Source organism: Paraburkholderia sp. RL17-373-BIF-A (assembly GCF_046030175.1).
Lineage (GTDB): Bacteria > Pseudomonadota > Gammaproteobacteria > Burkholderiales > Burkholderiaceae > Paraburkholderia.
Genome location: NZ_JARESO010000012.1, coordinates 113,804 through 223,980, shown reverse-complemented (window position 1 = coordinate 223,980; position 110,177 = coordinate 113,804). Strand labels below are relative to the sequence as shown.

107 protein-coding genes, 1 pseudogene and 1 riboswitch (1 of these 109 cut by a window edge) are annotated in these 110,177 nt (G+C 63.5%); of the genes and pseudogenes, 50 read left to right on the top strand and 58 right to left on the bottom strand.

Features of this window, described 5'->3' with window-relative positions; genetic code table 11:
* Positions 1–192: hypothetical protein (locus tag P0D80_RS17740; RefSeq protein WP_408285717.1), on the top strand; the 192-nt coding region annotated here is incomplete at its 5' end.
* Positions 193–223: 31 nt separating this feature from the next.
* Here the strand turns inward: P0D80_RS17740 and P0D80_RS17735 are convergent.
* The gene (locus P0D80_RS17735; RefSeq protein WP_408285715.1) at positions 224–1,495 is read right to left on the bottom strand and encodes an SGNH/GDSL hydrolase family protein; all 1,272 of its coding nucleotides are present in this window, start codon (positions 1,493–1,495) and stop codon (positions 224–226) included.
* Between the two features lie 92 nt (positions 1,496–1,587).
* Complete coding sequence (locus P0D80_RS17730) at positions 1,588–3,210, bottom strand: NAD(P)/FAD-dependent oxidoreductase (protein WP_408285713.1); 1,623 nt, start codon at positions 3,208–3,210, stop codon at positions 1,588–1,590.
* Positions 3,211–3,426: 216 nt separating this feature from the next.
* Here P0D80_RS17730 and paaA point away from each other — a divergent pair, with 216 nt between their 5' ends.
* The 8 genes from paaA (at position 3,427) to P0D80_RS17690 (ending at position 9,715) form a co-directional block, all read left to right on the top strand.
* Positions 3,427–4,425: a 1,2-phenylacetyl-CoA epoxidase subunit PaaA gene (gene paaA, locus P0D80_RS17725; protein ID WP_132376687.1), complete on the top strand. Its 999-nt coding sequence runs from the start codon at positions 3,427–3,429 to the stop codon at positions 4,423–4,425.
* A gap of 41 nt (positions 4,426–4,466) precedes the next feature.
* Positions 4,467–4,751, top strand: coding sequence for a 1,2-phenylacetyl-CoA epoxidase subunit PaaB (paaB, locus tag P0D80_RS17720; RefSeq protein WP_007179854.1), 285 nt, complete (start codon positions 4,467–4,469; stop codon positions 4,749–4,751).
* 8 nt (positions 4,752–4,759) lie between these two features.
* Positions 4,760–5,563: a 1,2-phenylacetyl-CoA epoxidase subunit PaaC gene (gene paaC / locus P0D80_RS17715; protein ID WP_132376686.1), complete on the top strand. Its 804-nt coding sequence runs from the start codon at positions 4,760–4,762 to the stop codon at positions 5,561–5,563.
* A gap of 7 nt (positions 5,564–5,570) precedes the next feature.
* Positions 5,571–6,131 (top strand): 1,2-phenylacetyl-CoA epoxidase subunit PaaD, encoded by a 561-nt coding sequence (gene paaD, locus P0D80_RS17710; RefSeq protein ID WP_408285710.1) that lies wholly within the window; start codon positions 5,571–5,573, stop codon positions 6,129–6,131.
* A 1-nt stretch (position 6,132) separates the two neighbouring features.
* On the top strand, positions 6,133–7,221 hold the full coding sequence (gene paaE, locus P0D80_RS17705; protein ID WP_132376684.1) for a 1,2-phenylacetyl-CoA epoxidase subunit PaaE: 1,089 nt from the start codon (positions 6,133–6,135) through the stop codon (positions 7,219–7,221).
* Between the two features lie 147 nt (positions 7,222–7,368).
* Positions 7,369–8,181 carry a DUF1835 domain-containing protein gene (locus P0D80_RS17700; RefSeq protein ID WP_408285708.1) on the top strand — a complete coding sequence of 271 codons (813 nt, stop codon included), beginning with the start codon at positions 7,369–7,371 and terminating at the stop codon, positions 8,179–8,181.
* A gap of 14 nt (positions 8,182–8,195) precedes the next feature.
* A complete protein-coding gene (locus tag P0D80_RS17695) occupies positions 8,196–8,804 on the top strand; it encodes a TetR/AcrR family transcriptional regulator (protein WP_132376682.1) in 609 nt (202 codons plus the stop codon).
* 242 nt (positions 8,805–9,046) lie between these two features.
* Positions 9,047–9,715, top strand: a complete 669-nt coding sequence (locus P0D80_RS17690) for a GNAT family N-acetyltransferase (RefSeq protein ID WP_132376681.1) — start codon at positions 9,047–9,049, stop codon at positions 9,713–9,715.
* An 85-nt stretch (positions 9,716–9,800) separates the two neighbouring features.
* Here the strand turns inward: P0D80_RS17690 and P0D80_RS17685 are convergent, their stop codons facing one another.
* The gene (locus P0D80_RS17685) at positions 9,801–10,298 is read right to left on the bottom strand and encodes an Lrp/AsnC family transcriptional regulator (protein ID WP_132376680.1); all 498 of its coding nucleotides are present in this window, start codon (positions 10,296–10,298) and stop codon (positions 9,801–9,803) included.
* Positions 10,299–10,439: 141 nt separating this feature from the next.
* Between P0D80_RS17685 and hppD the strand changes: the two genes are divergently transcribed.
* Positions 10,440–11,537, top strand: coding sequence for a 4-hydroxyphenylpyruvate dioxygenase (hppD, locus tag P0D80_RS17680; RefSeq protein ID WP_408176494.1), 1,098 nt, complete (start codon positions 10,440–10,442; stop codon positions 11,535–11,537).
* A 156-nt stretch (positions 11,538–11,693) separates the two neighbouring features.
* Here hppD and P0D80_RS17675 read toward each other — a convergent pair whose 3' ends face one another.
* A complete protein-coding gene (locus tag P0D80_RS17675; protein ID WP_132376678.1) occupies positions 11,694–11,894 on the bottom strand; it encodes a hypothetical protein in 201 nt (66 codons plus the stop codon).
* 362 nt (positions 11,895–12,256) lie between these two features.
* Here P0D80_RS17675 and P0D80_RS17670 point away from each other — a divergent pair, with 362 nt between their 5' ends.
* Positions 12,257–15,856, top strand: coding sequence for an indolepyruvate ferredoxin oxidoreductase family protein (locus P0D80_RS17670; protein WP_408285706.1), 3,600 nt, complete (start codon positions 12,257–12,259; stop codon positions 15,854–15,856).
* A gap of 214 nt (positions 15,857–16,070) precedes the next feature.
* Here the strand turns inward: P0D80_RS17670 and P0D80_RS17665 are convergent, their stop codons facing one another.
* Positions 16,071–18,353 carry an NADP-dependent malic enzyme gene (locus P0D80_RS17665; RefSeq protein ID WP_408176491.1) on the bottom strand — a complete coding sequence of 761 codons (2,283 nt, stop codon included), beginning with the start codon at positions 18,351–18,353 and terminating at the stop codon, positions 16,071–16,073.
* Between the two features lie 313 nt (positions 18,354–18,666).
* Positions 18,667–19,899, bottom strand: coding sequence for an MFS transporter (locus P0D80_RS17660; protein ID WP_408285704.1), 1,233 nt, complete (start codon positions 19,897–19,899; stop codon positions 18,667–18,669).
* Between the two features lie 375 nt (positions 19,900–20,274).
* Between P0D80_RS17660 and P0D80_RS17655 the strand changes: the two genes are divergently transcribed.
* The gene (locus P0D80_RS17655) at positions 20,275–20,961 is read left to right on the top strand and encodes an orotate phosphoribosyltransferase (RefSeq protein WP_128585320.1); all 687 of its coding nucleotides are present in this window, start codon (positions 20,275–20,277) and stop codon (positions 20,959–20,961) included.
* Positions 20,962–21,053: 92 nt separating this feature from the next.
* On the opposite strand, the gene P0D80_RS17650 is transcribed toward P0D80_RS17655, so the two are convergent.
* Positions 21,054–21,743: a response regulator gene (locus P0D80_RS17650; protein WP_408285702.1), complete on the bottom strand. Its 690-nt coding sequence runs from the start codon at positions 21,741–21,743 to the stop codon at positions 21,054–21,056.
* Between the two features lie 263 nt (positions 21,744–22,006).
* On the opposite strand from P0D80_RS17650, the gene P0D80_RS17645 reads away from it, so the two are divergent.
* From P0D80_RS17645 to P0D80_RS17620, 6 genes are all read left to right on the top strand, one after another.
* Positions 22,007–22,609 carry a YbhB/YbcL family Raf kinase inhibitor-like protein gene (locus P0D80_RS17645; RefSeq protein WP_132376673.1) on the top strand — a complete coding sequence of 201 codons (603 nt, stop codon included), beginning with the start codon at positions 22,007–22,009 and terminating at the stop codon, positions 22,607–22,609.
* Positions 22,610–22,836: 227 nt separating this feature from the next.
* Positions 22,837–23,409 carry a flavodoxin family protein gene (locus tag P0D80_RS17640; protein ID WP_132376672.1) on the top strand — a complete coding sequence of 191 codons (573 nt, stop codon included), beginning with the start codon at positions 22,837–22,839 and terminating at the stop codon, positions 23,407–23,409.
* A 185-nt stretch (positions 23,410–23,594) separates the two neighbouring features.
* Complete coding sequence (gene argC / locus P0D80_RS17635) at positions 23,595–24,542, top strand: N-acetyl-gamma-glutamyl-phosphate reductase (protein ID WP_408252688.1); 948 nt, start codon at positions 23,595–23,597, stop codon at positions 24,540–24,542.
* Positions 24,543–25,033: 491 nt separating this feature from the next.
* Positions 25,034–26,467: a DUF2957 domain-containing protein gene (locus tag P0D80_RS17630; RefSeq protein ID WP_408285700.1), complete on the top strand. Its 1,434-nt coding sequence runs from the start codon at positions 25,034–25,036 to the stop codon at positions 26,465–26,467.
* A 125-nt stretch (positions 26,468–26,592) separates the two neighbouring features.
* Positions 26,593–27,837, top strand: coding sequence for a DUF2957 domain-containing protein (locus P0D80_RS17625; protein WP_408285699.1), 1,245 nt, complete (start codon positions 26,593–26,595; stop codon positions 27,835–27,837).
* Positions 27,838–28,008: 171 nt separating this feature from the next.
* Positions 28,009–28,833 (top strand): OmpW/AlkL family protein, encoded by an 825-nt coding sequence (locus P0D80_RS17620; protein ID WP_408285697.1) that lies wholly within the window; start codon positions 28,009–28,011, stop codon positions 28,831–28,833.
* Between the two features lie 273 nt (positions 28,834–29,106).
* On the opposite strand, the gene P0D80_RS17615 is transcribed toward P0D80_RS17620, so the two are convergent.
* Complete coding sequence (locus tag P0D80_RS17615; protein WP_408285696.1) at positions 29,107–29,742, bottom strand: LysE family translocator; 636 nt, start codon at positions 29,740–29,742, stop codon at positions 29,107–29,109.
* A 96-nt stretch (positions 29,743–29,838) separates the two neighbouring features.
* Positions 29,839–30,708, bottom strand: coding sequence for an NAD(P)-dependent oxidoreductase (locus P0D80_RS17610; protein WP_408176481.1), 870 nt, complete (start codon positions 30,706–30,708; stop codon positions 29,839–29,841).
* Positions 30,709–30,802: 94 nt separating this feature from the next.
* Between P0D80_RS17610 and P0D80_RS17605 the strand changes: the two genes are divergently transcribed.
* Together P0D80_RS17605 and P0D80_RS17600 are read left to right on the top strand one after the other, a co-directional pair.
* Positions 30,803–31,558, top strand: coding sequence for a Mut7-C RNAse domain-containing protein (locus P0D80_RS17605; protein ID WP_408285694.1), 756 nt, complete (start codon positions 30,803–30,805; stop codon positions 31,556–31,558).
* 135 nt (positions 31,559–31,693) lie between these two features.
* On the top strand, positions 31,694–31,972 hold the full coding sequence (locus P0D80_RS17600) for a hypothetical protein (RefSeq protein ID WP_408285692.1): 279 nt from the start codon (positions 31,694–31,696) through the stop codon (positions 31,970–31,972).
* A 155-nt stretch (positions 31,973–32,127) separates the two neighbouring features.
* Here the strand turns inward: P0D80_RS17600 and P0D80_RS17595 are convergent, their stop codons facing one another.
* The 3 genes from P0D80_RS17595 to P0D80_RS17585 form a co-directional block, all read right to left on the bottom strand.
* The gene (locus P0D80_RS17595) at positions 32,128–32,337 is read right to left on the bottom strand and encodes a hypothetical protein (RefSeq protein ID WP_132376664.1); all 210 of its coding nucleotides are present in this window, start codon (positions 32,335–32,337) and stop codon (positions 32,128–32,130) included.
* A 225-nt stretch (positions 32,338–32,562) separates the two neighbouring features.
* Positions 32,563–33,315, bottom strand: a complete 753-nt coding sequence (locus P0D80_RS17590; RefSeq protein WP_408285691.1) for an IclR family transcriptional regulator domain-containing protein — start codon at positions 33,313–33,315, stop codon at positions 32,563–32,565.
* A 300-nt stretch (positions 33,316–33,615) separates the two neighbouring features.
* Positions 33,616–33,708 (bottom strand): hypothetical protein, encoded by a 93-nt coding sequence (locus P0D80_RS17585; RefSeq protein ID WP_408176479.1) that lies wholly within the window; start codon positions 33,706–33,708, stop codon positions 33,616–33,618.
* Between P0D80_RS17585 and P0D80_RS17580 the strand changes: the two are divergent.
* Together P0D80_RS17580 and P0D80_RS17575 are read left to right on the top strand one after the other, a co-directional pair.
* Positions 33,681–34,314 (top strand): annotated as a pseudogene (locus tag P0D80_RS17580) (ATP-binding protein); the annotation flags it as partial. The gene P0D80_RS17585 and the pseudogene P0D80_RS17580 overlap by 28 nt on opposite strands.
* A 67-nt stretch (positions 34,315–34,381) precedes the next feature.
* Positions 34,382–35,314 carry a DMT family transporter gene (locus P0D80_RS17575; RefSeq protein WP_408285689.1) on the top strand — a complete coding sequence of 311 codons (933 nt, stop codon included), beginning with the start codon at positions 34,382–34,384 and terminating at the stop codon, positions 35,312–35,314.
* Here the strand turns inward: P0D80_RS17575 and P0D80_RS52025 are convergent.
* The 8 genes from P0D80_RS52025 to P0D80_RS17540 form a co-directional block, all read right to left on the bottom strand.
* Positions 35,257–35,421, bottom strand: coding sequence for a hypothetical protein (locus P0D80_RS52025; protein WP_494471452.1), 165 nt, complete (start codon positions 35,419–35,421; stop codon positions 35,257–35,259). The genes P0D80_RS17575 and P0D80_RS52025 overlap by 58 nt on opposite strands.
* A complete protein-coding gene (locus tag P0D80_RS17570; RefSeq protein WP_132376661.1) occupies positions 35,399–35,650 on the bottom strand; it encodes a hypothetical protein in 252 nt (83 codons plus the stop codon). The genes P0D80_RS52025 and P0D80_RS17570 overlap by 23 nt, the downstream gene beginning before the upstream one ends.
* The gene (locus P0D80_RS17565) at positions 35,647–36,090 is read right to left on the bottom strand and encodes a hypothetical protein (protein WP_408285687.1); all 444 of its coding nucleotides are present in this window, start codon (positions 36,088–36,090) and stop codon (positions 35,647–35,649) included. Before P0D80_RS17565 ends, P0D80_RS17570 begins: the two co-directional genes overlap by 4 nt.
* Positions 36,091–36,428: 338 nt before the next feature.
* Positions 36,429–37,115 (bottom strand): DUF2242 domain-containing protein, encoded by a 687-nt coding sequence (locus tag P0D80_RS17560; RefSeq protein ID WP_408176476.1) that lies wholly within the window; start codon positions 37,113–37,115, stop codon positions 36,429–36,431.
* A gap of 156 nt (positions 37,116–37,271) precedes the next feature.
* Positions 37,272–37,925, bottom strand: coding sequence for a lytic transglycosylase domain-containing protein (locus tag P0D80_RS17555; RefSeq protein ID WP_408285686.1), 654 nt, complete (start codon positions 37,923–37,925; stop codon positions 37,272–37,274).
* A gap of 484 nt (positions 37,926–38,409) precedes the next feature.
* Entirely contained in the window at positions 38,410–38,580 is a 171-nt protein-coding gene (locus P0D80_RS17550; protein WP_408285685.1) for a hypothetical protein, read from the bottom strand.
* Positions 38,581–38,658: 78 nt separating this feature from the next.
* Positions 38,659–38,802, bottom strand: coding sequence for a hypothetical protein (locus P0D80_RS17545; RefSeq protein WP_408285683.1), 144 nt, complete (start codon positions 38,800–38,802; stop codon positions 38,659–38,661).
* A 72-nt stretch (positions 38,803–38,874) separates the two neighbouring features.
* A complete protein-coding gene (locus P0D80_RS17540; RefSeq protein ID WP_408285681.1) occupies positions 38,875–39,858 on the bottom strand; it encodes a helix-turn-helix transcriptional regulator in 984 nt (327 codons plus the stop codon).
* Positions 39,859–39,974: 116 nt separating this feature from the next.
* On the opposite strand from P0D80_RS17540, the gene P0D80_RS17535 reads away from it, so the two are divergent.
* The 3 genes from P0D80_RS17535 (at position 39,975) to P0D80_RS17525 (ending at position 41,737) form a co-directional block, all read left to right on the top strand.
* Complete coding sequence (locus tag P0D80_RS17535) at positions 39,975–40,622, top strand: glutathione S-transferase family protein (protein ID WP_408176473.1); 648 nt, start codon at positions 39,975–39,977, stop codon at positions 40,620–40,622.
* 178 nt (positions 40,623–40,800) lie between these two features.
* Positions 40,801–41,061: a DUF6723 family protein gene (locus tag P0D80_RS17530; protein ID WP_132376655.1), complete on the top strand. Its 261-nt coding sequence runs from the start codon at positions 40,801–40,803 to the stop codon at positions 41,059–41,061.
* A gap of 73 nt (positions 41,062–41,134) precedes the next feature.
* Positions 41,135–41,737, top strand: a complete 603-nt coding sequence (locus tag P0D80_RS17525) for a hypothetical protein (protein WP_408176472.1) — start codon at positions 41,135–41,137, stop codon at positions 41,735–41,737.
* A 97-nt stretch (positions 41,738–41,834) separates the two neighbouring features.
* Here the strand turns inward: P0D80_RS17525 and glmS are convergent, their stop codons facing one another.
* The 5 genes from glmS to P0D80_RS17500 all read right to left on the bottom strand — a co-directional run bounded on the left by glmS (position 41,835) and on the right by P0D80_RS17500 (position 47,524).
* The gene (gene glmS, locus P0D80_RS17520) at positions 41,835–43,652 is read right to left on the bottom strand and encodes a glutamine--fructose-6-phosphate transaminase (isomerizing) (RefSeq protein ID WP_132376653.1); all 1,818 of its coding nucleotides are present in this window, start codon (positions 43,650–43,652) and stop codon (positions 41,835–41,837) included.
* Positions 43,653–43,718: 66 nt separating this feature from the next.
* Complete coding sequence (gene glmU / locus P0D80_RS17515; RefSeq protein ID WP_408285678.1) at positions 43,719–45,080, bottom strand: bifunctional UDP-N-acetylglucosamine diphosphorylase/glucosamine-1-phosphate N-acetyltransferase GlmU; 1,362 nt, start codon at positions 45,078–45,080, stop codon at positions 43,719–43,721.
* Positions 45,081–45,205: 125 nt separating this feature from the next.
* Positions 45,206–46,216, bottom strand: coding sequence for a tRNA 2-thiocytidine(32) synthetase TtcA (gene ttcA / locus P0D80_RS17510; protein ID WP_408285676.1), 1,011 nt, complete (start codon positions 46,214–46,216; stop codon positions 45,206–45,208).
* A 3-nt stretch (positions 46,217–46,219) separates the two neighbouring features.
* A complete protein-coding gene (locus P0D80_RS17505) occupies positions 46,220–46,615 on the bottom strand; it encodes a dihydroneopterin aldolase (protein WP_012434647.1) in 396 nt (131 codons plus the stop codon).
* A 90-nt stretch (positions 46,616–46,705) separates the two neighbouring features.
* Positions 46,706–47,524: an SDR family oxidoreductase gene (locus tag P0D80_RS17500; protein ID WP_408285674.1), complete on the bottom strand. Its 819-nt coding sequence runs from the start codon at positions 47,522–47,524 to the stop codon at positions 46,706–46,708.
* Between the two features lie 13 nt (positions 47,525–47,537).
* Between P0D80_RS17500 and P0D80_RS17495 the strand changes: the two genes are divergently transcribed.
* On the top strand, positions 47,538–48,728 hold the full coding sequence (locus P0D80_RS17495; protein WP_408285672.1) for a class I SAM-dependent methyltransferase: 1,191 nt from the start codon (positions 47,538–47,540) through the stop codon (positions 48,726–48,728).
* A 22-nt stretch (positions 48,729–48,750) separates the two neighbouring features.
* Positions 48,751–48,945: a DUF2905 domain-containing protein gene (locus tag P0D80_RS17490; RefSeq protein WP_132376648.1), complete on the top strand. Its 195-nt coding sequence runs from the start codon at positions 48,751–48,753 to the stop codon at positions 48,943–48,945.
* 67 nt (positions 48,946–49,012) lie between these two features.
* On the opposite strand, the gene P0D80_RS17485 is transcribed toward P0D80_RS17490, so the two are convergent.
* From P0D80_RS17485 to P0D80_RS17470, 4 genes are all read right to left on the bottom strand, one after another.
* Positions 49,013–50,245 (bottom strand): multifunctional CCA addition/repair protein, encoded by a 1,233-nt coding sequence (locus P0D80_RS17485; RefSeq protein WP_408285671.1) that lies wholly within the window; start codon positions 50,243–50,245, stop codon positions 49,013–49,015.
* Positions 50,242–50,895 (bottom strand): glutathione S-transferase family protein, encoded by a 654-nt coding sequence (locus P0D80_RS17480; RefSeq protein WP_408285669.1) that lies wholly within the window; start codon positions 50,893–50,895, stop codon positions 50,242–50,244. The genes P0D80_RS17485 and P0D80_RS17480 overlap by 4 nt, the downstream gene beginning before the upstream one ends.
* A gap of 26 nt (positions 50,896–50,921) precedes the next feature.
* Positions 50,922–51,875: a complex I NDUFA9 subunit family protein gene (locus tag P0D80_RS17475; protein WP_408285666.1), complete on the bottom strand. Its 954-nt coding sequence runs from the start codon at positions 51,873–51,875 to the stop codon at positions 50,922–50,924.
* A gap of 81 nt (positions 51,876–51,956) precedes the next feature.
* Positions 51,957–53,924 carry a lytic transglycosylase domain-containing protein gene (locus tag P0D80_RS17470; protein ID WP_408176461.1) on the bottom strand — a complete coding sequence of 656 codons (1,968 nt, stop codon included), beginning with the start codon at positions 53,922–53,924 and terminating at the stop codon, positions 51,957–51,959.
* A gap of 77 nt (positions 53,925–54,001) precedes the next feature.
* On the opposite strand from P0D80_RS17470, the gene P0D80_RS17465 reads away from it, so the two are divergent.
* Positions 54,002–54,544 carry a 5-formyltetrahydrofolate cyclo-ligase gene (locus tag P0D80_RS17465; RefSeq protein WP_243658237.1) on the top strand — a complete coding sequence of 181 codons (543 nt, stop codon included), beginning with the start codon at positions 54,002–54,004 and terminating at the stop codon, positions 54,542–54,544.
* Positions 54,545–54,610: 66 nt separating this feature from the next.
* On the opposite strand, the gene P0D80_RS17460 is transcribed toward P0D80_RS17465, so the two are convergent.
* The gene (locus P0D80_RS17460; RefSeq protein WP_132376643.1) at positions 54,611–55,123 is read right to left on the bottom strand and encodes a winged helix DNA-binding protein; all 513 of its coding nucleotides are present in this window, start codon (positions 55,121–55,123) and stop codon (positions 54,611–54,613) included.
* A 207-nt stretch (positions 55,124–55,330) separates the two neighbouring features.
* On the opposite strand from P0D80_RS17460, the gene pxpB reads away from it, so the two are divergent.
* The 6 genes from pxpB to P0D80_RS17430 all read left to right on the top strand — a co-directional run bounded on the left by pxpB (position 55,331) and on the right by P0D80_RS17430 (position 61,891).
* Positions 55,331–55,984 (top strand): 5-oxoprolinase subunit PxpB, encoded by a 654-nt coding sequence (gene pxpB, locus P0D80_RS17455; RefSeq protein ID WP_408285657.1) that lies wholly within the window; start codon positions 55,331–55,333, stop codon positions 55,982–55,984.
* Entirely contained in the window at positions 55,981–57,033 is a 1,053-nt protein-coding gene (locus P0D80_RS17450; RefSeq protein ID WP_408285654.1) for a 5-oxoprolinase subunit C family protein, read from the top strand. The genes pxpB and P0D80_RS17450 overlap by 4 nt, the downstream gene beginning before the upstream one ends.
* 100 nt (positions 57,034–57,133) lie before the next feature.
* Entirely contained in the window at positions 57,134–57,886 is a 753-nt protein-coding gene (gene pxpA, locus P0D80_RS17445) for a 5-oxoprolinase subunit PxpA (protein WP_408176456.1), read from the top strand.
* 252 nt (positions 57,887–58,138) lie between these two features.
* The gene (locus P0D80_RS17440; protein WP_132376639.1) at positions 58,139–58,888 is read left to right on the top strand and encodes a DUF969 domain-containing protein; all 750 of its coding nucleotides are present in this window, start codon (positions 58,139–58,141) and stop codon (positions 58,886–58,888) included.
* The gene (locus P0D80_RS17435) at positions 58,885–59,841 is read left to right on the top strand and encodes a DUF979 domain-containing protein (protein WP_408176455.1); all 957 of its coding nucleotides are present in this window, start codon (positions 58,885–58,887) and stop codon (positions 59,839–59,841) included. The genes P0D80_RS17440 and P0D80_RS17435 overlap by 4 nt, the downstream gene beginning before the upstream one ends.
* Before the next feature lie 214 nt (positions 59,842–60,055).
* Positions 60,056–61,891, top strand: a complete 1,836-nt coding sequence (locus P0D80_RS17430) for a tetratricopeptide repeat protein (RefSeq protein ID WP_408285650.1) — start codon at positions 60,056–60,058, stop codon at positions 61,889–61,891.
* 108 nt (positions 61,892–61,999) lie between these two features.
* Here the strand turns inward: P0D80_RS17430 and P0D80_RS17425 are convergent, their stop codons facing one another.
* The 11 genes from P0D80_RS17425 to P0D80_RS17375 form a co-directional block, all read right to left on the bottom strand.
* On the bottom strand, positions 62,000–63,163 hold the full coding sequence (locus P0D80_RS17425; RefSeq protein ID WP_132376636.1) for a TraB/GumN family protein: 1,164 nt from the start codon (positions 63,161–63,163) through the stop codon (positions 62,000–62,002).
* The gene (locus P0D80_RS17420; protein ID WP_132376635.1) at positions 63,156–64,175 is read right to left on the bottom strand and encodes a peptide ABC transporter ATP-binding protein; all 1,020 of its coding nucleotides are present in this window, start codon (positions 64,173–64,175) and stop codon (positions 63,156–63,158) included. The genes P0D80_RS17425 and P0D80_RS17420 overlap by 8 nt, the downstream gene beginning before the upstream one ends.
* Positions 64,172–65,176 (bottom strand): ABC transporter ATP-binding protein, encoded by a 1,005-nt coding sequence (locus tag P0D80_RS17415; RefSeq protein WP_132376634.1) that lies wholly within the window; start codon positions 65,174–65,176, stop codon positions 64,172–64,174. Before P0D80_RS17415 ends, P0D80_RS17420 begins: the two co-directional genes overlap by 4 nt.
* A gap of 1 nt (position 65,177) precedes the next feature.
* Entirely contained in the window at positions 65,178–66,095 is a 918-nt protein-coding gene (locus P0D80_RS17410; protein WP_106284839.1) for an ABC transporter permease subunit, read from the bottom strand.
* Positions 66,096–66,101: 6 nt separating this feature from the next.
* Entirely contained in the window at positions 66,102–67,112 is a 1,011-nt protein-coding gene (locus P0D80_RS17405; RefSeq protein WP_091798153.1) for an ABC transporter permease subunit, read from the bottom strand.
* Between the two features lie 138 nt (positions 67,113–67,250).
* On the bottom strand, positions 67,251–68,879 hold the full coding sequence (locus tag P0D80_RS17400; protein WP_116118485.1) for an ABC transporter substrate-binding protein: 1,629 nt from the start codon (positions 68,877–68,879) through the stop codon (positions 67,251–67,253).
* A 242-nt stretch (positions 68,880–69,121) separates the two neighbouring features.
* Complete coding sequence (locus P0D80_RS17395) at positions 69,122–70,765, bottom strand: ABC transporter substrate-binding protein (protein WP_408176451.1); 1,644 nt, start codon at positions 70,763–70,765, stop codon at positions 69,122–69,124.
* A 263-nt stretch (positions 70,766–71,028) separates the two neighbouring features.
* Positions 71,029–71,859 (bottom strand): methylenetetrahydrofolate reductase [NAD(P)H], encoded by an 831-nt coding sequence (gene metF / locus P0D80_RS17390; RefSeq protein WP_132376631.1) that lies wholly within the window; start codon positions 71,857–71,859, stop codon positions 71,029–71,031.
* Positions 71,860–71,870: 11 nt separating this feature from the next.
* Positions 71,871–72,224: a phage holin family protein gene (locus P0D80_RS17385; RefSeq protein WP_132376630.1), complete on the bottom strand. Its 354-nt coding sequence runs from the start codon at positions 72,222–72,224 to the stop codon at positions 71,871–71,873.
* A gap of 140 nt (positions 72,225–72,364) precedes the next feature.
* Positions 72,365–73,786 (bottom strand): adenosylhomocysteinase, encoded by a 1,422-nt coding sequence (gene ahcY, locus P0D80_RS17380; protein ID WP_132376629.1) that lies wholly within the window; start codon positions 73,784–73,786, stop codon positions 72,365–72,367.
* Between the two features lie 33 nt (positions 73,787–73,819).
* A riboswitch (S-adenosyl-L-homocysteine riboswitch) is annotated at positions 73,820–73,956 on the bottom strand.
* Between the two features lie 96 nt (positions 73,957–74,052).
* The gene (locus P0D80_RS17375) at positions 74,053–74,829 is read right to left on the bottom strand and encodes a glycosyltransferase family 2 protein (RefSeq protein ID WP_408285646.1); all 777 of its coding nucleotides are present in this window, start codon (positions 74,827–74,829) and stop codon (positions 74,053–74,055) included.
* 259 nt (positions 74,830–75,088) lie between these two features.
* Between P0D80_RS17375 and P0D80_RS17370 the strand changes: the two genes are divergently transcribed.
* The gene (locus P0D80_RS17370; RefSeq protein WP_408285644.1) at positions 75,089–76,051 is read left to right on the top strand and encodes a LysR family transcriptional regulator; all 963 of its coding nucleotides are present in this window, start codon (positions 75,089–75,091) and stop codon (positions 76,049–76,051) included.
* A gap of 65 nt (positions 76,052–76,116) precedes the next feature.
* On the opposite strand, the gene P0D80_RS17365 is transcribed toward P0D80_RS17370, so the two are convergent.
* Together P0D80_RS17365 and P0D80_RS17360 are read right to left on the bottom strand one after the other, a co-directional pair.
* Positions 76,117–77,877, bottom strand: coding sequence for an OmpA family protein (locus P0D80_RS17365; protein ID WP_408285642.1), 1,761 nt, complete (start codon positions 77,875–77,877; stop codon positions 76,117–76,119).
* A gap of 172 nt (positions 77,878–78,049) precedes the next feature.
* Complete coding sequence (locus P0D80_RS17360) at positions 78,050–79,708, bottom strand: GMC family oxidoreductase (protein WP_408285640.1); 1,659 nt, start codon at positions 79,706–79,708, stop codon at positions 78,050–78,052.
* Between the two features lie 308 nt (positions 79,709–80,016).
* Here P0D80_RS17360 and P0D80_RS17355 point away from each other — a divergent pair, with 308 nt between their 5' ends.
* Positions 80,017–81,702 (top strand): isovaleryl-CoA dehydrogenase, encoded by a 1,686-nt coding sequence (locus P0D80_RS17355; protein ID WP_408285637.1) that lies wholly within the window; start codon positions 80,017–80,019, stop codon positions 81,700–81,702.
* Positions 81,703–81,786: 84 nt separating this feature from the next.
* The gene (locus tag P0D80_RS17350; protein ID WP_408285633.1) at positions 81,787–83,205 is read left to right on the top strand and encodes a coniferyl aldehyde dehydrogenase; all 1,419 of its coding nucleotides are present in this window, start codon (positions 81,787–81,789) and stop codon (positions 83,203–83,205) included.
* A gap of 3 nt (positions 83,206–83,208) precedes the next feature.
* On the opposite strand, the gene P0D80_RS17345 is transcribed toward P0D80_RS17350, so the two are convergent.
* The 5 genes from P0D80_RS17345 to fliE form a co-directional block, all read right to left on the bottom strand.
* On the bottom strand, positions 83,209–83,568 hold the full coding sequence (locus tag P0D80_RS17345) for an EscU/YscU/HrcU family type III secretion system export apparatus switch protein (protein WP_132376623.1): 360 nt from the start codon (positions 83,566–83,568) through the stop codon (positions 83,209–83,211).
* A gap of 1 nt (position 83,569) precedes the next feature.
* A complete protein-coding gene (gene fliK, locus P0D80_RS17340; RefSeq protein WP_408285631.1) occupies positions 83,570–85,018 on the bottom strand; it encodes a flagellar hook-length control protein FliK in 1,449 nt (482 codons plus the stop codon).
* 90 nt (positions 85,019–85,108) lie between these two features.
* The gene (locus P0D80_RS17335; RefSeq protein WP_132376621.1) at positions 85,109–85,435 is read right to left on the bottom strand and encodes a flagellar protein FliT; all 327 of its coding nucleotides are present in this window, start codon (positions 85,433–85,435) and stop codon (positions 85,109–85,111) included.
* Complete coding sequence (gene fliS, locus P0D80_RS17330) at positions 85,432–85,866, bottom strand: flagellar export chaperone FliS (protein WP_132376620.1); 435 nt, start codon at positions 85,864–85,866, stop codon at positions 85,432–85,434. The genes P0D80_RS17335 and fliS overlap by 4 nt, the downstream gene beginning before the upstream one ends.
* A gap of 217 nt (positions 85,867–86,083) precedes the next feature.
* Positions 86,084–86,419 (bottom strand): flagellar hook-basal body complex protein FliE, encoded by a 336-nt coding sequence (gene fliE, locus P0D80_RS17325; RefSeq protein WP_132376619.1) that lies wholly within the window; start codon positions 86,417–86,419, stop codon positions 86,084–86,086.
* A gap of 235 nt (positions 86,420–86,654) precedes the next feature.
* On the opposite strand from fliE, the gene fliF reads away from it, so the two are divergent.
* The 13 genes from fliF (at position 86,655) to fliR (ending at position 98,868) form a co-directional block, all read left to right on the top strand.
* Positions 86,655–88,454 carry a flagellar basal-body MS-ring/collar protein FliF gene (gene fliF, locus P0D80_RS17320; RefSeq protein WP_132376618.1) on the top strand — a complete coding sequence of 600 codons (1,800 nt, stop codon included), beginning with the start codon at positions 86,655–86,657 and terminating at the stop codon, positions 88,452–88,454.
* Positions 88,444–89,439: a flagellar motor switch protein FliG gene (gene fliG, locus P0D80_RS17315; RefSeq protein ID WP_007179928.1), complete on the top strand. Its 996-nt coding sequence runs from the start codon at positions 88,444–88,446 to the stop codon at positions 89,437–89,439. The genes fliF and fliG overlap by 11 nt, the downstream gene beginning before the upstream one ends.
* Positions 89,426–90,109 (top strand): flagellar assembly protein FliH, encoded by a 684-nt coding sequence (gene fliH / locus P0D80_RS17310; protein ID WP_207915670.1) that lies wholly within the window; start codon positions 89,426–89,428, stop codon positions 90,107–90,109. The genes fliG and fliH overlap by 14 nt, the downstream gene beginning before the upstream one ends.
* Positions 90,103–91,752 (top strand): flagellar protein export ATPase FliI, encoded by a 1,650-nt coding sequence (gene fliI, locus P0D80_RS17305; protein ID WP_408285627.1) that lies wholly within the window; start codon positions 90,103–90,105, stop codon positions 91,750–91,752. Before fliH ends, fliI begins: the two co-directional genes overlap by 7 nt.
* 2 nt (positions 91,753–91,754) lie before the next feature.
* Positions 91,755–92,204: a flagellar export protein FliJ gene (gene fliJ / locus P0D80_RS17300; RefSeq protein ID WP_132376615.1), complete on the top strand. Its 450-nt coding sequence runs from the start codon at positions 91,755–91,757 to the stop codon at positions 92,202–92,204.
* A 59-nt stretch (positions 92,205–92,263) separates the two neighbouring features.
* The gene (locus P0D80_RS17295; RefSeq protein ID WP_408285623.1) at positions 92,264–93,760 is read left to right on the top strand and encodes a flagellar hook-length control protein FliK; all 1,497 of its coding nucleotides are present in this window, start codon (positions 92,264–92,266) and stop codon (positions 93,758–93,760) included.
* A gap of 508 nt (positions 93,761–94,268) precedes the next feature.
* A complete protein-coding gene (fliL, locus tag P0D80_RS17290) occupies positions 94,269–94,775 on the top strand; it encodes a flagellar basal body-associated protein FliL (protein ID WP_408285620.1) in 507 nt (168 codons plus the stop codon).
* A gap of 65 nt (positions 94,776–94,840) precedes the next feature.
* Complete coding sequence (gene fliM / locus P0D80_RS17285) at positions 94,841–95,839, top strand: flagellar motor switch protein FliM (RefSeq protein ID WP_132376612.1); 999 nt, start codon at positions 94,841–94,843, stop codon at positions 95,837–95,839.
* Positions 95,832–96,296: a flagellar motor switch protein FliN gene (fliN, locus tag P0D80_RS17280; protein ID WP_132376611.1), complete on the top strand. Its 465-nt coding sequence runs from the start codon at positions 95,832–95,834 to the stop codon at positions 96,294–96,296. Before fliM ends, fliN begins: the two co-directional genes overlap by 8 nt.
* Positions 96,293–96,904 (top strand): flagellar biosynthetic protein FliO, encoded by a 612-nt coding sequence (gene fliO / locus P0D80_RS17275; protein WP_408285615.1) that lies wholly within the window; start codon positions 96,293–96,295, stop codon positions 96,902–96,904. Before fliN ends, fliO begins: the two co-directional genes overlap by 4 nt.
* Complete coding sequence (gene fliP, locus P0D80_RS17270) at positions 96,904–97,728, top strand: flagellar type III secretion system pore protein FliP (protein ID WP_408176433.1); 825 nt, start codon at positions 96,904–96,906, stop codon at positions 97,726–97,728. The genes fliO and fliP overlap by 1 nt, the downstream gene beginning before the upstream one ends.
* A 50-nt stretch (positions 97,729–97,778) precedes the next feature.
* Positions 97,779–98,048, top strand: a complete 270-nt coding sequence (gene fliQ / locus P0D80_RS17265; RefSeq protein WP_106284814.1) for a flagellar biosynthesis protein FliQ — start codon at positions 97,779–97,781, stop codon at positions 98,046–98,048.
* A 37-nt stretch (positions 98,049–98,085) separates the two neighbouring features.
* A complete protein-coding gene (gene fliR / locus P0D80_RS17260; RefSeq protein WP_132376609.1) occupies positions 98,086–98,868 on the top strand; it encodes a flagellar biosynthetic protein FliR in 783 nt (260 codons plus the stop codon).
* Positions 98,869–98,963: 95 nt separating this feature from the next.
* Here the strand turns inward: fliR and flgL are convergent, their stop codons facing one another.
* The 10 genes from flgL to P0D80_RS17210 form a co-directional block, all read right to left on the bottom strand.
* Entirely contained in the window at positions 98,964–100,187 is a 1,224-nt protein-coding gene (gene flgL / locus P0D80_RS17255) for a flagellar hook-associated protein FlgL (protein ID WP_132376608.1), read from the bottom strand.
* Between the two features lie 10 nt (positions 100,188–100,197).
* Complete coding sequence (gene flgK, locus P0D80_RS17250) at positions 100,198–102,171, bottom strand: flagellar hook-associated protein FlgK (protein ID WP_408285611.1); 1,974 nt, start codon at positions 102,169–102,171, stop codon at positions 100,198–100,200.
* A gap of 269 nt (positions 102,172–102,440) precedes the next feature.
* Positions 102,441–103,214, bottom strand: coding sequence for a flagellar brake protein (locus P0D80_RS17245; RefSeq protein ID WP_408176429.1), 774 nt, complete (start codon positions 103,212–103,214; stop codon positions 102,441–102,443).
* Positions 103,215–103,551: 337 nt separating this feature from the next.
* Complete coding sequence (flgJ, locus tag P0D80_RS17240) at positions 103,552–104,544, bottom strand: flagellar assembly peptidoglycan hydrolase FlgJ (protein WP_132376605.1); 993 nt, start codon at positions 104,542–104,544, stop codon at positions 103,552–103,554.
* A 12-nt stretch (positions 104,545–104,556) separates the two neighbouring features.
* Positions 104,557–105,753 (bottom strand): flagellar basal body P-ring protein FlgI, encoded by a 1,197-nt coding sequence (locus P0D80_RS17235; RefSeq protein WP_408176428.1) that lies wholly within the window; start codon positions 105,751–105,753, stop codon positions 104,557–104,559.
* Between the two features lie 2 nt (positions 105,754–105,755).
* Positions 105,756–106,454: a flagellar basal body L-ring protein FlgH gene (gene flgH / locus P0D80_RS17230; RefSeq protein ID WP_132376603.1), complete on the bottom strand. Its 699-nt coding sequence runs from the start codon at positions 106,452–106,454 to the stop codon at positions 105,756–105,758.
* Between the two features lie 37 nt (positions 106,455–106,491).
* Positions 106,492–107,280 carry a flagellar basal-body rod protein FlgG gene (gene flgG / locus P0D80_RS17225; RefSeq protein WP_012434703.1) on the bottom strand — a complete coding sequence of 263 codons (789 nt, stop codon included), beginning with the start codon at positions 107,278–107,280 and terminating at the stop codon, positions 106,492–106,494.
* 84 nt (positions 107,281–107,364) lie between these two features.
* Positions 107,365–108,123: a flagellar basal-body rod protein FlgF gene (gene flgF, locus P0D80_RS17220; RefSeq protein ID WP_132376602.1), complete on the bottom strand. Its 759-nt coding sequence runs from the start codon at positions 108,121–108,123 to the stop codon at positions 107,365–107,367.
* Positions 108,124–108,143: 20 nt separating this feature from the next.
* Positions 108,144–109,655, bottom strand: a complete 1,512-nt coding sequence (locus tag P0D80_RS17215) for a flagellar hook protein FlgE (RefSeq protein WP_408285605.1) — start codon at positions 109,653–109,655, stop codon at positions 108,144–108,146.
* Positions 109,656–109,698: 43 nt separating this feature from the next.
* On the bottom strand, positions 109,699–110,177 hold the 3' portion of the coding sequence (locus P0D80_RS17210; RefSeq protein ID WP_132376600.1) for a flagellar hook assembly protein FlgD. 235 nt of this gene lie beyond the right edge of the window; 479 of the gene's 714 nt are visible here — the last part of the coding sequence; its start codon lies off the right edge, out of view — the gene reads right to left on this strand; its stop codon occupies positions 109,699–109,701.

Sequence of the window (110,177 nt, the reverse complement as noted above, 5' to 3'; positions counted from 1 at the left end):
TACCCGGCACCGCTTCGTTCTGCGTCGCTGCATCAGCAGCAGAGAAACGAGATTATGAAGGCTCTTTTTCGTTTCGTCAACAACATTTTTTCGCTTTCGCTTAAAACCTTGTGGCGCTACGGCCGCTGGTTTCTGCCGCGGCCCTCGTTTGCAAACGAGGAGGCGAATCTTAGGCGAACATCAGCCATATGACAAGGGTTTGACCGAAATCTTTTTTGGCGAGTCACCTGCGGGTCGATTTCACCACTGCGTCCATCGGAACCGCCTCGGCCATAGCTGTGTAGCCGGCGTCGCTCGGATGGATGTGATCGCCGCTGTCAAAGCCACGCTGCAGGCGGTCCGGCTGCGCCGGATCGCGCAGCGCAGCGTCGAAATCTACGACGCCGTCGAAAGCATGGCTGGTCCGAATCCACTGATTGACGGCGAGCCGAATGCTTTCTCGCTGCGGCGGGAGCGACGCCGGCGTCAGCGTCGCACCGAATACCTTCACACCGGCGTGCCGAGCGGCGGCGATCAACCGCTGGTACCCGGCGATCAGATCGGCAGCCGTCACCGAAGTGTGCGGGAAGTCGCAGTCGAGACCATTACGCGGCGGCATCGCCGCGAAGTTGATGTCATTGATGCCGATCAGCAGAATCGCCGTTTTGACGCCCGGGCGTGCGAGCACGTCGTGCTCGAAGCGCGTCGCGAGCGCGTCGCCGTAGCAAGGGGAGTCGCTCAGCAAGCGGTTGCCGCTGATCCCCAGATTGACGATCGCGGTCGACCGGTCGCCGCTAGCGGCGAACCGGCGCGCCAACGCGTCCGGCCAGCGGCGATTCTGGTTCAGGCTGGAGCGCATGCCGTCCGTGATCGAGTCGCCGATCGCGGCAACGGCGGCGGATGCAGGTGCCGCATCCACCGACAACCCCGTCACCCATACATATTGCGTGAACCGGGCGCGAAACGCTTCCGCGGAAGCGTCCGCCGCGTGGTTACCCGGCGCCGAAACGTAGTTCACCTGGTTCGACACGCGGTGCCAAGCCACGATACGTTGCTCGGGACCAGTAAACGCGCTGACCGCATAAGGCGCACCTTCGGCAATATCGACAGCGACGGGGTCGCTGTCCAACTCGCCACCCGGCGGAATCGAAACCGCGCTCTTGCCACCGAACGTCACGCGCGCCTCGCCGTTACCAGCCGCCGCCGCGCCACCCGCCGAGCGTGCGATACGCAAATCTTCGATGACGAGCGGAGTCTTGCCGTACCGGTTGCTGAGGTGGACTCGCGCCGACTTTCCGGACAGTGTCGGATACACAATCTGACGAACCGTGCGCCCGGCTACTTCCGGCGCGCGATAGAGTGGCGGCAAGTCCGCCCGCTGTGGGATGGGTTGCAGCGCTGTCGCCCAGGCGGTGACCCAATGTGCCGGGGCGTCGGCGGCGAAAACGGTTGGGGAAACGGCAAATTGGACAAGCAGCGCCGCGCCGCATGCGGCAGCCAAGGTGCGAATGGTCATTCGGGTGGTCGGTTCGAGGCGAAACGTGCATTGTGCCCGATCGCACCAGCCGTCGCGGGTCCGCGCGACGGCGTTCCCTGCGCTCCGCCGACTCAGGCCCCCTGTGCCCCGGCCATCTTCAACGCGAGCGCCTCAGCGACTTCGATTCCGTCGATGGCCGCCGAATAGATCCCACCGGCATACCCTGCGCCTTCGCCAGCCGGATACAGACCTTCGACGTTCATGCTTTGGTAGTCGTCCCGCCGACGCACGCGAATCGGCGACGACGTTCTCGTCTCGACGCCCGTCAGCACCGCGTCGTGCATTGCAAAGCCGGCGATCTTCTTGTCCATCTGCGGCAGAGCTTCGCGAATGGCCTCGATCACATAGTCGGGAAGCGCGGTGCTGAGATCGGTTGGATGCACGCCGGGTTTGTACGACGGCACCACCGAACCCAGCGACGTGGACGGCCGGCCGGCGATAAAGTCGCCGACCAGTTGGCCCGGCGCCATATAGTTGCCGCCGCCGAGCTCGAAAGCCCGCTCTTCCCACTTGCGCTGAAAAGCGATGCCGGCGAGCGGGCCGCCCGGATAGTCGTCCGGCGTGATGCCGACGACGATCCCCGCGTTGGCGTTCCGCTCCGCCCGCGAGTACTGGCTCATGCCGTTGGTCACCACGCGACCCGGCTCGGACGTCGCCGCCACAACGGTGCCGCCAGGGCACATGCAAAAACTGTATACAGCGCGGCCATTGCTGCAGTGATGCACCACCTTATAGTCGGCGGCGCCCAACTGTTTGTGACCGGCAAACTTGCCAAAACGGCTACGGTCGATCAAACCTTGCGGATGTTCGATGCGGAACCCAAGTGAAAACGGCTTCGCCTCAATATAGACGCCGCGGTCGTTGAGCATCTGGAAAGTGTCTCGCGCGCTATGACCGACCGCCAGCACCACATGGTCGCAGCGCAGCGTTTCGCCGGTCGACAGCTTCAGCCCGCGCACCTTGCCCTGATCGATCTCGATATCGTCGACGCGGCTTTCGAAACGCACCTCGCCGCCCAGCTCGTGAATGGTCGCGCGCATTTTTTCGACCATGCTCACCAGCCGGAACGTGCCGATATGCGGCCGGCTTAGAAACAGAATGTCTTCCGGCGCACCGGCTCGCACGAATTCCTCGAGCACCTTGCGGCCGTAGTGCTTTGGATCCTTGATCTGGCTGTACAGCTTGCCGTCCGAGAAGGTGCCCGCGCCGCCTTCGCCGAACTGCACATTCGACTCGGGATTAAGCACCGACTTGCGCCACAGGCCAAAAGTGTCCTTGGTGCGCTCGCGCACGGCCTTGCCGCGCTCGAGGATGATCGGCCGGAAGCCCATTTGCGCCAAGATCAGGCCGGCGAACAGGCCACACGGCCCCATGCCGATCACGACCGGGCGCAGCGCGGTCATCTGCGCCGGGGCTTTGGCAACGAACCGGTAGGCCATGTCCGGTGTCACGCCGCAGTGCGGCACATCGGCGAGTCGCTTGAGCGCGGCCGCTTCATCCGCGACCTCGACATCGACGATGTACGTGAGTTTGATGTCGGCGCGCTTGCGCGCATCGTGCGCGCGGCGAAACACGGTGTATCGGATGAGCCCGTCCGCGGCCACGCCGAGTTCCGCGAGGCGCGCACGCACGGCGGCTTCGAGGGCGCTCTCGGGATGATCGAGCGGGAGTTTGATTTCGCTTAGACGTAACATGAGTACCGGGGGATGCAGGAAGGCCGCAAATCGTGGCCAATTCGCAATTTTATAGGTTTAGTGTGGGGGCGGGGCGCCGGCGCAGACGAAACGCTTGCCAAGGAAACCGCCCAAGCCCCTATCGGCCCAATCGACCCATCTCAAAAAATTTATTAACCGACCGGTCGGTTGGCTTATACTGTGCGCACACAGACAACTTCCGCAGAGAGCGTCCCCATGTACACGCAATCCCTGGATATTCCCGGCAATGTCGCCCCGCTGGATGCGGGCGCAGACTCGTCCGAGCAGACGCAGTTCGACGCGGTCATGGCCGCCGACGGCAAGATCGAAGCTCAGGACTGGATGCCGGAGGCCTACCGCAAGACGCTGGTCCGGCAAATCTCGCAACACGCGCATTCGGAAATCGTCGGCATGCTGCCGGAGGGTAACTGGATCACGCGCGCGCCCAGCCTGAAGCGCAAGGCGATTCTGCTTGCCAAAGTGCAGGACGAAGCCGGCCACGGCCTCTATCTATATAGCGCGGCGGAAACGCTCGGCGTGTCGCGCGACCAGTTGATCGCGGCGCTGCACTCGGGCAAAGCCAAATATTCGAGCATCTTCAATTACCCGACGCCCACATGGGCCGACGTCGGCGTGATCGGCTGGCTGGTGGACGGCGCGGCGATCATGAACCAGATTCCGCTGTGCCGTTGCACGTACGGCCCGTACGCGCGCGCCATGATCCGCATCTGCAAGGAAGAGTCGTTCCACCAACGCCAGGGTTTCGACGCGCTCATGTCGATGATGGCCGGCACCGAAGCGCAACGTGAACTGGTCCAGCAGGCGGTGAATCGCTGGTGGTGGCCGGTGCTGATGATGTTCGGCCCGAGCGACAAGGATTCGATCCACAGCAATCAGTCGTCAAAATGGGGCATCAAGCGCATTTCGAACGACGACCTGCGTCAGAAATTCGTCGACGCCACCGTCGACCAGGCCAAGGTGCTCGGCGTCACGCTGCCCGATCCGGACCTGAAATGGAACGAAGCGCGCGGCCATCATGACTACGGCGACATCGACTGGGAAGAATTCTGGCGCGTGGTGAACGGCGACGGTCCGTGCAACCGCGAGCGTCTCGCCACCCGCGTCAAAGCCCACGACGACGGCGCCTGGGTTCGCGAAGCCGCCCTCGCCCACGCCGACAAGCAGCGCCAGCGCGCACAACAGCACGCCGCCTAAGCAGCGCGGCATGCCAGACAAAGCATCTCAGGAGATCTGCAATGAACAAGGAATGGCCGATTTGGGAAGTCTTCGTGCGCAGCAAGCAGGGACTCGACCACAAACACTGCGGTAGCCTGCACGCAGCCGACGCGCCGATGGCGCTGCGCATGGCGCGCGACGTCTACACGCGGCGCCAGGAAGGCGTGAGTATCTGGGTGGTGCCGTCGTCGGCGATTACGGCGTCCGCGCCGGAAGACAAGGCGGAGCTGTTCGAACCGGCTGGCGACAAGATCTACCGCCACCCGACGTTCTACACGCTCCCCGACGAAGTCAACCACATGTAAGTGCGGCCATGAACATCACGCCCCAACATCTCCAATACGTGCTGCGCCTCGCGGACACCGCGCTGATCCTCGGTCAGCGCAATACCGAATGGTGCGGCCACGGCCCGATCCTCGAAGAGGACATCGCTCTGTCGAACATGAGCCTCGACCTGATCGGCCAGGCGCGCCTGCTGTACACGCATGCCGCGTCGCTCGAGCAACAGCTCACCGGCAAAAGCCGCACGGAAGACGACTACGCGTACTTTCGCGCCGAGCGCGAATTCGCCAACTACACGCTCGCCGAGTTGCCGCATGTCGGCCCGCTGTCGGCCACCGCGCAAGCCGAGAAGGATTACGCGGTCACGATCGTCCGCAATTTCCTCTACTCGACGTTGATGGCGCATCTCTGGACGGCGCTCACGGCATCCACCGACGAGCAGCTGGCGGCGATCGCGTCGAAGTCGATCAAGGAAACCAGCTATCACGTGCATCACGCGCGCGAGTGGCTGATCCGTTTCGGCGATGGCACCGAGGAATCGCATCGCCGAGCGCAAGCCGCACTGGACTATCTGGTGCCGTACACGCGCGAATTCTTCAGCACGGACGCCGTTGAGGAAGTCGTTGCAGCAGCCGGCATCGGCCCGTTGACGTCGGACCTCGAAGCGGCGTGGCTCGACGACGTGCGCGCCACGCTCGACGAAGCCACCTTGACGCTGCCCGAGCCGGTCAAGCACATCACGACCGGCAAACACGGCGAGCATTCCGAGCACATGGGTTTCGTGCTGGCCGAAATGCAGAGCCTTGCACGCCAGCATCCCGGCGCCACCTGGTAATCCGACGATGACGACTTCGACTGCCCTTCGCACAAACGACATGACTGACACGACCGACGCCGCGCTCGCACGCGCATGGGCCGTGCTCGAAGCGGTGCCTGATCCGGAGATTCCGGTGGTGTCGATTCGCGAGCTCGGCATCCTGCGCGACGTGCGGCGCGCCGCCGACGGCACGCTCGAAGTCGTGATCACACCGACCTACTCCGGTTGCCCGGCCATGTCGCAGATTGCCGAGGACGTCGCGCATGCACTCGACGTGGCGGAGCTCAAGCCTTATCGGATCGCCACGGTGCTCGCGCCTGCCTGGACCACGGACTGGATGACCGCCGACGCACGCGAAAAACTGCGCGCCTACGGCATCGCGCCGCCCACGGGCAATTGCGGTTCGCCTGCGCCCGTGCAGGAAAAGGTGATGCGATTCGTACCCCGCGCGCTGCCCGCGCCGTCGTGCCCACGCTGCGGCTCGGCGCACACCGAGCGTCTCGCGCAATTCGGCTCGACCGCCTGCAAAGCCTTGTACCGCTGCATCGACTGCCGCGAACCCTTCGACTACTTCAAACCATACTGATATGGCCACCCCGCAATTTCACCCGCTGCGTATCCGCGAAGTACGGCCCGAAACCGCCGATTCGGTTTCGGTCGCCTTCGAAGTCCCCGCTGAACTGCGCGACCACTATCGCTTCACGCAAGGCCAGTTCGTCACGCTGAAGACGCATATCGACGGTGAGGAAACGCGCCGGTCGTATTCGATCTGCGTCGGCGTCACCGATTACGACCGCGACGGCGAACTGCGCATCGGCATCAAGCGCGTACGCGGTGGGCGTTTCTCGAACTTCGCCTTCGACACGCTGCAGCCCGGCCACACGATCGAGGTGATGACGCCGGACGGGCGCTTCTTCACCCATCTGAACGCCGATCAAGGCCAGCAATACCTGGCGTTCTCGGGCGGCTCGGGCATTACGCCGGTGCTGGCCATCATCAAGACCACGCTCGAAGTCGAACCGCGCAGCACCTTCACGTTGGTGTACGGCAACCGCAGCGTCGATCAGATCATGTTCGCGGAAGAGCTCGAGGATCTGAAGAACCGCTTCATGAACCGCTTCGTGCTCTATCACGTGCTGTCCGACGATCTGCAGGACGTCGAGCTGTTCAACGGCGTGCTCGATCAGGAGAAGTGCGCGGCCTTCATCGAGAATCTGTTGCCGGCAGATGCGATCGACGAAGCCTTCATCTGCGGCCCCGGTCCGATGATGGACGCCGCCGAAGCCGCGCTGAAAGCCGCCGGCGTGCCGTCGGAAAAGGTGCACGTGGAGCGCTTCGGTTCGCCGCTGCCGCAAGCGGGCGTGCCGCCCGTCGAAATCACCGAAGACACGCCGGCTGCCGATCTCGAAATCGTGCTCGACGGCAAACGCCGCAAGCTGCGCCTGCCGTATCAGGGCGTGAGCGTGCTCGACGTCGGCCTGCGCGCCGGCCTCGCGCTGCCTTATGCGTGCAAGGGCGGCGTCTGCTGCACCTGCCGCGCGAAGGTGCTGGAAGGCGAAGTGAAGATGGAAAAGAACTACACGCTCGAAGAACACGAGATCCGCGACGGTTTCGTGCTGACGTGCCAATGTCATCCAATCAGCGACCGCGTGGTGGTGAGCTACGACGAACGTTGAGCCGCGTGCGGCGGGCGAGCCTGCTAGACGTCCGCCGCGCTTTCAGCAGTTCCGCGATCCGCTTACACTAGGGGCCGCTCGCGATCGGACACCTGTTCCGGTCGATGAGCGGCCCCTAGTGTTGTTAACCGCCCTACGCCACTGCCGATGAGCACGATCCACCTCACCAACGGCGATGTCGCCGCCGAGTCACTGCGCGCCGCATTGCGAGATGGCGGCCGCGACGATCGCGTGCACGCCTTGCGCGACGATCTCGCGGTCGGCCCGCTACGTGGCGTCGACGACGCACCGGACGTGCGCGCGGACTTCTGGGATCGCGTGAGTGCGGACATCCGGCGTGATTTCCTTCGGGAATTCCGCGAACAGGCCGCGGCGCTGGAGAGTATCGCGCGCGGCGAAGCGAATCTGGTGGTGTGGCACGGCGAAAGCGCATCGGATCAATTGATGCTGCGCCGCGTCTGCTATCACCTGCGCAACAGCCCGCAGCGCCTGAACGAGGTGCGTCTGTCGATTCGCGATCTCACCGATCCGGGCGCGTGGGCGCATAGCCGCAAAGACCGCGCGACGTCGGTCGGCATGTTCGCGCCGGCCGTGCTGCAATCCCGGCTGCCGGACGCCGCGCCGATTTCCGTCCTGCGCATCAGCCGGCTCGCGCTCGAATGGCAGGAAGTCAAACACGCAAACGGCGAAACGCGGCGCTGGCGCGACAATACGTTCACGAGCGGCAGCTTCACGGAACTGGACGCGCTGATTTTCGAGCACGTCACTGAAGACTGGCAGCCCGCCGCGCGCGTTGCCGCCAAATTGATGACCGCTGAACTCGGATTCCTGGTCAGCGACAGCATTGTGCTGTGGCGCTTCCGCGAACTGGCCGCGACCCGGCGCATCAAGCTGCGCGGCGACGCGAGCGCATGGCGCACGCTCGAATTGTGCGCGGCGTTCGCCCCCTGTCCACACTAATACAACAGACGACTATGGCCCGCACCCGTGCCCCCGACCACGAAACCCAGCGCGAGCAGATTCTCGAACTCGCCGCGGCAAAATTCGCCCAGACCAGCTATCCGAGCACCTCGATGGCCGATCTCGCCGCCGCGAGCGGCACCTCGAAAGCGCGCCTCTACCACTACTACGCGAGCAAGGAAGCGATCCTGTTCGATCTGCTGGACCGTTACACCAAGCGGCTGATGCTGATCATCGCCGAGGTGGAAGGGGCGAGTCAGCGGCGCGGCTTGTCGGAGCGGGAAACCTTCGCCGAACTGATCCGGGCGTTTCTGTCGGAGTACGAGACGTCGCACAGCCGGCACGTCGCGCTGTTGAACGACGTGAAGTATCTGGTCGATACCCAGCGCGAAGTGATCCTGAACCGTCAGCGCGACGTGGTCGCCGCTTTTGCGCGGCAGTTGGCCCGCGCGTATCCGGAGCGCGCCACGCGCGACAACCAAACTGCGCTCACCATGATGGTGTTCGGCATGATCAACTGGACATTCACCTGGCTGAAGCCGGATGGCCGGATGGGCTACCGTGAATTCGCCGAGCAGGTGGTCGGCATGGTGGACCACGGATTGAGTTCGAACCCAGCCTGATCCCGCACTGCAACAATATTCAGACGAAATAATGGACCGAAGTGCCCGATGGGCGACACCGTGTCACGAACGCCTGTTCCATTTATTTATTATTTAAAATCAATAACCTAAAATTAGGGCGCCACCTTTTTAGGCATCTCCTTCAAATATTGATACGGGTTTTCCCTAGTGATCGGTCTGGATCTCCGCTAAAATTGCTTTTGCGGTGCACCACGCCGCTCGACTAAAAGGAGAACCCGACCATGAACTTGATTACACCCCGCGCCGCTGAGCCGATCGTCGCGCACGATCGTTTGACGCAGCCAGCCGGTCGTGCGCCTGCTCTGGTCCGCGAGCTCACCGCTGTCGACCGCGAGCGTCTGCTGACCCACTTCCTCGCGCTCGACGAGGACGACCGACTCCTGCGCTTCGGCCAGATCGTGCCGGATCACGTCATCGAAAACTATGTTCGCGCGATCGACTTCAAGCGCGACACCGTCTTCGGCGTGTTCAACAATCAACTGCAGTTGACCGGCGTCGGCCACCTGGCCTATCTGCCTGCCGAAGGCGACAAGCGCACGGCGGAGTTCGGCGTGTCCGTGCTGGAAAGCGTCCGCGGCCAGGGCATCGGCACGAAGCTGTTCGAGCGCGCCGCCATTCGCAGCCGCAATACGCACGTCACCATGCTGTACATGCACTGCCTGTCGCGCAATTCGACCATGATGCACATCGCGAAGAAGGCCGGCATGAAGATCGAATACGCCTACGGCGAGGCCGACGCTTACCTCACGCTGCCGCCGGCGGATCAATCGAGCATCATCGCCGAAATGCTGCAGGAGCAGGCTGCAGTGTTCGACTACGCGCTCAAGCGGCAAGCGCGTCAGGCGTCGAAGCTGTTCGAATCGTTCATGCCGACTGAAGTCGCAGCCTAAAACGCTTGCGCTCGGCAAACAACAAAGGGCGGCCCCGTGGCTGCCCTTTTTGTTTGCTGGGCGGTCGCACGCCACGCCGTCGTGCTCACAAAATCGGCAGCGCCGTCGTCTCCTTGATCTTTTCCAGTGAGAAGCTCGTTTTCACGTCGATCACCGACGGATGGTGTAGCAACTGGTCCTGCACGAAGCGCGAAAAGTGCGCCATGTCCTCCACCTGGACGCGCAACAGGTAGTCCATCTCGCCGGTCATCGCATGACACGCCACCACTTCCGGCCACGTCTGAACGGCCGCGCGAAACAGATCGGCGTGCGTGGCGTCGCCGCGCGGACTGAGCGCCGGACCGCCGCGCTTTTCCAGCCGCACATTCACGTACGCGAGCAAGTCGAGCCCAAGCCGCTGCGCATCGAGCAACGCGACATAGCCGCGGATCACACCGCTCTCTTCCAGCCGACGGATACGCCGTAGACACGGACTCGGCGAAAGATTGATGCGCTCGGCGATCTCCTGATTCGACAGCCGGCCATTCTCCTGAAGGATCGCCAGAATCCGCCTGTCGATGGCGTCTATCTCTATATTGGCCATTTTCTGCCGTCCATTCAAAACATTGAGCTATAAACTAGCGTCAGCGTATCGATGCGCGATTAAGTTCGCAAGTTTTCGCCGCAGGCAGGCCTTTACACTTGCGTCATTCAGTCGCGCTCAATCGCACACCCGGAGACAGACATGCAGGTTTCAACTTGGGAAAATCCGCTCGGCACCGACGGCTTCGAGTTCATCGAATACACCGCACCGGATCCGAAGGCGCTCGGCAAGCTCTTCGAGCAGATGGGCTTCACCGCCGTCGCGCGGCATCGTCATAAAGACGTGACGCTGTATCGCCAGGGGGAAATCAACTTCATCGTCAACGGGGAGCCGGATTCGTTCGCGCAACGCTTCACGCGTCTGCACGGCCCGTCGATCTGCGCGATCGCTTTCCGCGTTCAGGACGCCGCCAAGGCGTACAAACAGGCTCTGGAAAAAGGCGCCTGGGGCTTCGACAACAAAACCGGCCCGATGGAATTGAACATTCCGGCGATCAAAGGCATTGGCGACTCGCTGATCTATTTCGTCGACCGCTGGCGCGGCAAGAACGGCGCCGAGCCGAACAGCATCGGCAACATCGACATTTACGATGTCGACTTCGAACCCATTCCGGGCGCGAATCCGAATCCGGTCGGCCACGGCCTGACCTACATCGACCACCTGACGCACAACGTGCATCGCGGCCGGATGCAGGAATGGGCGGAGTTCTACGAGCGTCTGTTCAACTTCCGCGAAGTGCGTTACTTCGATATCGAAGGCAAGGTGACGGGCGTGAAGTCCAAGGCGATGACCTCGCCGTGCGGCAAGATCCGCATCCCGATCAACGAAGAAGGTTCGGAGACCGCCGGCCAGATTCAGGAATATCTCGACGCATACCACGGCGAAGGCATTCAGCACATTGCCCTCGGCAGCAACGACATCTACCGCACGGTGGACGGCTTGCGCGAATCGAACATCTCGCTGCTCGACACGATCGACACTTATTACGAGTTGGTCGATCGCCGCGTGCCGAACCACGGTGAGCCGCTGGACGAATTGCGCAAGCGCAAGATCCTGATCGACGGCGCGCCCGATGATTTGCTACTGCAGATCTTCACCGAAAACCAGATCGGCCCGATTTTCTTCGAGATCATTCAGCGCAAGGGCAATCAGGGCTTCGGTGAGGGCAACTTCAAGGCGCTGTTCGAATCGATCGAACTGGATCAGATTCGCCGTGGCGTGGTGCAGGACAAAGTCTGACGGCTTGCGCCGCTTCACGAGAGCGGACACATAGGTCCAAATGAAAAGGGCGAAGATCTCACGATCCTCGCCCTTTTCATTAGCGCCGTTGTCTCAGGTGAAACCTTGGTCGGAGAACGGCTGGTTACTCAATCGACACACCGCCTGCGCGGCGCATCACGAATTCTGGTCTTCCTCGTCGGACTTGGTGGATCGCGTGACGCGGTCCATGGCAATGCGTGCGGGCGCGACCTGCGCCGTACGGGTTACAGCGTTCGACAGCGCGCCTGCACTGCCCGAGTTCGAGCGCACCGGTGCGCTCATGGCGAAAAATGCGGCCGAAACCATCAGGAACGTCTGGATGTTTCTCGTGTTCATGCGTACTCCTTTTCTGACTGCCCTGTTGTCGTGAAGCTCCGCCGAATGCGGAGCGTTGCGCGGACATTGCTCACAGGTTGGGGGTTAGACAGACATTTCAACTGCGGTTCCGCAGATTTGTAGTTTTTACAGCTTGTTACAGGCCGTCGCAGGAACAGCGGGCGCGCACACGCCGAGCGGGCGCACGCCTACACCGACCGTATCGCTGCGGTCCCCATTTTTTCGCGGCCTGCGGCGGGTTTTCACCAGTGCTACCATCACTTAAAACACGTCAAGATGACGGCCCCGGCCCTACGCATTCACAAGATGCCGCGGCCCAAAAAAGTTTTGGTGATCCCAAACTGGTTGGAGGAGTACACATAATGAACGCCCCGCTAGACGCAGGTCAGCGAGCCTCGCTCGAAGCCGCGTTGTCTTCCGTCACGCTCGACGACAAATACACCCTCGAACGCGGCCGCGCGTACATGAGCGGCATCCAGGCGCTGGTGCGTCTGCCGATGCTGCAACAGGAACGCGACCAGGCCGCCGGGCTCAATACCGCCGGCTTCATCTCCGGTTACCGCGGATCGCCACTCGGCGGACTCGACCAATCCCTGTGGAAGGCGAAACAGCATCTCGCCGCGCATCAGGTCGTGTTCCAGCCAGGCGTCAACGAAGACCTCGCGGCAACCGCCGTTTGGGGTTCGCAGCAGGTCAATCTGTACCCGAGCGCCAAATACGACGGCGTGTTCTCGATGTGGTACGGCAAAGGCCCAGGCGTCGACCGTTCCGGCGACGTCTTCAAGCATGGCAACTCGGCCGGCTCGGCGCGCAACGGCGGCGTTCTCGTGCTCGCCGGCGATGACCACGCGGCGAAATCGTCCACGCTCGCGCACCAGTCCGAACACATTTTCAAGGCGTGCGGCCTGCCGGTTCTGTTCCCGTCGAATGTGCAGGAATATCTCGACTTCGGTCTGCACGGCTGGGCGATGAGCCGCTATTCCGGCCTGTGGGTCGCGATGAAGTGCGTCACCGACGTGGTCGAATCGTCGGCATCGGTCGATATCGATCCGCACCGCACGAAAATCATCCTGCCGGAAGACTTCGCAATGCCCGAGGGCGGCCTGAATATCCGCTGGCCGGATCCGCCGCTGGTGCAGGAAGCGCGTCTGCTCGACTACAAGTGGTACGCGGCGCTCGCCTACGTGCGCGCCAATAAACTGGACCGCGTCGAAATCGATTCGCCGCATGCGCGCTTCGGCATCATGACCGGCGGCAAGGCGTATCTCGACGTGCGTCAGGCGCTGACCGACCTCGGTCTCGATGACGAAACGTGTTCGCGCATCGGCATCCGTCTGTATAAGGTCGGTTGCGTGTGGCCGCTCGAAGCGCAAGGCGCGCAGGCTTTCGCGCGCGGCCTCGACGAAATTCTGGTGGTCGAGGAAAAGCGCCAGATTCTCGAATACGCGATCAAGGAAGAGCTGTACAACTGGCCCGACGCACAGCGTCCGCGCGTGTTCGGCAAGTTCGACGAGAAAGACGGCGCGGGCGGCGAATGGTCGGTGCCGATGGGCAACTGGCTGCTACCGGCGCACTATGAACTCTCGCCGGCGATCATCGCCAAGGCTATCGCCACGCGGCTCGACAAATTCGACCTGCCGTCCGATGTGCGCGCTCGCATCGCCATGCGCATCGCGGTGATCGAAGCGAAGGAAAAGGCGCTGGCGCGGCCGCGCGTCGAAGCCGAACGCAAGCCGTGGTTCTGCTCGGGCTGTCCGCACAACACATCGACCAATGTGCCGGAAGGCTCGCGTGCGATGGCCGGCATCGGCTGCCATTACATGACGGTCTGGATGGACCGCAGCACCAGCACGTTCAGCCAGATGGGCGGCGAAGGCGTCGCGTGGATCGGCCAGGCGCCGTTCAGCAACGACAAGCACGTGTTCGCCAATCTCGGCGACGGCACCTACTTCCATTCAGGGCTGTTGGCGATTCGCGCGGCGATCGCGTCGAAGGCCAACATCACCTACAAGATTCTCTATAACGACGCGGTCGCCATGACTGGCGGCCAGCCGGTCGACGGCGTGCTGACCGTGCCGCAGATCACGCACCAGCTCGCCGCGGAAGGCGCGACGAAAATCGTGATCGTCACCGACGAGCCGGAGAAGTACTCGGCGAACGTGGGCCTTGCGCCCGGTATCGACATCCACCATCGCGACAAGCTCGACGAAGTGCAGCGCCAACTGCGCGAAGTGTCCGGCACGACGATCCTGATCTACGACCAGACTTGCGCGACCGAAAAGCGCCGCCGCAGGAAACGCGGCACGTATCCGGATCCGGCGCGCCGCGTCGTGATCAACGAAGCGGTGTGCGAAGGCTGCGGCGATTGCTCGGTGAAGTCGAACTGCCTGTCGGTCGAACCGCTCGATACCGAGTACGGTACGAAGCGCCAGATCAATCAATCGACCTGCAACAAGGACTTCTCGTGCGTGAACGGTTTCTGCCCGAGCTTCGTCTCCGTTGAAGGCGGTGAGTTGCGCAAGCCGAAGGCCGCCTCCGGCGTCGCCGGCGACGCGATGCCGCCGGTGCCGGAACCGGAATTGCCGTCCATGGAGCGGCCGTACGGCGTGCTGGTGACGGGCGTCGGCGGCACGGGCGTCGTGACGATCGGCGCGTTGCTCGGCATGGCCGCGCATCTGGAGAACAAGGGCGTCACCGTGCTCGACGTCACCGGCCTCGCGCAGAAAGGCGGCGCCGTGATGAGTCACGTGCAGATCGCGAAGAATCCGGCCGACATCCACGCGACCCGCATCGCCATGGGCGAAGCGAGCCTCGTGATCGGCTGCGACGCGATCGTCACGGCCAGCGACGAATGCGTGTCGCGCATGCAGGCGGGCCGCACGCGCGTCGTGCTGAATAGCGCGCATACGCCGACCGCCGAACTCATCAAGAACCCGAACTGGCGCTTCCCTGGCAGCAGCACGGAAGCCGACGTGCGCGCCGCAGCGGGCGACGACGGGGTCGACACGGTCGACGCGAATCACTTCGCGGTCGCACTGCTCGGCGATGCAATCTATACGAACCCGTTCGTGCTCGGGTATGCATGGCAACGCGGCTGGGTGCCGCTCATGTATGAGTCGCTGATGCGCGCTATCGAGCTGAACAACGTGCAGGTCGAGAAGAACCGCGCGGCGTTCGAGTGGGGCCGCCGTGCAGCGCACGATCTGGCCGGGGTTCGCAAGCTGGCGCAATCGCAAGGACGCGGCGCCGCGGCGGAAACGGCGAGCAGCAAGATCATCTCGCTGCACACGCCGAAGGCCCTCGACACGCTGATCGACAAACGCGCCGGGTACCTGACAGCGTGGCAGAACCGCGCGTATGCCGAGCGTTATCGCACGGTGGTCTCGCACGTGCGTGCGGCGGAGTCGGCGCTCGATTCGATCGACGGTCAGTTGCCGTTGACCGAGGCGGTCGCGAAGAACCTGCACAAGCTGATGGCCTACAAGGACGAGTACGAAGTCGCGCGTCTGTACAGCGATCCGGCGTTCATCGAAAAACTGAAGTCGAATTTCGAAGGCGATTGGAAGCTGCACATTCACCTCGCGCCGCCGACGTTCTCGAAGAAGGATGCCAAGGGTCATCTGGTGAAGAAGAAGTACGGCCCTTGGGTTTTCAGCGCGATGCACGTGCTGGCCCGCTTCAAGTTCCTGCGCGGCACCGCGCTCGATCTGTTCGGCAAGACGGAAGAGCGTCGCACCGAGCGCGCGTTGATCGGCGAGTATGAAGCGCTGGTGCGTGAACTGATCGCCGGCCTGACTGCGCAGAAGCGTGAGCTGGCCATCGAACTGGCGAATCTGCCCGACGGCATCCGCGGCTATGGTCACGTGAAGGAAAACAACCTGAAGGGCGTGCGCGTCAAATGGAACGAGTTGCTGGCGCGGTGGCGCTCGCCTGAGGCCGGCAAGACGCAACACGCGGCGTGATCGGAATGGCTTGACCGGCTCCGCCGGTCTGAAAACAAAAGGCGGCTGTCCTCGCGGACAGTCGCCTTTTTTACGTGCTATGAGACGTGACGCGTGACGCCGGTGCAACTACTGCGCCAATAAAAAAGCCACGGGTTTAGCACCCGTGGCTTTTTTTGCAAACTCGTCGCGATCGCCTCGACGAGGCGCCGCTCCGAGTCTCAAAGCATCCGCATTACTTCGCGTTCACTGCCTTGCGTGCGTTGGCCGACGCCACTGCCGTCATGTTGATGATCCGGCGCACGGTCGCAGCAGGCGTCAGAATGTGCACCGGCTTTTCCGCGCCCAGCAGGAACGGGCCGACCGTCACGCCTTCGCCGCCGATCATCTTCAGCAGGTTGTACGTGATGTTCGCCGCTTCCACGTTCGGCATGATCAGCAGGTTGGCTTCACCGGTCAGCGTCGTGCCCGGGAACGCCGCCTTGCGCACGGCTTCCGACAATGCCGCATCGCCATGCATCTCACCGTCGATCTCGAGCGACGGCGCACGTTCGGTAATCAGCTTGCGAGCCGCAGCCATGCGTTGCGACGACGACGACGGCGCGCTGCCGAAGTTCGAGTTCGACAGCAACGCCACCTTCGGCGTGATACCGAACTTCTCCATCTCACCCGCAGCCAGCATCGTCATATCGGCGAGCTGCTCGGCGGTCGGCGTTTCGTTCACGTAGGTATCGCAGATGAACAGATTGCGGCCCGGTAGCATCAGCAGATTCATCGCGGCGAAGTTCTGCACGTTGTCCGCCTTGCCCAGCACCTGTTCGATGAACTTCAGATGCGCGTGGTACTGACCGATCATGCCGCAGATCATGCCGTCCGCTTCGCCGAGGCGCACAAGGATCGCGCCGATCAGCGTGTTGAACTTGCGCATTGCAGCCTTCGCCACGTCCGGCGTCACGCCTTCACGCGCACCGAGTTCGTGGTACGCCTGCCAGGATTTCTGATAGCGCGGATCGTCTTCCGGATCGACGATCTCGAAGTCGTCGCCGCACTTGAGCTTCGAGCCCATCTTCTTTAGACGCATCTCGATCACCGACGGACGGCCGACCAGGATCGGCTTGGCGATCTTTTCCAGCAGCACGAATTGCGCGGCGCGCAGCACGCGCTCGTCTTCACCTTCGGCGAACACGATACGCGCCGGCTCCGACTTGGCCGCTGCGAACACCGGACGCATCACCATGCCCGTGCGATACACCGTCGTGCCGAGTTCTTCGCGATACGCGTCCATGTCCTTGATCGGACGGGTCGCGACGCCCGAATCCATTGCCGCTTGCGCGACGGCCGGCGCGATCTTGATGATCAGGCGCGGATCGAACGGTTTCGGAATCAGATACTCGGGACCGAATTCCAGCGAGTGTCCTTCATAGGCCTTCGCGACTTCATCGCCCTGATCGGTTTCTTCGGCCAGCTCGGCGATTGCGCGTACGCAGGCGAGTTTCATTTCTTCCGTGATGGTGGTGGCGCCGACATCCAGCGCGCCACGGAAGATGAACGGGAAACACAGCACGTTGTTGACCTGGTTCGGATAGTCCGAACGGCCGGTCGCGATGATGCAGTCCGGACGCACTTTCTTCGCGTCTTCCGGACGGATTTCCGGTTCCGGGTTCGCCAGCGCGAGAATCAGCGGCTGGGTGCCCATTTCGGCGACCATCTCCGGCTTCAGCACGCCTGCGCTCGAGCAGCCGAGGAACACGTCGGAGCCGCGGATCGCGTCAGCGAGCGTGCGTGCCTCAGTGTTCGCCGCGTAGCGTTCCTTCGACGGATCGAGGTTGCCGCGGCCTTCGTAGATCACGCCCTTGGAGTCGGTGACGAGAATGTTCTTCTTCGACAAGCCCAGGTTCACCAGCAGATCCAGACACGCGATTGCCGCGGCACCGGCGCCCGAACACACCAGCTTCACCTCGTCGAGCTTCTTGCCGACCACTTTCAGGCCGTTCAGGATAGCCGCCGACGCGATGATCGCGGTGCCGTGCTGATCGTCGTGGAAGACCGGAATCTTCATACGTTCGCGCAGCTTCTTCTCGATGTAGAAGCACTCGGGCGCCTTGATGTCTTCAAGGTTGATGCCGCCGAGCGTCGGCTCGAGCATCGCGATCGCTTCGACCAGCTTGTCCGGATCGGACTCGGAGAGTTCGATGTCGAACACGTCGATGCCCGCGAACTTCTTGAAGAGACAGCCCTTGCCTTCCATCACCGGCTTCGCGGCGAGCGGGCCGATGTTGCCGAGACCGAGCACGGCCGTGCCGTTCGTGATCACGCCGACCAGGTTGCCACGCGAGGTGTACTTCTGCGCGTCGAGCGGCTCCTCGTAGATCGCCATACAGGCCGCGGCGACGCCCGGCGAGTACGCCAGCGACAGATCGAGCTGATTCGATAGCGGCTTGGTGGGCGTGACCGAAATCTTGCCGGGTTTCGGATTCTGGTGGTATGCGAGAGCGCTTTGCTTAAGTTGTTCGTCCATTTTTTGGCCTGCGAGACGTAAGAAATTGGGCCCGGCACACCGCACCGTCAGCGTCGCGTGCATCTATCGAATGGATAATCGACCGAGGCGGTTTGCGCATGCGCCGGTTGAGCGCGGCGTCGAACCTCGCCGGAGGACAGGACGATGCGGAGTGCTTCGCGGGTCGGTTAGTGTACACCCCGAATGAGTCGATGCACTGACTGGTTAGCGCTGCTCGCCATCGGCGAAACAGCGCTCGCGCAATGCTGCAGCGCCGCATGCGGCGGCCCTTTCGCGGTTTGTCATGCGCAGGTCACGGACAGGCTGTTTGCGCTCACTCGAGCTCGGCGCCGCGTCGTTCGGGAATCAGAAAGAGTGTCGCGAAGATGTCGAGCAGGTAGATCGACGCAAGCAAAGCCAGCGCCGCGCCGAACGAATAGCGCGCGGCCAGAGCGCCCACCACCACCGGCCCGAAACCGCCCACCGCCCGGCCGATGTTGAACAGCACATTCTGCGCGGTGGCGCGCGCATCGGTTGGATAAAGCTCGGAGATCAGCGCACCGTATCCGCCGATCATGCCGTTGACGAACACGCCCATCGCCGCGCCGCCGATCAAGAGCGCCATCGGCGTGCTCAGGTGAGCGTAGACGAACACCATCACCACGGCGCCCGCCTGGTAGAACAGAAAGGTCGGCTTGCGGCCGAAGCGGTCGGCGGCGATGCCGAACAGCCAGATGCCGCACGCCATGCCCAGAATCGTCGCGGAGGTCCACAGGCCGGATTTGGTCAGCGAATAGCCGAAGGTTTTCGACAGATAGCTCGGCAGCCAGATCATCAGGCCGTAGTAGCCGAAGTTCTGCACTGAACAGAGAATCGCCACGCCGATGCTGGCGCGCGTGGTCCGGCCATCGGCCACCAGCAATTTCAGCGGCAGCTTGCGCATGCCGCGCGCCACGCGCTCGGTGAAGAGCGCCGGTTCCTCGACCTGGCGCCGCACGAAAAACGACACCACCGCCGGCAACAGCCCGAGCGCGAACATGCCTCGCCAACCGATCACCGGCAATAGCAGCGGCGTCAGCAATGCCGCAGCCAACACGCCGAGCTGCCATCCCAAGCCGACGTACGACGAGACGCGCGCCCGCTGTGACGCCGGCCATGCCTCGGCTACGAGCGTCATGCCGATGCCGAATTCGCCGCCGAGGCCGATTCCGGCAATGGTTCGATACGTCAGCAGATCGGCATAACCTTGCGCCAGCGCGCACAAGCCGGTGAACACCGCGAAGATCAGGATCGTCCACGTCAGCATGCGCACACGGCCGAAATAGTCGCTCAGCACGCCGAAAATCAAACCGCCCGCCACTGCGCCGATCAGCGTCCACGTGACGAGCGAGCCGGCCTGCGCGGAGCTCAGATGCAGATCGGCGGCAATCACCGGCAGCATGAAGCCGAGGATCAGCAGATCGAAGCCGTCCATCGCGTAGCCGAGCACCGAGGCGATCAGCGCCCGACCGGCGTAGCCATTTCTCACGGATGCGCGGGGGTCGGTGGTGGAGGAAGCGGTGTTCATTGAAAGCATTCCGTAGGTCGAATGAGCGGCAATGGCGGCAGGCGCCCGAGAAATTCGCGTGAGTGTAAAGGCGCCTCCGACGGCTCACAAGCGAACCAAAAAGCGCTCGTGGATGCGGGCGCCCGATGCGCCCTTCGATGCCCGCCCAAGCCTGCCCGGTGCGCCCGTTATGACCGTCATTCGCCGCGGCCACGCACGACGGGTTCCTCGGAAGGGCCCGTTTCGGGTAAAATGTCGGCCTACGCGCGCAGCAAAAACCGGCCTGCACTCCACTGACCGGCTGCGTATTCCGCCCGGCATGGCGCGGAATACCACGCTTGCTGCGCCACCGGGCCCCGCGCCCGCTTCTCCCCGCTCACACCCAAGGATCCGCCCATGACAGGCTTCGATCGCCAGACGATCTCCGACACGACCGCCAAAATGCTGCTGGAAGTGCAAGCAGTGCACTTCAACGCGGAGAAACCGTACATTTTCACGTCCGGCTGGGCGAGCCCGGTTTATATCGACTGCCGCAAGCTGATCTCGTATCCGCGCGTGCGCCGCGGCCTGATGGAAATGGCAGAGTCCACGATTCTGCGCGACGTCGGATATGAGCAGATCGACGCGGTCGCCGGTGGCGAAACCGCAGGCATCCCGTTCGCGGCATGGCTCTCCGATCGCCTGATGGTGCCGATGCAATACGTGCGCAAGAAGCCGAAGGGTTTTGGCCGTAACGCGCAGATCGAAGGCCTGCTGACTGAAGGTCAACGCGTGCTGCTGGTCGAAGACCTGACCACGGACAGCCGCAGCAAGATCAACTTCATCAACGCGCTGCGCACTGCCGGCGCCACGGTGAACCACTGCTTCGTGCTGTTCCACTACAACATCTTCAAGGAAAGCGTGTCGGTGCTGAAAGACATCGACGTCGATCTGCACGCGCTCGCCACGTGGTGGGACGTGTTGCGCGTCGCGAAGGAAAACAAATACTTCGACACCAAGACGCTCGACGAAGTGGAAAAATTCCTGCACGCACCGGCTGAATGGTCGGCTGCGCACGGCGGCGCAACCTCGACGCCGCAGTAAGCCTCTCCGCCTCGCGCGGATCGAATAAAAAGGGCGCCTGTCTTATCGACAGGCGCCCTTTTCTATTTTTGCCTTAAGCCTCGTATGCGACCTTAAGATGCTCCGCCTGTGTTTTCCGTTGAATGCGACGACAGGTTCAGCAAGCCATTGCTTTGCGCGTACTGGAACAACTCGGAATCGCGCTCGATGCCGAGATTGCGCATAGCGGTGTTCTTTTGCGTGCTGATGGTCTTGATGCTGCGGTTCAGATGCTCCGAGATTTCCTTGATCGTCATGCCCGACACGAACAGACGCACCACTTCCAGTTCGCGTTTCGACAGCATCACTTCGTCGTTCTTGCCACCGGCATTCATGCGCAGTGTGTCGAGCGATGCCTTGACCGACGGGCTCATATATTCGAGGTGGCGGCTGACGTGCTGCACCGCGAGCCCAATGTGGCTGAGATCATCCGACTTGTTGACGACAGACGTCACGCCGAGTTCGCTCAGCCGCTTGAGCAACGCGGCGTTCTCGAGCATCGTCAGGACGACGATGGGAAGGTTGGGGAAATTTCGCCGCAGATAGCCGATCAGCGGCAAACCATCGCCGTACTGACCGCCTGGCATCGCCAGATCCGTGACGAGCACGTCGCAGGCAATGGTTTGCAGCACCTTGATCAATTCCGTTGACTGTCGCGCACGCGCGACGACCTGCAGACCGGGAAACTTGAGCAAAGCCTGTTCGGCGCCGAACAGAATAACCGGATGGTCATCAGCGACCACGACCCTGACTGGATCTTGCATTGCCCTCCCCTCGACAGATAAACCACTCTGCAAAACTTCCGACATGTCTTATGTATTCTAGCTACTGAAACGGGTGAGGACGCGGTCTATCTCCGCGGGCAATTCCTCTGACTATAGCCGATTCCGGTGCGCAAATTCCAGCGGACCACAACAATGATGTGTCGTAGAGCTAATGTTAGACTTGAATCGACCTTGAGGCACAAAATAGGGACAATAACCATCGCGAGGACAACCGCCTCGCGCCCTCACAGGAGAACCGGCACATGCGCTCGCGTTGCCTGGTTGTTTCGATTGCTTCGCCGTTCCGCCGTCTGCCGTCGTTCCCCTGCGCCATGCTGGGCCTCGCCCTCCTGGCCGCTCACGGACCACACGCCCTCGCCGAAGGCGCGTTCGCACTAACCAGCGCCAGCTTCCGTGCGGGCGGCACCGTGGCGGACGCTCAGGTTTTCAATCAGGACGACTGCAAAGGCGGCAACCGCTCACCGCAACTTTCGTGGCACGACGCGCCGCCCGGCACGCGCAGCTTCGCGGTCACCATGTTCGATCAGGATGCGCCGGGCCGCGGCTGGTGGCACTGGTCAGTGGCGGGCATTCCGGCCACGGTCAGCAGCTTGCCGGAAAATGCGAGCTCTTCTGGCTTCCTCAGCAAACTCGGTGCGGTCGAAGCGCGAAACGACTTCGATACCGACGGCTATGGCGGCCCCTGTCCGCCGCCAGGCAAACCGCATCGCTACATCGTCACCGTTTATGCGCTCAGCACCGCGGACCTGCGCCTCGCGCAAGGCCGTCCCGCGCTGATGTTCGATCATGAGATCGGCACCGCCACGCTCGGCTTTGCGCGAATGGTGGTCAATTACGGGCGCTAGCGCGTATCGAAGCGCCTCACGTGCAAGCGGCACTGCCAAGGCCGCCGACGCAAGCCGAGGCTGGCGTACGGATTGCGTCGCATTGCCGCCCACGCGGAAATTCTGTCATCCGCGCACGCTAATGTGCAGTCCGGCGGTGTGCGCCACGCTTGCCGCTGCCGCGCCGCCGCAGATGCGCACCATTGTCGTGCCCGACCCATCGTCTTTTCACTTTGCTGGAGTTTGTCATGTCGAAAATCGTCATCGTTTATCACAGCGGCTACGGCCACACGAAGAAAGCCGCTGAGTCCGTGCTGGCGGGTGCCCTCGAAGCCGGCGCGGACGCGAAACTGATGCCGGTCGGCGAGGTCGACGATGCAGCCTGGGCCGAACTGGCGGCCGCCGACGCCATCATCTTCGGTGCGCCGACCTACATGGGCGGCCCCTCCGCAGACTTCAAAAAATTCGCCGATGCGAGCTCGAAGCCGTGGCTCGAGCAGGCGTGGAAGGACAAGATCGCGGCCGGCTTCACCAACTCCGCGACCATGAACGGCGACAAGTTCTCGACGATCCAGTACTTCGTCACGCTGGCCATGCAGCACGGCATGATCTGGGCGGGCACCGGCATGATGCCGTCCAACACCAAGGCGGCGACCCGCAACGACCTGAACTACGTCGGTGGCTCTACCGGCGTGCTCACGCAGTCGCCGGCCGATGCCTCGCCGGAAGAAGCACCGCCCCCCGGCGATCTGGAAACAGCGCGGCTGTTCGGCGCACGCGTAGCCGCGGTCACGGCGCGCTGGACCGCCGCGGCCCGCTGATACACGCACTGCCACGATCCGGCCGGCATCGGCGTGCATCTGCCGCATAACGGGTCACGCCGATGTCATGTTCGGCGCGCATCGTCGTTTTTTCACCCCCTTTTGCACGTGCGGCGCCATCAGGTCTTAAAATGACGTTCCGGCGCGGCGTCGCGCCCCGTTTCCAGCAAGCCAGTGAGATCGAGATGAGCACGAAAGTTTTTGTCGACGGACAGGAAGGCACGACCGGCCTGAAGATTTTTGAGTACCTGTCGCAGCGCGCCGACGTTGAGATCCTGCGTATCGAAGAAGCCAAGCGCAAAGACCTCGAAGAACGCCGTCGTCTCATCAACGCGTCGGACGTCACGTTCCTGTGTCTGCCCGATGTCGCCTCGCGCGAATCCGCTTCGCTGGTCGAAAACGATCACACCGTACTGATCGATGCCAGCACCGCGTTCCGCACGTCCGCCGACTGGGCCTACGGCCTGCCCGAACTGGCCCGCTCGCAACGCGAGCGTCTGCGCTCGGCGAAACGCATTGCCGTGCCGGGCTGCCATGCATCGGCCTTCGTGCTCGCCATGCGTCCGCTGGTCGAAGCAGGCGTGGTGGCGCCCGAGTTCGCGGCGCACGCTTACTCGATCACCGGCTATAGCGGCGGCGGCAAGAAAATGATTGCCGACTACGAAGCCGGCGGCAACGACAAGCTCAAGAGCCCGCGTCCGTACGCGCTCGGTCTCACGCACAAGCATCTGCCGGAAATGGCCGCGCATACGGGCCTGAAGTCAGCGCCGATCTTTACGCCGATCGTCGGCGACTTCTACAAGGGTCTCGCGGTCACCACCTTCTTCTCGCCGAACCAGTTGGCGAAGAAGGCCACGCCGCAAGACGTGCAGGCGCTGTTCGCCGAGTACTACGCGGGCGAGGCGTTCGTGCATGTCGCACCGTTCGACGCGGAAGCGAACCTCGACAGCGGCTTCTTCGACGTGCAGGCAAACAACGACACGAACCGCGTCGACCTGTTCGTGTTCGGCAACGAAGAGCGCTTCGTGACCGTCGCGCGTCTGGACAACCTGGGCAAGGGCGCGTCGGGCGCGGCGATCCAGTGCATGAACCTCGCGATCGGTGCCACTGAAGAAAGCGGCTTGAAACGTTAATCAAGTTCGAAATTACGGACGGTAATTCACCGTCAATATATTGAAAGGCCGGTCTGCAAAGACCGGCCTTTTTGTTTTAAAAGTCCGCCATTCAAAATTCCCTATTCGCGTTTAATCAGTAGTAGCCCGTATTTCCTAAAAAATAAAAATCGGACCACTCAAAATCTGCCGGTAATTCATTCCTGATATCGACGCATAGCGCATAGTTTTCCGCATAGGGAAATTCCTGATTTTTTCGCGAACGGTCGTTCGCAGATGATAGAGCCATTTTGCTAAGAGGCTTACCTGGCAAGGGAGTGCGGCGAAGCAACGATGCCGCCTTCCAGGCGAAAAATCGTTTTTTGTTTAAAAGACCCGCAGATGTCCACGCGGCGCGCGCGCAGCAAAAAATGCGCTGTTTGAATCGGTCTTTTTAGACGGCTCATTCAATTGACAGCCATTATCCGCGCAGCGAAATTAGCTCGCACAATTACATGAAGGGAGACAGCTGCATGTCGCACGCCATTACTCGAGGCCTCGCGATGGCCATTGCCACGGCCCCATTCCTGATCGCTTGCGGCGGTGGCAAGGCCGACAATCCAAGCGCGATCAACGCACCGCAATGTTCCGGCGCGAGCTGCGGCGTGCAAGGCCCGCCCGCCTCGGGCGCCGGCGCGGCGGCGTTGTGCCCGGCAACTGCCGACATCGTCAAGAGCACCTTCCTCGGTGGCGCGGGGAGCGGCGAAGTGGTGCAGCTGAACATCGACGCGACGGCGATGACCTACACGCTGAAGTGGCTCAAATCGCCGATCCCGCTGACCAGCGCCGACGTCACGATCACGCGCGAAGGCACGCAGATCACCGGTGCGGTGATTCATCCGCCGACCGGCACGCTGCCCACCGCCGAGCAAACACGTTGCGCGTTCATTCTCGGCAAAGGTACCGGCACCGCGCCTGCCAACGGCACGACCTACACGACACCCGATTTCGTCAACAACCCGAACCCGCCGATGATCCTGGTCGGCCAGGGCGTGGCCGGCGGTGGCATTCCGGGCGCGACCGTCGAGTACGACGGGCTGACCATCATTCCGGGCATCATCGATCACGTTGGCGCAGTGCCGAACCGGCATTTCGATTTCTATCCGTTCCTGGGCTTTGCCAGCACGACGAACGACGTCACCAAGCTGGCCGGCACCTACAACGGTCTCCTGTATCACCTGGTGCCGTCCGGCTCGTACGCGGCGACCGCTACCAACACGGTCGAAACCTTCGACGCGGCCGGCAACTGCACGGGCTCCAATCCAGCGAACGCGGCCTTTCCGCCGAGTTCAAGCGGCTGCCTGACGACGGGCACGGCGTGGACCGCCAACAGCAGCGGCTACTTCGACAGCCAGAATGCGCCGCAGATCGGCACGCAGCTCAAACTGCCGCCGCTGAATCAGCCGAGCGGCGTGTCCGCGCAGGCACACATGATTCTCGGCCAGGTCAACGGCGCAACGGTGCCGCTCGTGATCCGCACGGGCTCCGTGAATCTGGGCACGGCAGTGTTGCTCCACTCCGACGCCAAAGTCGACGACGAGTCCGGTATCGCGATGCTCGCCGCTGCCACACCGCTTGCCTCCGGCGGCTTCGACGGCGGCTACGTGGGCGCCGACTCCAACTTCAAGTACACCGCGGCGTTGATCCAGGGCGGCGTCGGCACCTTCATCAATCCGTCGACGTCCGCAGGGGAAGACGGCTTCGGCCTGGGCTACGCGTTGCCGAGCCCAGGACTGGTCGGGGTCCAGCAGGCCAACGGCCAGAAAGGCCTCGCGATCGCTTCGGGTGGCCTGTACGCGATCGAGATTCAAGGCACCGTCAACGGCGGCGTCGCGCCGACGTCGCAACTCAGCAGCACGGCTTCGAGCGCGCCGTACTTCGGCATTGGAGCGCAAATCAGCAAGTAAGGCACGCAAGTAAGCCAGACAACCAAGCCACAGCGGACCGGCAGTGGGCAGTACGAGAGACAAATAGCAAAAAGGTGGCGGGACTGGGAGCCGGCCACACACAACGAGAAAATTCTGGAGGCGGTATGAAATGGAGAATCCTTTCGGTGCTCACTCTTGCTGCACCGTTGCTGGGGGCGTGCGGTGGTGGCGGCGGAGGCGACGGGCCCGTGACGGAAGTGCGTCTGTGTCCGGCGTCGCTGGACTACAGCACGGTATTCACGGGCGGCGGCGGTGACGGCGAACTGGTCAAGCTGCAACTCGATACGACCAAGATGACCTGGCAGGTCAATTACATCGAGTCGCCGATCCCCGCGACCACCGGCACCGTCGTCCCGACGCGCGCGAGCCAGACCGCCAGCGGCACGCTGACTCAGGAAACCCAGCTGCCGACCAACAAACTCAACCAGTGCGCGTTCCGCCTGAATGGCGCGAGCCTCGATCCGAATCGTCCGGCGCGGATTTTCGTCGGCGAAGGGGTGGCGGGCGGCACGATCCCCGGCGCGGAAATTTCGTTCGGCGGGATTCTCGGCGTGGGCGCCGTGCCGGATACCAAATTCCCGTACTACCCGTTCATCGGTTTTTCGTCGATTGAAACGAATCTCGCGAACGTGGCCGGCACCTACAACCAGCTCGGCTATCACCAGGTGCCGTCGCAAAACTTCGCGCCGGTCGCGGTCGATTCGAAGATCACGATCAACGCGGACGGCACGTGGACCGAGTGCGACAACTCCGGGGTCAACGCGGGCAAGTGTCAACAGCCGGGCGGCAACTTCGCGCAGTCGGCGGACGGCAGCGGCGCGTTCCAGACCAACAACTTCCTGGGCCAGGCCAAGCCGACGCTCGCGACGACCCCGGAAGCGCGCGGCTACATGATCGTCGGCAAGCTGCGTAACCAGCTGGTGCCGATCCTGGTGCGAACGGGCGCGGCGAACTCGTCGGTGACCGTGCCGCAAAACGGCGCGCTCGGACCCTACGCCGACGACGAATCCGGCATCTCGATTCTGGCGCCGCAGAGCGCGATCACGGTGAACTCGCAGAACGGTGAGTACATCGGCGTGGATAGCCAGTTCGACTACCGCACCACCGCGCTCGACGGTGCTGAGGCCACGCTGCTGGATCCGTTCAATGCATCGCAGGCATCGCTGGCGACGCCGCTGAATCTGGACTTCACGCAAGCGGTTCCGGGCGTGGTGAGGACGACGCAAGTCGGTGCCTCCACCGGCACTACGCCGACCGGAAAGATGATCTTCACGGGTGGTGTGTTCGGCTATCTCGATCTGACCAACGCGGCCTCGCCGTACTTCACGATCGGCGCCTTCGTCCAGTAACGGACTCAGCACGCGCCGCCAATCCGCAACGTGGCGTTCGCGTCCCGGCTGCCGCGCAGCGCAACCGCGCGGCGGCCGGCGCCCAACGAATATGCAGCGCGCCGGCGCGGTCGCCAACCCGCCGCCGCTTGCCGCGCGCGATGAGTTTCAGCGCGCCTCAGGAGGAACAAGATGAAAAAAATCTATCTCGCGTTACTGGCCGCCTGCCTGTCAGCCGGTGCGCACGCCCAGCAAGCGGGCGACAACGTCGCAGCGCTCGGCTGGTTCCACGTGATGCCGCAGGATTCGAGCACGCCGCTCACCACCCATGTCGCGCCGACGCCGATCAACACACCGCTGCGTCTACCGAGTTCATTCACCTCGGCTGGCACGAGCTTGTCGACCAGTAACGCCGACACCGTCGGCCTGGTGTTCAGCCATTACCTCACCGATCACATCGCCGTGACGACGGTGGCAGGCGTGCCGCCGGTCTTCAAGATCTACGGGCACGGCACCATCAAGCCGCCGGGACCGGCCGGCGCGCTCGGCCAGCAGGATCTGGGCGATCCGCAAGCCAACCCGATCGTGAAAAGCGTGCGCCAGTGGAGCCCGGCGCTGCTGTTCCAGTACTACTTCAATGCGCCGACGGCGAAATTCCGGCCGTTTGTCGGCATCGGCGTGTCGTACAACTGGTTCTCCGACATTCAGTTGAGCCCGAATTTCGTGACATCGACGCAAAACAATCTCGGCGCCGTGCTGGCCGCCGGCGCGGGCAAGCCGGGGCAGACGCAGGTGTCGGCGAAAGCGTCGTCGTCGTGGGCGCCGGTGTTTAACGCGGGCCTCGTGTACAACATCACCGAGCACTGGGGCCTTCTGGCGTCGGTCACCTACATTCCGCTGAAGACGACCTCGTCGGTCATCATCAAGGCGGCGGACGGCACGGAGCTGGGTGTGTCGAAGGCGGACCTGAAGGCCGACCCGATCATTTCGTTCCTCGCCGTCTCGTACAAGTTCTGAGTTCGGTCCTGACGCAACAAAGCCGGCTGACCCTTGCGCAGGGCAGCCGGCTTTGTCTTGTATGGGACGCTGGAAATTCAGGGCAAAAAAAAGCCCGCCTATGTGGGCGGGCTGAATCCATATCAGAGGAGACATGGAGGAGACAAGACAAACTATAGCAAACGGCTTGGTGCGGCGCAACATGCAAATTAGGGTAGACCCTCGGCGTTGTAAATGCGCAACACTCCGCAAGATGTCTTGCCGCAGCCGTTGACCAACGGCTGCGCCTTGCGCCTAGTGCCGCACCAGCGCCATCATCGCGCCGAAGCCGACGAACACGCCCCCCGTCAGACGATTGAACATGCGGGCGACGCTGTGGCTCTTCAACTTCGCGCCGATTCGCGTGCCGAAACCCGCGTACACCAGATACCAGCTCACCTCGATCACGGCGAAAGTAGCGACGAGCACGCCGAACTGCGGCAGCTTGGGCTGCGCGGCGTCGATGAATTGCGGCAGCAGCGCCGCGGCGAACAGAATCGCCTTCGGATTGCTGCCCGCGACGAGAAAGCCGTTGCGGAACAGCGCGAAGCGCGAGCGCGCGGGCTTGACGGCCAGTTCGTCGGCATCGCCGGCGGCCGCTTCGTCAGCCGGCGCGCGCCACGCCTTGATGCCGAGATACACGAGGTACGCCGCGCCGATCATCCGCAGCGCGTTGAACATGGCCGGCCACGCCTCGAGAAACACGCCGAGGCCCGCCGCCGACGCCGCCAGCATCAGCACCAGCGCCGACAGGCAACCCGCCATGGTCGCGCTGGAGCGGCGCAAGCCGTGCTGGGCGCCGTGCGTCATCACGAGCAGCATGTTCGGACCGGGAATCGCGGAAACGACGAAGACAGTGGCGACGAACAGCCACCAGGTATGCAGACTCATGGGAATCAGGGCGGATAAAGGATCGGGCGGCTATTATGCCCGCCCGCGCCCGTCAGTGCCGTTCTTCAGTGGCTCTTCAGGGCCTGTCAATTGCTCTTAGCGCCCGGCTCGCCGCGCGGCGACCTGGCCCAGCACCGCGAAATCCTTCTCGCCGTCGCCGTGAGCCATGGCCTCGAGCAGGCTGTCGCGCACCACGCTAGCAATCGGCAGCGGCGTCGTGACGGCGTCGGCCGCGGCCAGCGCGAGCCGAATGTCTTTCAGGCCGAGACGCGCCTTGAACAGCGCCGGCTCGTAGCGCTGCTCCGCGATCAGCTTGCCGTAGCCGGAGTAGACCGGTCCCGGAAACAAGCCGCTCGTGATCACGTCGAGGAAATCCTGCATGGCGAGACCGTGTCCGGTCACCAGTGTGGCCGCTTCGCCGAGCGTCTCGACTGCCGCGCCGAGCATGAAGTTGGCGGCGAGCTTCATGACGTTCGCCTGCTGCGGGAGCGAACCGATGCGCCAGGTCTTCTGGCCGATCGCGTCGAAAATCGGCTGGACGCGGTCGATCGATTCGGCTGGGCCGCCTGCGACAATGGTGAGCTTTCCCGCCGCCGCGACATCGGGCCGGCCCATCACCGGCGCGGCGACGTAGTTGACGCCGCGCGACGCGTGCGCCGTCGCCAGTTCCTCGGCCAGCGCCACCGAGATCGTCGCCATGTTCACGTGGATCAGCCCGCGCGGAGCGTGTTCCAGCAGCGAAGCGGTGATGACCTCGCGCAAAGCGCTATCGTCGGCGAGCATCGAGAACACGGCGTCGCCCGCAAACGCTTCGGCCGGCGTCGCGACGACCCGCGCGCCTGCGTCGGCGAGCGGTTGCGCGCGCTCCGGTGAGCGGTTCCACACGCGCACCTGATGCCCGGCTTTCAAAATGTTTGCAACCATCGCGGCACCCATCTCGCCGAGACCGATAAAACCGATGTCCATCTGTCGCTCCGTCTTCTAAAGAACTGGAAGTAAAACACACCCATGCGACACGTGCAGGACAGCGCGCAAAGAAACACGGTGCGATACTGCGGTGATGGTGACCGCGACATTCCGCTTCTACGAGGAGCTGAACGATTTTCTCGCCCGGCCGCTGCGCCGGCGCGCGTTCAGCTACGCCTGCGCGCCGGGCGCCACCGCGAAGCACATGATCGAAGCGCTCGGCGTGCCGCATACCGAGGTCGAGCTGATTCTGGTCAACGGCGAGTCGGTCGGTTTCAATCATCCCCTCGCGGACGGCGATCGCATCGCCGTCTATCCGAAGTTTGAAGCGCTCGACATCCAGCCACTCCTGCGTGTGCGCGAGCGGCCGCTGCGGGTGGTGCGTTTCATCGCCGACGCGCATCTGGGCGGCCTCGCGCCACTTCTACGGCTAGCCGGCTTCGATACGCTGTACGACAACCACTTTCCCGATGCCGACATCGAAGCGCTCGCCGCCGAGCAGCAGCGCATCGTCCTGACACGCGACCGCGAGCTGTTGAAACGCCGCAGCATCACGCATGGCTGCTACGTCCGCACGCTCAGGCCGCGCGAACAATTGCGCGAAGTATTTGAACGACTCGATCTGGCGGGCAGCGCGCAACCGTTCCGCTTGTGTCTGATGTGCAATGTGCCGCTGCGGCGCATCCCCAAAGAGGAAGTCGGCACACGCGCGCCCGACGGTGTGCTGGAACGGCATGCCCAGTTCGTCACCTGCGACGTGTGTCGCCGCGTGTTCTGGGAAGGCACGCATTGGCAAAGAATGCGCGCACTGATGGACAGCGTGGCCGCCGCGCCGGGACGGTCCGAGTGAGCTTCGATTCAGAGTCATCCCGGTTCGCATTGCACGTGGCAAACCACGCGCGCGGAAGCTGAACGCCATGCGTTCGCGCGACGCTCGGCGCGATGCGTACAATGCGGGATTACTTATCTGGCAGAGGCCTTCCGTATGGCGATGAAAAAAACCGACCTTGAAAAGAGCAAGGCACTCAAGCTGAACAACGCAATGAAGCTGTCGACCGCCGACCGTTTCGGCAAAGCCGCCGCAGCCGAGCCGAAGCTCGATCGTCGCGAACAGCGCAAGCTCGACCAGGCGCAGGGCCTCGTCGCGTTTGCCTGCAAGCTGAACGGTGATCTGGTGACCGAACTGAAAGAGCGCGCCGCGACCCATCCCGAAGGGATGAGCGGTTTGCTCAACGAAGTCATCAAGCGCGGCCTTGCCGGCTAATCGCCGCAAAAAACCCGCCCAGAATGCAAAAAGGCCAGAGCTCATGCTCTGGCCTTTTTGCTTGCGACGCCTTCATCCGAATCGCGCTGCATTAGCCGGCTAGCGGCGCCGTGCAGTCGACCCGGCGAAGCTGGCCCGAAGAATCGGGCGACAGCTTAGTTTTGCGTGCCCTTGTCGTTCGTGCCAGCTGCCGAAGCAGCTGCCGAAACCGGAGCGCGCTTACCGTGCGTCGTCAGCTTCTTGACGTGATGCTTCTTCGGCGCGCTTGCTGCAGCAGCCGGCGCTGCGTCCGACGCTTGTGCGAAAGCTTGAACAGAAACCAGCGCGATCGAAGCGGCTGCGAGCGAGACGATAACTTTTTTCATGTGTTGTTCCCCAAACCTGGACGACTGAGTCAATGTGAATGAATAAGCTGCACGGTGAAGCAGACAGGGCTTGAGGCGCCTTCCCGCTCCCCGCGGGAGAGTATTACCCAGTGTAGGCGGTTTGTCATGCCCAAAACTCGATATGTATTTTCCGGGAGACAGCTTTGCTTTCGACCCGCTTTCACTCGTTAAGCATCCCGTACCAGGGGATTCACCTAGACCGTGTCAAACGAGGTTGCGCAGCAGGCTGGCGTTCTCCAAAAGGGTCGGCAACACCCGGTGCAGCGCGGCATTGGCCGACTCCTGCCCGATCGGCATGCTGACGCTGATCGCCGCCACGACCGAACCATGCCGGTCGCGCAGCGGCACCGCGACGCCGCGCACGCCCAACTCCAGTTGCTGATCCGTGACCACGTAGCCATTGCGGCGAATTTCGCCGAGTACTTCGCGCAGCTGTTCGATCGTCGAGTAGGTGTGGGGCGTGAACACCTTGATCGGATACGACGCCAGCCACTGCTCGATGTTCTCCGGCGCCTGGAACGCCAGCAGGACCAGTCCCGCCGACGACAACGGCGCGGGCGCGCGCGAGCCGAGCACGAAACCGACCGCCATCGCCCGGTTCACGCCGTTGCGCGCCACGTACACCACATCGTGTTCGGCGAGGATCGCGACCAACGCGGTTTCCTGCACGGTCGCGGTAATGCGCTGGAGGAACGGCTGCACGGTGCGCGGCAAGCGCGCCGAATCCAGATACGACTGGCCGAGCCGCAAGACACGCGGCGCGAGCCAGAACAGCTTGCCGTCGGTATCCACGTAGCCGAGTTCACGCAGCGTCAGCAGATAACGGCGCGCCGCCGTGCGTGACAGACGCGCGCGGCCGGCGACCATGGTGGGCGTCATGCGCGCGTGCTCTTCGTCGAATGCTTCGATGATCGCCAGCGCTTTCGCGGCGCCGGCGATCCAGTCTTTCTCGTCCATTGCGTTTGCCTGAAAATCGGCCGGTCGTTGGGTCAGTCGTGTCCGAGGTCCGTGGCCGACTGGCGCGATTATCGCGCGAGTCGGCTAGAGAACGAACCGCCATGAGCGGATTCAATCATTTGAGGGCTCAGCGCATCTGCTCGGCGACGCGGTGTGACTCGGCGCACTGCCGATATCAGGCTCTCCCGCCAGCCCTTGAACCGCAGTTTGTCATGCGACGATCCCGAGTACCTTGAGAAGACGTCGAAGCGGCATGCCGACATTTCGGATTCCCGATCGACGCACCGCTCAATAGCGCGATCAATAGCGATAAGTCAGTGCCGTAATCGCGAAGTAGTTATTCTTCGACTGCACGATCGGGCTGTTCGCCGAAGCGCCGAGAAGCCGCGTCATGCCGCCAACTCGCGCTGCGCAAAGACGTGCGCGAACTCGATGAACTGGTCACCGAATTGCTGACTTTGAGCCGTCTGGAACAAGGTGCGGGACATCTAATGCTGATGCGCGTGTCGGTGGATGAACTGCTCGATAGCGTGGCCGCGAGCCATGTGCAACGATGTCGTCGACCGCTCGCTGACGCTTTCGGTTTCCACGGGCGGGGCGGCGGTTGCGCAGGCGCCCACGTATCATGTCTGCGATCCCAAGCTGGTCGCGCGTGCGCTGCTGAATCTGATCCGCAACAGAACGCGCTATGCAAAGCGGGCGATTTCGCTGGGCGCGGAAGTCGATGGGACGGGCACGCTGGTGCTGACCGTCGACGATGACGGTCCCGGCATTCCGCTCGCTGATCGTGACCGTGTGTTCGAGCCGTTTCATCGACTTGATTCGAGCCGTGACCGGCATACCGGCGGGTTCGGCCTCGGCCTCGGCCTTGCGATCGTGCGGCGTGTGGCGCTGGTCCATGGCGGAGACGTGCGGCTCGAGTCGGCCGCCTCAGGCGGCGCACGCTTCGTGATGACGCTGCCGGCGTTGACGTTGCCGGCGAACGCGACCTCTAGCTAGCCAGCGCCGCGCCTCTGCCCGGCCACGAGCAACTTGTCACACAACAACCGAATTAGACAGACCACCTTTGAAAAACGAAACCCGCCAACACCTGCGCGCCAATGTCCTGATGCTGATCGCCGCGATGATCTGGGGCTCCGCGTTCGTCGCGCAACGCTTGAGTCTCGACGCGATCGGACCGTTTCTGTTCACCGGCCTGCGCTTCCTGCTAGGCGCGCTGGTCGTGCTGACGCTGATCGTTTGCGTGCGGCGCTCCGCGCTGGCTGAACTGTCGAAGCGCGAACCCGGCGGCGCACGCGAGCTGCTCGGCGCCGGCGCGCTGCTCGGCGTGGTGCTGGCCGCCTCGATTTCATTGCAGCAGATCGGCCTGCAATACACAAAGGTCGCCAACGCGGGTTTCATCAGTTCGCTGTACGTAGTGATCGTGCCGCTGCTGGGCGTGCTATTCAAACATCGCACGGGGATCGGCACGTGGCACGGTGCGGCGCTCGCGGCCGTCGGCATGTATTTCCTGAGTGTCAACGAGCACTTTTCGATGCTGTATGGCGACTGGTATCAGCTCGCCGGCGCGCTCGTGATCTCCATTCAGATGATGCTAGTCGGACGTTTCGCGCTGCGCCACGACACGCTGATGCTCGCGCTCGTGCAGTTCGTGACGTGCGGACTCGCGTGCCTTGTTGTCGGTCTCGCCGTCGAACCGTTCAGCCTCGCGGTGATTGCGCGCGCCGCGCCGACCATCCTGTACGGCGGGGCGCTGTCAGTCGGTATCGCCTACACGATTCAGGTGGTCGCGCAAAAACACGCGGCGCCGTCGCACGCGGCGGTGATCTTCAGCATGGAAGGTGTGTTCGCCGCGCTTGCGGCCTGGCTCGTGCTCGGCGAGACACTGTCGGCGCGCGCGCTGTTCGGATGCGCGCTGATGCTCGCGGGTTTGATCGTGTGTCAGGTGATGCCGGCGTGGCAACGCGGCCGTGAACGCGTGACTCGCGCGTCGTCTTGAGGATGCAGCCAGCCACCCCATTCGACGCCAAAGCGGGCGAGATATTTGCGCAGGCGTTCGGCGTCGTTGGGTTGCTTGCTGCCCTCAGGCCGCCCGCGGATGCGCAAACAAAGCGGGCGTATCGGCGGTTGGCGGAAACACGCACCAGCAGCCGTCGTCGTGACGAAAGAAGAACAACCCGCGCGAGCCCCTCTCGAGCGAAGTCTCGACGCGCACATAACGCCGCCCTCCGAGGCGAGTGCGGCTGAATTCGGTGACGTGAACCGGCGCCGAAGGCTCCGGAGCAAGCCATTTCTCAACCAGAAACCGCAGCGACTGTTCGCTTGCCGTTCTCATGATCCACTCCGGGCCGGCTTGTCCTGGTGCGCGTCGCGCGTGGCGTCGCTATTCTCGTCGCTGTCGGCGAGGTCCGCTTCGTGTTCAGCGGATGCGTGCGCGATGGCCCGATTGGTGGCTGCCGCCCGCAGCGTGCTGCAATGGGTGGCATGTCGGATATCCGAGAGAAGACGGACAAGCTGTCGAGCTGTTCTGCGTTTCATTCCACACCCCCGCACTGCACCAATAACCTCAGAAAACACTTTAACTCTATGCCTGGATCGGGCGTTGCCGAAATGGTTTTGACTAAATAGCAACAGTTGCGCTTGCAAAAAGAGAGACGCAATCTTTGTACCGTCCGTCTTCAATGTGCGCGTCTGGCAGGCAGCGGTCTGTACGGTGGCGAGCGCTTGGGTAACTTGAAAAACTTGCCCGGCAACGGTTGGAGAAACGACTGCCAATGCGAGTTATCCACAATTCCCTATGAATAACTTCGGGATAGCGCATGGAACAGGCTGTGTGCGGAATCTTGATAAGACGGCGCGTCAGGCAAGCCCCGTCAAAGTTATCCCGGTTTGGTAGTTTTTCTACAGACGTGTTCCGCAGGGTTACCAAGTTTGCATGGCGTTGATGTGACGGAAGATTCGGGAGTTATCCACAGAAGGGGTTAACCCTTGTTAACTATTACTACATATATATACGTATGAAGTAAAAGACATAGGATAAGTAATGCTTCGCGATGAGATTGAAGGCTGATCAGGTCTTGACCAGCCTCGACACGCGAACGCCCGCGGACGGGTCAGGGCGCTACGCCGACTCCGCTCGCCGGCTGCACGGACGCCGCCTTGCCGATGGCATCGGGCATCTCGGGAACGGGCACTGGAGCCGTCACTTCGACTGGCACCGGCAGCAGGCGCGTCTCGATGCGGTTATTGGCGACCGGCTGCGTGCGCACCACCGTCTGCAGATAATGATCGACGAGCCCGAAGAAGCGGTCGTAGAACTTGCCCGACGGAATGGTCTCGCTCGAAATCTTGACCATTGCATCGCTGTTCGAACGGATCGGCAATGACAGCGACCCCAGCACGCTCAGTCCGACGCTTGCCGACGTGTCGCTTTTCTTCAGCGCAAAGCCGTTCTGCACCGCATTGACATAGACGATGCTGGTATCGCTCGCTTCTTCTCCCGGCGTACAGACCACGTGAAATTCGACGACCACATGCGTGTCGCCCGTCGGCTGGAAGTTCTTGGTGCCGTCGACGGTATCGTTGCGGGTCATCGTCGTCAGATAGCCCTGGCTCAAGAGCGCCCGGCGCGCGGCCTCGCAGCTATCCGTGGTGCTCGAATTGAAATTGCGTGCGTACGGGCTCGCGCCGGTTTCGAACAATTCCTGCTGGAATTTCGGCTGCGGCGTGCTGCTACAGGCGGCAAGGGTCAGCAGGCCGGCAAACGCGGCGGCTGTGGATCTGGAAAACGAGGTCAACATGGTCGATCGGAAGAGACGCTGCGTCAGCGCGAATGGGAATGCATTGTAGAGCGGTTGCCCTCTCTGCGTAAAAAGGGCGCAACGTGGCGTCTTACGGGACGTGACAATGCATGACCGCGGCTGCGGCTCTGCGGTAGGAAAAGAGACGAATGTCGCTTAGTGTGACGTCGCGGGAAGTCCCGTCGCCGACGTCGCCGCGCCGTTCAATCCGGCGGCATTGACGGCCGGGACGGTGAACGTATCGGCCCAGTTGCCCGGTGCCGCGCAACGGTCAGACGCAGGCCGTGCCGCGCACATGCCGGCCTGCACATCCGATTGTTGCGCAGCGTCTTGCGATGGCGCGACCGCTGCGAAGTCTCCGACGCGCAAGCTCACCTTCTGCGCGTACGCTTGCGATCCGCCGTAGCTCTTGAGCGCGGCGTTCATATCGCCGTTGGCCGAACGCATGTAGCCGTACAGAATCGCCGAGCCCACTTCGATATTCGCGGTTGGCTCGGTGAGGTCCTTGACGTTCCTCAGCAGTCCGCGATGGGCGCCGGGCACGACTTGCATCAGCCCGGTCGCGCCGTTAGCGCCCTTGGCCTTTTCCTTGAAGCGGGATTCGATCGAGATGATCGCCAGCAGGAGCGCCGGCGGGAGGGAATATTTCGAAGCGGCCGATTGCACCGCGTCGGAAATCTTTTGAGCCTTTTCCTTTGCCAGACCGAATTTTTGCGTCAGGTACGCGGACATCCGGTCGGTGTTTTCGTCGGCCGTCGCGGTCTGCATCAGGCCGAGCGAAAGCACCATCAGGCAAAGTAACCGGCTCATAGCGGAGGACGGGAAAGAAAAGGGAATCCGGCCATTATAGCTCTGCCCCCAAATTAGACCCAGAACGAACCGAAATTCGTCTGAAGTATCGTGGCTGGTGGGCTTCTTTCGCATGTCAGTGTGACGGCTTCGGCTTCAGCACGTAGTCGTCGTTCAGCGTCGCCAGGAAAACGGCGACGTCGTCGATATCGCGCTCCGACCAGACCCGACGCTCACCGGCATTGCGTGTGAGCGGTTCGTCGGTCGGGTCGACGTTGACGTGCCGCGCGGCCGGTTAATCGTTGAATTTGTCGACCTTGCCTCGCCCGCAAATCTGGATTGCGTGGCACGCCGAGCGCCTGGAAGTTGAAATCCGTGAATAGCGGATGAGAGCCGTCGACGCCCACCTGATCGATATGGCAGGTGGAGGAATTGCCGCCCGCCGGATTGTCGACCAGTTTTTCCCTCTCAACTCTTGTGCCGTTAGTTGCGATTTATCGTCCAACTAGTAGTCGGACTTGCTTGTGTACGGATGAAATCCCGGATCGTCGAACGCGAACCGTTCGATCGCATACGTGGCGTGCATGGAGGCTTTGGCGCGTTCGACGAAGATGTTCTCACCGAAGACTTCCTTGAAGCGCGCCGCGTACGGCGTCCGCTCCAGTTTCGCGAGCACGGCCGCTGGATCCTTGTCGGCCCGTTCGGATTGAACAGCGCGAAACTCGCCTGATCGTGCGGACGGCTAAAGCGGCCATCACAACCGACACCGCCCACCGGGCGCGTTTCCCGTTTCGCTCAGACGCTCGATCATGCTCGCCGCCTGCGTGTGACTCCACATCGGCGTGCGGTTCAGCACGTAGCGCAGGCCCGGCACGGCGCGCTTGCCTTGCGAACGCATATGCCACCCTACCCAACTGTGCCGCGACGCCGTTGGGCGGCCCGTACACGTGCGACGGGCACTCTCACGCCGTCATTCCGCGTAACGTCGATGCAACGCCGCCGCGACTTCCGACATGCGCGCGCGCAACTCAGGCGGCGCCAGCACCTCGGCCTCGGTGCCGAAGCGCAGCAATTCCGCGCACGCCTGCCTCACGGAACCGACCGGCAGCGTCACGGTGCGCCAACCGTCGACGGAATCCGGTTCGCCAATGATCGCCGCAGAGCGCGCGAACGGCGACACGAAGATTTCCAGCATCCGCATGCCCCAAGGCGACAGACGCAGCCTCGCTTCGCTCGCATGCATTTCTTCGGAGAGACGCTGCGTGCTGTCCTGCCAGTAGGCGGCGAGATCGAATGCGGGCGGCCGCTCAAACGTCTCGTCCAGCAAGCTCAATTCGAGAATGCGTGAAATGCGGTAGATGCGCACGTCCGGCGCGACGCGCCCGACCACATACCACGCGCCGCTTTTCAGCACGATGCCAAGCGGTTCGATCCGGCGAAACTTCTCCGCTTTCCAACTCTGATAGCGAATCTCCAGCGGATGCTGCTCCCACACCGCACGCGCGATCGACGGCAGATAAGCGGGCTCGTCCGCGTCCGAAAACCACGCTGGCGCATCGAGATGAAAACGCGAGCGCATGCGCTCCGCGGTCGAGCGCAATTCGACCGGCAGCGCGGCCAGCAACTTGGTCTGCGCGCCGGCCATCACCGCGCCCAGGCCGAGCGCCTGCATCGGTCCCGGCAGGCCACCGAGAAACAGCGACTCCGCTTCCTGCGAGGACAAGCCGTTCAGCCGCGTGCGGTAGCCGTCGAGCAGGCGATAGCCGCCTTCCGACCCGCGCTCGCTATGAACCGGGACGCCTGCAGCGCTCAGGGCGTCGATATCGCGATAGATCGTGCGCAGAGAAACCGCGCAGTCGTCGGCGAGCGACTGCGCTGTGACGCGGCCACGCGCCTGCAGCGTCATCAGGATGGAAAGAAGGCGGCTCGCTCTCATGCGGACAAGTGTAGTCATACCTGACACAAACTGACAGGTATGGACGCTTAGGATGAACGCATCCCCCCGGCGCTTCGTTGCTGCCTCAAAGCCGGTTTTTTCGTCCACCACGCACATTCGGGAAGGCTCAAGTCATGACCACAGACCGCACGATCACCCTGTTCCACTCGCCGCAATGCCGCTCCATCAGCGCGCTCACGCTGCTGGAAGAGCTCGGCGCGCCGTACCAGTTGAAGGTGCTGAACATGAAAGCCGGCGAGCAGCGCAAAGCGCCCTATCTCGCCATCAATCCGCTCGGTAAAGTGCCGGCGATTCTCCACGGCGACGCGCTGGTCACCGAACAGGTCGCCATCTTCATCTATCTGGCGGACCTCTTTCCTGAAGCCGGTCTCGCGCCGGCGCTCGATGATCCGTCTCGCGGGCCGTATCTGCGCTGGCTGGTGTACTACGCGGCCTGCTACGAACCGGCGCTGGTCGACAAAGCAATGAAGCGTGAACCCGCTCCGCCCTCCACTTCGCCCTACGGCGATTTCGATTCGATGCTCGCAACGGTAACGAGTCAGTTGCAGGCCGCGCCTTATTTGCTCGGGGACACGATGTCGGCGGCGGATATTTTGTGGGGCATCGCCTTGCATTGGGGAATGATGTTCAAGCTGGTGCCCGAAACGCCGGCCTTGCTTGAGTATGTCGAACGCATTTGCTCGCGCCCGAGCTTCGTGGGCGTGAACGAGCGAGACGTCGCGCTAGCGGCCGAGCACGCGGCGGCAGTCAAAGACGCTTGAAGATGGCGGCGAGCGGCCGTGTTGCCGGCCACCGCTCGGCGCGCGTGTTGGCTCGCCGGTTGAATCCGCCCGGATTTGAGACAATGAAGCCCGCCGGCGAATATCCTCCCCGGACAACCGGGTGTAGGCTTGGCATTCGTGCCGGTGCCGGCCCATCGAACAAGAGATGTTTTCAGGTATGAGCAAGACCGCATTCATTCCCAGCGTCCCCGCGACGTCGGAGGACGATTTTGAAATTTCGGCCACGTCGAAACTGGCCGGCTACCGGCGTTTCTTCGGCGTGTTGAAAGTGGTTCGAACCACCGACGGACGCGTGCTGTTTCCGTTCGACGGCGCGCCCGAACTCGGGCCGTACGCGACCAAGCTGGAAGCAGTCGCTGCGGCGCAGGTGTACGGCGAACATATCGTCATCAGCGATCTGGCGCGGCCGGAGTTGTAAGCGCGAGTGCGTGGCCGGTTTTGCGTTGGCCGCTTGCGTTGACCGCTGGTAGCGATCACTTCGGGAGCAGCGAATGACCTGTGCGCGCAAAGTCGGATCATCGGCCGCTGTCATGTGGCGTGCGGCTTCTCTCGTGAGCGTGCTCGCCGCGACGCTCTGTCAATCGAGCTTCGCGCAGGATGCCGACGCTCCCGCCGGACAACAGGCGCTGGGACGCGCCGAAGTGATTCACGCGCAAGTCCGCGTGGTCGCAATCAATACCGTCACGAATAGCGTCACGCTGCGTGGTCCGCGCGGCAATCTCGCTGACGTGGACGTCAATCCTGCCCTCGCCGATGTCAGCCGGCTCAAGATCGGCGACAAGCTCAACGTTGCGTATCAGCAGGCGCTGCTGGTCAACATCGACAAGCTCGCGACCAAGGGTGTGCGCGAACGCGTGGAGACGACCGCGGCGATACCGGCTTCGGCGGGCTACGCGTCGTCGGCGCATAGCGTGAAAGTGGTCGCGACGGTGATGAAGATCGACCGCAAGACCCGCATGGTCACGCTGCGTGGCCCCAAGCATCAGCAGGTGCTCAGGGCCGCGAAGGGGATTTCGCTCGATCGGTTGAAAGTCGGCGATAGCGTGCGAGCGGAGTTTGTTTCGGCGGCGGCGGTGGAGTTGGTGAGGGAGTGAGAGTGAGGTTCGTGGGCCACCGACCGTAGGCGCGAAAAAAAGCCACTTGTGAACGACAGGTGGCTTTTTTCCAGCAATAGAGCAAGCAACAGCTACCTCACTCCACTGTCACCGACTTCGCCAGATTCCGCGGCTTGTCCACATCCGTACCCCGCGCACACGCCGTGTGATACGCCAGCAACTGCAGCGGCACCACATGCAAGATCGGCGACAACAATCCGTAGTGCTCCGGCATCCGGATCACATGCAAACCTTCGTCGTTAACGATCTTCGTATCCGCATCGGCGAACACATACAGCTCACCGCCGCGCGCGCGCACTTCCTGAATATTCGACTTCAGCTTTTCCAGCAGCGCGTCGTTCGGCGCCACCGTCACCACCGGCATCGCCTCCGTCACAAGCGCGAGCGGCCCATGCTTCAACTCGCCAGCCGGATAAGCCTCGGCGTGAATATACGAAATCTCCTTGAGCTTCAGCGCGCCTTCGAGTGCGATCGGGTAGTGCAAGCCACGCCCGAGGAACAGGGCATGTTCCTTGCGCGAAAACTCTTCCGACCACGCGATGATCTGCGGCTCCAGCGCCAGCACGCTATTCAATGCCGCCGGCAAGTGGCGCAGTTGCTTCAGGTACACCGCTTCCTGCTGTTCACTCACACGGCCGCGCATCTTGCCCAGCGTCGCCGCCAGCACGAATAGCGCAACCAGTTGCGTCGTGAACGCCTTGGTCGACGCCACGCCGATCTCGCGGCCCGCGTGCGTCAGGAACGAGAACTCCGTCTGACGCACCATCGCGCTCGTACCGACGTTGCAGACCGCCAGCGTATGTTTGTGGCCGAGTTCCTGCGCGTGCTTGAGCGCCGCGAGCGTGTCCGCCGTTTCGCCCGACTGCGAGATCACCACTACCAGCGACTTCGGGTTCGGCACCGACTCACGGTAGCGATACTCGCTGGCGATTTCCACCTGAGTCGGAATCTTGGCGATCGATTCGAGCCAGTACTTCGCGGTCAGCCCCGAGTAGTAGCTGGTGCCGCACGCAAGGATCAGCAGGCTGTCGATCTCCGCGAACACCTTCTCCGCGCCCTCGCCGAACAGCGAGGCATCGAACGAATCGGCTTGCGGGATCGTGTCGGTAATCGCGCGCGGCTGCTCGAAGATTTCCTTCTGCATGAAGTGGCGATACGGGCCGAGTTCGACCGCGCCGCCATACGCCGCCACTTGGCGCACTTCGCGCTGCGCTTCATTGCCGTCGCGATCGGCAATGCGCACACCTTCGAGCGACAGTTCGCAGACATCGCCTTCTTCGAGGAAGATGAACCGTTCAGTGCTGCCCGCGAGCGCCAACGCGTCCGAAGCGAGGAAGTTCTCGCCGTTGCCGAGCCCGACCACCAGCGGCGAACCCTGCCGCGCGCCGACCACCGTATGCGGCTGATCCTTATGCAACACGGCGATCGCATACGCGCCGTGCAATTGCCCGACGGCTTCACGCACCGCCGCGAACAGATCGCCGTGGTACAGGCTGTGAATCAGATGCGCGATAACCTCTGTGTCGGTCTGCGAGACGAACGTGTAACCCTTGCCGCGCAACATTTCGCGCAGCGTTTCGTAGTTCTCGATGATGCCGTTGTGTACCAACGCAAGCGCATCTTTCGAGAAGATCGGGTGCGCGTTGTCCGTAACCGGCGCGCCGTGCGTCGCCCAACGCGTATGGGCGATACCCGTGATGCCTTCGAGATGACTCTCGCGCACCTGTTCGTCGAGATCGGCCACCCGCGCCACGCTGCGCGCGCGGCGCGGACCGTCTGCGCCAAGCACGGCCACGCCGCACGAATCGTAGCCGCGATACTCGAGGCGACGCAGTCCTTCGATGAGGACGGGAACGATATTACGTTGCGCTACCGCGCCGACAATGCCACACATGGCTCATTCCTTTTCAGTGCTAGTGCTGCGTTTCAGGGAGCGCGCGTTGAGCGCGCGTCATGACCATCAGCTCTTTTTCTTGGTCGGGCGCACGTAGCCCGTTTTGCTCGTTTGCGTCTTGTCGTTCAGGACCAGCGCGTCGGCCTCAACGTCCTTCCAGACCGTGGTGCCCGCCGCGATCGTCACGCCGCGCTTCACGCGCACCGGCGCAACCAGTTGCGTATCCGAACCGACGAAAACGTCGTCTTCGATGATCGTGCGGAATTTGTTCGCGCCGTCGTAGTTGCACGTGATGGTGCCCGCGCCGATGTTCACGCGCGCGCCGATATCCGCGTCGCCGATATACGTGAGGTGATTCGCTTTCGAACCGTGGCCGAGCACCGCGTTCTTCACCTCGACGAAGTTGCCGACATGCGACTCGTCGTGCAGCGACGCGCCGGGACGCAACCGCGCATACGGTCCGAGCACGACATTCGCGCCGACTTCGGCGCCTTCGATGTGCGTGAACGCGTCGACGCGCGTACCGGCGCCGATGTTCGCATCGCGGATGACGCAGTTCGGCCCGATGGTGACGTTCTCAGCCAGCGTCACGCGGCCTTCGAACACGCAATTCACGTCGATCGACACATCGCGGCCGCATTCGAGCGTGCCACGCACATCCAGCCGCGCCGGATCGGCGAGCGTCACGCCCGCGACCAGCAGCGCATCCGCCACGTTGTGCTGATGAATCCGCTCGAGTTCGGCAAGCTGCTGCTTGCTGTTCACGCCGAGCGTTTCCCACTCGTCGTCCGGCTGCGTGGTGACGACTTCAAGGCCTGCTTCGATCGCCATCTCGACCGCGTCGGTCAGATAGAACTCGCCTTGTGCATTGTCGTTCTTCAGCGCGGCAAGCCAGCCGCCCAGACGCTCGGTCGGCGCGACGATGATGCCGGTGTTGATCTCGGCGATCTCGAGTTGCTCGGGCGTCGCGTCTTTCTGCTCGACGATGCGCGCCACTTTGCCTTGCGCATCACGCACGATGCGGCCATAGCCGCTCGGGTCCGCGAGCGTGACGGTGAGCACGCCGTAGCCGCCCTGCCCCGCACGCTCGGTCAGCGCCTGCAGTGTGCCGGCGCGCGTGAGCGGCACGTCGCCGTATAGCACCAGCGTAGGCGCGGACGGATCGAGCAGCGGCAACGCCTGCTGCACCGCGTGGCCCGTGCCGAGCTGCTGTTCCTGCACGGCGAACTGCACGTCCGGCGCGGCGACGGCCTTGCGCACGGCTTCGGCGCCGTGGCCGATCACCACCACGAGATGCGTGGGTTTGAGCGTGCGAGCCGTGTCGATGACGTGAGCGAGGAGCGGCCGGCCAGCCAGGGGATGAAGCACCTTGGGCAGCGCGGACCGCATGCGCTTGCCGGTGCCTGCCGCCAAAATCACAATGTTCATGGCACGGCAAATAGACGAGTTTGGAGGCGTCGATTCTAACACGCACCCTCTAGCGAAAAAGGCCGCTGTGGCGGCCTTGATGCGTACTGCAATGTGCGGAAACACCCATACGGCGAGTGTTTTCGTCAAAGATCGCCGAACTGGACGATGGAGATCGATTTTGTTGCGCTGGGCATCGCGCCGTCGCCGGCATCGGTCGAACACGGCTCCTCGTCGAAGGCGATATCGCCTTGCGAATCGGCCTCGCCGGTCGCACGCAGGCCCGCGAACGGGAACAGCTTGTGATCCATCAAATGCGAGGGCACGACGTTCGACAATGCATTGAACATGTTTTCGATGCGACCCGGGAAGCGCTTCTCCCAATCGCGAACCAGCGCCTTCATTTCCGCGCGCTTCAGATTCGGCTGGCTGCCGCACAAGTTGCACGGAATGATCGGAAATTCGCGCAGCTCGGCGTACTTCTCAAGATCGGTTTCCTTCACGTAGGCGAGCGGGCGGATCACGATATTCTTGCCGTCGTCGGATTGCAGCTTGGGTGGCATGCCCTTCAGCTTGCCGCCGTAGAACATGTTCAGCAGCAGCGTTTGCAGAATGTCGTCGCGATGATGGCCGAGCGCGATCTTGGTCGCGCCGAGCTCGCCGGCGACGCGGTAAAGAATGCCGCGCCGCAGCCGCGAGCACAGCGAACAGGTGGTCTTGCCTTCCGGTACCAGCCGCTTGACGATGCTGTACGTATCCTGATTCTCGATGTGAAACGGAATGTCGAGCTGCTTCAGATACCCGGGCAGCACGTGCTCGGGAAAACCGGGCTGCTTCTGGTCCAGATTCACCGCGACGATATCGAAGTTGATCGGCGCACGCTCGCGCAGCCGCATCAGAATTTCGAGCATCGCGTAGCTGTCCTTGCCGCCCGACAGACACACCATGACCTTGTCGCCGTCCTCGATCATGTTGAAGTCGCCGATCGCCTGGCCGACCTGGCGCGCGAGCCGCTTGAACAGCTTGTTGTTCTCGTACGCTTCCTTCTGTTCGCGGCGCGTGAGCGGCGACTTGGCGCGCGAGGCGGCTTGCGTGGCCTCGGTTGCGGCAGCGGCTTCGGCGGTTGCGGCGCCGTTCAGGATCTCCGGAGCATTCATGGCTCAATCCTCTTTGATGCGGAAGACTTCGACGCCCACCGCGTCGCAGTCAGGATAAACGTCCGGCTTTTCCGTCGACACCCGCGCGGCCCGCACTTGCGGATGCTCGAGCATGGTCTTGACGAGGTCGTCGCAGAGCGTTTCCTGCAAATGGATGTGGCCTTGCTCGACGCGTCGCGAAATGGTCGAGCGCATGAAGTCATAGTCGACCACTTCGTTCAGCTTGTCCTGAACCGGCGTGGACAGCGCGAGCGGCACGAACAGTTCGACGTTGATCACGACGCGCTGTTCGCCGCGCTTTTCGAAGTCGTGCACGCCGATGTTGATGTGCACTTCGTAATTGCGCAGAAAAAGCCGGCGGCAATCGGCGAGCCGGGGATGCGAAAGAGCGGCAAACATGTTCGTTCCAGTCGAAAAAAGCGTGCGGAGCACGCAAAGGGGCGCTTCACAGCGCGGCGGCCGCCGCTACGACGGCTGGCCGCGCGCGCTTCAGGCGCCCGTCAAAAACATAACGTCGCGCGGCAGCGGCACGAGGTGCTGCCCGCCGTCGACCACCAGCGTCGTTCCGGTGACGCCCGCTGCATCCGCGAGATACAGCGCGGCGGCGACAATATCCTCGGCCCGCGACGCGCGGCCCAAGGGCGTAGTACGGTGAGCGGCCGCGAAACCGTCCGTCGTTTGATCGCCGGACTGCATCGTCAGACCGGGTGCGAGCCCGACCACGCGCACTTTCGGCGCCAATGCCTGCGCCAGCGCGATCGTGGCTGTCTGCAACGCCGCCTTGGTCAGCGTGTACGACAGATAGTCCGGGTTCATGTTGTACAGCTTCTGATCCAGCACGTTGATGACGACGCTGCGCAGGCGTTCATCCGTGCGCGCGGCTTCCGGCGTGGCCTCGAACAGCCTGCGCGCCAGCACCAGCGGCGCGCCGACGTTCATCGCGGTCAGTTTCAGCAGCAAGTCGTAACTGACGGTCTGCGCCGTGTCCTCTTCGAAGCGCGACGCATTGTTGACGATACACGACGGCCGGCCCAAGGCATCGATACAAGCCGGCAAAAGCCGCTCGACCTGGGCCTCGTCGCCCAGTTCTGCCTGCAAAGCGACTGCCCGGCGGCCCAAGGCGGTGATTTCAGCGACCAGTTCGTCGGCCTCTTCCCGCGAGGCGCCGTAGTGGACGGCCACGTCCCAGCCACGCGCGGCAAAGCCGAGCGCGAGCGCCCGCCCGATACGGCGGGCGGCGCCGGTAATCAGCACGACGCGCGGCGTTTCGGGCGCGCGGGGGGCGGCGGTGTCCAGAGAGGCGGTCATTTACAATGCGGGGATGAATCCGAAAGCTCACCAACCCGATAGTTTACCTGCTCCCGGCCCGAGCGCGCTTGCGCAGTCCGAAGCGCTGATCGCGCAGATCCGAACGGAGCTCGACGCCGCCGGCGGCTGGCTGCCGTTCGACCGCTACATGGAACGTGCGCTGTATGCGCCGGGGCTCGGCTATTACAGCGGCGGCGCCCGCAAATTCGGGCTGCGCGGCGACGACGGCAGCGACTTCGTCACCGCTCCGGAACTGTCGCCGCTGTTTGCCGCGACGCTTGCCCGCCCGGTTGCGGAAGCCTTGCAGGCGAGCGGCACGCGCGACGTGATGGAATTCGGCGCCGGCACGGGCAAACTCGCCGCCGGCTTGCTCAACGCGCTCGACGCTTTGGATGCGGAATTCGACAGCTATTCGATCGTGGATCTGTCGGGCGAGCTCCGCGAGCGCCAACGCGAGACGATCGAGGCCGCTGCGCCCGCGCTCGCGGCCAAAGTGCGCTGGCTGGATGCTTTGCCGGAGCGCTTTGAAGGCGTGGTAATCGGCAACGAGGTGCTGGACGCGATGCCGGTGCGCTTGTTCGCCTTCACCGGCGGCGCGTGGCTCGAGCGCGGCGTGGTATGGCGCGACGACGCGTTCGCCTTCGACGATCGGCCTGTGTCCGCCGCTGCGGACCTCGCGCTGCTGTCGGAAATCGAAACCACCGGCGAAGACTACGTGACCGAAACGCACGAAGCCGCGAGCGCATTCACACGCACGATCTGCACGATGCTCGCACGCGGCGCGGCTTTCTTCATCGACTATGGCTTTCCGCGCCACGAGTACTACCATACGCAGCGTGCGCAAGGCACGTTGATGTGCCACTACCGGCACCGGGCGCACGGCGATCCTTTCCTCTATCCGGGCTTGCAGGACATCACGGCGCACGTGGAATTCACTGGCATCGCCGAAGCCGGCGTCGAGACGGGCGCGGACTTGCTGGGCTTTACGTCGCAAGCGCGGTTTCTGCTGAATGCCGGGATTACCGAGGCGTTATCTCGAATCGATCCTACGGACACGGCGAGATATCTGCCTGCGGCGAATGCGGTGCAGAAGTTGTTGTCGGAGGCGGAGATGGGCGAGCTATTCAAGGTGATCGCGTTTTCGCGCGGACTGGATGACACGCTGCAAGCGTTTTCCAGTGGCGACCGGTCGCATACGCTATGAAGTTTTGCTTCAGGAATTGGCCATGATCCGCTGGCTGTTGACTACGTTTATCGCGGTGGCGGTGTTGTCGTCTTGCTGGCCGTGGCTTAGGAAGATCGGCATTGGGCGCCTGCCGGGCGATGTGACTTTGCGGATCTTTGGGCGGGAGTACCCGTTTCCGTTTATGTCGACGTTGGTGTTGTCGATGGTGCTTTCGCTTCTGGCCAGATTGCTCTAGGTTGCCATTGACGGCAGCGGCAAAGAAGCAGGCTCCAAGCCGCCGCCCAAGACGTCAAAAAACGGACTTAGCCGATCGCCGCTTCCACAGCCCTGACCCGCTCCTGATGCACGGCATCCTTGATCCCAGCGGGTGCATCGACAAGCCGCTTAGCCACAGCACCGGCATCCACGCCACGCGCAGCGACCAGCGCGACTCTCAACCGCTCAGCCTGCGGATAATCCCGCATCTCAAACCCAAGCCGCCCGCGAGCATCCGCCTCGCACGCCTGCAAGGCTTCGGCGAAACGCGCGGGTTTGCGGATCGCATCGCTGCGTTCAAGCAGCCTCACCAGCGCCGCGGCCCCCATCTCCATCACACGATGAATATTGCCGTGTTCACGCGCAACCAGCACCGCAAGATCGCGGCAATCGTTCGGCACCCGCAGCCGCTCGCATAACGGCTTCAGCAGATCCACGCTGCGGCCCTCGTGGCCGATATGCCGCGGCAGCACGTCTTCGGGCGTAGTCGCCTTGCCGAGGTCATGGGCCAGCGCGGCGAACCGAACCGGCAACGCATAGCCCTGCTGCGCGGCATGATCGACCACCATCATCACGTGCACGCCCGTGTCCACTTCCGGGTGATAGTCGGCGCGTTGCGGCACGCCGAACAGCGCGTCGATTTCCGGCAGAATCCGCGCCAACGCGCCGCAGTCCCGCAGCACCTCGAACATGCGCGACGGCTTCTTCTCCATCAAGCCGCGCGACACTTCCTGCCACACGCGTTCGGCCACCAGCGCGTCCACTTCGCCGTCGGCCACCATCTTGCGCATGAGCGTCAATGTCTCCGGCGCGACCGTGAAATCGACAAAGCGCGCCGCAAACCGCGCGATCCGTAGAATCCGCACGGGGTCTTCAAGAAACGCATCGCTGACGTGGCGAAACAGACGCGCCTGCAAATCACCCTGGCCGTTGAACGGGTCGATCACCGCGCCGGTCAACTCGCCGTCCGGACGCACCTCGCGCGCCATGGCGTTAATGGTCAGATCGCGGCGCGCCAGGTCTTCTTCGAGCGTGACGTCCGGCGCATAGAAGAACTGGAAGCCGTGATAGCCGGCCGCCGTCTTGCGCTCCGTGCGCGCGAGCGCGTATTCCTCGTGCGTCTGCGGATGCAGGAACACCGGAAAATCTTTGCCCACCGGACGGTAGCCTTGCGCCACCATCTGCTCCGGCGTCGCGCCGACCACCACGTAATCACGGTCCTGCACCGGGACGCCCAGCAACTCGTCGCGGATCGCGCCGCCTACTGCGTAGATGTTCATGGGCAGTCGTCTTGATACGGAACCGTGTGCGTTTCGCTCAGCGAGTCGTCGATCCACGCTTTCACCGCCGGCAGTTCCGTCACGCGCCGCACGTAAGCTCGGGATACTTCCGACAGCGCCGGCTGCCACGTGTTAAAGCGCATCACGACCGGCGCGTACATCGCGTCGGCAATGCTGAACTCACCGAATAAAAACGGGCCGCCGTAGGTGTCGAGACAGTCGCGCCAGATTGCCTCGATACGCGCGATATCAGCCAACGCGCCCGGTGTCGCGTTCTTGCCCGGGAACGACGCGCGAATGTTCATCCACATGTTCGAACGCAGTTCGCCGAAGCCCGAATGCATTTCCGCGCTCACGCTGCGCGCGCGGCTGCGCGCGGCCGCGTTGCGCGGCCAGAGCGCATGTTGAGGAAATCGCTCAGCCAGCGTTTCGGCGATCGCCAGCGAATCCCAGGTGGCCGAACCGTCGTCGTTGACCAAACATGGGATCTTGCCCGGACCCGACGGCGCAAGTGCCAGCACTCTCGCATTGGTGTCCGGCTGATTCAGGTGGATCAGCACTTCTTCGAACGGAATGCCGAAGTGTCTGAATAGCAGCCACGGCCGCATCGACCATGATGAGTAATTCTTGTCACCAATAAGCAGCTTCATGCTTTGTATAAGGAATGAGAGAAAATTTAACGTCCCGCGCTGGCGCGGAACGTGTCGAAGCGCGAACGCGTGGACGTGCCGGTCAGATAAATCGGCGCGATCGTTTCGATACTGGCCGGCTCGATGCCGAGTTCAGGCGCAAGCGGTCCGCTCAACACGTTGTCGACTTTCATCGAATCGAGATTGTCGCGCGAGATCACCGGTTCGCCGGGTGCCATTTCGAAGGTCAGCGCCTGCAGCCGCGCGAACGCTTCCGGCAAGCGGATGATGCGTGCATGCTTGCCGATCACATCGCCGCAATACTTGACGAGATCTTCGAGCGAGTAAACAGTCGGGCCGCCCAGTTCATAGGTGCGGCCGCCGGCGGCATCGAGGTCGAGCACGTTGACGATCGCCTTCGCGACGTCGCCGACGTACACCGGCTGGAATTTCGCATCCGGCATGGCGAGCGGAATCACCGGAAACATCCGTTGCAGGAAGGCGAATTTGTTGAGGAATTGATCTTCCGGGCCGAACACCACGGAGGGCCGGAAAATCGTCCACGCCAGATTCGCCGCGTGCACGGCCTTCTCGCCGTCGCCCTTTGAGCGCGTGTACATGCTCGGGCCGTTCGGGTCGGCGCCGAGCGCGCTGATATGAAGCAGCCGGTGCACGCCCTTGCCTTCGCACGCGGCGACGACTTTAGTCGGCAATTCCACATGCATCCGCGCGAACTCCGGGCCATACGGCGTGCCGCGTTTGCCGTGCAGCGTGGCCACGAGGTTGATCACGCAATCGGCGCCTTCGACGAAGCGCGCGAGCTGGACCGGATCGAACACGTCCGCTTCGATCACGTCGATGGGCAACAGGGTGAGATGGCGGGCGTTGTAGCGCCGCCGGGTGGCGATGCGCACGTCCTTGCCCATTTCGACGAGGGCGTTGACAAGATGGCTGCCGATAAAACCTGAGCCGCCGATGATCGCAATGGCTTTATGTCGCATTTTCGACTCCCTGGTGGAAGCCGCGGCAACGGCTGGCGTGGCGCGCCGCCGCCTCGGAACGAGGTGGCGGCGGCACGGCGCTTACGGCGCGATATAACCCAGCCGCGCCTTCAGCGATTGCGGACGGCCTTCGAACAATGCCGCGTAGTAGACCGTGTTGGACAACACATTCTTAACGTAGTCGCGCGTTTCCTGGAACGGAATCGCCTCGGCGAAGATCGCGCCTTCCACCGGATGCTGCAAGGACTGCCGCCAGTTGCGCGGACGGCCTGGACCGGCGTTATAGCCCGCGGTGGCCAGCACGGCCGACCCATCGAACTGATTGTAGATCATCGACAGGTAGTTCGTGCCGAGCAGGATGTTGGTGTTGATGTCGTTCATCTGCTCGCGCGAGATCGGACCCAGGCCGATCTTCTTCGCGACCAGTTGCGCGGTGCCCGGCATCAACTGCATCAAACCGCTCGCGCCAACTTCCGAGCGCGCGTTCATGATGAAGCGCGACTCCTGGCGAATCAGGCCATAGGCCCACTCCACGTCCAGTCCATTCGACTGCGAATCGCGCTCGACGATATCCTTGAACGGCGACAGATAACGCAGCGAGAAATCATGCTCGCTCTTCGTGCGATCCGCCGTGTTGACGGTGCGGTCATACAGCTCGATACGGCGCGCGTATTCGGCGGCCGCGATCAGTTGGCGGTCGCTCATGGTACGCAGCGGCCAGTTCCATTCGCGATTGCCTTCGAGCCGCAGATTCAGCGCGTAGAAGCGCTGCGCCAGATCGAAGCCGGGCGTGTTGCCGGCCTGTTGCACCTCGGCGTCGCTCACCGTGGTTTTCGGCGGAACCGTGATCTTCTGGCCCAGTTCTTCCGCGGCTAACTGGCCGTAGAAGTTGAAGCCCTGCGAAATCGACTCGAATTCCTGATTGGCCGTGGTCGTGTCGCCGGCCTGCTTGAGCGCACGGGCATGCCAATACACCCACGACGGCTGATTGCGCAGCGCAGCGGGCATCTGTTCGATCGACCAGCGCACCATCGTCCAGTCGCCCGCGAGCAAGGCGGTGCGGGTGCGCCATTCATACGCGGGGTTCGACAGCGGCGCATTCACCGACAGGCGATACCAGTCCACCGCGCTCGGCATCTGCTTGGCGGCGGCCTGATAGGCAATCGTGCCCCAGCCGATGGCGCGCTCGGGCGAGCTCAGCGACGGCGCCACCGAGGCAAACGTGGCCGCGGCCATGGCCGGATCGTTGCGCGCCATGCGCGTGATGGCCAGCAACGCCAGTTGATGCGACTGCGTATCCGGACCGACGCCGCGCGCCAGCAGCAGCGGCGGCGTAGTGGTGGCCTGATTGAACAGCACCGGATCGGGCGGCTCGTTGCTGAGCGCATCGACGAGCTTCGCGCCCGTGTTGGTGTAGTTCTGTTCGTAGGCGAGGCGGATCTGTTGCCATACGTCGGCCGAATTGAACTGCTGGTTGATAGCCAGCGAGTTGATCAGATCGACGCAGCCGTCACCGTACCACTTCGGATCGACGAGCAGCGCGCGCGCCGCATCCGCGACGTTTTCGCCGCGCGAGGCGCGCGATTCGAGCGCGTAGCACTTCACCTGCGTGTCGTCGTTCAGCACGAAACGGGCGTATTGCTGATCGAAGTTGCGCCAGTCGTGACGCGCGCCGAGCACCGTGAGGTAGTCGTTGCGCATGCGGTCGGCGATCGCCTGGCCGTCGTACTTTTGCAGAAACGACAGCACCGGCGCGTCCGGCGCGTCGATCCGCGCGTGGCCGCTCGAATCGAACAATTGCGGCTTGATCTGGAAGTACTCCAGATACGAAGGCGCCGGATAGCTCGGGATCATGCTGGCCAGCTGCGCTGCGCGCGCCGCGTCGTTATTGCGGGCGGCCTCGCGCAATTGGACGAAGATCTGGTCGTCGTTCGTGAGTTGCGAAAGGGGGAGGGGCTTGACGGCGGAGGCCGTGCTGCACGCGACGAGTGCCGCAGCGGCAAGCGCCAGACCGGCCGCGCGATATACTCGGTAAAGGCGTTTTGACATCGTTGTTTCTGGAGCGCGAATTGAACCCAAGCATAGCATGCAACCCTGCAGCGGAATCGAAAAAGGCGCTGCGTAAAATGCTATTGGAAGCAAGGCTACAAGCCGCTTCTGAGCCCGCGCACAATACCGCGCTCGCACGGCACCTGCTGGATGCGTTAAAGCAGTACGGTGTGAATAGCGTGGGATTCTACTGGCCGCTCGCCGGTGAATTCGACGCGCGCGCCGCCATCTCAGTCTGGCTAGCGGCAAGCGCGCAACGCGAGGCGAGTCTGCCGGTGGTCAAGGAGCGCGGCGTGCCCCTCGAATTTCATGCATGGACGCCCGCAATGCCGATGAAGATCGGCCATCATGAGATCGCCGAGCCGACGTCCGGGCGCGTTGTGATTCCCCAACTGCTGTTCGTGCCGTGCGTGGGTTTCGACGCTCACGGGTACCGGCTCGGTTACGGCGGCGGCTATTACGATCGCACGCTGGCTGCGTGGCCGAGTGCGGCCAAGCCGATCACCGTCGGCATCGCCTATGAAGCGTGCCGCGCACCGGCATTGATACGCGAAGCCCACGACATTCCGCTCGACCTGATCGTCACCGAGGCGGCGCTCTACCCGCGCCCGGCGGATTGAGCGTTTGGCGCGCGCCGCGCTTTTAGCCTCGGCGCGCCGCGCCGCTGCAAAACAAACAGTCCTGCGTTATAAAGACGCTGCCGCCCGCGCAGCCGTGTCGTAAAGACCTGACGCGTTGCGCATCAACTGCGCCGCTTCGCCGATCTGCTCGTTGGTCAGGCCGCTTTCCTTCAACGTCGAAATCAGACAGCTCTCGCGCACCTCGCGATACTTCAGACAGAGTTCGCGGCCCGAATCGGTCGCCGAGAAGAACACTTCCTTGCCGGTCTTTTCGCTTTTTACATACCCTCTAGCTACGAGCTTCTTCAACGCGTAGGTGGCGACGTGCGTGTCTTCAATGTTCAACACGAAGCAGATGTCCGCCAGCTTCTTGCGTCGCTCGCGATGGCTGACGTGATGCAGCAGCGAGACTTCGATGGCGGTCATGTCCTTTTCGCCTGCCGCCGACATGCAGCGCACCATCCATCGGTTGAATGCATTGCCCGCCATGATGAGCGCGTACTCGAGTTCGGACAGTTCCGCGCTGGTCTCGGACACGAGATGTTCCGAGGAGACGATCTTGGTGGGATGGCGCGACATGGTGACGATTCTCGACAGACAGGTTGGGAAGGTGTCGGGAGTGTACGACGCGCGTTCGATCCCAGGGAGCCTGGCACAAACTCTTATTGAGAAATTGTTGATATTTTATTGATAATGTACGCTTCAACCGTCGCCCGCCCGATGCCGTTAACCGTTCAAAGGGTGTGCTGTGCCCGAATCCATCGACTCGACCTGGGCTGTTAATCCATGAGCCAACCAAGAATTTTTCCGCTCGGCGATAGCGCGCTAGTCTGCGAAGCGCCGCCGCCGGCCACGCTGGAATGCCAGCAGCGCGTGTGGGCGGCCGCCGAGGCCGCGCGCGACTGGCCGCACGTGCTGGAGGTGGTGCCGGGCATGAACAACCTCACGCTCGTCTTCGATCCGCTCGAGGCCGACCGCGACGCGCTGGTGAGCCGCCTGCAGACGGCTTGGAATGCGGTGAGCGATGCGCCCGCGCCGGGCCGTGAAGTCGAGATTCCGGTGCAGTACGGCGGCGAGTTCGGCCCCGATCTGCAAGCGGTCGCCAATCACACGGGCTTGAGCGTGCGCGAAGTCGTCGAACGTCATTCGCGGGGCGAGTATGTCGTGTTCTTTCTCGGCTTCCAGCCGGGCTTCGCCTATATGGGCGGGCTCGAAGCCGCGCTGCACACGCCGCGCCGCTCATCGCCGCGGCTGGAAGTGCCGGCGGGGTCCGTCGGCATCGGCGGCGAACAGACCGGCATTTATCCGGCCACTTCGCCCGGCGGCTGGCAGTTGATCGGCCGCACCGAGCTGCCGCTGTTCGACCCGGCGCGCCGCCCGCCCACGCTGCTGCAGCCGGGCGACCGGGTGCGCTTCACCATCGCGGGGATACACGCATGATCGATGTGATTCGCGCGGGTCTCTTGACCACGATTCAGGATCTCGGCCGTCACGGCTACCGGCATCTCGGCGTCGCGATGGGTGGCGCGCTCGATCGTCTGTCGCTCGAAGTCGGCAACCGGCTGGTCGGCAACCGGCCCGACGCGGCGGGTCTGGAAATCACCTTCGGCCCGACCGTGCTGCGCTTTCTGCGCGCCACGCGGGTCGCTATTACGGGCACCGAATTCGGCGCGACGCTCGACGGCAAGCCGGTCTACTCGTGGTGGAGCCTGCCGGTGCAGGCCGGCCAGGAACTGGTGCTCAATGCGGCCAAGCGCGGCATGCGCGGCTACGTGTGCGTGGCGGGCGGCGTCGACGTCTTACCGATGCTCGGCTCGCGCAGCACCGATCTCGCCGGTCATTTCGGCGGACTCGGCGGGCGCGCGCTACGCGACGGCGACCGCCTGCCGGTCGGCGCGCCGTCGCAGCACGGCCATCTCGGCTTTACGCCGGAGGCGCCGGAGTTCGGCGTGAAGGCGCCCGCCTGGTGCAAGTTCGTGCTGGTTCACGAGCCGCTGCGGCGCGGCCGTCATCCGTCGGGCGTGCCGTGGGCCGTGCCGATCCGCGTGCTGCGCGGACCGGAATACGAAAGCTTCACCGATGAAGCCCACGAGTCGTTCTGGTCCGATGAATGGCTCGTCACGCCGAACAGCAACCGCATGGGCTACCGCCTCGCGGGCAACGAGCTCAAGCGGACCCGGAAAACGGATCTGCTTTCGCACGCGGTGCTGCCCGGCACGATTCAGGTGCCGCCGAACGGCCAGCCGATCGTGCTGATGAGCGACGCGCAAACCACCGGTGGCTATCCGAAGATCGGCGCGGTGATTCAGGCCGATCTGTGGAAGCTCGCGCAGGTGCGCCTGAACGCCGCCGTCCGCTTCATCCCGACGACGCCTTACGAGGCGCGTCAGGCCTTATTGGAAGAACGTACGTATTTGCGGCAGATCGACGCCGCGATCGCGATGCACGAAGAACGCTGGGCGCGGCAAGCGGCCGTCGCAACACTGTAACGACGAGCGCCCCCAACCTGGCGCTTCGCGCCAGCCCCGCAAGGGGGCCCCAAGAAAACTTGGGGCGGCCCGGCGTTTTCTTGAAGAGCAGAGGAACACCATGGAAATCGATTTGAACGCCGATCTCGGCGAAGGTTGCGGGTCCGACGAGGCACTGCTCGACCTGGTCAGCTCGGCGAACATCGCGTGCGGCTGGCACGCGGGCGGCGCCAACGCGATGCGCGATTGTGTGCGCTGGGCGGTGCAGAAAGGCGTGTCGATCGGCGCGCATCCGAGCTTCAATGATCCGGAGAATTTCGGTCGCAAGGAAATGGATCTGCCGGCCAACGACATCTATGCGGGCGTCCTGTATCAACTCGGCGCGCTGTCGGCGATTGCCCAGGCCGAAGGCGGGCGCATCGCGCACGTCAAGCCGCACGGCGCGTTGTACAACCAGGCCGCGCGCGACAACAAGATCGCCGACGCGATCGTCTCGGCGGTGCACGATTTCGATCCGTCGGTGGCGGTGTTCGCGCTCGCCAACAGCGGTCTCGTGACGGCCGCGCGCAACGCGGGTCTGGTTGCCGTCGAAGAAGTCTTCGCCGATCGCGGCTATCGCGCGGACGGCTCGCTGGTGCCGCGCAAAGAACCCGGCGCGCTGCTCGACGACGAAGACGAAGTGCTGACGCGCACGCTCGCAATGGTTCGCGAGCAACGCGTGCAGGCTGTGGACGGTCAATGGGTGTCGCTGAACGCGCAGACCATCTGCCTGCATGGCGACGGTCCGCATGCGCTGGCGTTCGCGCGACGCATTCGCGGCGCGCTGCAGGAAGCGGGCATCGAAGTCCACGCGGCCGGCGCCGCCCGCGCCTGAAGCGCCGGCCGAACCGCGAGCCGGACAGCGCGATTCAAACCTGGTGCTCCTTGCAACGCCCCGCTCCACGCGGGGCGTTTGCCAGGTACACGACGCATTGCAGTACCCGCAGTCGATCAGCGGGTGCAGGTGTAGTTCGAAGCAAACGCGGCCATCAAGAGCCGCGGCAGCAAGACGGCGTCTGGACCACCCGGCGCCGGCCCACGTTAGCCGTCACAAGCGGCGAGGTTGAAACCCTGTTTGGAGATCCAGATGCAGACAACAGTTAGTCTATGGCCGCTCATTGGCGTGGCCGTCATCATCGTCGGCTTTTTATTACGGTTCAATCCGATGCTGATCGTGGCGGTCGCCGCGATTATCACCGGCCTGGCCGCGCACTTCCCGCCTGAAAAGATTCTTGCCGAGATCGGCACCGGTTTCATCAAGACCCGCAATATCCCGTTGATCATTCTCCTGCCGCTCGCCGTGATCGGTTTGCTCGAACGGCATGGCCTGCGTGAGCGCGCGCAAACATGGATCGGCGGCATCAAGGCCGCCACCGCCGGGCGTCTCCTGATCGTCTATCTGCTGGTGCGCGAACTGACCGCGGCGGTCGGTTTGACCGGACTCGGCGGCCATCCGCAGATGGTGCGTCCGCTGATCGCGCCGATGGCCGAAGGCGCGACCGAAACCCGCTTCGGCAAGATCAGCGACGCGGTGCGTTTCAAACTGCGCGCGTTCTCCGCGGCGACCGACAACGTGGGTCTCTTCTTCGGCGAGGACATCTTCGTCGCGTTCGGCGCGATCGTGCTGATGACCACCTTCCTGAAGGAAGCGGGGATCATCGTCGAGCCGATTCACGTGGCCGTATGGGGCATTCCGACCGCCATCTGCGCGTTCATCATTCACGGTTTCCGTCTGTATCTGCTCGACCGCAAGCTCGAGCGCGAACTGCGCGGCAATGCCCCGGCGAGCAACGTCGCTGGTTCGTCGACGCAATCCGCCGCAGGAGACAAAGCATGACGCTCTCGATCACCTATCTCTTCTGGCTGCTGGGCGTGGTGCTGCTGGTTGTCGGCGGCATGATCGTCACGGACAAGGATCACCCGCGCCGTTTTACCGCCGGCGGTTTCTGGATTCTTTACGCGCTGATCTTCCTGATCGGCGACAAGCTGCCGCCCGCCGTGGTCGGTGTGCTCGTGATCGTGATGGCGCTGATTGCCGGCTTCGGCGGCGTGACCGCGGGCAAGCCGAAAGTGCTGTCGCTCGAAGCGCGTAAGGCAAGCGCCGCGCGTCTGCGTAACAAGCTGTTCGTGCCCGCGCTGACGATTCCGGTCGTCACCGTGATCATCACGCTGTCGGCGAGCCATCTGGTGTTCGGCGGCATGCCGCTGATCGAGAAGGCCAACGTCACACTGATCGGTTTCGGCATCGGCTGCGTGATCGCGCTCGCGATTGCCTGCGTGATGACGCGCGACACCGTCGGCCAGTCGATGAAGGAAACGCGCCGGTTGGTCGACGCGCTGTCATGGGCCGCCGTGCTGCCGCAGATGCTCGGCATGCTCGGCCTCGTGTTCTCGGACGCAGGCGTCGGCAAGGCCGTCGCACACGTGACGACGGCCTACATCAGCCTCGACTATCGCTTCATCGCGGTGGCCGTGTACTGCATCGGCATGGCGCTCTTCACCATGGTGATGGGCAACGGCTTCGCCGCGTTCCCGGTGATGACCGGCGGTGTCGGCGTGCCGATTCTGGTGGGCGTGTTTCACGGCAACCCGGCGGTGATGGTCGCGATCGGCATGTTCTCCGGCTACTGCGGCACGCTGATGACGCCGATGGCCGCGAACTTCAACATGGTGCCGGCCGCGCTGCTGGAATTGCCGGACAAGAACGCGGTGATCAAGGTGCAGATACCGACCGCGCTGACCTTGCTCATCGTGAATATCTTGCTGTTGAATTTCCTGATGTTTCTGTAGGACTCTTACCGTTGATGTGAAGAAACACCGACGTATCGCAGGATATCTCCGCGATACGTCGATGAAATGGACTCACTGCACGGCACGGATGCAACCGAATTAGGATGCGTCCGATCGTCGGGAAATGGGGGGCGACCATACGATGCTGGACGGTCTCCCATCCACACGCGCCGGTACGCGCAGCGCGCGCCGCCGACGCTCTCCCGCAGATTCCATGGAACATCAATCCCAGTCTGATCGCGCGCACAACCAACCGCCGCACGCTGCTTACCTCGCCTCATTGGTCGACGCCGCGCTCGAAGCGCATCAGGCCAACCGACTCGACGCCGCCGAATCCCTCTATCGCGAAGCCCTCGTGCTCGATCCCGTCCATACGGGAGCGCTGCACTACTTCGGCGTGCTGCAATACCAGCGCGGTGATCACGACGCCGCCGCCAGCCTGATGAGCCGCGCGCTCAAACTCGACCGTCACGATGCCGCCTGCTGGAGCAACCGAGGACTCGTGGCCGCCGCGCTCGGCCATCTCGACGAAGCGATGATCTGCTACGACCAGGCGCTGCAACTCCAACCTGATTTCGCCGACGCGCACAACAACTTCGGCGTCGCACTGCAAGCGCACGGAGACCTGGACGAAGCGATCGAACAGTACCGGTTGGCGCTGGCCTCGAACCCCGCGCTGCTCGACGCGCATTTGAATCTCGGCACGGCGCTCAGCAAACTCGCGCGTTTCGACGAAGCCCTGGCGTGCTATCGCGGGGTCTTGTCGCTCGATCCGACATCGGCAGAAGCGCACTTCAACGCGGGCAATGCACATAAAGCGCGTGGCGACCAGGACGCGGCGATCGCCAGCTTCGAGCGGGCGCTGGCGCTGCGCGCGAATTATGCGGAGGCGCACGTCAATCTGGGCAGCCTGATCGGTAAGCTCGGCGACTACGCGGGCGCCGAAGCGCATTACCGGCATGCGGTCGCACTCAAACCGATTCCGACTCACCTCGTGTGTCTGGGCGGATCGCTCGGTGCGCAAGGCCGGCTGGACGAAGAGGAAGGTTTCTATCGCCGGGCGCTCGCACTCGATCCGCACTACGCCGACGCGCATCAGAATCTCGCGTGGCTGTTGCTCAAGCGCGGCGACTATCGGCAAGGCTGGGCTGAATTCGCGCTGCGCTGGCGCAAGAGCGACTATGACGCAATCGCGGTGCCGGGCGTGGCCGAATGGCATGGCGAGCCGCTCGAAGGACGTCGTCTGCTGCTGGTCGGCGAGCAGGGTTTCGGCGACCACTTCCAGTTCCTGCGCTTTGCAAGCGTGCTCGCCCAACGCGGCGCGACGGTCGACCTGTGCGTGCGCGAGCCGCTGCTACCTTTGGTCGAACGGATCGCGGGCGTGCGTCGCGCATTCAGCGGCAAGCCCGGCGGCGAATACGATTTCTGGGTACCGATGATGAGCGTGCCGTCGTGCATCGGCATGGATCTCTCCGACATTCCCGCAGACGTGCCCTACCTGTTCGCGGATAAAGCGAAGATGAAGGCATGGCGCAAACGGCTCGGCGCGGCCGACAAATCGAAGCGCAAGGTGGGCCTCGTCTGGGCCGGCAGTCCTACATTCGGCAACGACCGCTATCGTTCGATGACGCTAACCGACCTGTGCGCGCTTGGCGAGTCGGACAACGTCGCCTGGTACGCGCTGCAGAAAGGCCCGGCGCATGCGCAACTGGCCGACGCGCCGCCGGCTTTCCGTGCCCACGATTTCACCGCCGAATTGAACAGTTTCGAAGACACGGCCGCGTTGATCATGAATCTCGACCTGGTGATCGCCGTGGACACCGGCGTCGCGCATCTGGCGGGCGCGTTGGGCAAACCGGTGTGGTTGATGTTGCCCGCCAATTCGGACTGGCGCTGGCTGGAAGCACGCCGAGACTCGCCGTGGTATCCGGGGATGAGGTTGTTCCGGCAGGCGGTGCTGGGGGATTGGGCGCCGGCGGTCAAGGAAGTGACCGGAGCGCTAAAGGCCGCTATGGCTGCGTGTGCCGCGAGCAGTTTGCGGCACACGTGAGCGTCGGACTGGGCGCTTCAGATACCGCTTCCGGTGATGGCCGAACGGCCGATCCGGTTTAGGACATTTGAGTCGCTGCGTAGATCTCGTGCCGGGCTGCGATGAAGCTCAACCCGCCTCCACCACAAACCCGTGCTGCCGCAAAATCTGCAGCACGCCTTTGCGGCCACCCAGATGCAACGCGCCGATCGCCACGAAAACCGGCTTGTTGGGCGCGGCGATCAGCAGCATCCGCGAAACGAAGCGGCGGTTGCGGTCATAGACGATCTTGTTGTCGATCGAATCGGAGATGCGTTTGTCGCGGGCCAGTTTTTCGGATTTCGCGGCCTGCCAGGCGGCGATCGCATCCGCATCGCCCACGCGCCACAGACGGTGCAAGGTCCGCACATCCGCGACGTTTTCCGCCGGCGTTTGCACCAGATCCTGCGCCAGCATCTCGCGCTGCTGCGCGAGCGACAGTCCCGTGAACGCGCGCATCTGCTGCGACAACGTCTCCAGACCGACGATCTTGCCGCGCGTGCGGAGATAGACGTTTTGCAGTTGCGCTTCCGACCCGTACTCAGTCTGCAAGCCGGCACTCAGCGAATCGTAGGTTTCGACCAGCAGCGAAGCGAGCCACGGCCGCATCTTCTTGATGGCGTCGAGCGCCGCCGGGTTGCCGTGCAGCCGGAGGGCCAGCTTGTGCCACAAAGGCTCGGGCAGCAATCCCGGCAGACAGTCGCGCCGGCAGACGCCGTACTTCGAGACGTCGTCTTGCGAAACCAGCAGTTCGTCGGGTGACAGTTCGAGCGCCAGCGTCGGCGAGGCGGCGAGTGCGCCAAGGATCGGCGCGCGGAAAGGCTGATTGGCGGGGTAGTCGGCGGGATCGCCGACATGCAGCGTGCCCAGCACGTAGATGGTGGTCGTGCCGCGTGTCGCGACATAGAACGGCATGCGCGCAGGCTGCGCGCGCACCGGGCCGCTCGCCGTGGTGCCCGGCAAGGCAGGCGGCGCAACGGGCGGCGGATTGAGGCCCGGCAAACTGGTGCGTGGCGGCGCCGGCATGTTGGGCACCGGGAGCGCCGGACGCCCCGCCTGCGCGGGTGCATTGGCGGCCGCCCCGGCGGCATGCGCGACGCCGATCGGCCCGACGCCGGGATGAAATACGGAACAAACGCCGAAGAGCGCGGCACCGGTCAGTGCACGCGCCCTCCAGCGCCGCGTGAAAGCAGCATTCAGGCCGCCATCACGCAAGCGGCGCGTAAGACGACGCGCCGCCAACCCATCAGGCATCCACGTCCCCCACCTCCTCGGCGCGGTGACACGACACCTGGCGGCCATCCACTTCGCGCAGCTTCGGTTCTTCGCTGCGGCAGCGGTCGATCACGTACGGGCAGCGCTGATGAAACGTGCAGCCCGACGGCGGATTCAGCGGCGAGGGCATTTCACCTTGCAGCTTGATCTTGATCGTGCGATCCGCCTCGAAGATCGACGGCGTGGCCGACATCAGCGCGCGCGTGTACGGATGACGCGGGTTCGAGAAAATCCGCTTCTTGTCGCCGAGCTCCGCCACGCCGCCGAAGTACATCACCATCACGTCGTCGGCGATATGCTCCACCACCGAGAGGTTGTGCGAGATGAACACGTAGCTGGTCTTGAACTGCTCCTGCAGATCCATGAACAGATTCAGAATCTGCGCCTGGATCGACACGTCGAGCGCCGACACGGGTTCGTCGGCGACCACGATCTGCGGGTCGAGAATCATCGCGCGCGCAATCGCCACGCGCTGGCGCTGACCACCGGAGAACATATGCGGATAACGCTTCGCATGTTCCGGACGCAGACCGACGGTGCGCATCATCTGCGCGATCCGTTCGGCGCGTTCGGTCACGCTTAGTTGCGTGTTGATCGCAAGCGGCTCGCCGAGCGTCTGCTCGACGGTCTTGCGTGGATTCAGCGAGGCAAACGGGTTCTGGAACACCATCTGCACGCGCCGACGCAGCGCCGCGATTTTCGCGTGATCGGCGCCGGCCACGTCTTCACCGTCGATCAACAGACGGCCCGCGGTGGGCGCTTCGATCATGGTCAATTGACGCGCGAGCGTCGATTTGCCGCAGCCGGATTCGCCGACCACCGCCAAGGTCTTGCCGCGGTCGAGCGCGAACGAGACGCCGTTGAGCGCCTTCACCGTGCCCGACGCGAACATGCCGCGCTTGACCGTGTAGTAGCGCGCCAATTGCTCCGCGACCAACACGTGATCGCCCGCATGGTCCGACTGGCGCCGCGTTTCGAGTACTGCGTTCATCGTGCGCCTCCATGGGTGTGAACGTTGGCGTCGCCGCTCAGGTTCAGGGGTTTGATGCAGCGCACGCGCGCCACTTCAGCGTGACCTTGCATCGGCGCGAGCGCGGGCCGCGCTTTCATGCAGTCGTCGACCACATACTTGCAGCGCGGCGCGAACAGACATCCTTTAGGACGATCGTCGCGACCCGGCACCATGCCCGGCAATGCAGCGAGCCGCACGGCGCCGACATTGTGCTCGGGAATCGCCGCCAGCAACGCTTCCGTGTACGGATGATGCGGCGCGGCGAAGATGTCGGGCACGCGGTTGGTCTCGATCACTTCGCCAGCGTACATGACCGCGACGCGTTGCGCGACCTCGGACACTACGGCCAGATCGTGCGAGATCAGCACGAGCGCCATGCCGCGTTCCTTCTGCAGCTTGATCAGCAGCTCCATGATCTGCGCCTGGATCGTCACGTCGAGCGCGGTGGTCGGCTCGTCGGCGATCAGCAGCTTCGGGTTGCAGGCAATCGCCATCGCGATCATCACGCGCTGGTTCATGCCGCCCGACATCTGATGCGGAAACGAACCAATGCGGCCTTTCGGGTCGGGAATGCCGACCTGATCGAGCAGTTCCAGCGCGCGCTTGTCCAACGCACTACCGCGCAAGCCTTCATGCAGCTTCAGCACTTCCTTGATCTGATAGCCGACGGTGTAGCTCGGATTCAGACTGGTGAGCGCGTCCTGGAACACCATCGCGATGTCTTTGCCGATGATCTTGCGGCGTTCCTTCGCCGACGCCTTCAGCAGGTTCTTGCCGTTGAAGGTGATTTCGTCGGCGGTCACGATGCCCGGTGCGTCGATCAGGCCCATCAGCGCCATCATCGTCACACTCTTGCCCGAGCCCGATTCACCGACTACGCCGACCACTTCGCCCGGCGCGACATCGAGGTTGATCCGGTCGACAGCGGGCAGTCCGTTGAAGTTCACCGCCAGATTGCGGATGGTCAATAAGGTACTCATGTCAGGCCATCCTTTTCAGTTTGGGATCGAGTGCGTCGCGCAGCCCGTCGCCGAGCAGATTGATCGCGAGCACCGAGATCAGGATGGACAGACCCGGCATGGTGACGATCCACCAGGCGCTGTCGATGTAATCGCGCGCCGAGGCCAGCATTGCGCCCCACTCCGCCGACGGCGGTTGCACGCCGAGGCCGAGAAAGCCGAGTGCCGCGGCGTCGAGAATCGCCGACGAAAAACCCAACGTGGCCTGCACGATCAGCGGCGCGGTGCAGTTCGGCAGCACTTGCGAGAACATCAGACGCAAGGTGCCGGCGCCCGCCACGCGCGAGGCCGTCACGTACTCCTTCTGCAACTCTCCTTGCGCCGATGCGCGCGTCAAACGCACATAGCCCGGCAGCGCGACGATCGCGATTGCCAGCATCGTATTGACGAGACCCGGACCGATGATCGCCACCACCGCGACGGCGAGCAGCAGCGACGGCAACGCGAGCAGCACGTCCATGATGCGCATGATCGGCGTGTCGGCCCACTTCTCGAAGAATGCCGCGATCAGACCGAGCACGACGCCCGGAATCAACGCGAGCACCACCGAGACGAAGCCGATCCAGAACGACAGCCGCGCGCCGTACATCAGACGCGAGAGGATGTCGCGGCCCGCTTCGTCGGTGCCGAGAATGAACTTCCAGTTGCCGCCCTCGAGCCATGCGGGCGGAATCTTGACGAAGTCGCGGTATTGCTCGATCGGACTGTGCGGCGCGATCAACGGCGCGAAGATCGCGATGAAGATCAGCACGAGCACGATGACGCCGGCGCTGACCGCGCCACGGTTACGCGAGAAATTCGCCCAGAATTCCCGGGCGGCGATAGCGCGGCCACTCGGAGGAGTGACCGACTGGGGGACTGTATTTTGAATGTCTGCCATTTCGGTTCACCTCGTATGGCGGATGCGCGGATTCAGCACGCCGTACAACAAATCGACGACGAGGTTCACGACGATCACCAGCGTGGCGATCATCAGGATACCGCCCTGCACCACCGGATAGTCGCGCCGGCCGATCGCGTCGATCAGCCACTTGCCGATACCCGGCCACGAAAACAGCGTCTCGGTCAGCACCGCGCCCGCGAGCAGCGTGCCGACCTGCAGACCGATCACCGTCACCACCGGAATCAGCGCATTGCGCAATGCATGCACGACGATCACGCGCCCCGGCGACAAGCCCTTCGCGCGCGCGGTGCGGATGTAGTCCTCACGCAGCACTTCGAGCATCGACGAGCGCGTCATGCGCGCGACGACCGCCAGCGGAATCGTGCCGAGCACGATGGCCGGCAGGATCAGATGGCTCAGCGCCGACTTGAACGCGCCTTCGTCGGTGGACATCATCGCGTCGATCAGCATGAAGCCGGTCACGTGCGGAATGTCGTATTCGACCGCGATGCGGCCGGACACCGGAGTCCAGCCGAGCTTCACGGAGAACACCATGATGAGGATCAAGCCCCACCAGAAGATCGGCATCGAGTAGCCGGTCAGGGCCGTGCCCATCACGCCGTGATCGACCACCGTGCCGCGCCGCAACGCCGCGAACACGCCCGCCGGCAAGCCGACGATCAGCGCGAACAGCATCGCGCAGATCGACAGTTCGACGGTAGCGGGAAAGCGTGCGAGGAATTCGCCCATCACGCTGGTGTTGGTGATGATCGAGGTGCCGAGGTCGCCGTGCAGCGCGCGCCCGATGTAGTGGACGTACTGCATCGGCAAGGATTCGTCGAGCCCGAGCCGGTGCATCGCGGCGGCGTGCATGGCGGGATCGACGCCGCGCTCGCCCATCATCACTTCGATGGGGTCGCCCGGTATCAGGTGAATCAGCGCAAACGCGAGGATCGTGATGCCGATGAAGGTCGGAATCACCATGCCGATGCGGCGCAAAACAAAGCGGAACATGGTTCGTCCCTATGGTCTTGGTGAAGAAAAAACGCAACCGGCGACGAGGGCTCGTGACCCCGGTCGCCGGACCATTTCGACCAGTTTTCTAACCGTGCGAAAAGCGTACTGCGCGAATTTTACGACTAGCTTGACGAATTACTTGATGCTGACGCCATCGAAACGCGCGTAGCCGAGCGGTTCGATGCGCATGTCCACCACCTTCTTGCTGACAGGCTGGTACACCGTGGAGTGAGCGATCGGCGAGAACGGCAGTTGCTGCGCGAAAATCTGCTGCGCCTGCATGTAAGCCGTCGTGCGCGCGCCCTGATCAGACGTGACGCGACCCTTCTGGATCAGGTCGTCGAACGGCTTATAGCACCACTTCGAGAAGTTGTTGCCGTTCACCGCTTCGCAGCCGAGCAGCGTGCCGAGCCAGTTGTCCGGATCGCCGTTGTCGCCGGTCCAGCCAATCAGCATCGTATCGTCCTCACCTGCGTGAGCGCGCTTGATGTACTCGCCCCACTCATACGTGACGATCTTCGCCTTCACGCCGATCTTGGCCCAGTCGGCCTGGATCATTTCCGCCATCAGGCGGGCGTTCGGGTTGTACGCGCGTTGCACCGGCATCGCCCACAGCGTGATGTCGAAGCCGTTCGGGTAGCCAGCCTTCGCCAGCAGGGCCTTGGCCTTGTCGGTATCGTAAGACGCGCTCTTCAGGTTCTTGTCGTACGACCATTGGGTCGGCGGCATCGGATTCGTGGCAGCCTGGCCCGCGCCCTGGTACACCGAGTCGATGATCGCCTTCTTGTTGATCGCCATGTCGAGCGCCTGACGCACTTCGACCTTGTCGACCGGCTTGTGCGTCACGTTGTACGCGAGGTAGCCGAGGTTGAAGCCCGGTTGCGACGGCATCGCGATGTTCGCTTCAGCCTTCAGCGGCGCGATGTCGGCGGGACGCGGATAGCTCATCACCTGGCATTCGTCGCGCTTGATCTTCTGCACGCGCACGCCGGCGTCCGGCGTGATCGAGAAGATCAGCTTGGAGATCTTCACCGTGTTCGGCTTCCAGTAATCCGGATTGCCGTCGAAGCGGATCGTCGCGTCCTTCGTGTAGCTGCGGAAGATGAACGGGCCCGTGCCGACCGGGAACTGGTTGATGTCGGCGGCCTTGCCGGCTTTCATCAACTGGTCGCCGTATTCACCCGAGAGAATCGACGCGTATTCCATTGCCAGATTCTGGATGAACGGCGCGTTGACTTCCTTCAGCGTGAACTTGACCGTGTACGGATCGACCTTTTCGACACTGGTGATCAGCTTGTCGAGGCCCATGTCCGTGAAGTACGGGAACTGGACCGGGTAAGCCTTATGAAAGGCCGAGTTCGGGTCCAGCATGCGCTGGAACGTGAACACGACGTCGTCCGCATTGAATTCGCGCGTCGGCTTGAAGAACGACGTGGTCTGGAACTTCACGCCATGACGCAGATGGAACGTGTACGTCTTGCCGTCCGCGGACACGTCCCACTTTTCGGCGAGGCCCGGTTCGACCTTGGTGCCGCCGCGTTCGAATTCGACGAGACGGTTGTAGACCGTGAACGTATTAGCCGTGAAATCGGTGCCCGTGGTGTATTGGGCAGGATCGAAACCCGCAGGGCTGCCTTCTGAGCAGTAGACCAGGGTTTTGTTCGGAATCTCAGCGCGCGCGACACTTGCGCCCACCATCGATGCCGCTGCAGCTGCGACGAGCGTCGTAACACGCGCGGCGCGCAACAGATTGTTTTGCTTCATGTTTCCTCCAGGTTCGTGGCCGGCTCCCGCCGGCGTAGCGCGATATTACTTGAGCTTGGCTCACAGCACCAAGCGGAGGAAATTCCAGGTGTATCGATCGGAGTTACCGCTTTAGCGATTACTCCGATCCCACGCAGCGTGGACGATCGGAAACCATTCGGGCATAAGGGCCGCCGCACGCCGGCGCTGGCCGGAGCATGCGGCTTTAGAGGGTCATCTCAGCAAAAAACGGCCCGCGGGCCTTATTTCAGACCCACATTCATGAATTGCGTCGGGCCGAACGGGTCGATCTTGAAGCCCGTGACGTTCTTGCTGATCGGCTGATAGACCGTGGAGTGGGCGATCGGCGTGAACGGAACCTGATCCTTGAAAATTTCCTGGGCTTCCGTATAAGCCTTGGTGCGCTCAGGCAGAGCGGTCGTGCCACGGCCCTTTCTGATCAAATCGTCATAAGGTTTGTAGCACCATTTGGAAAAGTTACTGCCGTTGACCGCGTCGCAGCCCAGCAATACGCCGAGCCAGTTATCCGGATCGCCATAATCGCCGGTCCAGCCGATCAGCATGGCTTCATGCTCGCCGGCATGGCCGCGGCGAATATATTCGCCCCATTCAAAGGTGGCGATCTTCACCTTGACGCCGATCTTCGCCCAATCGGATTGCAGCATTTCCGCCATCAGCCGCGCATTCGGGTTATAAGGCCGTTGAACCGGCATGGCCCACAGCGTCAAATCGAAGCCGTCCGGATAACCCGCCTGTTTCAGCAGCGCTTTGGCTTTTTCGGTGTCGTACGGGGCGTCCTTCAGATTCTTGTCGTAGCCCCACTGGGTCGGCGGCATGGGGTTGGTCGCCGCCTGGCCCGCGCCTTGATACACCGACTCGATAATCGCTTTCTTATTGATCGACATATCGAGCGCGCGGCGCACCAGCACGTTGTCGAGCGGCTTTTTGGTGGTGTTGTAGGCGATATAGCCGAGGTTGAAACCCACCTCGTTCGGCATGACGAGCGACGCATCGGTTTTCACCGTCGGAATATCGGCGGGACGCGGATACGACATCACCTGGCATTCGCCGCGTTTCAGTTTCTGCAGACGCACGGCCGGATCGACGGTAATCGCGAATATCAGCTTGCCGACTTTGACGACGCCCGGCTTCCAGTAGTCGGGATTACCGTCGAAGCGAATCGTGTCGTCTTTCGTATAGCTGCGGAAAATAAATGGACCGGTGCCGACCGGATATTGATTGATATCCGACGCTTTACCCGCTTTCAATAACTGATCGCCGTATTCCGCCGAGAGAATCGAGGCGAACGGCATCGCGATCTGTTGTAAAAACGGTGCGTCGACTTCCTTCAGCGTGAAACGCACCGTGTACGGATCGACCGCTTCGACCTTCGTGATGTTCTTGGCGAGGCCCAGATCGGTGAAATACGGGAACGGCACCGAGTACGCCTTGCGGAACGGTTGGTCCGGATCGAGCATGCGCTGATAGGTGAAGACGACGTCGTCCGCATTGAATTCGCGCGTCGGCTTGAAGAACGCCGTGGTCTGGAACTTCACGCCGTGGCGCAAATGAAACGTATAAGTCAGCCCGTCCGGCGACACGTCCCATTTCTCGGCGAGACCCGGCTCGATATCCGTGCTGCCGTGCGCGAACTCGATCAGGCGGTTGTAGACCGTGTACGACCCCGCGCTGAACTCGACGCTGGTGGTGTATTGCGCACTGTCGAAGCCCGCCGGACTGCCCTCGGAGCAGAACACGAGGGTCTTGTCAGGCAGCTTGGCCGCGTCGGCGACGGCGGGCGAAAACCCGGCGCTCAAAACCGCACAGACGCTCAACGCCGGAAGGCAGGTTTGGCGAACTGCAAACAGCAACTTGGATACCGTCATCACGTTCTCCGCACAGCAGCCACGTCAGCTGCGCTTTGATCATAGACAGCACAAAAATCGGGTTCAATGCGGGCTTACGCGCCGCAAGCTTGGGTCGGGCTGGCGTGTTTGTTGCGACGCAGCAGCCGTTGCGACGATTGTGCCAGCGTCGGATTGGTCATTCCGGCTTCATTCGCCTGACAGTCGCATGGCATTTGCAGCGCGAAAAAAAACCGCACGGCTGCGTCAGCCGCGCGGTTTCGTCTCGACAACGTGATAGGAGCTTAAACGCCCAACCGTTCGCAGATCGCTTTGGTCGCTGCGGCGCCGTTCAGCGTGTAGAAGTGCAGACCCGGCACTTTGGCGTCAATCAGACGCCCGCACAGGTCGGTCACCACATCCAGCCCGAACGCGCGAATCGACTCGCGATCGTCGCCGAAGCTTTCCAGCCGGCGCGCGATCCAGCGTGGCACTTCAGCGCCGCACATCTCCGAGAAACGCATCAGTTGCGAGAAGTTCGTGATCGGCATGATGCCCGGCACGATCGGCACATCCACGCCGAGTTTTTTCGCGTCGTCGACGAAACGGAAGTACGCGTCCGCGTTGAAGAAGTACTGCGTGATCGCCGAATTGGCGCCGGACTTCACCTTGCGGGCGAAGTTTTCCAGATCGTGACGCGGCGAGCGCGACTGCGGGTGGTATTCCGGGTAGCCGGCCACCTCGATCCAGAACCAGTCGCCGAACTCGGCGCGGATGAAGCTCACCAGTTCCGACGCATAGCGCAGCTCGCCGACTTCGCCCATGCCGGACGGCAGATCGCCGCGCAGCGCGACGATATGGCGAATGCCATGCGCGCGGTATTCGTTGAGAATAGCGCGCAGGCTCTCTTTCGATGAGCCGATGCACGACACGTGCGGCGCCGCTTCGAGCCCTTCCTTCGCCATATCGACGACGGTATCGAGCGTGCCCTGTTGCGTCGAGCCGCCGGCGCCGAACGTGACGGACACGAACTTGGGCTTGAGCGTGGCGAGCTGGGCGCGTGTGGCGCGCAGCTTGTCGACGCCTTCCTGCGTTTTCGGCGGGAAGAATTCGAATGAAAGTTCGATCGGGTTCATGATTCAGTGGGTCAACCGAGACTGCGGTTGCCAAAAATAAGCGCGGACAGCAGCCACGAAACGATGCTGTACAGGATCGAGCCGAAGAACGCCGACCAGAAACCCGACACTTCAAAGCCCTTCAGCAGCGACGCGCACAGCCAGAAGCACAGCGCATTGACCACCAGAATGAAGAGTCCGAGCGTGAGAATCGTGACGGGCAGCGTCAGCAGAATCAGCAACGGCCGCAGGATCGTGTTGATCAACCCGAGCACCACCGCGACGATCAATGCGGTGCCGAAACTGCGGATATGAATCGACGGGACGAGGTAGGTGATGATCAGGAGCGCAAGCGCGTTGATCAGCCAGGTCAGCAGCACGGTCATGTAGAGCTCCTTTGGCAGGATGTCCGATAACGGGAAAAAGCGCGCAACAGAGAGCGGCAGGCGGGCATGGCGAACAAAGCGGCGCATGATGCGCCGCCCTGTCGTCAAACTGTCATGCTGTCAAACCGCCTGCGGCGCGCTTAATAGCGGTAGTGGTTCGGCTTGAACGGACCGTTCTTGTCGACGCCGATGTAGCCGGCCTGATCGTCCGACAGCACGGTCAGGTTCGCGCCGATGCGCGCGAGATGCAGGCGTGCGACCTTCTCGTCCAGATGCTTCGGCAACACGTACACCTTGTTCTCGTACTTCTTGCCTTGCGTGAACAGTTCGATCTGCGCGAGCGTCTGATTCGTGAACGAATTCGACATCACGAACGACGGGTGGCCCGTCGCGCAACCCAGGTTCACGAGGCGGCCTTCAGCCAGCAGGATCACGCGCTTGCCGTCCGGGAAAATGATGTGGTCGACTTGCGGCTTGATGTTGTCCCACTCGTACTGACGGGTCGATGCCACGTCGATTTCCGAGTCGAAGTGACCGATGTTGCAGACGATCGCGTTGTGACGCATCGCCTTCATGTGGTCGTGGCCGATCACGTGGTAGTTGCCGGTTGCCGTCACGAAGATGTCGGCCTTGTCCGCCGCGTATTCCATCGTCACGACACGGTAGCCTTCCATCGCCGCCTGCAGCGCGCAGATCGGATCGATTTCGGTAACCCACACCGTCGCGCCCAGACCGCGCAACGATTGCGCGCAGCCCTTGCCCACGTCGCCGTAACCGGCAACCACGGCGATCTTGCCCGCGATCATCACGTCGGTCGCGCGCTTGATACCGTCGACCAGCGACTCACGGCAGCCGTACAGGTTGTCGAACTTCGACTTGGTGACCGAGTCGTTGACGTTGATGGCCGGGAACGGCAGGCGGCCTTCTTTTTCCATCTGATACAGGCGGTGCACGCCGGTCGTGGTTTCTTCCGTCACGCCCTGGATGTGTGCGAGGCGCGTGGAGTACCACGTCGGGTCGGCGTCCAGATGACGCTCGATCGACTTGTACAGCGCGACTTCTTCCTCGTTGGTCGGCTTCGAGATCACCGAACGGTCTTTTTCAGCCTTCGAGCCGAGGATCAGCAGCAACGTGGCGTCGCCGCCGTCGTCGAGGATCATGTTGGCGAATTCGCCGTTCGGCCATTCGAAAATGCGGTGCGAGAATTCCCAGTACTCGTCGAGCGATTCGCCCTTGAACGCGAACACCGGTGTGCCGGCCTTGGCGATTGCCGCGGCGGCATGATCCTGAGTCGAGAAGATATTGCACGATGCCCAGCGCACGTCCGCGCCGAGCGCGGTCAGCGTCTCGATCAGCACGCCGGTTTGAATCGTCATGTGCAGCGAACCTGCGATGCGCGCGCCCTTCAGCGGCTGCTGCGCCTTGTACTCTTCGCGCGTCTGCACGAGACCGGGCATTTCCGTCTCGGCGATGTTGAGTTCCTTGCGGCCCCAGTCGGCAAGCGACATGTCGGCAACAACGAAATCCTGGGAATTTTTGGAATCGATAACTGCGGCGTTCATCACGCCCTCCTTTCTAAGAAATTGACTAGAAATTTGACGTGAGCGCGGTTCGATGCGGTGGATGGGAAAGCGCTATGCGCATCCGAGCCCTCCGATTGAAGTCTCCGAGCCTGGCGGGCAGCCGGCGAATAGCCTGATTCGCGGTACCCGTCGCAACGCTCCTCGGCGACGAACGGCGATTGTAGCAAATCGAGATGGCTTCGGGGCGCGCGCGTTTTCTTGGGTTTCGTGTGTGCGCAAAGCCGACGCGATGGTTGCCGCGTGACTTACGACGCGGCAGTCTCCGCCATCACGTTAGCCGCGCGCAATTGCGCGATGCCTGCGCGCGCGGTGTCGACGAACTGCCTGGAAACGCGGAACGCTTCAGCGACATCGGCTGGATCCGGAATCTGCAGTCCGAGTGCGATGCGGAAATAGCGTTCGGCGTGAATCCCCGCGTGGTAATGCATGCGCACGCGCTTCACGTCATTCAGCCGCGGGTTGCCGAATATATCGCGCAGCGCCCACGACAACGCGCCGTCTTCGCCGCCTATACGGCGAAACGCATCGTCCATTGGAAAGCCGCCGAGTGCGAGGCACACGGCGCGGCGAATGAACAGGCCGCTCGGCACCGTATTGCTGAGCGTCGCCGCGTGCGCGGCGAAGTCGGGATGGGCCGTGAGGTCGCGTGGAAAATCCGCGTACTCGACGTCGAGCCGCACGGACACGTCCTTTGGGTTTTGCGCGAGGAATGCACTCGCGGCGGAGAGTGCGCCGGGAAAATATTCGTCGTCCGCGTCGAGGAAGGCGATCAGGTCGTGCGACGCATGCATCGCGCCCCAGTTGCGCGCTCGCGCCGCGCCGCCGTTGTAAGGCATCCGTAGCAGACCCACGCGCGCGTCGACGCGGCCGATTTGGGCCACGATGTCCGCGGAGGCATCGGCCGAGCCGTCGTCCACCACGGTGATCTGTGCGGCTTCAGGCTGAATCCGGCAACTTTGCAAAGCACGCGCGAGCGTCGCCGCGCCGTTGTAGCAGGGAATGATGATCGAAATGGGCGTCATGATGAACGGGCGTGATGGCGGGTCGGCGGTGGAGATCCACAAATGTTATGCCGTTCGCGCGCCGTTCCATCTTGAAATGGGTGCGACGTCTTCTCCTCGGCGCAGAGCCTGACTTCGACCGAACACAACGACCGCGATTGTCGACCGCGACGCCGGCGCGCAACCATCCCGACCGCTCCGCACGACCTTTCTGCAATATAAACATATTGACTTACAATCACTGAGATCATTCCAATTTGGAATTCTGGAGCCTGAGATCGTGGAACTACGTGCGCTGCGGTATTTCGTCGAAGTGGTGCGTCAGCAAAGTTTCACCGTCGCCGCCGAGCAGATGTTCGTCACGCAGCCGACCATCAGCAAGATGGTCAAGTCGCTGGAGGATGAAATCGGCTCCCCGCTTTTGCTGCGCGACGGGCGCCAGATGGTGCTGACCGATGCCGGCCGGATCGTCTACCAGCGCGGTCAGGACGTGCTGGCGGCGCACGCGCAGTTGCAGGCTGAACTGAACGATCTCGACACGCTCGGCCGCGGTCAACTCACCATCGGCATTCCGCCGATGGGCGGCTCGCTCTTCACGCCGGCCATCGCCGCGTTTCGCCAGCGTTATCCGAAAATCGAACTGAAGCTGTTCGAGCAGGGTTCACGCGCCATCGAGACCGCGCTGATCAACGGTGAACTGGACTTAGGCGGCGTGTTGCAACCGGTCGACCCGGAAAATATCGACGTGCTGCCCATGACGCGCCAACTGCTATGGCTGGTCGCGCGCACCGGCTCTAGCTGGGACGATCTGCACGAGGTGCCGCTCGCGCAACTCGCCGACGAGCCGTTCGTGTTTTACGGCGAAAGTCTCGCTCTCAATGATGTCGTGCTGAACGCGTGCCGTACCGCCGGCTTTGCGCCGACCATCGTCGGACGCAGTGGGCATTGGGATTTCATGGCGGCGCTGGTGCTTGCCGGTGTCGGCATCGCGCTGTTGCCGGCGCCGTATTGCCGGCGTCTCGACCCCGCGCAGTTCACCTGCCGGCCGGTGGTGGAACCGGAAATTCCGTGGGAAATGGCAATCGGCTGGCGCCGCAATGGTTATCTGTCGCACGCCGCGCGCGCGTGGCTCGAGGTCGCCCGTGAGGCGTTGCCCGGTCAGGCCGGCGACGATTTCATGCTTGGGCCGGGCATCGGCGTGACCGGCATCACGACGCCGTTTCCGACACCGCCCGCCAAATGACACGACGATGCCGCCCGACGTGAACCGGGCGGCATGTCTCGCATGCTTGGTCCTGGCCGTGCTTACTATTGCGCAACGAACTCGATGCGGCGGTTGGCGAAGCGGCCGCTCGCCGTGTCGTTGCTCGCGACCGGACGCGCTTGACCGTAGCCTTGCGCCATCAGCGATTTAGCCGGCACGCCCGTCTTGACGAGATAGGCGCGCACCGCTTCCGCACGTTGCTTCGACAATTGCAGATTCGCCTGTTCGCCGCCGACGTTGTCCGAGTAGCCCGCCACTTCCAGCCGTGCTGTCTTGCCGTTGCGCGCGCAGGCGTTCAGCACGCGCGCCGACTGGTTCAGATCTTCCACCGCCGAAGCAGGCACATGCGCGCTGGCGCTCGCGAAGTTGATCACCTGCAGGTTCAGCACCTTGACCACGTCTGCTGTGACGCACGGACTATCCGGCGTGAGCAGGCTCTTGATCGCGCCGCGGAAGTTCTCGTTGGCATCGGCGACGGCGTGCGCGAGGTCGAACGAACCGATCTGATACGACGTGCCGAGCAGCGACTTCAGTTCGTCGAGCAAGCCGAGCTTCTTGTCCGCTGCGGTGCCGCTCAGTTCGATCTGCGTGCCAAGCACTTTCACTTCCGCGCCGGGCAGCGACAGCAGCGGCAACAGGCCGTCGAAATGGACCAGCCAGTCGGCCGGCTTAGTGGCCGGATCGACCGTGATGTTCGGGACGAAATTGTATTGACCGAGGCGCTTGGTCAACTCATCCATGAATTGGGTCTTTTCGGCTTCGCTGCCGACGGTGGCCGTGAGCGTCGGTTTGCCGGCGACGTCGACGGTGAAACTGAGCTGGCTGTCCTGGGTCGGCGCGGGTGCGGCGGCTGGTTGGTGCGCGTCGCTTGCGCCGCTCGCTGAACTCGCGGGCATCAATGCGCTGGCTGCCGACGCCAGCACCGCCGCATCGCTGGCGGCTAGCACGGCACCTGAAGCCTGAACCGGCGCCGATGCCGCCGGTATGGTGATCGCCGCTTCGGAACCGCCGCGCCCGTCGGCGCGGCCGACGCTCTGCTGGCTTTGGCAGCCGCGCAGAAACAGAAAGGCCAGCACCGCCGCGACGACCGCGAGCAGCCACCACAGCCACGTGTGCGAATGGCGTTCTTCGCGCACCACAGCGTCCACAGGCACGTGGACGTTCGACAACGCGTCGGCCACCGGCTTGGCCGCGGGCGTCGGATGATCGATATGCGACGAAACGGCCTTCAACTGCGCCAGAATGTTGCCGACAAACGCGCCAAGGCCGCTCAGGCCGAGCGTGGCCATCAACCGGTCGTTCAGATAAGGCGCAATGACCGGCAGTTGATGACCGAGCAGCGTGGGCAATTGCCCGGCATTGCCCTGACCTTCAAGACAATGCCGCTTCAGCAAGCCAAGCAGGGTTGCACCGACGATGCCCGTCATGGCATGCGTGGCGTGCGCCGGCACCCCGGTTTGCGAGGCGACCTCATCGCTCAGCGCGTCGACGGGGCGGTCCAGCGCCCGTTCGAGCAATTGCCGCCCGGCCATTTCCAGTTGGCTCACGCCGTTCGTGCTGCCAACCAGATGCGGCAACTGTTCGGCGATATGGCCGTTCACCTCCGGCGAGAGAATCGTAGCGAAAAGCGAACGCGCGCCGTCAAGCGTCGCGCCCTTTTGCATCAGGCCCGCGATGAGCGACGGCGCCGTGGTGGCCAGCACCTTTTGAGTCGCGTCCGGCGGCAGCCCGAAGCGCCCCGCTAGCTGCCGTACGACACCGTCCGTCATGGCGGACTGAATCAATTGAATTGCGTTGATGCTCATCGCTTCGCTTCCTGGAGTTCCCGAACGCGCCACCTGACACGCTGCTTTTTGCGGCGCGATTATAGGTTTCGGGAAATCTCATAAACGAAACGGCACAATTTATGACGAATTGGCAGACGTTCACCCAATTTGTCTCATATTTAGCAGCATGAAATGAAACGTCGCCGAAAGCTCAGGCGGTATTCGTCGCCACGCCAGCTCTGCCGAGCGACGCCATCTTCAGGTCCGCTTGCGACTCGCGACGCGCCGCCGCGATCAGATCGGCCGCGCGTTCACCGATCATCACCGTCGGCGAATTGGTATTGCCGCCGATCAGTGTGGGCATCACCGAGGCATCGACGATCCGCAGCCCCGTGACGCCTCGCACCCGCAATTGCGGATCCACCACCGAGCGCGCGTCGCCGCCCATCCGGCACGTCGCCACCGGGTGATAGATCGTGTCGGCATGCTCGGCGATCGTGCGGCGCAACTCGGCGTCCGACTGGCCGGGATGCGTGTACAACTCGCTGCCGCCATGCAGCGCGAGCGACGGCGCATCGAGAATGCGCCGCGCCATCCGCGCGCCGTCCATCAGCAAATCGAGATCGCGCGGATCGCTGAAAAAGCGTGGGTCGATCACCGGCGCGGTGCGCGCATCGGCGCTTGCCAGCGTCACCGTACCGCGGCTATGCGGCCGCAATACGCACACGTGCAGCGAATAACCGTGGCCCCAATGCATGTGACGGTTGTGATCGTCGACGATGGCCGCACAGAAATGCAGTTGCACATCCGGCCGGTCGAGCGTCGGATTGCTCTTCAGAAAGCCGCCCGCCTCGGCGACATTGCTCGACAGCATGCCGCGCCCGTGGCGCATGAAAGTGACGAACTGCGGCAGCATCCGCGCGATGCCGCGAATCGAAAACCCGGTCGGTTCGATCGACGAAACCTGTTTGTTGATGGTGAAATCTATGTGGTCGGTCAGGTTCTGGCCCACCTCCGGCGCGTCGTGCAGCACGGCAATGCCGAGCGATTGCAGATGCGCCGCCGGTCCGATGCCCGAACACATCAGCAGTTGCGGCGAATTGAACGCGCCCGCGGCGAGCACCACCTCCGCGCGTGCTTCGAGCGTTTGCGTGCGGCCGCCGCGCACGATCTCCACGCCGCTCGCGCGCTTGCCGTTGAAGGCCACGCGCAGCACCGTCGCGTCGGCAATCGTGTGCAGGTTGGGACGCTCGCGGTCGTAGATATAGGCGCGCGCCACGCTACAACGGCGTCCGTCGCGCTGCGTCACCTGGTAGAAGCCGATCCCTTCCTGATCCTCGCCGTTGAAGTCGCTATTCGGTTTGTATCCGGCTTCCATTGCCGCCTGCACGAAACGGCGCGAAAACGGATTCTGATAACGCAGATCGGAGACGGTGAGCGGGCCGCTGTCGCCATGCCATGCGTCGGCGCCGCGCTGGTTGCCTTCGGCGCGGCGGAAATACGGCAGCACTTCCGCCCATGACCAGCCTTCGCAACCCAGTTTCGCCCATTCGTCGTAATCGAGCGGATGGCCGCGCGTATAGATCATCGCGTTGATCGCGCTCGATCCGCCGAAGCCGCGCCCGCGCGGCTGATACCCCTGCCGTCCGCCGAGCCCCGGCTGGGGCGTGGTCAGATAACCGTAGTTGGTCTTGAGTTTGTGCGGCACCACGGCCGCCACGCCGACCGGCATGTTGACGAACAGATTGCGGTCCGTGTGCGGGCCGGCTTCGATCAGAGCGATCGTCGCGTCCGGGCAGCTGTCCGCGAGACGGCTCGCCAGCGCGCAACCGCCCGAACCTGCACCGACGATGATGTAGTCGTATTGCATCCGCTCCTCCTGATGGGCGCGCGTTGCTCGCGAACCCTGTCACGTGCACACTTGTCTACGTGCGCTTTACCGGCATTGTAGGGAGCGTTCGGATAGCGCGGCGGGTTCGCGTCAGAGCGATTCCTCTAAACGGAAGCGGCGCCGCGACTCTATGATGAAAGACGCGCTTGCGCCCGCCGGGCGGCCGCGCACGGCATTCAAACACGGCGTCGTACGCGCCGTCCTCTCGGCCCGCGGCACGACACGCGGCGATCAAACAGCGCACTGCCGACCGACGCCGGCGAGCATGCGTTGAACGGAGACAGCAGATGGAACGGCACAGCTTCGGCCAGACTCACGAGGTGACCAATCAGGTTCCACCGCTGGCGGACTACAACCTGTTTTCCAGCGACGCCGCGTTGTCGGCCGCCCTCGAACGCGACGGCGCCGGGTGGCATCGCGGCGCGTTGCTGCAGCACGGCGCGGCGCTCACCACGCCGGACACGCTGGCGCTCGCCGAACTCGCCAACCGCCATTCGCCTGAATTATTCACGCACAGTCCACGTGGCGAGCGCATCGACGCGCTGGAGTTTCATCCTTCGTGGCACACGCTGCTTTCGCTCCTGCGCCGCGAAGGTCTGCACGCGCTGCCGTTTTCCGATCCGCAACGCGGCGCAATGGTTGCACGCTGCGCCGGCTACTTCCTGCATGCGCAAATCGAATCCGGTTCGCTCTGCCCGCTGACGATGACCTTCGCGAGCATCCCCGTGTTGCAACGCGAACCCGCGCTATTCGCCACGTTGCGCGACAAGCTCTACGCGCGCGAGCACGATCCGCGCGACGTGCCGCTCAAGCTGAAAACCTCCGCGATGATCGGCATGGGTATGACCGAAAAACAGGGCGGCTCGGACGTGCGCAGCAATCAGACCCGCGCCTATTCCACCGCCGGCAGCGGCCGCGGCGCCGCCTACCGGCTCGTCGGCCACAAGTGGTTTTTCTCCGCGCCGCAGTGCGACGCGCATCTCGTGCTCGGCCGCACCGACGAACACGAAGGCCTCTCGTGCTTCTACGCGCCGCGCTTCGCGCCGGACGGCCGCAAGAACAACGTGCAGATCCAGCGCCTGAAAGACAAGCTCGGCAACCGCTCGAATGCGAGCAGCGAAGTCGAATTCCTCGACGCGTTCGGCATCATGATCGGCGACGAAGGACGCGGCGTGCCGACCATCATCGAAATGGCGAATTACACGCGGCTCGATTGCGTGATCGGCAGCGCGGCCTTGATGCGGGCGGCGCTCGTGCAGGCCATCCACCACGCGCGCCATCGCAGCGCGTTCGGCCGGCATCTCGCCGATCAGCCGCTGATGCGCAACGTGCTCGCCGACCTGGCTTTGGAATCGGAAGCGGCGACGGTGCTGTTCATGCGTCTCGCGCGCGCTTTCGAAGAGTCCACCGACGCCGCCTCCACCTCGCTTGCCGAGCGCGCGTGGCGCCGCATCGTCACGCCCGCGGCGAAATACTGGGTCTGCAAGCGCGCGCTGGAATTCACCGGCGAAGCGATGGAAGTCTGGGGTGGCAACGGCTATGTCGAAACCGGTCCGATGGCGCGCTTCTATCGTGAAGCGCCGGTGAATTCGATCTGGGAAGGCTCCGGCAACGTGATGTGCCTCGACGTGCTGCGCGCGATGGAGCGCGAACCGGAAGCGGCGCAGGCGTTGTTCGCCGCATGGCAAGCGGACGCGCAAGCGCATCCGGCGTTGAGCGCCGCGCTCGGCAAACTCGCCGCAACGCTCAACGGACCGGCCGAGCACCGCGAAGCCTCGGCGCGGCGGATCGCGCAGCAGGTCGTGCTGATCGCGCAGGCGACCTTGCTTCTCAAACATGCGCCTGGCGAAGTCGCAGAAGCATTCATTGCCACGCGTCTTGCCGACGGCTGCGGTGAGAGCGGCCGTGTGTACGGCACGCTGCCGGCCACGTTCGATCACGCGGCGATCATCGAACGGGCTTTTCCCGCCTGACGTTCGGCACGCCGCGAAGCAGCACGAGCACATCCAATAAAAGCGCGACTCGACGCGCAACGATATCCGTCAGGGAGTGGACACATGAAGAACGATCTACCAGAGGTCGTCGCGCTCGAAGCGCTGCTGCGCGATCAGCGCCACGCTTATCTGCGTACGCCGTATCCGTCGTGGGAGACACGCGCCGCGCATCTGAAAGCGCTGCGCAAAGTCATGCTCGACAATCGCGACGCGCTCGCCGACGCGATGAACCTCGACTTCGGCAATCGCGCGAAACAGGAAGTGCTGCTCGCCGAATTCCTGCTGGTGAAAGAAGAGATCAACGGCGCGCTGAGACACGGCAAGCGCTGGATGAAACCGCAGCGCCGCAGCACCAACAAATGGCTGCTGCCGGCGCGCGCGAAGGTCGTGCCGCAGCCGCTCGGTGTGGTCGGCATCATCGTGCCGTGGAATTATCCGGTGTTGCTCGCCGTCGGGCCGCTCATCAGCGCGTTGACCGCCGGCAATCGCGCGATCATCAAAATGTCCGAACTGACGCCACGCACCTCGGCGCTGTTCGAGCAGTTGATCGGACAAACCTTCGCGCGCGATCACGTCGCGGTCGTGAACGGCGACGCCGCGCTCGCCGCCGCGTTCAGCGCGCAGCCCTTCGACCACTTACTGTTCACCGGCTCGACCAAGGTCGGCCACGAAGTGATGCGCGCCGCCGCCGAGCATCTGACGCCGGTCACGCTCGAACTGGGCGGCAAGTCGCCGGCCATCATCGGCGCGCACGCGCGCTTCGACAACGCGGTGGACAACCTCATCGCCGGCAAGACACTCAACGCGGGACAAACCTGCGTCGCGCCGGATTACGTACTGGTGCCGCGCGGCAAGGAGCAGGCGTTCATCGAACGGGCGCGTGCGCGGATGACAAAGATGTACCCGAACTTCGGCAACAATCCGGACTACACCTCGATCATTTCAGAGCGCCATTTCGCGCGCCTCGAACGTCTTGCCGACGAAGCTCACGCCGTCGGGGCGCAACTGCACGCGCTCACGGACAGTTCACCCGATGCAACAAGCCGCCGCTTCCCGCTGATCGCCGTCACCCACGCGCCCGACGAATGCGCGCTGATGCAGGAGGAAATCTTCGGGCCGCTGCTGCCGGTCGTGCCCTACGACACGCTCGATGACGCGATCGCCTGGATCAACGCCCGGCCGCGCCCGCTCGCGCTGTATCTTTACGCCGACGACGCCGCCACGATCGACCGCGTGACGCACGAAACCATCGCCGGCGGCATGGCGATCAACGAAACGCTGATGCATCTGGCGTGCGAGAGCCTGCCGTTCGGCGGCGTCGGCGCGAGTGGAATGGGCGCGTATCACGGCTACGAAGGCTTCGTGACTTTCTCGAAGATGAAGCCGGTGCTGACGCAAGCGCGCCTGAACGCCCGCGGCTGGATTTCGCCACCGTACGTCAAACGGGTGAACGCGCTGCTGAAACTGATGATGCGGTTCTAACGTTCAGCGCGCCGCCGGGCCGCCTTCGATTTCGGTGGCCTCCACGTCGATGACGTCTTGCGCGTCGACACTCGCGGCTTGCGGCGGCTCGTTCTCCGCGCCGCTCTCCAGCCGATGCAGCCACGCGAGCATTTCCGCCACCGCCTGATAGAGCTGGGGCGGAATCCGCGCGTCGAGATCCACCTGCATCAGCAGGGAAACCATTTCGGGCGCCTCGTGCACGTATAGGCCGGCTTCCTTGGCCCGTTGCACGATCATCTCGGCCAGCATGCCGTAGCCTTTGGCGATCACGCGCGGCGCGGGATCGCCGCCTTGGGCGTCGTAGACGAGCGCGGCCGCGCTGCGGCGATGTTTGCGACTCATCTCACATGTCCCAATCAAAATCGTCGAGCGGCGCGGGTTCCGTGCGGCTGGTTCGCGCCGTGCGGCGCACGCCCGTGGTTCGGTTCGCTGCCGAACCGGCCGCACCGCCCGCCTCTGTCGAACTACCCGCCGAAGCCGACCGCGCATACGCCGACGCTGCCGCCTGAGCGGCCGCCGCACCCGCTGCATTCGCGGCGCTGGCGGGCGCGCCGCCGCCGATCTCGCGAATCGTCAACCCATTCAATTGGATGCCCGCCGCCGCGAGCCGCTGACGGAAACTTTCGCCCTGCATCGCAAGGCGCGCGGCGCCGTTGGGACTCGCCTGCACGCGCGCGACGAGCCGCGTGCCGGTCAGTGTCAGTTCCGCGTCGACGGTGCCGAGCGTCGGCAGCGACAGCGTCAGGCGGGTGCGCCACGGCTGGTCGTCTTCGCTCGCCGAGCCGCCGCCGCTGCGGTCCCATTCGTCGCCGTCCTGTTCGATGGTCCAGTCGAGTTTGGCGCCCGGCCACGCTTCGCCGGTCCAGCGAAACTGGCCGGTCGCGAGCAGATCGAGCTGCTGGCGCACCAACGGCACGGTCGCGGGATGAACCGCGGCGGCCATCGACTGCGAATTCTGCGAGGCGCCGCCGTCGACGGTTTGTGCCGCCGCGCTATGCAGGCTCGCACGCGTGGGTTGGCCGTTCAGGTCGGACAGGGAACTGGCCAGCACCTCGCCGGCCACGAAACGCGCGGCTTGCGCGTTAGGAATCGAGGGCGCCCCGCGAGCGGCGGCGCCGGCGTCCGGCGCGCCGCTGTTCGATGAACCATTCGGCGCCGCACCCGTGCCTTGGCGGGCGGACGGATTGGCGGGGGCCGCTTCGCCGCCGTCGTTCGCCCAGTCGAGCGGCAGTTGGGCGGCAGCGGCCACGAGTTTGTTTTGCGCTTCGCCCGCGAGCGAAGCGGGCGAACGCTGGCCCGCCAGCCATTGCGCGAGATGCGCTTCGTAGAAGAGACCACTGTCGCCGACGGTCTGTTCGAGCGCGGCCGCGAGCGCCGCGACCGGCACTTGGGCCGCCGCCACATTGGCGGTGGCCGCGGTTCCAGCGGCATTGGGATTGGTGGCGGGAGCAGCGGAACCCGTCGCAGCCGCGGACGTATCGAACAACGGCAACGCACCGACTTCGACGTCGAGCGCCGGCGCGGCCGGCCAGATTGGCGTCTGGCCGATCACGGCGGGCGTCGCCTCGCCGCCCGAGCGCACGATCGCATTGAGCGTCAGCGCGACAGCGGACAGCGCGGTCTGGGCGGAAGGCTGCGGCGCGGGCGTCTCAATGAGCGCCGGCATGGTCGGCGCGGTTTCGACGCCCGCCGTGCCGGCCTGCGAAGCGGCCGCACTGCCTGGCGCGATGTTGAGCAGACTGTCGATCCGGCTCGCGAGCACCGAAGCGACAGCCGTGTCGATTCCGTTCATGCCGATTCCTTGGTCACATTGGCGGCGTCGCGCTCAAATAAAGTCAGTCGGCCGGATGGATAGAGGCGCCGCCGGCGCGCGCGGCAAATCTCAGCGCGCCCCGTACAGCTCCTTGAGCACGCGTGTCGGCCGTCCGGCGAACAGCGCGGACAGATTGGCCATGCGCGGATTCGCCAGATCGCGGATCGCAGCGTCGTCGGCGAGAATCTGGCGGATCAGCGCGTATTTGCGCAGACGCTCCGATTCGTCGAGCTTCACCCCTGTTTCGGCGTCTTTCAACCCGTCCACCAGATGGCGGTATTCGTCTTGCAAGTGGACCAGATCGTTCCACAGTGCGCGCCGGGCAGCCATCAGCATGCGGCAGGAAATCGCTGCAATCGCCTCATAACGGGCGAAGTATTCTGCGTTCGATGTCATCTCATGCTTTCCGCGGCGGGCTGGGCTGCCATCCGCGCGATCTCCGGGGCAATCCCGATCCATGCCTCTTCGAGTGTGGCCAGAAGACCATCCACCTCGACCAGCATCGCCTCGCTTTGTTTTATGTTGGCTTCGAGCAACCGGCGCGACATATAGCTATATAGCGCGTTCAACCGCTCCGCAATCTCACCGCCCGCCTCGAGGTTGAGCGACTGCTGCAGCCCGCTTTCGACGATCTGAATCGCCTTGCCGATCGCATCTCCGCGCGCCGGCACATTGCCCTGCTGCAGGTGCATGCGCGCTTGCGCGATCGCCTGCCGGGCGCCCTGATACAACATCACGATCAGACGATGCGGACTCGCGCCCATCACCCCTGTCTCGACGCCGACGCGTGCGTACGCATTGGCTCCAGAGTGTCCTGGGGAAAACATCGGCGCTCCTCCTCTCTTGCACTGCGGTTGGTCATGGCACCCCATCCGGGCACGTTGCCGCGCCCCGATCTCTGCCTGTACCTGGTTATCGGATAGGCAGCGGGAAAGCTTTAGGCCAGTGTAAGGAGGATTAAGGGGCCAGATGGCGCGGCCCTCGTGGGCCACACGGCGCGCACGCGTTCGGGCGGGCGGAACAGCCTTACCACCCGAGCCGCGTTCACACCGACATCTGCATGATGTCGTTATAGGCGGACACCAGCTTGTTGCGCACCTGCAGGCCGAACTGGAAGCCCACGTTGGCCTTTTGCATATCGACCATCACGTCGTTCAGCGACACGTTCGACGAGCCGAGTTCGAACGCCTGCGATTCGCCGACCGCCTTGGTCTGATCGCCGCTGATCTTGTCCAGCGAAGCTTTCAGCGCCGAGGCAAAACCGGTGGGCGTAGCCGCGCCGGACGTGTCGGCCGCGGCATTACTGCCACCGGCCGCTTGCGCCGCCATCGACTGAATCTGTTGCAGCGCCGACGAAAGCGCGTTCACGGGGAAAGTCATGTTTTCTCCAGGAAAGGACGACCGGCATGCCAAACCGTACCGATCTGGACGAAAGCATAGCAGCGGGCCATACGGGAAAGCCCCGAAACTAGGGGGGAAACCCGGCTCTATTCAAGCAATCGGGTTGAGCCGCGCTGCGGATAATTTCGATGGTGAAAGTCTCTGTCCGTGCGCCCGCCGACCCTCGGTGCGGCAGCGGGCAGAACGCAAAAGGCATCCCGGAGAAACCCGACGCATGGATTCGTCAGCCAACTCTTTGATCAACCCCGACGCCCGCATGGGCCTCGCCGGCGCGCAGCCAGGCGTCGGTGCGGCCGGTGCCGGCCAGGCCGGTGGAGCAGCAGACCTCGGCGGCCTGGGGAGCAACCTCGGTGGCAACTTCGGTCAGCGCCTGTCCGGCCTCGCGCAAATGCGCGGCAACCCGCGCGCTCCGCTGATTTTCGCGGTGGCGCTGCTGGTCGCCGTGGTGGCGGGGCTGTTCCTGTGGTCGCGGGCGCCGGACTACAAGGTGCTCTACAGCAACCTGTCGGACCGCGACGGCGGCGCCATCATCACCGCGCTCCAGGCAGCCAACATTCCCTATAAGTTCTCCGACGCCGGCGGCGCGATCCTCGTGCCGGCCGAACAGGTGCACGAAATGCGTCTGCGCCTCGCGTCGCAGGGCTTGCCCAAGAGCGGCTCGGTCGGCTTCGAGCTGATGGACAACCAGAAGTTCGGCATCAGCCAGTTCGCCGAACAGATCAACTATCAGCGTGCACTGGAAGGCGAACTGGAGCGCACGGTCGAGTCGATTTCGTCGGTGAAGTCGGCGCGCGTGCATCTGGCGATTCCGAAGCCGTCCGTGTTCGTACGCGACAAGGAAGCGCCGTCCGCCTCCGTGCTGGTCAACCTCTACCCGGGCCGCGCGCTCGACGAAGGCCAGGTGCTGGCGATCACCCATATGGTGTCGTCGGCGGTGCCGGATATGCCGGTGAAGGGCGTGACCATCCTCGACCAGGACGGCAATCTGCTGACGCAGCCGTCCACCGGCAGCGGACTCGACGCCTCGCAACTGAAGTACCGCCAGCAGATCGAGCGCAGCACCCAGCAGCGCATCGACGCGATCCTCGCGCCGCTGTTCGGCTCGGGCAACGCGCACTCGCAGGTCAGCGCCGATATCGACTTCTCGCATAGCGAGCAGACCTCGGAAAACTACGGCCCGAACGGCACCCCGCAACAGGCGGCGATCCGCAGCCAGCAATCGAGCAGTGCCACCGAAATGTCGCAAGGCGGCGCCTCGGGCGTGCCGGGCGCGCTGTCGAACCAGCCGCCGCAACCGGCTTCGGCGCCGATCAATGCACCGAACGGCGCGAGCGGCGTGACGACCACGCCGGTCAGCGACCGCAAGGACTCGACCACCAACTACGAACTCGACAAGACGGTGCGCCATCTCGAACAGCCGATGGGCGGCATCAAGCGCCTGTCGGTGGCGGTGGTGGTGAACTACCTGCGCGTGGTCGACGGCAAGGGTCACGCCACGATGCAGCCGGTCACCGCCGACAAGCTCGCGCAGGTCAACCAGCTGGTGAAGGACGCGATGGGCTTCGACCAGGCGCGCGGCGACTCGGTCAACGTGGTCAACAGCCCGTTCACCACCGAAGTCGATCCGAACGCCGACCTGCCGTGGTGGCGCACGCCGGACATGATCGCGCTCGCCAAGCAGATCGCTACTTACCTCGGCATCGGCGCGGTCGCCCTGTTCCTCTACTTCGTGATGGTGAAGCCGGCGCTGCGCCGCGCTTTCCCGCCGCCGGAGTCGGCCGCCGCCGCGGCGCTGCCCTCGCCGGACGAGCCGATCCTGCTGGACGGCATTCCCGCCGCCGAGCGCGCGGGCGCGAACACGGTCGCCGAACTGGAAACCGACAGCGAACTGCTCGCCCTCGAAAGCTCCAAGCACAAATACGAACGGAACCTGGAATTCGCGCGCAACATCGCGCGCCAGGATCCGAAGATCGTTGCAACCGTCGTGAAAAATTGGGTGTCCGATGAGCGCTGAAGGCGTAATGAAGAGCGCGCTCCTGCTGATGTCGATCGGCGAGGAAGAAGCCGCGCAGGTGTTCAAGTTCCTCGGGCCGCGCGAAGTCCAGAAGATCGGCGTCGCGATGGCCGCACTGAAGAGCGTGACCCGCGAGCAGGTCGACGAAGTCCTGCAGGAGTTCGTGCGTGAGGCCGAGCAGCACACCGGCATGTCGCTGGATTCGAACGAATACATCCGTTCCGTGCTGACCAAGGCGCTCGGCGACGACAAGGCCGGCGCGATCATCGACCGGATTCTGCAGGGCAGCGATACGAGCGGTATCGAAGGCCTGAAGTGGATGGATTCCGCAGCGGTCGCCGAACTCATCAAGAACGAGCATCCGCAGATCATCGCGACCATCCTCGTTCACCTGGACCGCGATCAGGCGTCGGAAATCGTCGCCTGCTTCACGGAACGGCTGCGCAACGACGTGCTGCTGCGCATCGCGACGCTCGACGGCATCCAGCCGGCCGCGCTGCGCGAACTCGACGACGTGCTGACAGGCCTCCTGTCCGGCAGCGACAACCTCAAGCGCAGCCCGATGGGCGGCATCCGCACGGCGGCCGAAATTCTCAACTTCATGTCGAGCAATCATGAAGAAGGCGTCATCGAGAATGTTCGCCAATACGATGCGGAACTCGCGCAGAAGATTATTGATCAGATGTTTGTGTTCGAGAACCTGCTCGATCTGGAAGACCGCGCGATCCAGCTGTTGCTGAAGGAAGTCGAGTCCGAGGCGTTGATCATCTCGCTGAAGGGCGCGCCGCCCGCGCTGCGCCAGAAGTTCCTGTCGAACATGTCGCAGCGTGCCGCCGAACTGCTCGCCGAAGACCTCGACGCGCGCGGTCCGGTGCGCGTCTCCGAAGTCGAGACGCAGCAGCGCCGCATCCTGCAGATCGTGCGCAACCTGGCCGAAGGCGGCCAGATCGTTCTAGGCGGCAAGGCCGAAGATGCATATGTCTGATCAGAACTCCGCGGCGAAGGAAAGCCTCTCGGCCTACCAGCGCTGGGAGATGGCCTCGTTCGATCCGGTGCCCCCGGCACCGCCCGAACCCGAAGTCGACGACGGCGCTTTCGAAGCCGAACTCGAACGTCTGCGCGACGCCGCTCATGCACAGGGCATCGCGTCCGGCCACGTGGCCGGCCAGGCGCTCGGTTATCAAGCCGGTTACGACCAAGGCCATGCGCAGGGTTTCGAGCAAGGCCAGAGCGAAGCACGGGAAGAAGCCGCGCGGCTCGCCGCGCTGGCTGAAACCTTCAAGGCCGCGCTCGATGGCGCGCAAGGCGCGATCTCCGAGACGCTCGTCGCACTCGCGCTCGACATCGCGCAGCAGGTAGTGCGCCAGCATGTGCAGCATGACCCGACCGCGCTGATCGCCGCCGCGCGCGAGGTGCTGGCCGCCGAGCCCACGCTGGTCGGCGCGCCGGCTTTGATCGTGAGTCCCGCCGATCTGCCGGTCGTCGAAGCCTATCTGATGGAAGAATTGCAGACGCGCGGCTGGACCGTGCGCACCGATCCGGCGGTGGAACGCGGCGGCTGCCGCGCGCAAGCCGGCACCGGCGAAGTGGACGCCGGCATCGACACGCGCTGGGAGCGTGTGGCTGCCGCACTCGGCAAGGTGAGCACATGGTGAAGCCGACGCTCGAAGAGATCCGCGCCAGCGACCTGACGCCGCTCGAACGCGAACTGGCGCTGGCGTCGTTCGGCGCCGAGGCGCTCGCGGAAGTACCGGCTGCGGTGACACCCGCCGCGGCCGCGGTCGCGGCGATCGAAGCCGCCTTGCGCGATCCGGCGCATGCCCATCCGGCGACGGGCGCCGCCGCGAGCCGGGTTGCCGCGCCTGCGAGCTCCGCTTCCGCCGCTGTCGCCCACGCCCCGTACGATCCCGCGCTCGACAGCAATCCGCACATGCAAGCCTGGCGCGGCCGCCTCGACGCACTGCGCGCGCGCAACGCAATCGCCAAGCCGATGCGCGCCTGCGGACGCCTCACACGCGCCGCTGGTCTCGTGCTCGAAGCCGTGGGCCTGCGCCTCTCCGTAGGCGCCGAAGTGATGATCGAACTGCCGCAAGGCAGTTCGCTGCCGATGGCCGAAGCCGAAGTGGTCGGCTTCTCCGGCGACAAACTGTTTCTGATGCCGACCACTGAAGTGATCGGCCTCCTGCCCGGCGCACGCGTCTTCCCGCTCGAAAGTGCGCCGATCGCCGACCCGATGGCGGGCGCGAAGCGTCTGCCGGTCGGCTGGGAATTGCTTGGCCGCGTGCTGGACGCCTCCGGCCGTCCGCTCGACGGACTCGGTCCGCTCGGCGCGCATGCCGACGCCCCGCTGTCCTCGCCGGTCATCAATCCGCTGAACCGCGAGCCGATCCACAAGGTGCTCGACGTCGGCGTGCGCGCGATCAACGCGCTCTTGACCGTCGGCCGTGGCCAGCGCATGGGATTGTTCGCCGGTTCGGGCGTCGGTAAATCGGTGCTGCTCGGTACGATGGCGCGCTACACCAGCGCCGAAGTGATCGTGATCGGCCTGATCGGCGAGCGCGGCCGCGAAGTGAAGGAATTCATCGAGCAGATTCTCGGCGAGGAAGGATTGGCGCGCTCAGTGGTGATCGCCGCGCCGGCCGACGTTTCGCCGCTTCTGCGTATGCAGGCCGCATCGTATTCGACGTCGCTCGCTGAGTATTTTCGCGACCAGGGCAAGCACGTGCTGCTGCTGATGGACTCGCTGACCCGTTACGCGATGGCGCAGCGCGAGATCGCGCTGGCCGTGGGCGAGCCGCCCGCCACCAAGGGCTATCCGCCTTCGGTGTTCGCCAAGCTGCCGGCGCTCGTCGAGCGGACCGGCAACGGCCCGGCGGGCGGCGGCTCGATCACCGCGTTCTACACGGTGCTGACCGAGGGCGACGACCAGCAGGATCCGATCGCCGACTCGGCGCGGGCGATTCTGGACGGCCACATCGTGCTGTCGCGCTCGCTGGCTGAAGCCGGCCACTATCCCGCGATCGACATCGAAGCGTCGATTAGCCGGGCAATGACCGCGCTGATCGACGATAACCATCTGGACAAGACGCGTATGTTCAAGCAGATGCTGTCGCGCTATCAGCGCAACCGCGATCTGATCAACGTCGGCGCGTATTCGAGCGGGCGCGACGCGCTGCTCGACCGCGCGATTGCGCTGTATCCGCGGATGGAAGCATTTTTGCAACAAGGTTTTCGCGAGTGCGCGAACTTTGAACCGAGTCTCGAGATGCTGGACGCGCTGTTTGCCCAAGGAGGCTGACGATGGCGAAACACTTTCCGATCAAGACCCTCATCGGCCTCGCCCAGGACGATGTGGACGCCGCCGCGCAACGTCTGGGCCGCGCGCAGCGCGAGCGCAACGACGTGCAGTCGCAGCTCGACGCCCTCGTGCAGTACCGCGACGAATACCACGCACGCTTCACCGCGACGGCCCAGACGGGCATGCCCGCAGGGAACATGCGCAATTTCCAGGCATTCATCGACACGCTCGACTCCGCCATTGAACAGCAGCGCAACCTGCTGGTGACGGCCAACGCGCGCGTCGAGGCAGCCAAGCCCGATTGGCAGCGTCAGAAGCAGAAGCTCGGTTCGTACGAAGTGCTGCAGGCGCGCGGCGAGGCAGCCGAAGCCAAGACCACGGCGCGGCGCGATCAGCGCGACGCCGACGAACACGCCGCCCGGATTCTGAGGATGCGCGCAGAAGGCGCATGACGCGCATGAGCGCCACCTCGATTGACTGAACACCGTTTGACCGATTGACAGGATTCCCTATGTCGCTTCTTTCACAGATCGGCTCGCTGCTCGGCTCCGCCAGCAGCACGTCAACCAGCGCGGCCATCGCCGCTGCGGCGAACGCAAAACCGTTCTCGCAAACCCTGCAGCAGAGCATCGACCAGCAGAACAGCGCGGCTGCGCTGAGCGCGAGCCAGCAGCAGGCTGCGGCTGCGGCCGCGGCGTCGTCAGGATCGTCGCCGTCTTCGTCGAGCGTGCACGACGCGCCGCCGCCGGCCGATCCCGCACCGAAAAGCGCCGACGACGCGAGCAACAGCAAGGACACCAGCAAGCCGACGAGCTCGGCTTCGTCCACGGCTTCGTCGGGCGATACGCAACAGGCTTCGACCGACAAGACGAACGCCACGCCGGCGAAAACCGGCAACACGGCGAACCAGACCGACGCGGGCACCGCGGCGGCAGCCGCTGCCGCTCAGGCCCAGGCACAAGCTCAGGCCGACGCGAACAGCGCCAATACGCCGACAACCGCCGACCCCGCAGCAGCTTTGACCGATGCCCCGACCGCGCTGCCCGGCACGGCCACGGACGCTACGACCGGCCGCACGCCGGGCAAGAAATCCACCGCCACCGATCCGAAGTCATTGCAAGACGCGCTGCAAGCGGCGTTGGCTGCATTGGCGAACGGCCAGGGCATTCCCGCGCAAGCGCTGGCGAGCGGCGCAGCCGCGAGCGCCGCGACCTCGGCAAACGGCCTGGCTGGTACGAACACTGGGCCGAATGGCGCTGCGGACGGCAAGAGCCTGGCGGCTGGCCTGTTTGGCGACGGCAAGGGATCGACCGTATCGAAAGCCGCGATGACGACGGCGGCGACGACCGTGGCCGACCCATCGGCAGCCGTAAAAGCGGCGGCTGACGCAATGACGGCGACGGCAGCCGGAGGCACGCAAGCCGACGATCTTGCCTCCTTCAAGAGCGCGACGGATGCAGCGACAGCGGCGCTAGCCGCTTCGCAAGCCGCGGCGAGCGCAGCGAGCACGACGGCAGCCGGCCAGACCACTGGCAACGCCGGCGCGGCGGAAGCGGCGAACGCGCTGTCACCGCAGGTCGGCACGACCGACTGGGAAGACGCGTTGAGCCAGAAGGTGGTGTTCCTGTCGAACGCACATTCGCAGAGCGCCGAGCTCACCTTGAACCCGAAGGATCTGGGGCCGCTACAGGTTGTCTTGCAGGTTGCCGATAACCATGCACATGCGTTGTTCGTGTCGCAGCACCAGTCCGTGCGCGAAGCCGTCGAAGCAGCGCTGCCGAAGCTGCGCGAGGCGATGGAATCCAACGGCATCGGCTTGGGAAGCGCAAGCGTCAGCGACGGCTTTGCGCGCCAGAGCGGCCAACAGCAAAGCGCCGACTCCGGCCGTTCCGGCGGCCGCTCGAGCGGGAGCGGATCGTTTGGCGGCAATAGCGGCACGGACGCGATCGACACGGCGGTCAACGTACCCGTGCGCCGCACGGTAGGCCTGGTCGACACATTCGCTTGAGGTTGATGCCTTGAGCGCCGGCATTCGCCGTGCGCCAAAGCATTTGCCGAACATTGATTTTGCAGACAGTTGATCAGCGGCGCCCACCAAAGGGCGCCGATTTGCGTCGGGTGGTTAAGTGAAGTACCGCCACGGCGCGCGCAGCGTCGCCGGAAGAATGAGCGCCTTGTCACTCACGCGGAATGCGCGAGAACACTGATTCCAGATGGACCACTACTGCGACTGCGCGAGGGGCCCGCTTATGAGCTGGCTGTGTGAAGCGGCTTTCTTTGCCTACTTTCTTTGCCGCGGCAAAGAAAGTAGGTGCCGCCCCGCACAGGGGCAACGCCAATAGACCACAGCGAGCTCAAGGAAAGGCCAACACCCCACAGCGGACCAAAAGAAAAGCCCAACAAAAAAGCAAAAACCAGAGATAACCCTCAATCCCCCTTCTTTTCGACCCATCGCGCCGCCGGCAAATCAACAACAATCACCATCACCAGCACTAAAGGCAAGCAAAGCAAACCTCATGGCAACCACAACCGCACCCCAGCAAGCCGCGCCCGCCTCTCCGGGCCCGATGAAGCGCATCATCCTGATCGTCCTCATAGCGATCATTGCCGCGGGCGCAGCCGGCGCGGGCGTGTGGTTCTTCATGTCGAAGCGCGCCCCCGCCGCCGTATCGGCTGAAACCGCCAGCGCGCCAGCGCCACTCGCCGCTCCGCTGTTCTTCCCGCTCGAATCGATGACCGTGAATCTGCAATCAGACGACGGCCAGCAGCATTTCCTGCGCATCGGCCTGACACTAAAACTCACCGACGCCAAGACCCAGCAAGAGCTGACCGACCACATGCCCGAAGTGCGCAGCCACATCCTGCTCGCACTCTCGAACAAGCACCCTGACGAACTCGCGCCGCTCGAAGGCAAGCGCGCGCTCGCCACGGAACTGCGCACGCTGATCGAGCAGCCGACCGACAAGGGCGCCGCGCCGATCCATGTCCAGGACGTGCTGTTCACCGAATTCGTCGTGCAGTGACGCCGGTCGTGACGTTAATCAGCGCTGCCATCATCAACCGCCACGGGACGCACGAGGAATAAGGAATGGGCCACGAAGAGTTCATGTCCCAGGAGGAGGTCGATGCCCTCCTCAAGGGCGTAACCGGTGAAACCGACTCGGAAGCCGAGCAAAGCGACCGTGCGGGCGTACGGCCTTACAACATCGCGACGCAGGAACGCATCGTCCGCGGCCGGATGCCCGGCCTCGAAATCATCAACGACCGGTTTGCGCGCCTGTTGCGCGTCGGCATTTTCAACTTCATGCGGCGCTCAGCGGAAATCTCCGTCGGTCCGGTGAAGGTGCAGAAGTACAGCGAATTCACCCGCAACCTGCCGATCCCGACCAACCTGAACCTGGTCCACGTGAAGCCGCTGCGCGGCACGTCGCTGTTCGTGTTCGATCCGAACCTGGTGTTCTTCGTGGTCGACAACCTGTTCGGCGGCGACGGGCGTTTCCACACCCGCGTCGAAGGCCGCGATTTCACGCAGACCGAGCAGCGCATCATCAACAAGTTGCTGAACCTGGTGTTCGACAACTACACGGCGTCGTGGAAGAGCGTGCGTCCGCTGCAGTTCGAATACGTGCGCTCGGAAATGCACACGCAATTCGCCAACGTGGCGACGCCGAACGAAATCGTCATCGTCACGCAGTTCTCGATCGAGTTCGGCACGACCGGCGGCACGCTGCACATCTGCATGCCGTACTCGATGATCGAACCGATCCGCGACATCCTCTCGTCGCCGATCCAGGGCGAGGCGCTCGAAGTCGACCGCCGCTGGGTCCGCGTGCTGTCGCAGCAGGTGCAGGCAGCGGAAGTGGAACTGACCGCCGACCTGGCTCAGGTGCCGGTCACGTTCGAACAGATCCTGAACATGCGCAAGGGCGATGTTTTGCCGATCAACATCCCCGAACACATCACGGCGAAAGTCGATGGCGTGCCGGTGATGGAATGCGGCTACGGAATTTTCAATGGTCAGTATGCGTTGCGGGTCCAGAAGATGATCAGCGCAGCCGAAACGATGAAGGAAGGTGGATATGAGTGACCTGAACGCAAAAACTGAGGCCGAACTGGCCGCTGGCGAGCCGCAATTTGCCGCCGACGCAGCCGCTGCCGAAGACGACGCGGCCATGGCGGACTGGGCCAGCGCGCTGGCCGAGCAGAACGACAATACGGAAGTCAGCGCAACGACGGCGGGCGTGTTCCAGCCGCTGTCGAAAGTCGAGCCGACCTCGACGCGCAACGACATCGACATGATCCTGGACATTCCTGTTCAGATGACCGTCGAGCTCGGCCGCACCAAGATCGCGATCCGCAATCTGCTGCAACTCGCGCAGGGTTCGGTGGTGGAACTGGACGGCATGGCCGGCGAACCGATGGACGTGCTGGTCAACGGCTGTCTGATCGCGCAGGGCGAAGTGGTGGTGGTGAACGACAAGTTCGGGATCCGTCTGACCGACATCATCACGCCGTCCGAACGTATCCGGAAGTTGAATCGATGAAACGCGTTGCCGGTCGCGCCGTGTTGCGCACTGTTCTGAATCGCGCTGCACAGGCTGCGAACGTCGTGGCGGCGCTATGCGCCTCGGCGTCGATCTTCGCGCTGCTCGCACCGTCGGCCGCTCACGCGGCGGACATGAACGCGGTCAACAACGCCGCGAAAATCGCCTCGGGCGTCGGCGCGGGCACGGCTGTTCCGGCGCTCGGCGTCGGCGCGGTATTGCAAACCATCGTCGGCCTGCTGGTCGTGATCGGTCTGGTGTTCGGTTGCGCATGGCTCGCTCGCCGCTTCGGCTTGCAGCCGGCAAACCGCGGCGGTCTCGTGAAGACGGTCGGCGGCGCCTCGCTCGGCGGCAAGGAACGGGTCGCGGTGGTCGAGATCGGCGATACGTGGCTCGTGCTCGGCACGGCGCCCGGCAATGTCCGTCTGCTTCATACGATGCCGGCCGGTTCGGCCGCCATCGATCCGCTCGGCGCCACGCAGCCCGGTCCGGCAAGCACGCGGGCGACGGGCACGGCACTCCCAGGCACCTTCGGCCAACGCTTTCGCGACGCTTTGAAAGGCGAAGTGGGCAAACGTTTCAACGGGCAAGGCGGCGGGGTTCGGTAATGCAGTTCAGTCTTCCTTCGGCGCGTCACGCGCAATCCGCTCGCATGTCCAGCACCTCCTCGAAAGTGATTTCAGCCGTGCGCCGCGTTGCGCCTGTCGCGTTGCCGGCGCTGATGCTCGTGCTGCCGACACTGTCGTTCGCGCAAACCGCCGGCTTGCCGGCCTTCAACACGAGCCCCGGCCCGAACGGCGGCACGACCTACTCGCTGAGCGTGCAGACGATGCTGCTGCTCACGATGCTGTCGTTCCTGCCGGCGATGGTGCTGATGATGACGAGCTTCACGCGCATCATCATCGTGCTCTCGCTGCTGCGCCAGGCGCTCGGCACGACCACGACGCCGCCTAACCAGGTGCTCGTCGGACTCGCGCTGTTCCTCACGTTGTTCGTCATGTCGCCGGTGCTCGACAAGGCCTACACTGACGGTTACAAACCGTTCTCCGACGGCACGATTCCGATGGAGACCGCGGTGAACCGCGGCCTCGCCCCGTTCAAGACGTTCATGCTGCGCCAGACCCGCGAAAGCGACCTCGCGTTGTTCGCCCGCATCTCGCACGCCGCGCCGATGCAAGGTCCGGAAGACGTGCCGCTGTCGCTGCTGGTGCCCTCGTTCGTGACGAGCGAACTGAAAACCGGCTTCCAGATCGGCTTCACGATTTTCATCCCGTTCCTCATCATCGACATGGTGGTGGCGAGCGTGCTGATGTCGATGGGTATGATGATGGTGTCACCCGCGACCATTTCGCTGCCGTTCAAGCTGATGCTGTTCGTGCTGGTCGACGGCTGGCAATTGCTGCTCGGCTCGCTTGCACAGAGCTTTGTTTAACCGCGCTTTTTAACCGCGCCCGCGCCCTCCACGCTTCCGGTCCCATCGCCATGAATCAAGAATCCGTCATGACGCTCGCGCACCAGGCCATGTATGTCGGCCTGCTGCTCGCCGCGCCGCTGCTGCTGGTCGCGCTGGTGGTCGGTCTGGTGGTGAGCCTGTTCCAGGCCGCCACGCAGATCAACGAAAGCACGCTGTCGTTCATCCCGAAACTGCTCGCGATCGCCGTCACGATGGTGGTCGCCGGCCCGTGGATGCTCACGACCATGCTCGACTATCTGCGCCAGACGCTCACCAACATTCCGACGCTCGTCAACTGAGCGCGGCGCCGGCTCTCACCTTCCCTTCCGACCCGCGATGTTCTCCGTCACCTACGCGCAACTGAACGCCTGGCTCACCGCGTTCCTGTGGCCGTTCGTACGCATCCTCGCGCTGGTCGCCACCGCACCGGTGCTCGGCAACCGCTCGCTGCCGATCCGCGTGAAGATCGGCCTCGCGGCATTCGTCACGATCATCGTCGCGCCCACGCTCGGCGCGCTGCCGCAAGTCACGGTGTTTTCCGCCGAAGGCGTGTGGATCATCGTCAACCAGTTCCTGATCGGCATCGCGCTCGGCATGACCATGCAGATCGTGTTTCAGGCGATCAGCGCGACGGGCGATTTCGTCGGTCTCGGCATGGGGCTCGGCTTCGCGACTTTCTTTGACTCGCAGGCAGCCAGTTCGAGCCAGGTGCTGTCGAGCTACATGAACACGATCGCCATGCTGGTGTTTCTGGTGATCGACGGCCATTTGCAGATGATCAGCGCGCTGCTCGCCACGTTTCAGTCGGTGCCGGTGTCGGCGAACATTCTCGGCGCGCCCGGCTGGCGCACACTGGCGAACTTCGGCAGCACGGTGTTTTCGGCGGGCCTGCTGTTGTCGCTGCCGGTGGTCGCCGCGCTTCTTATCACCAATCTCTCGCTCGGCATACTGAACCGCGCCGCGCCGCAAATCGGCGTGTTCCAGATCGGCTTTCCACTGACCATGCTGATCGGCATGCTGCTGCTGCAGTTGATGACCCCGAACATGATTCCGTTCTTCATACGGCTCTTCGACGTCGGCCTCGATCAGATGGGGCGCGTAGCGGCGGGGTTCAAATAGCACGCTTCGCTCGCCGCGCAGTGCAATGAAAAAAAGAAGGGCGGAACCGGCTCACACCGGCTTCCGCCCTTCCCCGTTTCAGACTGCTCGTGCTATCAGTTCAAGTACTGGAACAGCGAGATATTCTGAATCTTCGCGAACGCCTGCTGCGCAGCTTGCAGTGCGGCCTGCGTCATCGTGTACTTGCCGATCGTCTTGACCATGTCGGTCTGCGTCAGATCCGCGAGATTGCTCGACGTCTGCAGCGTGTTGGTCTGCGTGACCGTCTGCAATGCCTGCACTTCCTGCTCGCGGCCACCCACTGCTGCTTGCGCCGTCACGACGTTGTTCATCGTGTTCTCGAGCTGGGTCATGCTGGTGGTCAGCGCGCTCTGGAAGCTGGCCGTCGAAGCGCCGCCCGACACTGGCGTTTGCAATGTGGTGATCAACTGGCTCAGATTAGCGAACACGTCCATGCTGCCTTGCGTGGCCGGCGTCACCGTGAAGCTGTCGCCCGCGTTCGGCGCGCCGGTGATCGACACCGACTGGCCGCCGAGCGTGATCGCCGAACCGGCCGTGAACGCTTGCGGCGCGCTCGTGGTCACGGCGCCGGTCGCCGGATCGGTCTGGCTCACGGTATAGGTGGTCGCCGACGAGAAGTCGATCGAATACTTGTCCGCGTTGGTCGGATCGGTCGGGTTGTTCAGGCTCACCGTACTGATCACGCCCGTGCCGGTGTTGCCGGTTTTGGCGGCCGGCACGGAACTGGTGCCGATCGGCGCAACGCTGCCGAAGATCGCAATGCCGTTGTCGCCGGTCTGCACCACGTGCGAATCGGTGATCTGCACGCCGGGCGTGCCGGTGTCGCCGGAATAGGTCACGACGCCGGCCGAATTCGTGGTGTACGGCTGCGCGCTGCTTTGATAACCGGCGAACAGGTAGTTGCCTTGCGGGTCGGTCGAATTGGCGAGCGTCATCAACTGGCTGCGCAAGCTTTGCAGTTGCGTCGCGATCGAACCCCGGTCGCCATCGTTCAGCGAACCGTCGCCGGCGCGCAGCACCAGCGTATGAATGGTCTGCAGCACCGTGTTGACGCTGCCGAGCGTGGTGTCTTCCTGCTGCAGCGAAGCCAGCGCGGTGCCCTGATTGGTCGTGTATTGCGACAGGGTCGTCGCCGTCGAGCTCAACTGCACGGCCTGCGCCGCGCCGAGCGGATTGTCCGATGGCGTGGAGAGGCTCACGCCGCTCGAAATTTCGGCATACAACTGCGACAACTGAGCTTGCTGATCGCTCATCGTCGCGACGTTCATGTTGAAGTACTGCGTGCTGGAGATGCGCATTGTCAACGCCTCACTGGAAGATGCCGAGTATCGTCTGGAACAGGGTCTGCGCGGTCTGGATGACCTTGCTGTTCGCCTGATACAGCTGCTGATACTGAAGCAGGTTGGCTGCTTCTTCGTTGATGTTCACGCCGGAAACCGACTGCTGCGCGGTGGTGATCTGCGTCACCAGCGAGCTTTGCGCGGTGCTCGACGTCTGAATCTGGTTGGTCTGGTTGCCGATATTGTTGACGTAGTTCGCATACGCGCCCGTCAGCGTGACCGTGCCGCCCGACAGCGATTTCGCGGTGGACAGATTCGACAGCGCCAGTGCGTTGCGGCCGTCGTTGTTCGCGCCGGTGTTCGGGCCGATGGTGAACTTGTCGCCGGCCGCCGGTGCGCCGCTGATCGTCACCGAGACGTTGTTCATCTGGCCGGCGGTCGCGTTATTGATCGTCAGCGAGGCGCCGGTGGCCGACGAATACGGCACCACGGTCGTCGCGCTGGTGATCGAATACGTGGTAGCGGGGGAACCGGCCACCGTCACCGTCGAACCGACCGGGAAACCGGACAGGCCCGTGCCGTCGTACGAGAGCGTGGTGGTCGAGTTCGGCATGGTGTAGCCGGCCGTGACGGTGCCCTGCGTGATCGTGCCGGTGCCGGTGTTGCTCGACGCGGCCGCGCCCAGCACGGGCGCGGCGGCGGCGATCGCCGATGCGTCGGTGGTGGCGGTCGCGAAGCTGTTCAGCGCGCCGCGGGTCGGCTCGACCGTGAACGAGTCGCCAGGGTTCATCGTCCCGGTGGTCGAGAAATTCAGGCCGTTGATCGGCTGGCTCAGGTTGGTCGCCGAACCCACCACGCTGCCCGTCGAATTGTCGGTCAACGTGTAGGTGGTGCCGTTGTAGGCGAGCGTGTAGTCACCGGTGGTCGGTTGCGTGGGATTCGCGAACGACACGTTCAGCGACGCATTGCCGGTGTTCTGCGTATTCGCATAGACCGTCGGGCCGCCCACTGAGAACAGCGCGCCACCCTTGGCGCCGGCGAGCGTAATGCCCAGCCCGTTTTGCGCGTTGACCTGCGCGGAGAAGCTCACGGCGATCGCGCCGAGTTGCGCCTCGCCCGGATCGAGCGTCTGGCTGCGGAACGCGAGCAGGCCGCCGAGCGTGCCGCCGTCGATCTTGCTGTCGGGCAGGTTCTGCGGCGCGGCTGCCGGGTTCGCACCCGCCTGGCCGAGATACTGGACGGACAACTCGCTGGTGTCGCCGGTCGAAGGCGCTGTGCCCAGGTTGTAGCTGTTGTTGGAGGACACCAGCGGCTGGCCGTTGCTCATGAAGACGCTGTAGCTGCCGTTGCTGTTCACGACGTTCACGCCGATCAGTTGCGACAGGTTGGACACGGCGAGATCGCGCTGATCCATCAACTGGTTCGGCGGCTGGCCTTGCGTGCTGGCCTGGGCGATCTGACCGTTCAACTGCGCGATCTGCTGCGTGAAGCTGTTGATCTGCGAAACGGTGTTGGTGAGCTGCGTGTTGACGCTCTGGCGCAGCGCGTCGTATTGCTGACCCGCGGCGTTGATCTGGTTCACCAGCGTCTGCGCGCCGCTCATCGCGGTCTGGCGTGTAGCCAGGCTCGACGCGTTGTTCGAGACGTTCTGCAAGCCGGTGAAGTAGCCGGTGATCGCGCTCGCAATCCCGGCGGTCGGGCTGCCGATCAGATTGTTCAGTTGCGAGATCAGCGTGTTGTACGTCGACAGCGCGCTGCCCGAGCTCTGCGCATTGTTCAGCTCAGTGGTCAGATACTGGCTGTACTGGCGCGTCACGGTCGTGGTCGAGACGCCTTGCGGCAGATAGCCCGAGCCCGTGTACTGACCGCCGCTTTCCGCATACACCGGCGTTTCAATGGTGTAGCCAGGCGTCGACGCGTTGCTGATGTTCTGGCCGGTCGTCGTGAGTCCCCACTGGGCTGCGTTCAGTCCACTGAGGCCGATATTGATGAGATTGGACATGCGTCATCCTGAAGAGCGACACCGTACACATGCCGCCGCGTTACTTGAACATCTTGTTTAACGGCCTCAACAAGGAAAAATTGAGGTCATTCCGATGCGTGTTCGACGTTTGTTTCAACGTTTGCGAGGCTTGCCTGCCGGGCTTGTCACCCATCGCGCAGAGACGCGCGCCGGTACGGAAAACAGGTGACAAGGAAGTGACGATGAGCCGGCAAGCGAACACGATGCGCAAGCAACCCCTCTCACGCACCACAGATCCGACATTTCAATCAGCGCACCAGCGAACGGCGCTTCATCTCGAGCTGCGTGATCAGACGTTGCAGCGTGTTTTCCGCGCTGCCCGGCAGCGTCAGAAAGCGGAAGCCGAGCTGAAAACGCTGCGTGCCATTCGGCAACGCGGTGGAGCGATGCGACACGAGTTGCAGATCGAGCGAGAGCCGGCCGAGCGCGCCGAGCGACAGTTCGCAATCGAGCAGGCGCGTGCCCATCGGCAATTCGGCCACGCGTTCGTCCGTGGTGCGCATGCCGACGCCGCCGAGCGACAGGTCGTGCACTTCAAAGCGAAACGAATCGCCTTCGGGCAAACGGCCGGAGCATACGTACGGATCGAGAATCGGCGCATCGACGCGGAAGTACTCGCGGCGCTGCACGTAAAACAGCACCTCGGGGAAATCGGCCTCGAATGCGGGCAGTCCTTCGAAACGGGTCTCGCGCGGCGTGCCGGTGGCGAATTCGACACGCACGCCGTCCGGCTGCGCGTGGAACTGGCAGCGCGGTGCGCTCAGCAAGCCTTTGTTCTGATCGGACAACGCGCCCCAGTCGAACGTGAAGCTGCGGCCGCGCACGTCGACGTCGAGTAGACGCGTGACGAGCTGTCCGCCTGCATATTGAACGGTGAGGAAATCGCCGCGATTGACGAGATTGCGTAACTGGACGCCGATCTCCAGCGGATTGCGACGGCCAAAATCGTTGCCGCCGTCGTCGGTCGGAGCGTGCAGCTGGCCGTGTGTGTCGGTCTGGCCGTTCGACTGGGTAGTATCCATGGGCTTGCCGGTATGCATGTTCTTGCGGGCGCGTGCCAGGGCTCCTGCCGGGGCTTTCGCGCGGTCTTCATCGAAGCCGCAGCACGCGCATCCCAACCGGACATTACAACGCTTTCCGGTATTGGGTCTAACTGATTAGCGGCAGCATCCGGCCAAAATTTAGGGGCCTGTAATGAATTATTTGCCGCAAACGTTAAACCGCGCCATGCCACTCGCGGGTGGACCGGCCGCCCGTGGGCGGCCGGCCTCGTCCGTCTTGCTATGCACCTGGCCCCGTCGCGTGCATGGTTTTGATTCGGTTAAGTGATCGGTTGATTCGAACTGCGGTCACGGCAGCTCAGCCCATCTTCTGCATGATGGACATCAGTTTTTTCGCGTAGTGCGGATCGGTTGCGTAACCGGCGCGCTGCATGCCATTGGCGAAGCCGTTCACGTCATGCGCCGAATTGATCACCTGCGCGTAACGCGGATTGCCCTTGAGCAGACTCGCGTAATCGGTCATGGCTTCCTGATACGAGTCGTACGCGCGGAATTTTTCGACAACGCGCTGCGGCTTGCCGTTCACATATTCGGTCGTGACCGTCGACACGGTCTTGCCGGTCCAGTCCTTGCTCGCCTTGATGCCGAACACGTTGTGGCTGGTCGAGCCGTCCGCCTTCTTGATCTCGCTCTTGCCCCAGCCCGATTCGAGCGCGGCCTGGCCGATGATGAAGCGCGCCGGAATGCCGGTCGCAGCGCTGGCGGCTTGCGCAGGTTGGGCGAGCTTGTCGACGAAAGCGTCGACCTTCGGCGAGCTGCCGTCGCCTTTCAGCGGCGGAGTGAGCGCGCTGTTGGCCGAGTAGCCCTTGCCCATCGCCAGTTGGCCGTTGGCCTGCGCATTGCCGTACGCCTTGGCGAGCGCGTTCAGCGCCGCGGTCTGGCCTTCGTCGCCGCCGCCGCTGCCGCCGCCCAATGAGTTAGCCATGCCGGTCAAACCACCCGCACCGCCGCCCACCTGCATGCCCTGATTGCGCATCAGTTGCTTGAGCATTGCGTCAGCCACGCCAATGCCCTTTTGCGACATCTGTTGCGACAACTGCTGATCCATCATCGACGTGAAGGTGGCGCTGTCGTGCGAATCGAACGGACCGTCTTGCGGGGTCGCGTCGCGCATGCTCTTCAACATCATCTGCGTGAACACCGCGTCGAACTGCTGCGCGGCCATCTTCATGCCGGCTTGCGGCGATGCCTTGGCTTGCGCGCTCAGCTTCGCGAAACCCTGCACGTCGAGCGCGAAGCGCTGGGTCAGGTCGTTCGCCGAAGCGGCGGAATTGGTCGTATCCGAATTCATCCCGTGTCTTCCTTAGATGATTTCCAGGTCGGCGCGCAGAGCGCCCGCCGCTTTCATCGCCTGCAGGATCGACATCAGATCCGCGGGCGTCGCACCCAATGCGTTGAGCGCCTTCACCACTTCGGCGAGATTGGCGCCGGCGGTCACCAGCTTCAGTGCGCCGTTGTCCTGCTTCATCTGAATCTGCGACTGCTTGGCCACCACCGTCTGGCCGTTCGAGAACGCGCCAGGTTGGCTCACCACCGGCTGCGTATTGATCACGACCGAGAGGTTGCCATGCGCCACCGCGCAGTTCTGCAGCGTGACCATCTGATTCATCACGATCGAGCCGGTGCGCGCGTTCAGGATCACCTTCGCGGCGGCTTGCGCCGGCTTGACGTCGAGGTTCTGCAACTGCGCCATGAAGGCGACCTGCTGCTCCGGATCGCTCGGCGCGCGCAGTTGAATCGTGCGGCCGTCGAGCGCGGTTGCCGTGCCGCCGCCGAACGCGTTGTTCACCGCGGCCACCACGCGCTGCGTGGTGTCGTAGTCCATTTCGTTCAGGTCGAGCTGCATCGTGCCCGCTTGCGACACTGAAGTCGGCACCGCGCGTTCGACAATCGCGCCGCCGGCGATGCGGCCCGCGGCCAGCGTGTTCACCTGCACCTTGCTGCCGTTGGCGCTCGCGCCGGCGCCGCCGACCGCGAGATTGCCCTGGCCGAGCGCATACACCTGGCCGTCGGCGCCCTTCAGCGGCGTAAGCAGCAGCGTGCCGCCGCGCAGGCTCTTCGCATTGCCGAGCGACGACACGGTCACGTCGATCGCTTCGCCGGGACGCGCGAACGGCGGCAGCACCGCCGTCACCATCACCGCGGCGACGTTCTTCAGCTGGATGTTCGACAGCGACGACTGCGAATTGCTCGAACCCGCCGCCTGGTTGTTGATCGAGATGCCGAGGTTCGCCAGCATGTTGGCGAGCGTCTGCGTGGTGAACGGCGTTTGCGTGGTCTGGTCGCCCGTACCGTCGAGGCCGACGACGAGGCCATAGCCGATCAGCGGATTGTCGCGCACGCCCTGGATCTGCACGAGGTCCTTCAGCCGTTCGGCATGAGCAGGCGTGGCGGCCGGCAGCGCCGCGCAGGCGAGCGCGACGAAGGCCAGCGCGCGGCCGAAACCGGCGAATCGCGCGAGGCGGGTGCGGATGCGTATACGGAAGAGGACGGTACGCATGATCACCACGGCGACACGTTGAGGAAGAAGCGCTGCAGGAAGCCCATGTTCTCGGATTCGTCGATATAGCCCTTCGCGGAATATTCGATCTTCGCGTCGGCCACCTGGGTCGAGTACACGGCGTTCAGGTTGGAGATCGTGTTGGGATTCACCACGCCCGAAAAGCGCACGAATTCATTGCCCTGGTTGATCAGCATCTGCTTTTCGCCGCTGACCATCAGGTTGCCGTTCGGCAGCACGCCGGTCACCGTGACGGTGATCACGCCGCTGAACGTGTTCGACGCATTCGCGCCGCCCGTCGCGGCGAACTTGTTGGCGCCGTTCGCGCTCAGGTTGACCTTGCCGAACAGGCCGCTGAGAAAGCCGGAGGTGGGCACGTCGAAGTTGGTGTTGCCGCTGCGGTTGACGCCCGCGCCCGAGGACTTGGTCGCGTTGACGTTTTCCTGGATCACGATCGTCAGGATGTCGCCGACATTGCGCGGCCGCTGGTCTTCGAACAGCGGACGGCCCGCGTAACCCGGGTTGTAGATCGAGCCCGGCGACTGCGCCGACGGCGGCATCGGTGGCAGCGCAGTCATCGGTTGCTGCGTGATCGGCTGCTTCGGCACGAGGCCGCAGCCACCCAGGGCCGCGAGCAGCGTGAGCTGCACGAGCGCCTGAGCGGTGCGCGAATGAACCGGATTGCGAGTGAAGTGCGACATCATCATTACCGCCTGTTAATTCCCAGTCCCTCGAGCCTCAAACCTGCATCTGGCTCAGGGTCTGCAGCATCTGGTCGGAGGTCGTCACGGCCTTGCTGTTGATTTCGTAAGCGCGTTGCGTCTGGATCATGTTCACCAGTTCCTGCACCACGTTCACGTTCGATGCTTCCACATACCCCTGATTCAACGTGCCGGCGCCGTTCAGGCCCGGCTGCGCGACGTTCGGCGCGCCCGACGAAGCGGTTTCCGCGAACAGGTTTTCACCCTTCGCATCCAGACCGGCCGGGTTGATGAAAGTCGCGATCTGCATCGAGCCGAGCTGCTGGCTGTTGGTCGAGCCGGCCACGGTGATCGACACCACGCCGTCGCTGCCGATGGTGAGCGAGGTCGCGTTGTTCGGGATCGTGATCGCCGGGATCACCTGGTAGCCGCTCGATGTCACGAGCTGGCCTTGCGCGTTGGTCTGGAACGAACCGTCGCGGGTATAGGCGGTCGTGCCGTCGGGCATCTGCACCTGGAAAAAGCCCTGACCGTTGATGGCGACGTCTTTCGAGTTGCCGGTCTGCTGCAGGTTGCCCTGCGTGTACAGACGTTCGGTAGCAACTTGCTGCACGCCCGTGCCGAGCTGGATGCCGGACGGCAGTTCGGTGTTCTGCGTCGAGTTCGCGCCCGGCTGGCGGACGGTCTGATACAGCAGATCCTCGAACACCGCGCGCGAGCCCTTGAAGCCGTTGGTGCTGACGTTCGCGAGGTTGTTCGAGATCACGTCCATCTGCGCCTGTTGCGCATTCATGCCGGTCGCGGCGATGTAGAGTGAGCGATTCATGGTTCTTCTCCGGTGTCGATCGGTGTTGGCGCTTTAGCGCCTGCTCCGATCTCATGCAACTTGTTTGCTGCGCCTACGCGCCTGTTAGCTAAAGCTGAGCAGCTGGTTGGCGGACTGGTCATTCTTGTCGGCGCTTTCCAGCAGCTTCGTCTGCATCTGGAACTGGCGCGCGTTGGTGATCATCGAGACCATTGCGCTGACCGGGTTCACGTTGCTGCCTTCGAGCGAGGCCGGCGCGAGCGTGACAGCCGGATCGGCGTCAGCGGCATTGCCGTCGGCGGTGCGAAACAGGCCGTCGTCGCCGCGCGTCATGGTTTGCGGATCCGGATTCACCAGCTTCAACTGATCGACCGTCACCACCGCCGTCGGCGGATCGCCCGGCGTCAGCGCGGACACCGTGCCGTCCTTGCCGATGGTGATTTCCGCGCCCGGCGGCACCGACACCGGGCCGCCGTTGCCGAGCACCACCTGATTGGTGGCGTTCACAATTTGGCCGTTTTCGTCGACATGCAGATTGCCGGCGCGCGTGTAGGCCTCGCCGCCGTCGGCGGTTTGCACCGCCAGCCAGCCCGGCCCCTGAATCGCCACGTCGAGCGGGTTGCCCGTCTGCTGGATCGGCCCGGGCGTGTAGTCCGCGCCCGGCGTCGACGACAGCACGAAGGTGCGCGTGGTGTTGTCGTTGATCGAACTGCCGTCGCCGAACGACATCGGCACGGCGCGGAAAGTCGCCAGTTGCGCGCGAAAACCGGTGGTCGATGCGTTGGCCAGGTTGTTCGCGACGATTGCCTGCTGTTCGAGCGCCTGCGTACTGCCCGACATCGCGGTGTAGATCAGCCGATCCATGATGGGTTAGTCCCGGTCGCTTACAGGTTGATCAGGGTCTGGTCGACGGTCTGCTGAGTCTTGATCGTCTGCGCGTTCGCTTGATAGTTGCGTTGCGCGGTGATCAGGTTCACCAGTTCGCTCGTCAGATCGACGTTGGAGTTTTCCACCGCGCCGCCTTGCAGCACGCCGTGGTTGGTCGAGCCCGGCGCCGAAATCTGCGCGACGCCCGAAGCCGAGGTTTGCTGGAACTCGTTGTTGCCGAGGTTCACGAGACCGTTCTGGTTCGAGAAGTTCGCCAGCACGATCTGGCCGAGAGCCGCGGTTTGCTGGTTCGAATAGTTGCCGGTCAGCGTGCCGTCGGCGCCGATCGTGAAGCTCGTCAGCGTGCCCGCGGCGAAGCCGTCGGGCTGCAGCGAGTTCACGCCGTCCTTGCCGCCGAACTGCGTCGTGCCGGCGATGTTCAGCGTCAGCTTCTGCGGCGTCGACGAACCGTCGGTAGTCGGGATCGAGAAGTTGTAGGCAAACGGCGTGGTGGTGGCGACACCCGACGCGTCCGTCGTGCCGAGCAGCGTGCCCGACGAGTTGAAGTTCGCGTGGCCGACCAGTTGCGCGGTGCCTGTCGAGGTGCCGGCATACACGTTCCACGTACCGGCCGACGTCTTGGCGAAGTACATGTTGACCGTCTGCGAGCCGCCGAGCGAGTCGTAGACCGTCGTGCTGGTCGAGTAGTTGTACGTCGACGAGCTGTTCTGGTTGAACGCCACCGGGGTCGGCGCGATCGCGACGCTGTCGCCGGTCGCCGGCACGCCGTTGAACGTGATGGTCTGGCCGTTGCCGAGCGAGATCGCCGTGCCCGCCGTGTAGGTCGCGGCGGCGGACGTCGTGCCGAGCGTGGTGTCGGTGACCGTGTAGGTCGTCGGGCTCGTGAAGTTGACGGTGTAGCTGTCGTTGTTCGTGCCCGAAGCGGTGTTCGTGATGGTCGCGCCCGGCGTCGTCAGCGTGCTGCCCGCGACGAGCGTCGGCGTGACGGCCGGGGTGCCGAGCATCAAAGGATCCTGCGCGTTCAGGTTCAGACCGGCCGTGATCTTGGTGGTCGCTTGCGGCGCGATGTTCGCGGTCGGCACGGTGAGCGGCACGGTCTGCGCGGTGTTGATGATGCCCGAGCTGTTCGCGGCATAGCCCATCAGCTGCAGGCCTTGCGCGTTGGTGATGAAGCCGTTCTTGTCGAGCTGGAACACCCCGTTGCGCGAGTACACCAGCGAGCCGTTATTCGACAACTGGAAGAAGCCGTTGCCGTTGATCGCGACGTCGAGCGCCTGGTTGGTGCTGGTGATCGTGCCTTGCGAGAACTGCTGCTGCACTTCGGCGAGCTTGGTGCCGATGCCGACCTGGTTGCCCACTGCGGTCGCCACGGAATTGGCGTACATGTCGGCGAATTGCGCAGCGCCGCTCTTGAAGCCAACCGTATTCGCGTTGGCAATGTTGTTGCCGATCACGTCGAGGTCGCTCGACGATGCTGACAAACCACTCAAACCTTGTTGGTAACCCATGACGGTCTCCGTATCTGGAAAGTCGTAACTGACAGAATCTGAATCAGAGGATGGCGGCGACGCTGGTCAAGCCGACCGTCGAGCCGTTCGACAGCACGAGGCCCGGCGTACCGTTGGGCTGCATGACGACGCTTTGCACCGTGGAGCCCGTGAGCGTGGTGGCCGTGGCCTGTTGACCGTTGATCGTGCCGACCGCGCTGATCGTGTAGGTGCCGTCCGGCAGCGCATTGCCGGCCGTGTCGGTCGGCGTCCAGCCCACCGGAATCGTGCCGGCCGACTGCTTGCCGAGGTCGATCGTGTTGACGATCTGACCTGCCGAGTTCTTCACGACGACCTGCAGATCGCCCACCGAGTTGGCGAGCTGCACGCCGAACGCGGCGGCCTTGCCGCTCGCGACCGCCACCGAGCTGCCCGGGGCGAGCACGGTCGAGCCGATCAGCAACGCGGCTTGCGACTGCTGGCCCGCCGACATCTGCGTGGCGAGCGAGCTGAGCGTGGTGTTCAACTGGCTGATGCCCGAGA

Bases quoted from the DNA above. Each gene is read 5' to 3' on its own strand.
- P0D80_RS17735 (WP_408285715.1), bottom strand. From the start codon at position 1,495: ATGACCATTCGCACCTTGGCTGCCGCATGCGGCGCGGCGCTGCTTGTC.
- P0D80_RS17730 (WP_408285713.1), bottom strand. From the start codon at position 3,210: ATGTTACGTCTAAGCGAAATCAAACTCCCGCTCGATCATCCCGAGAGC.
- paaA (WP_132376687.1), top strand. From the start codon at position 3,427: ATGTACACGCAATCCCTGGATATTCCCGGCAATGTCGCCCCGCTGGAT.
- paaB (WP_007179854.1), top strand. From the start codon at position 4,467: ATGAACAAGGAATGGCCGATTTGGGAAGTCTTCGTGCGCAGCAAGCAG.
- paaC (WP_132376686.1), top strand. From the start codon at position 4,760: ATGAACATCACGCCCCAACATCTCCAATACGTGCTGCGCCTCGCGGAC.
- paaD (WP_408285710.1), top strand. From the start codon at position 5,571: ATGACGACTTCGACTGCCCTTCGCACAAACGACATGACTGACACGACC.
- paaE (WP_132376684.1), top strand. From the start codon at position 6,133: ATGGCCACCCCGCAATTTCACCCGCTGCGTATCCGCGAAGTACGGCCC.
- P0D80_RS17700 (WP_408285708.1), top strand. From the start codon at position 7,369: ATGAGCACGATCCACCTCACCAACGGCGATGTCGCCGCCGAGTCACTG.
- P0D80_RS17695 (WP_132376682.1), top strand. From the start codon at position 8,196: ATGGCCCGCACCCGTGCCCCCGACCACGAAACCCAGCGCGAGCAGATT.
- P0D80_RS17690 (WP_132376681.1), top strand. From the start codon at position 9,047: ATGAACTTGATTACACCCCGCGCCGCTGAGCCGATCGTCGCGCACGAT.
- P0D80_RS17685 (WP_132376680.1), bottom strand. From the start codon at position 10,298: ATGGCCAATATAGAGATAGACGCCATCGACAGGCGGATTCTGGCGATC.
- hppD (WP_408176494.1), top strand. From the start codon at position 10,440: ATGCAGGTTTCAACTTGGGAAAATCCGCTCGGCACCGACGGCTTCGAG.
- P0D80_RS17675 (WP_132376678.1), bottom strand. From the start codon at position 11,894: ATGAACACGAGAAACATCCAGACGTTCCTGATGGTTTCGGCCGCATTT.
- P0D80_RS17670 (WP_408285706.1), top strand. From the start codon at position 12,257: ATGAACGCCCCGCTAGACGCAGGTCAGCGAGCCTCGCTCGAAGCCGCG.
- P0D80_RS17665 (WP_408176491.1), bottom strand. From the start codon at position 18,353: ATGGACGAACAACTTAAGCAAAGCGCTCTCGCATACCACCAGAATCCG.
- P0D80_RS17660 (WP_408285704.1), bottom strand. From the start codon at position 19,899: ATGAACACCGCTTCCTCCACCACCGACCCCCGCGCATCCGTGAGAAAT.
- P0D80_RS17655 (WP_128585320.1), top strand. From the start codon at position 20,275: ATGACAGGCTTCGATCGCCAGACGATCTCCGACACGACCGCCAAAATG.
- P0D80_RS17650 (WP_408285702.1), bottom strand. From the start codon at position 21,743: ATGCAAGATCCAGTCAGGGTCGTGGTCGCTGATGACCATCCGGTTATT.
- P0D80_RS17645 (WP_132376673.1), top strand. From the start codon at position 22,007: ATGCGCTCGCGTTGCCTGGTTGTTTCGATTGCTTCGCCGTTCCGCCGT.
- P0D80_RS17640 (WP_132376672.1), top strand. From the start codon at position 22,837: ATGTCGAAAATCGTCATCGTTTATCACAGCGGCTACGGCCACACGAAG.
- argC (WP_408252688.1), top strand. From the start codon at position 23,595: ATGAGCACGAAAGTTTTTGTCGACGGACAGGAAGGCACGACCGGCCTG.
- P0D80_RS17630 (WP_408285700.1), top strand. From the start codon at position 25,034: ATGTCGCACGCCATTACTCGAGGCCTCGCGATGGCCATTGCCACGGCC.
- P0D80_RS17625 (WP_408285699.1), top strand. From the start codon at position 26,593: ATGAAATGGAGAATCCTTTCGGTGCTCACTCTTGCTGCACCGTTGCTG.
- P0D80_RS17620 (WP_408285697.1), top strand. From the start codon at position 28,009: ATGAAAAAAATCTATCTCGCGTTACTGGCCGCCTGCCTGTCAGCCGGT.
- P0D80_RS17615 (WP_408285696.1), bottom strand. From the start codon at position 29,742: ATGAGTCTGCATACCTGGTGGCTGTTCGTCGCCACTGTCTTCGTCGTT.
- P0D80_RS17610 (WP_408176481.1), bottom strand. From the start codon at position 30,708: ATGGACATCGGTTTTATCGGTCTCGGCGAGATGGGTGCCGCGATGGTT.
- P0D80_RS17605 (WP_408285694.1), top strand. From the start codon at position 30,803: ATGGTGACCGCGACATTCCGCTTCTACGAGGAGCTGAACGATTTTCTC.
- P0D80_RS17600 (WP_408285692.1), top strand. From the start codon at position 31,694: ATGGCGATGAAAAAAACCGACCTTGAAAAGAGCAAGGCACTCAAGCTG.
- P0D80_RS17595 (WP_132376664.1), bottom strand. From the start codon at position 32,337: ATGAAAAAAGTTATCGTCTCGCTCGCAGCCGCTTCGATCGCGCTGGTT.
- P0D80_RS17590 (WP_408285691.1), bottom strand. From the start codon at position 33,315: ATGGACGAGAAAGACTGGATCGCCGGCGCCGCGAAAGCGCTGGCGATC.
- P0D80_RS17585 (WP_408176479.1), bottom strand. From the start codon at position 33,708: ATGACGCGGCTTCTCGGCGCTTCGGCGAACAGCCCGATCGTGCAGTCG.
- P0D80_RS17570 (WP_132376661.1), bottom strand. From the start codon at position 35,650: ATGAGAACGGCAAGCGAACAGTCGCTGCGGTTTCTGGTTGAGAAATGG.
- P0D80_RS17560 (WP_408176476.1), bottom strand. From the start codon at position 37,115: ATGTTGACCTCGTTTTCCAGATCCACAGCCGCCGCGTTTGCCGGCCTG.
- P0D80_RS17555 (WP_408285686.1), bottom strand. From the start codon at position 37,925: ATGAGCCGGTTACTTTGCCTGATGGTGCTTTCGCTCGGCCTGATGCAG.
- P0D80_RS17545 (WP_408285683.1), bottom strand. From the start codon at position 38,802: ATGCGTTCGCAAGGCAAGCGCGCCGTGCCGGGCCTGCGCTACGTGCTG.
- P0D80_RS17540 (WP_408285681.1), bottom strand. From the start codon at position 39,858: ATGACTACACTTGTCCGCATGAGAGCGAGCCGCCTTCTTTCCATCCTG.
- P0D80_RS17535 (WP_408176473.1), top strand. From the start codon at position 39,975: ATGACCACAGACCGCACGATCACCCTGTTCCACTCGCCGCAATGCCGC.
- P0D80_RS17530 (WP_132376655.1), top strand. From the start codon at position 40,801: ATGAGCAAGACCGCATTCATTCCCAGCGTCCCCGCGACGTCGGAGGAC.
- P0D80_RS17525 (WP_408176472.1), top strand. From the start codon at position 41,135: ATGACCTGTGCGCGCAAAGTCGGATCATCGGCCGCTGTCATGTGGCGT.
- glmS (WP_132376653.1), bottom strand. From the start codon at position 43,652: ATGTGTGGCATTGTCGGCGCGGTAGCGCAACGTAATATCGTTCCCGTC.
- glmU (WP_408285678.1), bottom strand. From the start codon at position 45,080: ATGAACATTGTGATTTTGGCGGCAGGCACCGGCAAGCGCATGCGGTCC.
- ttcA (WP_408285676.1), bottom strand. From the start codon at position 46,216: ATGAATGCTCCGGAGATCCTGAACGGCGCCGCAACCGCCGAAGCCGCT.
- P0D80_RS17505 (WP_012434647.1), bottom strand. From the start codon at position 46,615: ATGTTTGCCGCTCTTTCGCATCCCCGGCTCGCCGATTGCCGCCGGCTT.
- P0D80_RS17500 (WP_408285674.1), bottom strand. From the start codon at position 47,524: ATGACCGCCTCTCTGGACACCGCCGCCCCCCGCGCGCCCGAAACGCCG.
- P0D80_RS17495 (WP_408285672.1), top strand. From the start codon at position 47,538: ATGAATCCGAAAGCTCACCAACCCGATAGTTTACCTGCTCCCGGCCCG.
- P0D80_RS17490 (WP_132376648.1), top strand. From the start codon at position 48,751: ATGATCCGCTGGCTGTTGACTACGTTTATCGCGGTGGCGGTGTTGTCG.
- P0D80_RS17485 (WP_408285671.1), bottom strand. From the start codon at position 50,245: ATGAACATCTACGCAGTAGGCGGCGCGATCCGCGACGAGTTGCTGGGC.
- P0D80_RS17480 (WP_408285669.1), bottom strand. From the start codon at position 50,895: ATGAAGCTGCTTATTGGTGACAAGAATTACTCATCATGGTCGATGCGG.
- P0D80_RS17475 (WP_408285666.1), bottom strand. From the start codon at position 51,875: ATGCGACATAAAGCCATTGCGATCATCGGCGGCTCAGGTTTTATCGGC.
- P0D80_RS17470 (WP_408176461.1), bottom strand. From the start codon at position 53,924: ATGTCAAAACGCCTTTACCGAGTATATCGCGCGGCCGGTCTGGCGCTT.
- P0D80_RS17465 (WP_243658237.1), top strand. From the start codon at position 54,002: ATGCTATTGGAAGCAAGGCTACAAGCCGCTTCTGAGCCCGCGCACAAT.
- P0D80_RS17460 (WP_132376643.1), bottom strand. From the start codon at position 55,123: ATGTCGCGCCATCCCACCAAGATCGTCTCCTCGGAACATCTCGTGTCC.
- pxpB (WP_408285657.1), top strand. From the start codon at position 55,331: ATGAGCCAACCAAGAATTTTTCCGCTCGGCGATAGCGCGCTAGTCTGC.
- P0D80_RS17450 (WP_408285654.1), top strand. From the start codon at position 55,981: ATGATCGATGTGATTCGCGCGGGTCTCTTGACCACGATTCAGGATCTC.
- pxpA (WP_408176456.1), top strand. From the start codon at position 57,134: ATGGAAATCGATTTGAACGCCGATCTCGGCGAAGGTTGCGGGTCCGAC.
- P0D80_RS17440 (WP_132376639.1), top strand. From the start codon at position 58,139: ATGCAGACAACAGTTAGTCTATGGCCGCTCATTGGCGTGGCCGTCATC.
- P0D80_RS17435 (WP_408176455.1), top strand. From the start codon at position 58,885: ATGACGCTCTCGATCACCTATCTCTTCTGGCTGCTGGGCGTGGTGCTG.
- P0D80_RS17430 (WP_408285650.1), top strand. From the start codon at position 60,056: ATGGAACATCAATCCCAGTCTGATCGCGCGCACAACCAACCGCCGCAC.
- P0D80_RS17425 (WP_132376636.1), bottom strand. From the start codon at position 63,163: ATGCCTGATGGGTTGGCGGCGCGTCGTCTTACGCGCCGCTTGCGTGAT.
- P0D80_RS17420 (WP_132376635.1), bottom strand. From the start codon at position 64,175: ATGAACGCAGTACTCGAAACGCGGCGCCAGTCGGACCATGCGGGCGAT.
- P0D80_RS17415 (WP_132376634.1), bottom strand. From the start codon at position 65,176: ATGAGTACCTTATTGACCATCCGCAATCTGGCGGTGAACTTCAACGGA.
- P0D80_RS17410 (WP_106284839.1), bottom strand. From the start codon at position 66,095: ATGGCAGACATTCAAAATACAGTCCCCCAGTCGGTCACTCCTCCGAGT.
- P0D80_RS17405 (WP_091798153.1), bottom strand. From the start codon at position 67,112: ATGTTCCGCTTTGTTTTGCGCCGCATCGGCATGGTGATTCCGACCTTC.
- P0D80_RS17400 (WP_116118485.1), bottom strand. From the start codon at position 68,879: ATGAAGCAAAACAATCTGTTGCGCGCCGCGCGTGTTACGACGCTCGTC.
- P0D80_RS17395 (WP_408176451.1), bottom strand. From the start codon at position 70,765: ATGACGGTATCCAAGTTGCTGTTTGCAGTTCGCCAAACCTGCCTTCCG.
- metF (WP_132376631.1), bottom strand. From the start codon at position 71,859: ATGAACCCGATCGAACTTTCATTCGAATTCTTCCCGCCGAAAACGCAG.
- P0D80_RS17385 (WP_132376630.1), bottom strand. From the start codon at position 72,224: ATGACCGTGCTGCTGACCTGGCTGATCAACGCGCTTGCGCTCCTGATC.
- ahcY (WP_132376629.1), bottom strand. From the start codon at position 73,786: ATGAACGCCGCAGTTATCGATTCCAAAAATTCCCAGGATTTCGTTGTT.
- P0D80_RS17375 (WP_408285646.1), bottom strand. From the start codon at position 74,829: ATGACGCCCATTTCGATCATCATTCCCTGCTACAACGGCGCGGCGACG.
- P0D80_RS17365 (WP_408285642.1), bottom strand. From the start codon at position 77,877: ATGAGCATCAACGCAATTCAATTGATTCAGTCCGCCATGACGGACGGT.
- P0D80_RS17360 (WP_408285640.1), bottom strand. From the start codon at position 79,708: ATGCAATACGACTACATCATCGTCGGTGCAGGTTCGGGCGGTTGCGCG.
- P0D80_RS17355 (WP_408285637.1), top strand. From the start codon at position 80,017: ATGGAACGGCACAGCTTCGGCCAGACTCACGAGGTGACCAATCAGGTT.
- P0D80_RS17350 (WP_408285633.1), top strand. From the start codon at position 81,787: ATGAAGAACGATCTACCAGAGGTCGTCGCGCTCGAAGCGCTGCTGCGC.
- P0D80_RS17345 (WP_132376623.1), bottom strand. From the start codon at position 83,568: ATGAGTCGCAAACATCGCCGCAGCGCGGCCGCGCTCGTCTACGACGCC.
- fliK (WP_408285631.1), bottom strand. From the start codon at position 85,018: ATGAACGGAATCGACACGGCTGTCGCTTCGGTGCTCGCGAGCCGGATC.
- P0D80_RS17335 (WP_132376621.1), bottom strand. From the start codon at position 85,435: ATGACATCGAACGCAGAATACTTCGCCCGTTATGAGGCGATTGCAGCG.
- fliS (WP_132376620.1), bottom strand. From the start codon at position 85,866: ATGTTTTCCCCAGGACACTCTGGAGCCAATGCGTACGCACGCGTCGGC.
- fliE (WP_132376619.1), bottom strand. From the start codon at position 86,419: ATGACTTTCCCCGTGAACGCGCTTTCGTCGGCGCTGCAACAGATTCAG.
- fliF (WP_132376618.1), top strand. From the start codon at position 86,655: ATGGATTCGTCAGCCAACTCTTTGATCAACCCCGACGCCCGCATGGGC.
- fliG (WP_007179928.1), top strand. From the start codon at position 88,444: ATGAGCGCTGAAGGCGTAATGAAGAGCGCGCTCCTGCTGATGTCGATC.
- fliH (WP_207915670.1), top strand. From the start codon at position 89,426: ATGCATATGTCTGATCAGAACTCCGCGGCGAAGGAAAGCCTCTCGGCC.
- fliI (WP_408285627.1), top strand. From the start codon at position 90,103: ATGGTGAAGCCGACGCTCGAAGAGATCCGCGCCAGCGACCTGACGCCG.
- fliJ (WP_132376615.1), top strand. From the start codon at position 91,755: ATGGCGAAACACTTTCCGATCAAGACCCTCATCGGCCTCGCCCAGGAC.
- P0D80_RS17295 (WP_408285623.1), top strand. From the start codon at position 92,264: ATGTCGCTTCTTTCACAGATCGGCTCGCTGCTCGGCTCCGCCAGCAGC.
- fliL (WP_408285620.1), top strand. From the start codon at position 94,269: ATGGCAACCACAACCGCACCCCAGCAAGCCGCGCCCGCCTCTCCGGGC.
- fliM (WP_132376612.1), top strand. From the start codon at position 94,841: ATGGGCCACGAAGAGTTCATGTCCCAGGAGGAGGTCGATGCCCTCCTC.
- fliN (WP_132376611.1), top strand. From the start codon at position 95,832: ATGAGTGACCTGAACGCAAAAACTGAGGCCGAACTGGCCGCTGGCGAG.
- fliO (WP_408285615.1), top strand. From the start codon at position 96,293: ATGAAACGCGTTGCCGGTCGCGCCGTGTTGCGCACTGTTCTGAATCGC.
- fliP (WP_408176433.1), top strand. From the start codon at position 96,904: ATGCAGTTCAGTCTTCCTTCGGCGCGTCACGCGCAATCCGCTCGCATG.
- fliQ (WP_106284814.1), top strand. From the start codon at position 97,779: ATGAATCAAGAATCCGTCATGACGCTCGCGCACCAGGCCATGTATGTC.
- fliR (WP_132376609.1), top strand. From the start codon at position 98,086: ATGTTCTCCGTCACCTACGCGCAACTGAACGCCTGGCTCACCGCGTTC.
- flgL (WP_132376608.1), bottom strand. From the start codon at position 100,187: ATGCGCATCTCCAGCACGCAGTACTTCAACATGAACGTCGCGACGATG.
- flgK (WP_408285611.1), bottom strand. From the start codon at position 102,171: ATGTCCAATCTCATCAATATCGGCCTCAGTGGACTGAACGCAGCCCAG.
- P0D80_RS17245 (WP_408176429.1), bottom strand. From the start codon at position 103,214: ATGGATACTACCCAGTCGAACGGCCAGACCGACACACACGGCCAGCTG.
- flgJ (WP_132376605.1), bottom strand. From the start codon at position 104,544: ATGAATTCGGATACGACCAATTCCGCCGCTTCGGCGAACGACCTGACC.
- P0D80_RS17235 (WP_408176428.1), bottom strand. From the start codon at position 105,753: ATGCGTACCGTCCTCTTCCGTATACGCATCCGCACCCGCCTCGCGCGA.
- flgH (WP_132376603.1), bottom strand. From the start codon at position 106,454: ATGTCGCACTTCACTCGCAATCCGGTTCATTCGCGCACCGCTCAGGCG.
- flgG (WP_012434703.1), bottom strand. From the start codon at position 107,280: ATGAATCGCTCACTCTACATCGCCGCGACCGGCATGAATGCGCAACAG.
- flgF (WP_132376602.1), bottom strand. From the start codon at position 108,123: ATGGATCGGCTGATCTACACCGCGATGTCGGGCAGTACGCAGGCGCTC.
- P0D80_RS17215 (WP_408285605.1), bottom strand. From the start codon at position 109,655: ATGGGTTACCAACAAGGTTTGAGTGGTTTGTCAGCATCGTCGAGCGAC.